Source organism: Nocardia sp. XZ_19_385 (assembly GCF_015355755.1).
Classification (GTDB): Bacteria; Actinomycetota; Actinomycetes; order Mycobacteriales; family Mycobacteriaceae; genus Nocardia.
The window spans coordinates 1195510-1310852 of the sequence record NZ_JACVEE010000002.1 but is presented as its reverse complement, the minus strand read 5'-3'; the positions used below and the strand labels follow the sequence as shown (position 1 = coordinate 1310852).

The 115343-nt window shown below is 66.5% G+C and carries 102 protein-coding genes and 4 tRNA genes (2 of these 106 only partly in view); 49 read left to right on the top strand and 57 right to left on the bottom strand.

What is annotated here, in order from left to right; translation table 11 throughout:
- Positions 1-656: the 3' portion of an ROK family protein gene (locus IBX22_RS18760; RefSeq protein ID WP_194816830.1), read on the top strand. 616 nt of this gene lie to the left of the window's left edge; 656 of the gene's 1272 nt are visible here — the last part of the coding sequence; its start codon lies off the left edge, out of view; the stop codon is at positions 654-656.
- A 94-nt stretch (positions 657-750) separates the two neighbouring features.
- Here IBX22_RS18760 and IBX22_RS18755 read toward each other — a convergent pair whose 3' ends face one another.
- Complete coding sequence (locus tag IBX22_RS18755; protein ID WP_194816829.1) at positions 751-2157, bottom strand: wax ester/triacylglycerol synthase domain-containing protein; 1407 nt, start codon at positions 2155-2157, stop codon at positions 751-753.
- Between the two features lie 198 nt (positions 2158-2355).
- Between IBX22_RS18755 and IBX22_RS18750 the strand changes: the two genes are divergently transcribed.
- The gene (locus IBX22_RS18750; protein ID WP_194816828.1) at positions 2356-3990 is read left to right on the top strand and encodes a cytochrome bc complex cytochrome b subunit; all 1635 of its coding nucleotides are present in this window, start codon (positions 2356-2358) and stop codon (positions 3988-3990) included.
- 70 nt (positions 3991-4060) lie between these two features.
- Here IBX22_RS18750 and IBX22_RS18745 read toward each other — a convergent pair whose 3' ends face one another.
- Complete coding sequence (locus IBX22_RS18745; RefSeq protein ID WP_194816827.1) at positions 4061-4270, bottom strand: DUF397 domain-containing protein; 210 nt, start codon at positions 4268-4270, stop codon at positions 4061-4063.
- A 417-nt stretch (positions 4271-4687) separates the two neighbouring features.
- On the opposite strand from IBX22_RS18745, the gene IBX22_RS18740 reads away from it, so the two are divergent.
- The 3 genes from IBX22_RS18740 to IBX22_RS18730 are packed head-to-tail and all read left to right on the top strand — an operon-like array spanning position 4688 to position 6959.
- Positions 4688-5236: a DUF309 domain-containing protein gene (locus tag IBX22_RS18740; RefSeq protein WP_194816826.1), complete on the top strand. Its 549-nt coding sequence runs from the start codon at positions 4688-4690 to the stop codon at positions 5234-5236.
- Positions 5233-6180 (top strand): tRNA glutamyl-Q(34) synthetase GluQRS, encoded by a 948-nt coding sequence (gene gluQRS, locus IBX22_RS18735; RefSeq protein ID WP_194816825.1) that lies wholly within the window; start codon positions 5233-5235, stop codon positions 6178-6180. Before IBX22_RS18740 ends, gluQRS begins: the two co-directional genes overlap by 4 nt.
- Before the next feature lie 53 nt (positions 6181-6233).
- A complete protein-coding gene (locus tag IBX22_RS18730; protein ID WP_194816824.1) occupies positions 6234-6959 on the top strand; it encodes an RDD family protein in 726 nt (241 codons plus the stop codon).
- Between the two features lie 4 nt (positions 6960-6963).
- Here the strand turns inward: IBX22_RS18730 and IBX22_RS18725 are convergent, their stop codons facing one another.
- Positions 6964-7449 carry a DUF4190 domain-containing protein gene (locus tag IBX22_RS18725; RefSeq protein ID WP_194816823.1) on the bottom strand — a complete coding sequence of 162 codons (486 nt, stop codon included), beginning with the start codon at positions 7447-7449 and terminating at the stop codon, positions 6964-6966.
- Here IBX22_RS18725 and IBX22_RS18720 point away from each other — a divergent pair.
- Positions 7448-8260 (top strand): queuosine precursor transporter, encoded by an 813-nt coding sequence (locus IBX22_RS18720; RefSeq protein ID WP_194816822.1) that lies wholly within the window; start codon positions 7448-7450, stop codon positions 8258-8260. The genes IBX22_RS18725 and IBX22_RS18720 overlap by 2 nt on opposite strands.
- Before the next feature lie 69 nt (positions 8261-8329).
- The gene (locus IBX22_RS18715; RefSeq protein WP_194816821.1) at positions 8330-8623 is read left to right on the top strand and encodes a chorismate mutase; all 294 of its coding nucleotides are present in this window, start codon (positions 8330-8332) and stop codon (positions 8621-8623) included.
- Between the two features lies 1 nt (position 8624).
- On the opposite strand, the gene tgt is transcribed toward IBX22_RS18715, so the two are convergent.
- From tgt to IBX22_RS18690, 5 genes are all read right to left on the bottom strand, one after another.
- Positions 8625-9875, bottom strand: coding sequence for a tRNA guanosine(34) transglycosylase Tgt (gene tgt, locus IBX22_RS18710; RefSeq protein WP_375540253.1), 1251 nt, complete (start codon positions 9873-9875; stop codon positions 8625-8627).
- A gap of 37 nt (positions 9876-9912) precedes the next feature.
- Positions 9913-11874 (bottom strand): ABC transporter ATP-binding protein, encoded by a 1962-nt coding sequence (locus tag IBX22_RS18705; protein WP_194816819.1) that lies wholly within the window; start codon positions 11872-11874, stop codon positions 9913-9915.
- A complete protein-coding gene (locus IBX22_RS18700) occupies positions 11871-13604 on the bottom strand; it encodes an ABC transporter ATP-binding protein (RefSeq protein WP_194816818.1) in 1734 nt (577 codons plus the stop codon). The genes IBX22_RS18705 and IBX22_RS18700 overlap by 4 nt, the downstream gene beginning before the upstream one ends.
- 72 nt (positions 13605-13676) lie before the next feature.
- The gene (locus tag IBX22_RS18695; RefSeq protein ID WP_194816817.1) at positions 13677-14156 is read right to left on the bottom strand and encodes an Rrf2 family transcriptional regulator; all 480 of its coding nucleotides are present in this window, start codon (positions 14154-14156) and stop codon (positions 13677-13679) included.
- 49 nt (positions 14157-14205) lie between these two features.
- Positions 14206-14799: a TetR/AcrR family transcriptional regulator gene (locus IBX22_RS18690; RefSeq protein WP_194816816.1), complete on the bottom strand. Its 594-nt coding sequence runs from the start codon at positions 14797-14799 to the stop codon at positions 14206-14208.
- A gap of 208 nt (positions 14800-15007) precedes the next feature.
- Between IBX22_RS18690 and IBX22_RS18685 the strand changes: the two genes are divergently transcribed.
- A complete protein-coding gene (locus IBX22_RS18685) occupies positions 15008-17347 on the top strand; it encodes an MMPL family transporter (RefSeq protein ID WP_194816815.1) in 2340 nt (779 codons plus the stop codon).
- A 210-nt stretch (positions 17348-17557) separates the two neighbouring features.
- Positions 17558-19849 carry an MMPL family transporter gene (locus tag IBX22_RS18680; RefSeq protein ID WP_194816814.1) on the top strand — a complete coding sequence of 764 codons (2292 nt, stop codon included), beginning with the start codon at positions 17558-17560 and terminating at the stop codon, positions 19847-19849.
- 87 nt (positions 19850-19936) lie between these two features.
- Here IBX22_RS18680 and IBX22_RS18675 read toward each other — a convergent pair whose 3' ends face one another.
- From IBX22_RS18675 to IBX22_RS18640, 8 genes are all read right to left on the bottom strand, one after another.
- Positions 19937-20188 carry a hypothetical protein gene (locus IBX22_RS18675; RefSeq protein WP_194817886.1) on the bottom strand — a complete coding sequence of 84 codons (252 nt, stop codon included), beginning with the start codon at positions 20186-20188 and terminating at the stop codon, positions 19937-19939.
- 121 nt (positions 20189-20309) lie between these two features.
- Entirely contained in the window at positions 20310-20510 is a 201-nt protein-coding gene (locus IBX22_RS18670) for a hypothetical protein (protein ID WP_194816813.1), read from the bottom strand.
- Positions 20511-20611: 101 nt separating this feature from the next.
- Positions 20612-21208 (bottom strand): TetR/AcrR family transcriptional regulator, encoded by a 597-nt coding sequence (locus IBX22_RS18665; RefSeq protein WP_194816812.1) that lies wholly within the window; start codon positions 21206-21208, stop codon positions 20612-20614.
- Between the two features lie 10 nt (positions 21209-21218).
- Positions 21219-22352 (bottom strand): hypothetical protein, encoded by a 1134-nt coding sequence (locus tag IBX22_RS18660; protein ID WP_194816811.1) that lies wholly within the window; start codon positions 22350-22352, stop codon positions 21219-21221.
- Positions 22349-23845: an NAD(P)/FAD-dependent oxidoreductase gene (locus tag IBX22_RS18655; protein ID WP_194816810.1), complete on the bottom strand. Its 1497-nt coding sequence runs from the start codon at positions 23843-23845 to the stop codon at positions 22349-22351. Before IBX22_RS18655 ends, IBX22_RS18660 begins: the two co-directional genes overlap by 4 nt.
- Positions 23846-24456: 611 nt before the next feature.
- Complete coding sequence (locus IBX22_RS18650) at positions 24457-25299, bottom strand: helix-turn-helix transcriptional regulator (RefSeq protein ID WP_309234669.1); 843 nt, start codon at positions 25297-25299, stop codon at positions 24457-24459.
- Positions 25296-25826: a DUF6879 family protein gene (locus tag IBX22_RS18645; protein ID WP_194816809.1), complete on the bottom strand. Its 531-nt coding sequence runs from the start codon at positions 25824-25826 to the stop codon at positions 25296-25298. Before IBX22_RS18645 ends, IBX22_RS18650 begins: the two co-directional genes overlap by 4 nt.
- Positions 25807-26166 carry a hypothetical protein gene (locus IBX22_RS18640; protein WP_228538865.1) on the bottom strand — a complete coding sequence of 120 codons (360 nt, stop codon included), beginning with the start codon at positions 26164-26166 and terminating at the stop codon, positions 25807-25809. The genes IBX22_RS18645 and IBX22_RS18640 overlap by 20 nt, the downstream gene beginning before the upstream one ends.
- 487 nt (positions 26167-26653) lie before the next feature.
- On the opposite strand from IBX22_RS18640, the gene IBX22_RS18635 reads away from it, so the two are divergent.
- On the top strand, positions 26654-26989 hold the full coding sequence (locus IBX22_RS18635) for a hypothetical protein (RefSeq protein ID WP_194816808.1): 336 nt from the start codon (positions 26654-26656) through the stop codon (positions 26987-26989).
- A gap of 440 nt (positions 26990-27429) precedes the next feature.
- Here the strand turns inward: IBX22_RS18635 and IBX22_RS18630 are convergent, their stop codons facing one another.
- Genes IBX22_RS18630 through IBX22_RS18620 form a run of 3 tightly spaced genes read right to left on the bottom strand, consistent with a single transcriptional unit; the run spans position 27430 to position 29716 of the window.
- Positions 27430-28701 (bottom strand): hypothetical protein, encoded by a 1272-nt coding sequence (locus IBX22_RS18630; protein WP_194816807.1) that lies wholly within the window; start codon positions 28699-28701, stop codon positions 27430-27432.
- Entirely contained in the window at positions 28701-29546 is an 846-nt protein-coding gene (locus IBX22_RS18625) for a bifunctional DNA primase/polymerase (protein ID WP_194816806.1), read from the bottom strand. The genes IBX22_RS18630 and IBX22_RS18625 overlap by 1 nt, the downstream gene beginning before the upstream one ends.
- Positions 29543-29716: a helix-turn-helix domain-containing protein gene (locus tag IBX22_RS18620; RefSeq protein ID WP_194816805.1), complete on the bottom strand. Its 174-nt coding sequence runs from the start codon at positions 29714-29716 to the stop codon at positions 29543-29545. The genes IBX22_RS18625 and IBX22_RS18620 overlap by 4 nt, the downstream gene beginning before the upstream one ends.
- Before the next feature lie 176 nt (positions 29717-29892).
- On the opposite strand from IBX22_RS18620, the gene IBX22_RS18615 reads away from it, so the two are divergent.
- Together IBX22_RS18615 and IBX22_RS18610 are read left to right on the top strand one after the other, a co-directional pair.
- Entirely contained in the window at positions 29893-30369 is a 477-nt protein-coding gene (locus IBX22_RS18615) for a hypothetical protein (RefSeq protein WP_194816804.1), read from the top strand.
- Positions 30370-31599 (top strand): site-specific integrase, encoded by a 1230-nt coding sequence (locus IBX22_RS18610; protein WP_309234668.1) that lies wholly within the window; start codon positions 30370-30372, stop codon positions 31597-31599.
- Between the two features lie 43 nt (positions 31600-31642).
- Here the strand turns inward: IBX22_RS18610 and IBX22_RS18605 are convergent.
- The 3 genes from IBX22_RS18605 to IBX22_RS18595 form a co-directional block, all read right to left on the bottom strand.
- Positions 31643-31733 (bottom strand) — tRNA-Ser (locus IBX22_RS18605).
- A gap of 49 nt (positions 31734-31782) precedes the next feature.
- Positions 31783-32217: a nucleoside deaminase gene (locus IBX22_RS18600; protein ID WP_228539147.1), complete on the bottom strand. Its 435-nt coding sequence runs from the start codon at positions 32215-32217 to the stop codon at positions 31783-31785.
- 14 nt (positions 32218-32231) lie between these two features.
- Positions 32232-32771 (bottom strand): tRNA adenosine deaminase-associated protein, encoded by a 540-nt coding sequence (locus IBX22_RS18595; RefSeq protein ID WP_194816802.1) that lies wholly within the window; start codon positions 32769-32771, stop codon positions 32232-32234.
- Between the two features lie 58 nt (positions 32772-32829).
- Between IBX22_RS18595 and IBX22_RS18590 the strand changes: the two genes are divergently transcribed.
- Complete coding sequence (locus tag IBX22_RS18590; protein WP_194816801.1) at positions 32830-33780, top strand: prephenate dehydrogenase; 951 nt, start codon at positions 32830-32832, stop codon at positions 33778-33780.
- A gap of 12 nt (positions 33781-33792) precedes the next feature.
- On the opposite strand, the gene IBX22_RS18585 is transcribed toward IBX22_RS18590, so the two are convergent.
- The 3 genes from IBX22_RS18585 to IBX22_RS18575 form a co-directional block, all read right to left on the bottom strand.
- Positions 33793-34341, bottom strand: a complete 549-nt coding sequence (locus tag IBX22_RS18585) for a putative glycolipid-binding domain-containing protein (protein WP_194817787.1) — start codon at positions 34339-34341, stop codon at positions 33793-33795.
- Positions 34342-34525: 184 nt separating this feature from the next.
- Positions 34526-36466: an ABC transporter ATP-binding protein gene (locus IBX22_RS18580; protein WP_194816800.1), complete on the bottom strand. Its 1941-nt coding sequence runs from the start codon at positions 36464-36466 to the stop codon at positions 34526-34528.
- Positions 36466-38157 carry an ABC transporter ATP-binding protein gene (locus IBX22_RS18575; protein WP_228539146.1) on the bottom strand — a complete coding sequence of 564 codons (1692 nt, stop codon included), beginning with the start codon at positions 38155-38157 and terminating at the stop codon, positions 36466-36468. The genes IBX22_RS18580 and IBX22_RS18575 overlap by 1 nt, the downstream gene beginning before the upstream one ends.
- A 398-nt stretch (positions 38158-38555) precedes the next feature.
- Between IBX22_RS18575 and IBX22_RS18570 the strand changes: the two genes are divergently transcribed.
- Complete coding sequence (locus tag IBX22_RS18570; protein ID WP_194816798.1) at positions 38556-38978, top strand: hypothetical protein; 423 nt, start codon at positions 38556-38558, stop codon at positions 38976-38978.
- Here the strand turns inward: IBX22_RS18570 and fadD32 (IBX22_RS18565) are convergent.
- Positions 38975-40897 (bottom strand): long-chain-fatty-acid--AMP ligase FadD32, encoded by a 1923-nt coding sequence (gene fadD32 / locus IBX22_RS18565; RefSeq protein ID WP_194816797.1) that lies wholly within the window; start codon positions 40895-40897, stop codon positions 38975-38977. The genes IBX22_RS18570 and fadD32 (IBX22_RS18565) overlap by 4 nt on opposite strands.
- Before the next feature lie 132 nt (positions 40898-41029).
- Entirely contained in the window at positions 41030-42295 is a 1266-nt protein-coding gene (locus tag IBX22_RS18560) for a KasA/KasB family beta-ketoacyl-ACP synthase (RefSeq protein ID WP_194816796.1), read from the bottom strand.
- A 273-nt stretch (positions 42296-42568) separates the two neighbouring features.
- Between IBX22_RS18560 and IBX22_RS18555 the strand changes: the two genes are divergently transcribed.
- The 4 genes from IBX22_RS18555 (at position 42569) to IBX22_RS18540 (ending at position 45456) form a co-directional block, all read left to right on the top strand.
- Complete coding sequence (locus tag IBX22_RS18555) at positions 42569-43696, top strand: DNA cytosine methyltransferase (RefSeq protein ID WP_194817786.1); 1128 nt, start codon at positions 42569-42571, stop codon at positions 43694-43696.
- 15 nt (positions 43697-43711) lie between these two features.
- Positions 43712-44125, top strand: a complete 414-nt coding sequence (locus IBX22_RS18550; protein WP_194816795.1) for a very short patch repair endonuclease — start codon at positions 43712-43714, stop codon at positions 44123-44125.
- Positions 44126-44413: 288 nt separating this feature from the next.
- Positions 44414-45067, top strand: coding sequence for a DUF998 domain-containing protein (locus tag IBX22_RS18545; RefSeq protein ID WP_228538864.1), 654 nt, complete (start codon positions 44414-44416; stop codon positions 45065-45067).
- On the top strand, positions 45064-45456 hold the full coding sequence (locus IBX22_RS18540; protein WP_194816793.1) for a RidA family protein: 393 nt from the start codon (positions 45064-45066) through the stop codon (positions 45454-45456). Before IBX22_RS18545 ends, IBX22_RS18540 begins: the two co-directional genes overlap by 4 nt.
- 49 nt (positions 45457-45505) lie before the next feature.
- Here IBX22_RS18540 and IBX22_RS18535 read toward each other — a convergent pair whose 3' ends face one another.
- Positions 45506-46324 carry a maleylpyruvate isomerase family mycothiol-dependent enzyme gene (locus IBX22_RS18535; RefSeq protein ID WP_194816792.1) on the bottom strand — a complete coding sequence of 273 codons (819 nt, stop codon included), beginning with the start codon at positions 46322-46324 and terminating at the stop codon, positions 45506-45508.
- Between the two features lie 10 nt (positions 46325-46334).
- Here IBX22_RS18535 and IBX22_RS18530 point away from each other — a divergent pair, with 10 nt between their 5' ends.
- Together IBX22_RS18530 and IBX22_RS18525 are read left to right on the top strand one after the other, a co-directional pair.
- On the top strand, positions 46335-47129 hold the full coding sequence (locus IBX22_RS18530) for a hypothetical protein (protein ID WP_194816791.1): 795 nt from the start codon (positions 46335-46337) through the stop codon (positions 47127-47129).
- Between the two features lie 162 nt (positions 47130-47291).
- Positions 47292-47636 (top strand): hypothetical protein, encoded by a 345-nt coding sequence (locus IBX22_RS18525; protein ID WP_194816790.1) that lies wholly within the window; start codon positions 47292-47294, stop codon positions 47634-47636.
- Between the two features lie 192 nt (positions 47637-47828).
- Here the strand turns inward: IBX22_RS18525 and IBX22_RS18520 are convergent.
- From IBX22_RS18520 to IBX22_RS18510, 3 genes are all read right to left on the bottom strand, one after another.
- Positions 47829-47901 (bottom strand) — tRNA-Arg (locus tag IBX22_RS18520).
- 37 nt (positions 47902-47938) lie between these two features.
- Positions 47939-48028 (bottom strand) — tRNA-Ser (locus IBX22_RS18515).
- Positions 48029-48120: 92 nt separating this feature from the next.
- Positions 48121-48834, bottom strand: a complete 714-nt coding sequence (locus tag IBX22_RS18510; RefSeq protein WP_194816789.1) for a dienelactone hydrolase family protein — start codon at positions 48832-48834, stop codon at positions 48121-48123.
- Between the two features lie 110 nt (positions 48835-48944).
- Between IBX22_RS18510 and hisC the strand changes: the two genes are divergently transcribed.
- Positions 48945-50024: a histidinol-phosphate transaminase gene (hisC, locus tag IBX22_RS18505; protein WP_194816788.1), complete on the top strand. Its 1080-nt coding sequence runs from the start codon at positions 48945-48947 to the stop codon at positions 50022-50024.
- On the opposite strand, the gene IBX22_RS18500 is transcribed toward hisC, so the two are convergent.
- Both IBX22_RS18500 and IBX22_RS18495 read right to left on the bottom strand, forming a co-directional pair.
- The gene (locus IBX22_RS18500) at positions 50017-51111 is read right to left on the bottom strand and encodes an alpha/beta hydrolase family protein (protein WP_194816787.1); all 1095 of its coding nucleotides are present in this window, start codon (positions 51109-51111) and stop codon (positions 50017-50019) included. The genes hisC and IBX22_RS18500 overlap by 8 nt on opposite strands.
- A 59-nt stretch (positions 51112-51170) precedes the next feature.
- The gene (locus IBX22_RS18495) at positions 51171-52205 is read right to left on the bottom strand and encodes a HoxN/HupN/NixA family nickel/cobalt transporter (protein WP_194817785.1); all 1035 of its coding nucleotides are present in this window, start codon (positions 52203-52205) and stop codon (positions 51171-51173) included.
- Positions 52206-52647: 442 nt separating this feature from the next.
- On the opposite strand from IBX22_RS18495, the gene IBX22_RS18490 reads away from it, so the two are divergent.
- A complete protein-coding gene (locus tag IBX22_RS18490) occupies positions 52648-53769 on the top strand; it encodes a nitric oxide synthase oxygenase (protein WP_194816786.1) in 1122 nt (373 codons plus the stop codon).
- A gap of 4 nt (positions 53770-53773) precedes the next feature.
- Here the strand turns inward: IBX22_RS18490 and IBX22_RS18485 are convergent.
- Together IBX22_RS18485 and IBX22_RS18480 are read right to left on the bottom strand one after the other, a co-directional pair.
- Positions 53774-53858, bottom strand: a tRNA-Ser gene (locus IBX22_RS18485).
- A 106-nt stretch (positions 53859-53964) separates the two neighbouring features.
- Complete coding sequence (locus IBX22_RS18480; RefSeq protein ID WP_194816785.1) at positions 53965-55140, bottom strand: lactate 2-monooxygenase; 1176 nt, start codon at positions 55138-55140, stop codon at positions 53965-53967.
- Positions 55141-55223: 83 nt separating this feature from the next.
- Between IBX22_RS18480 and IBX22_RS18475 the strand changes: the two genes are divergently transcribed.
- Entirely contained in the window at positions 55224-56225 is a 1002-nt protein-coding gene (locus tag IBX22_RS18475) for an NAD(P)H-quinone oxidoreductase (protein ID WP_194816784.1), read from the top strand.
- A 111-nt stretch (positions 56226-56336) separates the two neighbouring features.
- Here IBX22_RS18475 and IBX22_RS18470 read toward each other — a convergent pair whose 3' ends face one another.
- Positions 56337-57539 (bottom strand): cysteine desulfurase-like protein, encoded by a 1203-nt coding sequence (locus tag IBX22_RS18470; protein ID WP_194816783.1) that lies wholly within the window; start codon positions 57537-57539, stop codon positions 56337-56339.
- A gap of 205 nt (positions 57540-57744) precedes the next feature.
- On the opposite strand from IBX22_RS18470, the gene IBX22_RS18465 reads away from it, so the two are divergent.
- The 7 genes from IBX22_RS18465 (at position 57745) to IBX22_RS18435 (ending at position 64260) form a co-directional block, all read left to right on the top strand.
- Positions 57745-58341 (top strand): bacterial proteasome activator family protein, encoded by a 597-nt coding sequence (locus IBX22_RS18465; RefSeq protein ID WP_194816782.1) that lies wholly within the window; start codon positions 57745-57747, stop codon positions 58339-58341.
- A 137-nt stretch (positions 58342-58478) separates the two neighbouring features.
- Positions 58479-59354, top strand: coding sequence for an ABC transporter permease (locus tag IBX22_RS18460; protein ID WP_375540252.1), 876 nt, complete (start codon positions 58479-58481; stop codon positions 59352-59354).
- 10 nt (positions 59355-59364) lie between these two features.
- Entirely contained in the window at positions 59365-60210 is an 846-nt protein-coding gene (locus IBX22_RS18455) for an ABC transporter ATP-binding protein (RefSeq protein WP_194816781.1), read from the top strand.
- Positions 60207-61169 carry a glycosyltransferase gene (locus tag IBX22_RS18450; RefSeq protein WP_228538862.1) on the top strand — a complete coding sequence of 321 codons (963 nt, stop codon included), beginning with the start codon at positions 60207-60209 and terminating at the stop codon, positions 61167-61169. The genes IBX22_RS18455 and IBX22_RS18450 overlap by 4 nt, the downstream gene beginning before the upstream one ends.
- Positions 61170-61353: 184 nt before the next feature.
- Entirely contained in the window at positions 61354-62406 is a 1053-nt protein-coding gene (rsgA, locus tag IBX22_RS18445; RefSeq protein WP_194816780.1) for a ribosome small subunit-dependent GTPase A, read from the top strand.
- A 124-nt stretch (positions 62407-62530) separates the two neighbouring features.
- Positions 62531-63250 carry a hypothetical protein gene (locus IBX22_RS38155; protein ID WP_305082260.1) on the top strand — a complete coding sequence of 240 codons (720 nt, stop codon included), beginning with the start codon at positions 62531-62533 and terminating at the stop codon, positions 63248-63250.
- Positions 63251-63411: 161 nt separating this feature from the next.
- Positions 63412-64260 (top strand): NAD(P)-dependent oxidoreductase, encoded by an 849-nt coding sequence (locus tag IBX22_RS18435; RefSeq protein ID WP_194816779.1) that lies wholly within the window; start codon positions 63412-63414, stop codon positions 64258-64260.
- A gap of 25 nt (positions 64261-64285) precedes the next feature.
- Here the strand turns inward: IBX22_RS18435 and IBX22_RS18430 are convergent, their stop codons facing one another.
- Positions 64286-65791, bottom strand: coding sequence for a DUF2142 domain-containing protein (locus tag IBX22_RS18430; RefSeq protein ID WP_194817781.1), 1506 nt, complete (start codon positions 65789-65791; stop codon positions 64286-64288).
- 107 nt (positions 65792-65898) lie between these two features.
- A complete protein-coding gene (locus tag IBX22_RS18425; protein WP_194816778.1) occupies positions 65899-66882 on the bottom strand; it encodes a glycosyltransferase in 984 nt (327 codons plus the stop codon).
- 96 nt (positions 66883-66978) lie between these two features.
- Between IBX22_RS18425 and IBX22_RS18420 the strand changes: the two genes are divergently transcribed.
- Positions 66979-67512, top strand: coding sequence for a GtrA family protein (locus IBX22_RS18420; protein ID WP_309234667.1), 534 nt, complete (start codon positions 66979-66981; stop codon positions 67510-67512).
- 83 nt (positions 67513-67595) lie between these two features.
- Positions 67596-69497, top strand: coding sequence for a glycosyltransferase (locus IBX22_RS18415; protein ID WP_194816776.1), 1902 nt, complete (start codon positions 67596-67598; stop codon positions 69495-69497).
- A 48-nt stretch (positions 69498-69545) separates the two neighbouring features.
- On the opposite strand, the gene rfbB is transcribed toward IBX22_RS18415, so the two are convergent.
- Complete coding sequence (gene rfbB, locus IBX22_RS18410; protein ID WP_194816775.1) at positions 69546-70562, bottom strand: dTDP-glucose 4,6-dehydratase; 1017 nt, start codon at positions 70560-70562, stop codon at positions 69546-69548.
- Positions 70563-70846: 284 nt separating this feature from the next.
- On the opposite strand from rfbB, the gene IBX22_RS18405 reads away from it, so the two are divergent.
- Together IBX22_RS18405 and IBX22_RS18400 are read left to right on the top strand one after the other, a co-directional pair.
- Positions 70847-71557: a hypothetical protein gene (locus IBX22_RS18405; protein WP_194816774.1), complete on the top strand. Its 711-nt coding sequence runs from the start codon at positions 70847-70849 to the stop codon at positions 71555-71557.
- A gap of 182 nt (positions 71558-71739) precedes the next feature.
- Positions 71740-72450 carry a hypothetical protein gene (locus tag IBX22_RS18400; RefSeq protein WP_194816773.1) on the top strand — a complete coding sequence of 237 codons (711 nt, stop codon included), beginning with the start codon at positions 71740-71742 and terminating at the stop codon, positions 72448-72450.
- A gap of 282 nt (positions 72451-72732) precedes the next feature.
- Here the strand turns inward: IBX22_RS18400 and IBX22_RS18395 are convergent, their stop codons facing one another.
- Positions 72733-73716, bottom strand: coding sequence for an alpha/beta hydrolase (locus IBX22_RS18395; RefSeq protein WP_194816772.1), 984 nt, complete (start codon positions 73714-73716; stop codon positions 72733-72735).
- Positions 73717-73981: 265 nt separating this feature from the next.
- Here IBX22_RS18395 and rfbA point away from each other — a divergent pair, with 265 nt between their 5' ends.
- On the top strand, positions 73982-74902 hold the full coding sequence (gene rfbA / locus IBX22_RS18390; protein ID WP_194816771.1) for a glucose-1-phosphate thymidylyltransferase RfbA: 921 nt from the start codon (positions 73982-73984) through the stop codon (positions 74900-74902).
- A 2-nt stretch (positions 74903-74904) separates the two neighbouring features.
- On the top strand, positions 74905-75453 hold the full coding sequence (locus tag IBX22_RS18385) for a dTDP-4-dehydrorhamnose 3,5-epimerase family protein (RefSeq protein ID WP_194817780.1): 549 nt from the start codon (positions 74905-74907) through the stop codon (positions 75451-75453).
- A gap of 56 nt (positions 75454-75509) precedes the next feature.
- Here the strand turns inward: IBX22_RS18385 and IBX22_RS18380 are convergent, their stop codons facing one another.
- Positions 75510-76994 (bottom strand): MFS transporter, encoded by a 1485-nt coding sequence (locus IBX22_RS18380; protein ID WP_194816770.1) that lies wholly within the window; start codon positions 76992-76994, stop codon positions 75510-75512.
- Between the two features lie 86 nt (positions 76995-77080).
- Here IBX22_RS18380 and IBX22_RS18375 point away from each other — a divergent pair, with 86 nt between their 5' ends.
- Positions 77081-77506 (top strand): MarR family winged helix-turn-helix transcriptional regulator, encoded by a 426-nt coding sequence (locus tag IBX22_RS18375; RefSeq protein WP_194816769.1) that lies wholly within the window; start codon positions 77081-77083, stop codon positions 77504-77506.
- A gap of 3 nt (positions 77507-77509) precedes the next feature.
- On the opposite strand, the gene IBX22_RS18370 is transcribed toward IBX22_RS18375, so the two are convergent.
- Both IBX22_RS18370 and IBX22_RS18365 read right to left on the bottom strand, forming a co-directional pair.
- The gene (locus IBX22_RS18370) at positions 77510-78412 is read right to left on the bottom strand and encodes a helix-turn-helix transcriptional regulator (RefSeq protein WP_228538861.1); all 903 of its coding nucleotides are present in this window, start codon (positions 78410-78412) and stop codon (positions 77510-77512) included.
- 236 nt (positions 78413-78648) lie between these two features.
- Entirely contained in the window at positions 78649-79197 is a 549-nt protein-coding gene (locus IBX22_RS18365; protein WP_194816768.1) for a DUF4282 domain-containing protein, read from the bottom strand.
- Positions 79198-79383: 186 nt separating this feature from the next.
- Between IBX22_RS18365 and IBX22_RS18360 the strand changes: the two genes are divergently transcribed.
- Together IBX22_RS18360 and IBX22_RS18355 are read left to right on the top strand one after the other, a co-directional pair.
- Positions 79384-79875 carry a hypothetical protein gene (locus IBX22_RS18360; RefSeq protein ID WP_194816767.1) on the top strand — a complete coding sequence of 164 codons (492 nt, stop codon included), beginning with the start codon at positions 79384-79386 and terminating at the stop codon, positions 79873-79875.
- 154 nt (positions 79876-80029) lie between these two features.
- Positions 80030-82210, top strand: a complete 2181-nt coding sequence (locus IBX22_RS18355; protein WP_375540251.1) for a molybdopterin-dependent oxidoreductase — start codon at positions 80030-80032, stop codon at positions 82208-82210.
- Here IBX22_RS18355 and IBX22_RS18350 read toward each other — a convergent pair.
- Positions 82207-82839: an NAD(P)H-dependent oxidoreductase gene (locus IBX22_RS18350; RefSeq protein WP_194816765.1), complete on the bottom strand. Its 633-nt coding sequence runs from the start codon at positions 82837-82839 to the stop codon at positions 82207-82209. The genes IBX22_RS18355 and IBX22_RS18350 overlap by 4 nt on opposite strands.
- A 50-nt stretch (positions 82840-82889) precedes the next feature.
- Here IBX22_RS18350 and IBX22_RS18345 point away from each other — a divergent pair, with 50 nt between their 5' ends.
- Together IBX22_RS18345 and IBX22_RS18340 are read left to right on the top strand one after the other, a co-directional pair.
- The gene (locus IBX22_RS18345; protein ID WP_194816764.1) at positions 82890-83249 is read left to right on the top strand and encodes a MerR family transcriptional regulator; all 360 of its coding nucleotides are present in this window, start codon (positions 82890-82892) and stop codon (positions 83247-83249) included.
- Between the two features lie 190 nt (positions 83250-83439).
- A complete protein-coding gene (locus IBX22_RS18340; protein ID WP_194816763.1) occupies positions 83440-84072 on the top strand; it encodes a pyridoxamine 5'-phosphate oxidase family protein in 633 nt (210 codons plus the stop codon).
- Here the strand turns inward: IBX22_RS18340 and IBX22_RS18335 are convergent.
- The gene (locus tag IBX22_RS18335) at positions 84069-84524 is read right to left on the bottom strand and encodes a GtrA family protein (RefSeq protein WP_309234665.1); all 456 of its coding nucleotides are present in this window, start codon (positions 84522-84524) and stop codon (positions 84069-84071) included. The two genes, IBX22_RS18340 and IBX22_RS18335, sit on opposite strands and share 4 nt — an antisense overlap.
- A gap of 35 nt (positions 84525-84559) precedes the next feature.
- On the opposite strand from IBX22_RS18335, the gene IBX22_RS18330 reads away from it, so the two are divergent.
- Both IBX22_RS18330 and IBX22_RS18325 read left to right on the top strand, forming a co-directional pair.
- Positions 84560-86044, top strand: coding sequence for an FAD-binding oxidoreductase (locus IBX22_RS18330; protein ID WP_194816762.1), 1485 nt, complete (start codon positions 84560-84562; stop codon positions 86042-86044).
- Positions 86041-86820 (top strand): decaprenylphospho-beta-D-erythro-pentofuranosid-2-ulose 2-reductase, encoded by a 780-nt coding sequence (locus IBX22_RS18325; RefSeq protein ID WP_194816761.1) that lies wholly within the window; start codon positions 86041-86043, stop codon positions 86818-86820. The genes IBX22_RS18330 and IBX22_RS18325 overlap by 4 nt, the downstream gene beginning before the upstream one ends.
- 64 nt (positions 86821-86884) lie before the next feature.
- Here IBX22_RS18325 and IBX22_RS18320 read toward each other — a convergent pair whose 3' ends face one another.
- The 3 genes from IBX22_RS18320 to IBX22_RS18310 form a co-directional block, all read right to left on the bottom strand.
- Positions 86885-87427 carry a hypothetical protein gene (locus IBX22_RS18320; RefSeq protein WP_194816760.1) on the bottom strand — a complete coding sequence of 181 codons (543 nt, stop codon included), beginning with the start codon at positions 87425-87427 and terminating at the stop codon, positions 86885-86887.
- The gene (locus IBX22_RS18315) at positions 87424-87693 is read right to left on the bottom strand and encodes a helix-turn-helix transcriptional regulator (RefSeq protein WP_194816759.1); all 270 of its coding nucleotides are present in this window, start codon (positions 87691-87693) and stop codon (positions 87424-87426) included. Before IBX22_RS18315 ends, IBX22_RS18320 begins: the two co-directional genes overlap by 4 nt.
- A gap of 73 nt (positions 87694-87766) precedes the next feature.
- Complete coding sequence (locus tag IBX22_RS18310) at positions 87767-88477, bottom strand: helix-turn-helix domain-containing protein (RefSeq protein WP_194816758.1); 711 nt, start codon at positions 88475-88477, stop codon at positions 87767-87769.
- A gap of 282 nt (positions 88478-88759) precedes the next feature.
- On the opposite strand from IBX22_RS18310, the gene IBX22_RS18305 reads away from it, so the two are divergent.
- The 5 genes from IBX22_RS18305 (at position 88760) to IBX22_RS18285 (ending at position 96315) form a co-directional block, all read left to right on the top strand.
- A complete protein-coding gene (locus IBX22_RS18305; RefSeq protein WP_228538859.1) occupies positions 88760-89572 on the top strand; it encodes an alpha/beta fold hydrolase in 813 nt (270 codons plus the stop codon).
- Positions 89559-90053 (top strand): hypothetical protein, encoded by a 495-nt coding sequence (locus IBX22_RS18300; protein ID WP_228538858.1) that lies wholly within the window; start codon positions 89559-89561, stop codon positions 90051-90053. Before IBX22_RS18305 ends, IBX22_RS18300 begins: the two co-directional genes overlap by 14 nt.
- Before the next feature lie 381 nt (positions 90054-90434).
- The gene (locus IBX22_RS18295; protein WP_194816757.1) at positions 90435-92435 is read left to right on the top strand and encodes a galactan 5-O-arabinofuranosyltransferase; all 2001 of its coding nucleotides are present in this window, start codon (positions 90435-90437) and stop codon (positions 92433-92435) included.
- A 44-nt stretch (positions 92436-92479) separates the two neighbouring features.
- Positions 92480-95872, top strand: a complete 3393-nt coding sequence (locus IBX22_RS18290) for an arabinosyltransferase domain-containing protein (protein ID WP_194816756.1) — start codon at positions 92480-92482, stop codon at positions 95870-95872.
- Between the two features lie 281 nt (positions 95873-96153).
- Positions 96154-96315 (top strand): hypothetical protein, encoded by a 162-nt coding sequence (locus IBX22_RS18285; RefSeq protein WP_194816755.1) that lies wholly within the window; start codon positions 96154-96156, stop codon positions 96313-96315.
- A 68-nt stretch (positions 96316-96383) separates the two neighbouring features.
- Here IBX22_RS18285 and IBX22_RS18280 read toward each other — a convergent pair whose 3' ends face one another.
- Positions 96384-99746, bottom strand: coding sequence for an arabinosyltransferase domain-containing protein (locus IBX22_RS18280; RefSeq protein WP_375540250.1), 3363 nt, complete (start codon positions 99744-99746; stop codon positions 96384-96386).
- A gap of 104 nt (positions 99747-99850) precedes the next feature.
- On the opposite strand from IBX22_RS18280, the gene IBX22_RS18275 reads away from it, so the two are divergent.
- Positions 99851-100348, top strand: a complete 498-nt coding sequence (locus IBX22_RS18275) for a peptidylprolyl isomerase (RefSeq protein ID WP_194816753.1) — start codon at positions 99851-99853, stop codon at positions 100346-100348.
- A 61-nt stretch (positions 100349-100409) separates the two neighbouring features.
- Here the strand turns inward: IBX22_RS18275 and IBX22_RS18270 are convergent, their stop codons facing one another.
- From IBX22_RS18270 to IBX22_RS18235, 8 genes are all read right to left on the bottom strand, one after another.
- Complete coding sequence (locus IBX22_RS18270; RefSeq protein ID WP_194816752.1) at positions 100410-101954, bottom strand: acyl-CoA carboxylase subunit beta; 1545 nt, start codon at positions 101952-101954, stop codon at positions 100410-100412.
- Complete coding sequence (pks13, locus tag IBX22_RS18265) at positions 101951-107257, bottom strand: polyketide synthase Pks13 (RefSeq protein WP_194816751.1); 5307 nt, start codon at positions 107255-107257, stop codon at positions 101951-101953. The genes IBX22_RS18270 and pks13 overlap by 4 nt, the downstream gene beginning before the upstream one ends.
- Before the next feature lie 234 nt (positions 107258-107491).
- Complete coding sequence (gene fadD32 / locus IBX22_RS18260) at positions 107492-109408, bottom strand: long-chain-fatty-acid--AMP ligase FadD32 (RefSeq protein WP_194816750.1); 1917 nt, start codon at positions 109406-109408, stop codon at positions 107492-107494.
- Between the two features lie 192 nt (positions 109409-109600).
- Positions 109601-110620 (bottom strand): LLM class F420-dependent oxidoreductase, encoded by a 1020-nt coding sequence (locus IBX22_RS18255; protein WP_194816749.1) that lies wholly within the window; start codon positions 110618-110620, stop codon positions 109601-109603.
- Positions 110621-110766: 146 nt separating this feature from the next.
- Complete coding sequence (locus IBX22_RS18250) at positions 110767-111747, bottom strand: cutinase family protein (RefSeq protein WP_194816748.1); 981 nt, start codon at positions 111745-111747, stop codon at positions 110767-110769.
- Complete coding sequence (locus IBX22_RS18245; RefSeq protein WP_194816747.1) at positions 111744-112262, bottom strand: DUF732 domain-containing protein; 519 nt, start codon at positions 112260-112262, stop codon at positions 111744-111746. The genes IBX22_RS18250 and IBX22_RS18245 overlap by 4 nt, the downstream gene beginning before the upstream one ends.
- Positions 112263-112338: 76 nt before the next feature.
- Complete coding sequence (locus IBX22_RS18240) at positions 112339-114168, bottom strand: alpha/beta hydrolase-fold protein (protein WP_228539134.1); 1830 nt, start codon at positions 114166-114168, stop codon at positions 112339-112341.
- Positions 114169-114795: 627 nt separating this feature from the next.
- A protein-coding gene (locus IBX22_RS18235) for an alpha/beta hydrolase family protein (protein WP_194816745.1) crosses the window boundary here: on the bottom strand, positions 114796-115343 show its 3' portion. It continues 487 nt past the right edge of the window; only the last 548 of its 1035 coding nucleotides appear in the window; its start codon lies beyond the right edge, outside the window; it ends in the stop codon at positions 114796-114798.

Below are 115343 nucleotides of genomic sequence, written 5' to 3'. Positions count from 1 at the left end.
CGGTGGCCCCGCACGTCGAGGCCATGGCCGCCGCCGAATTGCTGCTGCCCACACCGGAACCCCGCACCGGTCAGGAACACGGCAGCAGCCTCTACTTCTATGTCCGCGAAATGGCCGGAATCGCAGTCACTCTGGACGGCCGCGTGCACACCCCCAGCAGCGGCCCGGGCTCCATCGCGCACCTGCCCACCGGCTCCCAGGTGCAGTGCACCTGCGGCCGGCGCGGCTGCTTGGAAGTGACCGTCGGCGACCGCGCGCTGCACGCGCGGGCCGTCGGACTCGGGATCATCCCGGCGCACAACGGAACCGCGGGCACCACCATCGCCGACCTGTACCGGGCGGCGGAGGCGGGCTCGGCACCGGCGCGGGAACTGCTGCGGGAACGTGCCACCCTCCTCGGCGAAGCCGTCGCCCTGGTCCGCGACATGTTCAACCCCGACCGGGTCATCCTGGGCGGCCAGGCCTTCACCGGCTACCGACCCGGCGTCGCGCACGTCGCCAATTCGTTCCGCCAGAGCACGACCCTGCCCCCCACCGACATCCGGATCAGCGGTTTCGGCGGGAAGGTCCAGGAATTCGCCGCCGTCGCAACGTCTTTGAGCGCCATTTACGCCGATCCGCTCGCCGCGGCCCGGCGCATCGGCCTCACCGACTGAGAACCGTATTCACCCGGCCAGGGCGACGGTGGCAATCCCGCCGAGGATGATGCAGGCGCACGCACCGCGGCCACCACGCTCAGCTGTGCCGGCGTCACCCAGGGGTCGGCGGCACCGCATGCGCGGCGACTACCTGCTGCACAGCACTGCGGAGCAGCTCGGCATAGGCGTCGATATCGGTGATCGTCGCGGCGTCGGCGTGCACGGAAATGGTGACGGTGTCGCCGAGGCCGTGGACGCCGTGGGTGAGGTGCATCACCGAGCCGATGGCGGGGAAGCCCGCGGTGAAACGGACTGGGCCGCCGAAGGATAGGTCGGCGGAACCACGGTGGACGCTGGAGACGACGGTGTGGCCGGAGATGGCGTCGGGCACCGTGTCGAGGGGGTAGCGGTCGAGGTCGCGGCGCAGGACGGCGGCTGGGGTGACGGAGGTGACGCGGTCTTGGGCTGACAGCAACGGGTGTTCGGCGCGGGTGCGGCGGTCGGACAGGGCCGCGGCGATCCGGTCGGCGCGGCGGCGGAGATCGGGTTCGTCGATGTGCAGGTCCACGCCGAGACTGCAGTAGTTGTTGCGGGGCAGGGCCTTTCCGGGCAGAGCCATCGGGACCTGGGCGCCGGATCTATCCACAGGCTTCCCCAGCGTTGTGAGGTAGTTGGGGAGTGCAAGGGAGACGGCGGTCAGTGCGACCACAGTCATTGTCCGGCCGGGGATCCGCAGTTCGCCGGCGTCCCACACCAGCATTCGAGCCTGCTGCGCGGTATTCGCTTCGGCGACGGCCTGATTCACCGCACTGGGAGTGAAACTCGGTCCGGGGCCGGGCAGTCGGCCGGACTCGGTCAGCTCGACCAGAGTCCGCTGTGCGCGATAAGCCTGGTAGCCGCGCGCCATCGTTTGCGCGACCTGAATCGGGACTCGAAGCGTCCCCACTGTCATCCTGAGCGCAGCGAAGAATCTCCCGTGCAGCCGAGATCCGCGCTCAGGATGACAAGGACTGGGCGGACGACCGAGCGGGTCATCCTTGCCGAATAGTGAGCGCGCGACCGCCGCGGCCCGCTTGCCGTCCGCCAGCGCGTGCGACATCTGGAGCACCACCACGGTGGCGAGTTCGGCGGCGTCGGACCGCATGGGTGCGCCCGCGACGCCGCGGAACACATGGAGCCGCCACGGTCGGTCCGCCGCATCCACTCCGGTGCCGAGCAGCTCCCCCAACGCCGCCTGCACATGCGACCAATCCGCCTGGGGCAGATCGTGTTCGACGAATTGATCGGCCGAGAACTCGCAGCGCACCCAGGACGGGTAGTCGAGATCGCGGGGCACCTCGCGCAGCCGAACCCGCAGGTCCGGGATGTGCGCGCTGCGCCGCTCGATATGCGCGCGCAATTCGGCAGTCTGCACCCCCGCATCGGCGAAGCTGTACAGCAGGAACTGGTCGTTGGGGGTGCGCTTGGACAGCCAGTACATGGTGGCGTCCTGCGGAGCCATGCGACGCCGGTCGGTCATGCGCTGCACTCCTCTACGGCCGGAAACACTGTGCAAACGACCATATCGGCACCCGTTCTCGCAGTTCACACCCCCGCGGGTCAACTGTGAACGATCTTGATGGACAGAAGATTTCGCAAACCCATCGATTCCCGCCCGGCCCGCTGCTACCGTCTGTAGTAGAACCCATTCCACTCACCCAGGGGCGGGGTGCAGGCCATGACCATTCCGGTAGCTCGCAAAGCAAGTGCGCAGGCAGACGAGGCGGACCAGCGATATCAAGCGGCCGCGTTCCTGAAACGGTCGATCAACAAGGTGTTTCCGACGCACTGGTCGTTCCTGCTCGGTGAGATCGCGCTCTACACCTTCATCATCCTGCTCCTGTCCGGGGTGTATCTGACCCTGTATTTCGACCCGTCGATGAGCGAGGTCGTCTACGACGGCGCCTACCAGCCGCTGCGCGGCGTCACCATGTCCCGCGCCTACGAGACCTCGCTGAACCTCTCCTTCGAGGTGCGCGGCGGCCTGTTCGTGCGGCAGGTACACCATTGGGCCGCCTTGCTTTTCGCGGCCTCGATCATCGTGCACCTGTTCCGCGTCTTCTTCACCGGCGCGTTCCGCAAACCGCGCGAAGCAAACTGGGTGATCGGCTCGATCCTGCTCATCCTGGCCATGTTCGAGGGCTACTTCGGCTACTCCCTGCCCGACGATCTGCTCTCGGGCACCGGCCTGCGGGCGGCGTTCTCCTCGATCACGCTGGGCGTGCCGGTGGTCGGCACCTGGCTGCACTGGCTGATGTTCGGCGGCGACTATCCGGGCACCATCATCATTCCGCGCCTGTTCATCGCGCACGTGCTGCTCATCCCGGGCATCATGCTGGCGCTGATCGCGGCGCACATCGCGCTGGTCTGGTATCAGAAGCACACCCAGTACCCGGGCCCGGGCCGGTCGGAGAAGAACGTGATCGGCGCGCGGATCGTGCCGGTGTTCTCGCTGGATCAGGGCGCGTTCTTCGCCTTCACGCTGGGCATCGTCGCGATCATGGGCGGCCTGCTGCAGATCAATCCGGTCTGGAACATGGGTCCGTACAACCCGTCGATGATCTCGGCGGGCACCGCGCCCGACTTCTACATGATGTGGACCGACGGCATGATGCGGCTCATCCCACCGTGGGAGCTGTACATCTTCGGGCACACCGTGCCCGGGTCGTTCTGGGGCGCGATCATGATGGGCTTGGTCTTCACGCTGCTGATCGCCTATCCATGGATCGAGAAGCGGCTCACGAAAGACCTCGCACCACACAACCTTCTGCAGCGTCCGCGCGATGTGCCAGTGCGCACCGCGATCGGCGCCATGGTGATCACCTTCTACGTGGTGCTGACGCTGACGTGTGTGAACGACGTCATCGCCTTCAAGTTCGACATCTCACTGAACGCGACGACCTGGGCCGGCCGCATCGGCGTGCTGCTGCTCCCGCCGCTGGCCTACTTCCTCGCCTACCGGATCTGTCTCGGCCTGCAGCGCAGTGACCGAGCGGTACTCGAACACGGTATCGAGACCGGCGTGATCCGGCGGCTGGCGCACGGCGAGTACATCGAACTGCATCAGCCACTGGGTCCGGTCGACGAGCACGGGCACCCGGTCCCGCTGGAGTACCAGGGCGCGCCGGTGCCGAAGAAGATGAATCAACTGGGCGCTGCGGGGAAGCCGGGCACCGGCAGCTTCTTCCGGGCCGATCCTTGGCAAGAATCCGAACGCAACCTGGCGTCCGACCATGAAGAGGAGCGCAAGCAGCTCGCGGTGCTACGCCGGGTCCAGGACCAGGATTCGGCGGGCAACGGCCACCCGAAGTGAAAAACACCAAGGCCCCGAGCCTGTGCTGCTCGGGGCCCCGTGCTGACTACTTCGGGGAATCGCCTGTGTTTCAGGCTTGTCCGAATTCCCCAGCGGATACGCCGCTGAGGAACGCATCCCATTCGCCCGGGGTGAACGCCAACACCGGGCCACATCCGTCATCTTTGGTGTCCCGAACTGCGACGTTGCCGCCGCTCACCATCGCGACTTCCACGCAGTTCCCATCAGGACCGCTGTATGTGCTCTTATGCCACACGGCACCCGTCAAATCGAGCTCCACGGCACTAGCTCCTTTGCTATTTCGAAACGAGGGAATTCTTCTGACCGTTTCCAACTAGCACCGGAACCCGGCGAGACCGCCGAATCCCCGTGCGCGCCTGTTAGCAGCGCGCAACATTCACGGTGCGTCGTTTTCGCACTGTAGTTCGAGGTGAATTACACCCCCGGGGTTGTCCCCGCGCTTGAAACAGTAGCAGGTATCCACATAATTTGCCGATGTCTTGCTCGGTCAAACATCAATTCTGCCAACGTTGCGAAGATGGGATGTTGCTATATCTTTGCCAGCTCTCCACATTCTTTCCACAGGGCCTTCCCCCGCAAACTTTTGGTCGTCGTGATTACCTCGTGATACGTCACTGATCGCTTTTCTAGATCAAACCGGGTACCGCGCGAGCGATGCATCGTGGATGATGGTTTCATGGTCGAACGCCCCCGCGACGAGGCAGGTCGCGCCCGCAACCCCCGTCCCCGTGACCGATTCGGTCGCCCGCTGCCGCTCGGCAGCGCCGGCGTTCCGCGAATTCCGGATGATCTAGATCTCCCACCCCAGCAAACTCTAATCCTGGCGCAGCAACTGCTGGATGACGGCTTGGCATTCAACGCGCACGAGGTATTAGAGGCCGCGTGGAAGAACGGACCGTTCGCCGAGAGGATGCTGTGGCAGGCTCTGGCGCAATACGCGGTCGGAATCACGCACATCCAGCGGGAAAATCCCAAGGGTGCGCGCACCCTACTGGAGCGCGCGGTGACGCGCCTGCTCAGCTACGCGCCAGTAGATAGCGGAGAATCGAACATTGGTCCGAATAATGACAATTGCGAAGACAATCAAGGCGACTACCAGAATGCGAAAGCGCCGTACGGTATCGACCGCGAGGGACTCATCGTGCACGCCCGTACGCTGCTGGCTGCACTGGACGCCGGGACCCCGATCGGCCCGGAGGATCTGAAGCCGCGCCTGGCAAAATGATCTTCGTGCCCACCGACCCCGCCCTTCACCCCACCGCGGGCGCGGGCCGGTACGCACCGAGCCCCTCGGGCGATCTGCACCTGGGCAATCTCCGTACCGCGCTGCTGGCCTGGCTGTTCGCCCGCAGCACCGGCCGCCGATTCCTGATGCGCGTCGAAGACCTGGACCGCGTACGCCCCGGCGCCGCCGAACGTCAGCTCGCCGACCTGGCGGCGATCGGCCTGGACTGGGACGGTCCGGTGGTCCGGCAGTCCGAGCGCCTGCCGCGCTACACCGCGGCCATCGAACAGCTCACCGCCGCCGGCCGCACCTACGAATGCTTCTGCACCCGAAGGGAAATCCAGCAGGCCGCGACCGCGCCGCACGGACCGATGGGCGCTTACCCAGGCACCTGCCGCACGCTCACCGCCGCGGCCCGCGCCCGGCATCTCGCCGACGGACGCCCCGCGGCACTGCGCCTGCGGGCCGATGTCACCGACTTCGAGATCGTGGACGAACTGCACGGTCCCTACCGCGGCGCGGTCGACGACCTGGTGCTGCGCCGCGGCGACGGCATGCCCGCCTACAACCTGGCCGTCGTGGTCGACGACGCCGCCCAGGGCATCGATCAAGTGGTGCGCGGCGACGACCTGCTGTCCTCCACCCCGCGCCAGGCCTACCTTGCCACTTTGCTCGGGCTCCCGGTCCCCCGCTACGCGCACGTCCCGCTGGCGCTGAACACCGCCGGGCAGCGGCTGGCCAAACGCGACGGCGCCGTCACCCTCGCCGATCGCGTCGCCCTCGGCAACACGCCCGAGCAAGTGTTCGGCCTGCTGGCCGGTTCGCTCGGATATATTGCGAGCTCACCTGCCCAGCTCCTGTGCAGGTTCGACCCCGCGCGGCTGCCGCGCGAGCCGTGGATCGTGAACGAGAACGGGTTGTTGCAACCCGAGGCAGGTCCGTAACGTACGCAGGCGACCGAAGTTGGCTGATCGACCGATCACGACGAGGACAACCTATGACTAGCGGTGGGTACGACCCGAATAAGAATCCGCAGGGCGAGCCGTATGGCCAGCAGCCTTACCCCCAAGGCGGGCAACCGAATCCGCAAGGTGATCCCTACGGCCAGCCACCGCAGGACGCACCGCCGCAATACGGGCAGCCGCAGTATCAGCAGCCGCAGTATGGCCAGGATCCGTACGGCCAGCCCCAGTACAGCCAAGATCCCTACGCGCAGCCGCAATACGGGCAGGATCCGTACGCGCAGCAGCAGGGTTACGGTCAGCCGTACGGGCAGGGCTACACCTACTCCGGCTTCGGCACCCCGGCCGATCTCGGCGTCCGCGTCGGCGCCCGCGTGATCGATACGTTGATCGTCCTCGTTCCGGTGAACGTCATCATGTCGTTGATCTACGGCAGCGGCACCGGCTTCTTCGTCGGCGTGAGCGTGGTCGGGGCCATCGCCCTGACCCTGTACTTCGTCCTGATGGAGACCCAGCAGGGCACCACCCTCGGCAAGAAGCTGCTGGGCCTGCGCGTGCTCGGACCCAACGGCGCACCCAAGGTCACCGCGGAGCAGTCGCTCAAGCGCAACCTGTACACGCTGGTCTACGTGTTTCCGTGCATCGGCCAGATCGCCTCGCTCGCGCTGATCATCTACATGATGATCACTACGTCGCAGGACCCGAACAAACAGGGCTGGCACGACAAGTTCGCGGGCGGCACCCAGGTCGTCAAGGCCTGACCGGTCAGTTCTCGCTGAAGATGACCAGGGTCCAGTAAAGAATGGTGACCACGATGCCGGCGACACCGACCCAGATGCTGGACTGGGCCATGCCGCGACCGTCCTGGTACGGGTTCTCCTTCAGCTGATTCAGCGCCATCACGCCGAGCACGATGCCGACCAGCGAACCGATGCCGCAGCTGCAGAAACCGACGAGCGAGGAGACCAGCGCACCGATCGCCAAGCCGTTGGTCTGGCTGGGCGCCGGCGCGTAACCGTAAGGCTGATATCCGGGCGGACTCGGATACGCCGGGCCCGGGGCCTGCGGAAACTGTTGCGGCGCGGATTGATACGGCTGCGCCGGGGGCTGTTGGTACTGCGGAGCCGACGGATACCCGGACGGCTCGGAAGTCGGGTACTGCGGAGTCGAAGGCTGCGCACCGGAGTCAGCGGACACGCCTTCACCGCCGTACTGCTTCCACCATTCGTCGGAATCGCCGGGCTTCGTCATGGATACAGGGTATGTGAGACCTGGTTGGATAAACCTTGTGAGTGACTTACAGACAAACCCAGCACCCGACCGGTCTGGACACCCCGCGCCGACCCATGCGGCATTCGCCCAGGTTGCGCGGGGGTACTACACACCCATCGTGGCGCTGTTCACGGCAACACTGATCATTTCCAATGTCTGCGCCAGCAAGGGCGTGGAGTTCTTCGGCGGCGAATCGCTGTCGGTCGGCCCGTTCCAGATCCTGCCCATCGGCACCGACGGCGCCTTCTTCCTCTTCCCGCTGGCCTACGTGCTGGGCGACGTGCTCAGCGAGGTGTACGGCTTCCGTGCCACCCGCCGCGCCATCTACTACGGCTTCGGCGCACTGGTGCTGATGGTGGCCTGCTTCACCATCGCGGTCCAGCTGCCGGCCGCGGGCTTCTACGAACATCAGGAAGCCTTCCGGACCGTGCTCGGCACCAGCTGGCGCCTCGTGCTCGCGGGACTGCTCGGCTACTTCGTGGGTCAGCTGCTGAATTCCGCGACGCTGGTGCTGATCAAGGAACGGACCAAGGAAAAACACCTGTGGGCCCGGCTGATCGGCTCCACCGTGGTCGGTGAATTCGCCGACACCCTGATCTTCTGCTCGATCGCGGCCGGCGTCATCGGCATCGAGACCTGGCAGCAGTTCCTCAACTACCTGATCGTCGGCTTCCTCTGGAAGACCCTCGTCGAACTGCTCGTCATGCCGATCACCTACCAGGTCATCGGATACTTGAAGAAGCACGAACCTACTTACGCGCCAAAGGAATCCGACCCGCTGCACGTCTGATGTGCACCATGTCGCACGCGCCCCCGCCGATCGGCGGGGGCGCGTCACTTTCGGCTAGGGTCGGCGACCGTGTCAGCTCCACAGTCTCTCGACGAAGTCCGCGCCCGAATCGACGCCCTCGACGCCCAGTTGATTCGACTGCTTGCCGAGCGGCAGGGGCTGGTCCGCACCGCCGCCACCTTCAAGACCGACGAGCAGGCGGTGCGCGCGCCCGATCGGGTGGCGCGCGTGGTGACGCTGGCCCGGGAGCGCGCGGCCGCGGCCGGGCTGGCTCCCGAGGTGGCCGAAGCGGTGTGGCGGGCCATGATCGGGGCGTTCATCGATCTCGAACTGAGCGAGCACGCCGAACTGACCCGCGAATGAGCTAGGACGGGGTCTGGATCCGGCCCTTCCAGATGCCGAGGGTTTCGGCCTTGAACTCGTCGAAGTAGCCGCCCAGGATTGACTCCCGGATGCGATCCACCAGGCGCACCGTGTAGCGCTCGTTGTGGATGGTGCACAGCGTCGCGGCCAGCATCTCCTTCGCCTTGAACAGGTGATGGATGTAGGCGCGGCTGTAGTTGGCGCAGGTGTAGCAGTCGCAGGTGTCGTCGATCGGGGTGAAATCGCGGCGGAATCGGGCGGTGTTGATATTGAACCGGCCCTCGGCCACATAGATCGCGGCGTTGCGGGCGACCCTGGACGGGTTCACGCAGTCGAAGGTGTCGGCGCCGTTCTCGACCGCGGTGAAGATGTCCTCCGGCTCGCTGATGCCGAGCATGTGGCGCGGCTTGGCCTCGGGCAGTTCGTCGCAGCACCAGCCGACAATGGTGCCCAGGTTGTGCTTCTCCAGCGCGCCGCCGATGCCGTAACCGTCGAAACCGCTGCCGCCGCTGCCGCGCAGCTCCTCCAGACCGCGGCAGGCCGAGCGGCGCAGGTCCTCGTACTGCGCGCCCTGGATCACGCCGAACAACGCCTGGTAGGGGCGGTGCGCCCGGTCGGCGGTCAGCTTCTCGTGCTCGTCCAGGCAGCGCTTGGCCCACAGGCGCGTGCGCTCCAGCGACCGCTCCTGGTAGCCACGGGTATTCAGCAGCGTGGTGAGCTCGTCGAAGGCGAACATGATGTCGGCGCCCAGCTGATGCTGAATGCCCATGGACACCTCGGGCGTGAAACGGTGCTTCGAACCGTCGAGGTGCGAACGGAACGTGACGCCGTCGTCGTCGACGGTGGCCAGGCGCTCCTTGCCTTTGGCGATCACGTCATCGTTCTGCACGCCGACGGCCTCCATGGCCAGCACCTTCTTGAACCCGACGCCCAGCGACATCACCTGGAAGCCGCCGCTGTCGGTGAAGGTCGGTCCGTCCCAGTTCATGAACTTCCCGAGCCCGCCCGCCTCGTCCACGATGTCCGAGCCGGGCTGCAAGTACAGGTGGTAGGCGTTGGCGAGCAGCGCCTGCGACCCGAGCTCCTTCATGGTCTCCGGCAGCACCGCCTTCACCGTCGCCTTGGTGCCCACCGGAATGAACGCCGGCGTCGCAACCTCGCCGTGCGGTGTGCTGATCACCCCCGCACGGCCGTGCCGCCCGCCGTCCAGCCGGGCATCGATGCGGAAGGAGAACTGTTCGGGGTCAGACACGAGATACATCTTCCCAGGTGGAAATCCCGCGCTGCGCTCAGCTCTTGCCGAGGGTGACCGCGTCCGGTTCGGGATCTTCGAGGGTGCCCGCGCCGTCGGTGAGAGCGGCGGCGAACTGGGCGTTGTAGAGGCGGTAGTAGGCGCCGCGTTCCTGGAGCAGGCGTTCGTGGTTGCCGTGTTCGACGATGCGGCCCGCCTCCATGACGACGATCAGGTCGGCGTCGCGGATGGTGGAGAGGCGGTGGGCGATCACGAAGCTGGTGCGGTCGCGGCGCAGGGCCGCGGTCGCGTGCTGCACCAGGAGTTCGGTGCGGGTGTCGACCGAGCTGGTCGCCTCGTCCAGGATCAGGATGGACGGCTTGGCCAGGAACGCGCGGGCGATGGTGATGAGCTGCTTCTCACCGGCGCTGACGCCGGAGCCCTCTTCGTCGATGACGGTGTCGTAGCCGTCGGGCAGCGCGTGCACGAACCGGTCGACGTAGGCGGCACGGGCGGCCTCGAGGATTTCCAGTTCGCTGGCATTCGGGTTGCCGTAGGCGATGTTCTCCCGGATGGTGCCCTTGAACAGCCAGGTGTCCTGCAACACCATGCCGATGCGGGAGCGCAGGTTGTCGCGCGTCATCTCGGTGATGTCGACGCCGTCGATGGTGATGGTGCCCGCGTCGAGTTCGTAGAACCGCATGAGCAGATTCACCAGTGTCGTCTTGCCCGCACCGGTCGGGCCGACGATGGCGACCACATGACCCGGCTCGGCGATCAGCGAAAGCCGTTCGATGACCGGCTTTTCCGGGTCGTACCGGAAGGAGATGCCCTCGAACTCGACGCGTCCGCGATCCAGCGGGCGGATGCTGTCCATGACCGGGTCCGCGGACTGCTCCTCGGCGTCGAGGATCTCGAAGATTCGTTCCGCCGAGGCCACACCGGACTGCAGCAGGTTGGCCATCGCGCCGATCTGGGTCAGCGGCTGACTGAACTGCCGGGAGTACTGGATGAACGCCTGCACCTCGCCGAGGGAGAGGTTGCCCGTCGCCACCCGCAGGCCACCGACCAGCGCGACCAGCACGAAGTTCACGTTCCCGAGGAACATGATGGACGGCATGATCAGGCCGGAGATGAACTGCGCCTTGAAGCTCGACTCGTAGAGCTCCTGGTTCCGCTTGTCGAATTCCTCGCCGACCTCGCGGTTGCGGCCGAACGCGGTGACCACCTCGTGCCCGGTGTAGGCCTCTTCGACCTGGGCGTTGACCAGACCGGTGTACTTCCACTGGTTCACGAAGTGCGGCTTGGACCGCTTCGCGATCTGCGCGGTGATGATGATCGCGGCGGGCACGGTGAGCAGCGCGATCACCGCCAGCAGCGGCGAAATCCAGAACATCATGATCAGGATGCCGATCACCGTGAACAGCGAGGTGAGCAGCTGGCTCATGGTCTGCTGCAGGCTGGTCGAGACATTGTCGACATCGTTGGTGACCCGGCTAAGCAGGTCACCGCGCGGCGCGGTGTCGAAGTAGCGCAACGGCAGCCGGTGGATCTTCTCCTCGATATCGCTGCGCAGGCGCTTCACCGTGCGGTTGATGACGATATTGAGCAGGAACGCCTGCAACCAGCCGAACACCGAGGCGCCGATGTAGAGCGCCAGCACCAGCATCAGCACCCGGCCGACAGCCCCGAAGTCGACGCCGACCCCGGGGGTGACGTCCATCGCGCCGAGCATGTCGGCGAAAGTGTTGTCGCCCTTGGACCGAAGCTCTTCGATCACCTGGTCCTTGGTGGCGCCCGCGGGCAGCTGCTTGCCGACCGCGCCGTCGAACACCAGGTTCGTCGCCTTGCCGAGCAGGTACGGGCCGAGGGTGTTGAGCACCACCGAGATGACGACGAGCGCGATGATCAGCCCGACATAGAACCGTTCCGGCGTGAGCCGGCGCATCAGCCGCTTCAGCGACGGGCCGAAGGACTTCGGCTTCGCGTCCGGCGCACCGGGATTGACTCCGGGCCTCATCGCACCTCCTCCGCGGACAGCTGGGACTCGACGATTTCCTGGTACTCCGGACAGTCACGCAGCAATTGCTCGTGGGTCCCGATCCCCGCCATCGCCCCGTCCTCCAGCACCACGATCTGGTCCGCGTCGCGGATGGTGGAAATCCGTTGCGCGACAATGATTACCGAAGCGTCCCTGGTCACCGGCCGCAAGGCGTCGCGCAGTCGCGCGTCGGTGGCCACGTCGAGCGCGGAGAACGAATCGTCGAACAGGTAGATCCGGGGTTGGCGCACCAGCGCCCGGGCGATCGCCAAGCGCTGCCGCTGACCACCGGAAACGGTGGTGCCGCCCTGGGCGACCGGCGTGTCCAGGCCCTGCGGCATGTCCCGCACGAAATCATCGGCCTGCGCGATTTCCAGTGCGCGCCAAAGTTCTTCGTCGGTGGCGTCGGGTTTGCCGTAGCGCAGGTTGCTCGCGACGGTTCCGGAGAACAGGTACGCCTTCTGCGGCACCAAACCGATGTGTTCGCGCAGCAGCTCCAGATCGAGGTGGCGCACATCCGTGCCGCCGACATACAGCGCGCCGTCGGTGACGTCGATGAGCCGCGGAATCAGGTTGAGCAGCGTGGTCTTACCCGCGCCGGTGGATCCGACGATCGCGGTCGTCGTCCCCGGCTTCACCTCGAACTTGATCGCCTTCAAGACCGGCTTCTCCGCGCCCGGATAGGCGAATTCGGCGTAGGACACGTCCACCGAGGCCGGGTCGGCGGCGAACGGCTGCGGGAACTTGGGCGGCACCACCGAGGTCTCGGTGTCCAGCACCGCGCCGATCCGATCAGCCGAGACCGCGGCGCGCGGCGCCATCATGGCCAGGAACGAGGCCATCATGACGGCCATCAGGATCTGCATGATGTAGGACAGCATCGCCGTCAGCGAGCCGATCTGCATCGTCCCGTCTTCGACGAGGTGCCCGCCGAACCAGATCACCGCGACCGCGGTGACGTTCGAGATCAGCATGACCACCGGTAACATCAGCGCCATCAAACGCCCGACGCGCAGCGAGGTATCGGTGAGCTCCGAGTTCGCCAGCCCGAAACGCCAGGTCTCCTGCCGTTCCCGGACGAAAGCGCGCACCACGCGGATACCGGTGATCTGCTCGCGCAGCACCCGGTTCACCTCGTCGATCCGGTGCTGCATATCCCGGAAGCCGGGCACCATGCGGGCCACGATCAAGCCCATCGCGACAGCGAGTGCGGGCACCGCGATCAGCAACAGCCAGGACAGCCCGAGGTCTTCGCGCAACGCCATGAAGATGCCGCCGAAACACATGATCGGCGCCATCACCAGGATGGTCGCCGACATCACGATGAGCAGCTGCACCTGCTGAATGTCATTGGTATTGCGGGTGATCAGCGACGGCGCACCGAACTGGCCGACCTCGCGCGCGGAGAAGGTGCCGACCCGATGCAGCAGCGCCCCGCGCATATCCCGGCCCGCCGCCATCGCGGCCTGCGCCCCCAGATATACCGAGCAGGCGGACGCGACGATCTGCACACCGGTCACCGCGAGCATCCACAAACCGGTGTTCCAGATATATCCGATATCGCCCTTGGTGACGCCGTTGTCGATCAGATCGGCGTTCAAGCTGGGCAGATACAACATCGCGATAACCGAGATCAGCTGTAGCACAACGACCCCGGCCAGTTGGGCACGGTAGGGGGCGAGGGAGGTGCGGAGCAGTCGGATCAACATGATGTTAGGCAGGCTACCGGCTGGTGGTGACGCCCGTCGCGAGGTTTAGCGGCGGGCATGAAACCGGTGCGCTCAGCTGGGTTGCACGTGCGGCTCCCGGCGCGCCCAGGCGCCGGGGTCGGCGATCAGCGCTCCGACGAATTCCGGCAGCTGATCGTCGGCGATGTCGCCGATCGACACGTTCTCCAGCACGGCACGCAGATTCACCCGCACCGCGATCCAGACCTGCTGCAACGGCTCGGCCACGCCTTCGTATTTCACGTCCTCGGGCCGCTCGCCGCGCACCGAGGCCAGCGGGCCCTCGACCGCGCGGATCACGTCGGCGATGGAGATGTCCAGGGCGGGCCGGGCCAGCCAGTACCCGCCGTCGGGTCCGCGCCGGCTGATCACCAGCTCGGCCCGGCGCAGTTCGCCGAGCACGGTCTCGAGCACCTTCGGCGGGATCTGCTGCGCGGTCGCGATGGCGTCGGCTTTGAGCGCGGCGGACCCACCCCCCTTGGCGATTTCGAGCAGGGTTCGCACCGCGTAGTCGACCTTCGCGGTGATATGCACTGCTGCTCCCTGCTCGGTTCCCGGTTGTTCCGCTATGAAATCTACTGCGCTAGTTCGTGCCGCAGGCGGTCAGTACACAGGTGGCCGCATCCAGCAGCGTGGTCTCGATGAGCGCCTCGTCCGCCTCCGGCGCGACTTCGCCGGAGAACAACGCCACCTCGAGCACCTGCAGCGCGGCGCTGGCCCGCAGTTTCTGCTCCGGGCTCGGGTCCGGGCCGGCCAGCCAATCCCCCAGTTGCCGGCCGAATTCGAACATGTCCGGGTAGCGACCGGCCATCGCGTTGAGGATCGCGACGGTGTCGCGCACGCACAGTGCGCCCGCGTCACGGTTGCGCAGCATGCCCCGGATGTAGGTCTGCAGCACGGTCCGCACGCCCTCGGCGCTGAAGGGGACGGTCTTGATGTCCTCGGCCACCGCGCGCATGTGCTCGACGATCGGATTCACGATCGCGACAAGCAGATCCAGCTTCGAGGGGTAGTGATAGTAGAGCGAGGCCTTTGTGATTCCTACCGCATCGGCGACCTCGCGGAGGCTCGTCTGCTCGAATCCTTTGCTGCCGAACAGCTCCACCGCGGCGTCCCGAATTGCCGTTTTAGTCCCGCTACCTGCGGGAACGGAGTGGGTCGTCGCTGAGGTGTCCATCGATGTCCTGTCCTACTTAGTGAGCCGCGCTAACCGTGCCACTGAAAATAGAGGTTGTACCTCCACTTAGTCGCTCGGTAGTCTACCTACCGCACGGTAGGCAGAAAGCGTCAATGGAGGCGAGGGCCATGCAGGGGCCCCGCGAGTGCTGTCTACGCGCCCCGGAACTCAGCACGTCCCACTGTCTTTCGCTTAGGAGTATCCCCCCGTGTCCGTATTTCTCTATAGATGGGGAAAGTTCGCTTTCCGCCGGAAATGGATCGTGCTTCCCGTCTGGCTGGTCCTACTGATCGTGGTGGGCGGCGTCGCAGGCGTCATCAGCAAGCCGATGAACGACGACTTCTCCATGCCGAACCTGCCGTCCGAGCGGGCCACCGACATCCTGGACCAGCACTTTCCCGGCATGTCGGCACAATTCAGCATGGACGCCGTCCTCGGCACCTATGTGATCAAGGCGCCGGAGGGCCAGAAGCTCACCGATCCGGCCAACAAGACCGCCGTCGACGACCTGATCGCCAAGCTGCGCGAACTGCCGATCGTCGACAGCGGCAATGAGAACAAGCCGCTGGTCAACCCGATCACGATGGCCGAAAGCATGCCGATCGGCCCGGAGAAGACGATCGACTGCGTGGCTGTCGACCGCGCCAGCGCCGATGCCAAGTCCTACTGCGCCGGTGCGCCGTTGAACGTGCTGGGCGCCCAGCCCGACACGGTCGCGGTGCTCGAAGTCCCGTTCAAGATGGCGACCATTGCCGACGTCACCCCCGAGGACCGGAAGCTGGCCTACAACGTCGCCGACGCCGCCCGCAACGCCGGACTCACCGTCGAGATGAGTGGCTCCCTGCCGCTCGAGCAGGAGCAGCCCAGCGCCTCGTCGGAGGCGATCGGCTTCGGCGTCGCCTTCCTCGTCATGATCATCGCCTTCGGTGCGCTGATCGCCGCGTTCGTGCCGCTGATCACCGCGATCGTCGGCCTCGGCCTGGCGACCTCGACCATCCTGCTCGGCACCTCGTTCCTGACGATCCCGACCTTCACGCCGATTCTGGCGACCATGATCGGCATCGCGCTGTCCATCGACTACGCGCTGTTCATCGTCTCCCGGTACAAACACGAACTGGTCGTGCAGGATTCGCCCGAGGAAGCCGCGGGCATCGCCCTGGGCACCGCAGGCTCGGCGGTGGTGTTCGCCGGACTGACCGTCATCATCGCGCTGCTCGGACTGAGCATCGTCGGCGTGCAGTTCCTGACGTTCATGGGCCTCGGCGGCGCTATCGCCGCCGCGTTCGCGGTGCTCACCGCGATCACCTTCCTGCCGGCGCTGATGGGCGCCTTCGGACGGTTCCTGTTCAAACCGAAGGTGCCCTTCGTCGCCAAGCACGACCCGGAAGACGACAGCTCGGTCACCAACGGCACCCGGTTCGCCCGCGTCATCGGCAAGATGCCGCTGCTGACCTTCATCCTGAGCGTCGTCGTGCTCGGCGCGCTGGCCGCCCCCGCGGCCGGGATGAACCTCGGCCTGCCGGGCGAGGGCAGCATGTCCAAGGACACCACCGTCCGCAAGGCTTACGACATCCGCACCGAGGGCTTCGGCGAAGGCAGCAACGGCCTGCTGATGATCGCGGTCGACCTCAGCGATGTCCCGGCCGCGCAACGGGAACCGGCGCTCACCGCGCTGCGCGAGAAGATCGCGTCCTACCCGGACATGGATTACCTGACCGCGACCATGTCCAGCGCCGACGGCGCGGGCGCGATGTTCAACGGTGTGCCGAAGACGGGTCCGAACGAGCAGGTCACCAAGGACCTGGTCAAGCATGCTCGGGACGCCGAAGGTGCGTTCCAGTCCGAATACGGCATGGAGTACGGCGTCACCGGTGTCACCGCGATCTACGCCGACGTCGACAACGTGCTGCTCGGCAAGATCGTGCCGTACCTGGCCATCGTGGCCGGCGCCGCGTTCTTGCTGCTGATCCTGGTGTTCCGCTCGATCCTGGTACCGCTCACCGCGGCGCTCGGGTTCCTGCTGTCCATGGCGGCGACGTTCGGTGCGACGGTCCTCATCTTCCAGGAGGGCGCGTTCGGATTGATCGCGGATCCGCAGCCGATCATCAGCTTCCTGCCGATCATGCTGATCGGTTTGGTGTTCGGCCTGGCCATGGATTACCAGGTGTTCCTGGTGACCCGTATGCGCGAGGAATTCGTGCACGGCAAGTCCGCCAAGGAGGCGATGATCAGCGGGTACCACCACGGCGCCCGCGTGGTCACGGCCGCTGCGGTGATCATGGTTTCGGTGTTCGGCGGCTTCATGCTGATGCCGGACGCGACGGCGAAGTCCATGGGCTTCGCGCTGGCAGCGGGCGTGCTGTTCGACGCGTTCATCGTCCGCATGGTGCTGATCCCGTCGCTGCTGGTGCTCATGGGTAAGTGGTCCTGGTGGATCCCGAAGTGGCTCGACCGGATCCTGCCCGACATCGATGTGGAAGGCGCCAAGCTGCAGGGCCTGCAGCAGAAGACAGTGCAATTGCAGAAGGAGCCGGTCGGCGTGAGCTGACCTCTCCCCCGCGACGCTCGGCCCCGCACCTGCCTCAGGTGCGGGGCCGAGTGCGTTTCCCCTTCATAACAGCTGCCGTCGGTTCTTGATCTTGTGCGCGGACCACAGCAGACTCGGAACAAGTTCCGCTCTTCAGCTCGGTTATCCACCGGCGCTCTGACCGGTGTGGCGTGTCTATCAGGCTCGATCCGATCACCGCGAGGAGAACCCGTGTCTGTATGGCTATATCGGTGGGGGAAGTTCGCCTTCCGCCGCAAATGGATTGTGCTGCCCGTGTGGTTGCTGCTGTTCGTGGTTCTCGGCGCGCTCGGCAACGGGCTGAAGAAGCCGATGACCGACGACTTCAGCATGCCCAACCTGCCCTCGGAACGGGCGACCAACATCCTCGACAAGCACTTCCCCGGCATGTCCGAGGGCTTCAAGTTCGACGCCGTCACCGGCACCTATGTGATCGGCGCGCCCGCCGGGCAGAAGCTCACCGACCCGCCCAACCAGGCCGCGATCAAAGAGCTGATCGGCAAGGTCGAGGCGCTGGGCATCGTCGACCACGCCAAGCCGCTCGCCGACCCGATCGCGGCGACCGAGAAGATGGGCTGCCTGGTTCCCGACGCCGACCCTGCCAAGTGCAGTGGCGCGCCTTTGAACGTGCTGAACAAGACCGCCCCCGATACAGTCGCCTACTTCAGCGTCCCGTTCACCATCACCGACTTCTCCAAGGTCACCGCCGAGGACCGCGAGGCCGCCTACGCGGCGGGTGACGCGGCGCGGGCCGCCGGGCTGACGGTCGAGATGAGCGGCAGCATCGCCATGGAGCAGGAGATGCCGAGCGGCAAATCCGAGATGATCGGTATGGGCGTCGCGTTCCTGGTCATGATCATCGCGTTCGGCGCGATCGTGGCCGCGTTCGTCCCGATCATCACCGCCATCATCGGCCTCGGTGCGGCTACCTCGCTGATCTTCCTCGGCACCTCGGTGCTGTCGGTGCCCAGCTTCACCACGTTCCTGGCCTCGATGATCGGCATCGCGCTGTCCATCGACTACGCGCTGTTCATCGTCTCGCGCTACAAACACGAACTGGCAGTTCAGGATTCACCGGAGGAGGCGGCGGGTATCGCGCTCGGCACCGCCGGTTCGGCGGTCGTGTTCGCCGGTCTGACCGTCATCATCGCGCTGGTCGGACTCAGCATCGTCGGGGTCCGGTTCCTGACCTTCATGGGTCTGGGCGGCGCGGTCGCGGCCGCGTTCGCGGTGCTCACCGCCATCACGCTGATGCCCGCGCTGCTCGGCGCCTTCGGGCGGTTCCTGTTCAAGCCGAAGCTGCCCTACATCGCCAAGGATGACCCCGAAGACGACAGCGTCGTCAGCGTCGGCACCCGCGTCGCCCGCCTGATCGCCCGCGCGCCCTGGGTGACGCTCGGGCTCAGCGTGCTGATCCTGGGTCTGCTCGCCGCGCCCGCCGCCGGCCTGAATCTCGGGCTACCCGGCGAGGACAGCATGCCCAAGACCTCCACCGTCCGGAAGGCCTACGACCTGCGCACCGAAGGCTTCGGGCCGGGCAGCAACGGCATCCTGCAGGTGGCGGTCGACCTGAGCAATGTGCCCGCCGAGCGCCGCGAGGCCGCGCTGAGCTCGTTGCACGACAAGCTCGCGTCCTACCCGGGCATGGATTACGTGACCGAGCCGATGCTGAGTGAGGACGGCGGCGGCGCGCTGATCGAGGGTGTGCCGAACGACGGACCGAATGCCAAGGCCACCAAGGACCTGGTGTCGGAGGCCCGCGACGCCGAGGCGCAGCTGAAATCCGAGTACGGGATGGAATACGGCATCACCGGCACCACCGCGATCTACGCCGATATCGACCACGTGCTGCTCAGCAAGATCGTGCCCTACCTGGCGATCGTGGCCGGTGCGGCGTTCCTCCTGCTGATCGCGGTGTTCCGCTCGGTGCTGGTGCCGTTGACCGCGGCGCTCGGCTTCCTGCTGTCCATGGCGGCCACCTTCGGCGCGACCGTGCTGATCTTCCAGGACGGCAAGTTCGGCCTGATCAAGGATCCGCACGCGATCGTCAGCTTCCTGCCGATCATGTTGATCGGCTTGGTATTCGGTCTCGCCATGGACTATCAGGTGTTCCTGATGACGCGCATGCGCGAGGAATACGTGCACGGCAAGTCGCCGAAGGAAGCGGTGATCAACGGCTACCACCACGGCGCGCGCGTGGTCACCGCGGCCGCGATCATCATGATCTCGGTGTTCGGCTCGTTCCTGCTGGAGACCGACGCCACGGCCAAGTCGATGGGCTTCGCGCTGGCGGTCGGCGTGCTGCTGGACGCGTTCCTGGTGCGCATGGTGCTGATTCCGTCGCTGCTGGTGCTGCTGGGCAAGTGGGCCTGGTGGATGCCGAGGTGGCTGGATCGGATCGTGCTGGACATCGATATCGAGGGCACCAAACTGCGTGAGCTGCAAGGGCATTCGGCGGAGTACGCCGAGCCGCGCACCAGCTGAGGCAGGCGTCGAACCGAGCCCCCCATGCCACGGCATGGGGGGCTCGTTGTTTGCTGGATCGTGGGTTGAGGGGACGTGCAGCCGGTGTCACTCACTCGGCTGCGGCAAGGTGCACTGACCGACCTTCGGGTTGACTCCCGTGTAGTTGAGCGGGCCGGACACCGCCGTGAGGGCGATGGTGCCGAACCCGGAACAGGTGATCGGGCCGTTCGTGAAATAGCCGCGCTGAACTGCGGCGAACAGCCCGATGGCCAACCAGACCATGAGCAGGACGCTCGCTATCCGTGAGGGGAGACCGTGCTCGCGCTCCGGTCGCCCATAAGCAGCTCGCTCGCGCATAAATATCGCTTCCCTTCCCCCTCGACGGTACGCGGGCAACAGTGACTGGCCGGTGCTTGTCGGCAAATAGCAAACGCCCGGCTACCGAGTCGGTAGCCGGGCGTTGGTCCGTATGGCGTGCTTACGGACTGGGTTGCGGCACATCGCAATCGTCGACCTTGGGGTTGACGCCCATGTAGTTGAGCGGACCCGAGATCACGGTCACGACGATCGTGCCGAACCCGGCGCAGTTGACCGGCCCACTGTCGAAATAATCTCGCTGAAATGCAGCGACCACACCGATCAGCAGCCAGATCAGAACTATGACACTTCCGATTCTCATGTAACTCTCGCGCATTCTCTCTAGCGGACAGTCGGCGACGCATCTGCGCGGCGCTCTTTCCCGCTCCTGTTCGGTGGGCGTTATACCCACCGGGACACGCTTTATCCGCGCAATGCGGGGCCGAGCCAGCGGCGGATCAGAGTGCGCAGCTCATCGTCGGAATGCGGCGGGTCGGCCGGGTACTGGAGGAAGGAGAAGGTGAGTCGCATGATGATTTCGGCGAGGTCGGGCAGCTCGTCGTCGCGGATGCCGAAGGCGGGCCAGTCGACGGGCATACGGGCCAGCATCTGCGCGCCGTAGGAGGTGGCGCGGGCGGAGGTGGCGCCGCGACTGAACGCCACGTTCTCCCCGGTCTGCAGCAGCAGCCCGAGGTAGGGCTCGCTGCGAATCGTGCTCAGGGTGAACACGATCGACTCGGTGGCGGCCTCCACCGGCGTGCTGATGTGGGCGACGAAGGCCTGCATCCGATCGAGAAACTGCTCCGCTCCGGCTTCGGCGACGGCCAGCAGCAGTTCGGGCAGGCTGGGGAAATAGCGGTACACCGTTTGACGGGTGATGCCCAGCTCGGCGGCGACCGCCGCGATGTTGACTTTGGTCGGGCCGAGCTGGTCGACACAGCGGGTGGCGGCGGCGACGATCCGGCCCCGGGCCTCGGTTTCGTCTCGGGGTAGATCACCATCCCAGCCGCGGGTTCTCACCGCAGGATTATCACACGGTGGTTCCGGCCGGACCTTTCTCCGGCCGCTCAGCGGACTCGCGACGGAAGTACACCGCGGCGAGACAGACGAGGGCAACCACGAAGCAGGCCGCCGTGTAGGGGGCGTTGCCGATATAGGTGCCGCCTTCGGTGACTCCGTCGCGGGCATCGAAGAATTCGGGCAGCGCGGCAGCCCACAACACCGCGAACACCGCCAGATAGACGACCGGATAGATGCGAACGTAGGGCGTGAGCGCTTCGGAGCTGCCCCGTCGCCACGCCTGGAACAGCAGGATCGCGCCGACGATCCAGAGGGCGGCGATCTCGATGGCCAGCACAATGCCCTGCGCGGTCCGGTTGGGGGAATCGCCGCCGAAGATCGAAGCCGGAATACCCGCGACCGACATGCTGATCGGCACCAGCGCGCCCGCCACCAGCACCCGCCAGAGCAGCGATCCGGCCCCGAGCTTGCGGCCACGCCAGCTCGGCTGCCCGACCAGCTTCACGATCAGATAGGTCAGGGTGCCGAAGGACACCGACGCGAACAACATGACGCTGTTCAGCGGCACCGACGCCAGCAACGGCTGGTTCAGATCGTTGTCCAGATTCCAGGCCCACCATTTCAGTTGCGGCCCGAGCTGATCGAAGATCTCGTAGAACACCTGGCAGACGAAAGCCACACAGACCGCGCCGATCAGGGCCCCGCGCTTGCGCTGGAAGACCCCGAGGCTGCGGACCAGCTCGTAGGCCAGCTGGCTCAGGGCCGGGTAGATGGCGATGATGTACAGCGGTAGCCGGTCGTACATGAACTGCACCGTGAACACGTTGTGCGCGAAGAAGAATCCGACTTCTTCTTGCAGGCCGAACCATTCCGGGAAGTACAGCGGCGGTTCGATGACGAACAGGTAGACCAGCGAGGCGAACCACAGCGCGAGATTGGCCGGGTCGCCGTCCCGGCGCAGCCGGCGCACCGCGTGCACGAGCGCGAAGATCGCGCCGGCGATGATCAAGAGTTCCAGGACCGGCAGGGTCCAGTTCGCCAAGTCCGCCGGGTTGCGCAGGGTGACAATCGGATTCACGTCATGGCAGGAGAAGCCGAGATCCTTGGTAATGCGTTCGGCGACCGGATCGCAAGTCGCACTCATGCCGCGACTCCGGACTCGCTGGCGGCCACCGGCTGGTCCTCGGTGTAGTCGGTGCCCGGCGGGTCCTGCGCGATATCGAAAGCACGCGGCAGTTTGGCGAGGCCCAGCATCATCTTGATCTTGTGCCGGAGCAGGCCGGCGAGGAAGCGCGGGCTCCGGAGCATCTCCGACATCGACTCGTCGAGATTGAACACGCGGGCGAAGTGATCTTCGACGACCGGGTCTTCCCGGCCTGCGGTGGAGATCAGATTGAACACCGGCCACACCGACGCCGCCGAGATCCGGCGCCGCCAGGGTGCGACGACCTCGGTGCCGGTCGCATGCTCATAACCCTGATCCCGGGCCATCGCCAGCATCCACGGCACACTCAGCGATTTACGCTGCGCCGTAAGGAATTCGGTGAGGAAGCGGCGATCGAGGGTGTTGTTACCCCTGATCTTTTCGGCCAGCAGGAGTGCGGAGCGGGCCGCCGAACTTATCCCCTGCGCGTAGAACGGATTGAAGGCGCAGATCGAATCGCCGATGACGAACAGGCCCAGCGGCGGATTTTTCATCAAATCGAAACGGCGCCACTTGTTTCCGGTCGAACGCGTGTGATGGACCTCCGAGATCTCCTCGCACAGATCCATCGCGGCGGCGAACGCGGGCGTCCGGATCTTTCGGGCCGCGGCCACGAAATCGTCGGTGTCCTTGGGCAATTCCAGGCCCCAGGCGCCCATGCACGCGATCGCGCGATCGCCTTCGATCGGGAAGAAGTTGACCAGGAAGTCGTGCTCGGGCGGGTGCGCGCCCTTGTCCTGGCTGGGCATGATCGCCATGTGTTCCCACCACCAGGTTTCGGGGCGTTGCTTCGGGAGTTGCAGCCACATCGAGGTGTAGCCGACCTTGGCGTCGAGCGAACGCACCGGTGGCTCCTCCCAGCCCGCTGCGGCGAGCCAGCTGGTCACCGCCGATCCCCGCCCCATCGCATCGATCACCAGATCGGCTTCGATCAGTTCCTCGGTGCGACTCGTGCCCTGCACCCGCACGCCGGTGACCCGCCCGTCCGGGGTACCGCCGTCCACGGTCTGAATCCCCCGGATCCCCACCTGCTCCCGCACAGTCACGTTGCTGACCTGGGCGACCTTGTCGCGCAGCACCCGCTCGATCATGATCCGCGAACCGTAGATCATCGTCATCGACCCGCGTTTGCGCGGCGCCCATCCCTCGGCCTCGCAATACGCGGTGTTCAGCGAGGCGTTGAGCAGTTGTCCACCCGCCTCGAGCAAGGCCTGTTCGAAGCCGGGAAACAACGCCTCGATCGACCGCCGCCCCGAGTTCAACAGGAAGTGCGGGTGCTTGCTCTGCGGCACGCCCCGCCGATGATCCGCCCCGGCCGGCAGCGAATCCCGTTCCAGCACAAGCACTTCATCGAAGAACGGCGCCACCGCCCCGGCCGCACACAACCCCGCGACACTGCCACCGAGAACAACGGCTCGCCTACCAACCACCACGATCAACCACCTTTGGTCATACAGATGTGCCGAGAGTGTATGACCGAGATGTGCTGGTCTGTCAATAGCGGAACGGAAGCGAGCAGCAAAAAGCCCCTCACCTGATGAACAGGTGAGGGGCTTCATGGCGGTGGCGGAGGGATTTGAACTCTCCTTCACCCCGCTACCATAACCAGGGCCGATATCGCAAATTCCTTGGTGGAGTGAGGTATTCATTCACCCGGGTACACCTTCAAGAACACTCTTCGACCGGGGTTCTTTGTCAAAATCTTGTCAGCTAAAGCCCCTCCTTCCTACTGATTCCCGATGAATCTCCGGGCGTTCCTAGCCTTGCCTCGCCCAGGGCGCAGCTCTCCTACCTGGGGCCACCACCCCCCCGCCGCCCTCACGGCTCACACCGCACCACTCCGTTGTTCACCGGCCATACGCATTCCAAGGGTCTTTGTTATCCGGCCGTGACCCGGATACCCGTACTGCGGCTCGACTGCTATACGTAACGCATCGAGCCGGAACGGGGCAAGGGGTGTCCCCCAGGGCCTGTGAGCTCAAGGACCGGGGCCTGGTTTCGTTTCTAAGCCACCAAAGTTGATCCACTCATATTCGGGTATAGGTCAGGACGTTCCTGTCCGTGCGTCGAGAGCTTTGCGGATCAGCCCCCGCGCCGACTTGCCGGTCGCCGACTGGCTAACCATCGCTCGAAACGCCTTCTCGTACAGCGCAATCTCGCGGGGTTGCGTTATCGACAGCTCGGCTGTCACAGCTTCCACTTGGACTAAGCGTTGGTCGTAGATGACGAAATTCGTTTGTGGCACAACATAGTTCGACGCAAGCGGGACGATGTTCAGTTCGACCCGGGGGAGTGCTATCGCAATCAGCAGTCGATCGAGCTGTCCCAGCATCACATCGTCGTCGCCAACGGTGGTGTAGAGCGCTTGCTCGCCAATGAGGTAGTGAACCCGGTGATCGCCTCGGTAGAGGTACCGCTGTTGGCGTTCCATGCGGACCGCTACCGCCGTTTCGACATCGTTGGGGGTGCGGTAGAAGTCCGCCACCTGGCGCAGGATCGCTCCGGCGTACTCAGGGGTGTGCAGCAGGCCCGGGACAAGCCCCGGGTCGTAGCCACGAATGAGTTTGGTCTCCGCTTCGAGCGAAACCGATTGCTGTTGTCTACGACGTGTCCCGGTCGCGCAGATGCGCCGCCACTCGATGTACGCGGCGTCCAGATGGCGCAGCGTTGCAATCAGGTCTGCGACGTGATGCGGACTTCTGGTGTGGTTACACCACGCACGTACGTCGTCTTCGGTTGGAGTCTGTTTTCCGTGCTCGATCTTCGAGATTTTGGCCGGGTGCCAGCCCGCTGACGTTGCGAGCTGGCGGCCCGTGAGACCGGCGTCTTTACGGAGGTCTCTCAGCTGTTGTCCGAGCGCTTCGCGCGCTTCATGGACATCGGTCACGATCCGACGGTAGTCCGAACGTATTGGTCGTGTGGAGTCGCCCGGGACCACACAGCTTCTGCTACGTCGATGCTGCGTTGAACTATGGCTGAATCCGTGGTCACAGCCGCGCCGGCCGCCGCACCGTCCTGGGTGAACAGCGTGAAAGCAACGGCTTCGTCATCGAATAGCCAGTAATCATCAATGGGCAACTCGTCGGAAGCGGTGAGGTGACGGGGCAAGTACCTGATGTCCTCCCCTGCCTCGATGTTGAGCCGGGAAACGGCAAGGGTCCAGCGCTGGTAGTCGACCAGCGGTTCCGTGACGACGCGAACGCGCTGGAAGGTCACCCCCCGCTTCGCGGTGTCGCTAACAAGATCTGTCCATCCCTGCATCCAGGCGTAGTCGTCGGGCTGGCCTGCTAAGAACAGGTTGAACGGCTCGGCTTCCTCCGGCGTGGTGTAGGTGTCCTGTAGCTCGAGGTGAAATGCGGACCGCTGACAGTGCCGGAACAGATCGGTGAAATCGTCACCGAGCATGAAGAACATCCCGCCGAACCTCCTTTCCGGCTGGAACCTCTACGCAGGCTTCGTGGCTAGGTATATCCATCTGCCGCAACGCTTCCGGGTTGGTGATCGGCCCTCCAGTCAGTGTGAATGTGCCGTGCCCCGTGTCGGTTAGCAAGGTTCCCAGGCAGGTTCCCGGCTCCAGGAAGGCCAGGAGCGGGTGGCTGATCTCGATGAGCTCTGGATGCTCGGGCACGCGCCAGCCTTGAACTATGTAGGTGCCGCGCGCAGTGCGGTACAGGGTTGGGGAATGGCCGCCGTTGGTGTTCTTTCCGAGGAACGTCAGAGGCAGTATCTCGTCAAGGTGCTCCGTATTGCTCATCTTCCAATCATGGTCCATAACTGCCGATTTGGTGTCTCAAAGAAGGGCAACATCAACATTATTTGAAGCAATCTCAAGCAACTTCATGGCCTGCGGCACGGCTCGGTTCGTAGCGTCTAGATCAGCGCTCGGGGCCGGAGCCCAACAGCCCGGCTCCGAGTGCAAGCCAACGAACGAAGGGGCTGGCCGTGGCACTGACAGGTTCACAAGCGTCGGTGCTGCGGGCACTGGCACAGGCACCGGTCGATTCCCTGACGGTTAAAGAGATTCGGGACGCTTCCGGGTTCTGTGACACCTCGGTCCGTAAGGCGCTGGAGGTGCTTGTCGGCAACCGGTTCGTCTGTCACGGCGGCAACTCGCACTTGTGGCAGATCACCCGTATCGGTCTTGCGTTGATCGGGGCGTGGCCTCGAGTCCAAGTGCTTCGTTCGACCAGCGGCGGTATCTGTGTCCGCCAACGCCGGTACCAGGCCGGAGGGGTGGACCGATGAGGGAACGGCCTACCGCGATCGGATACCTACGCCGGGACGTCTCCGGTGTTTCCCAAGCCTGGGATGAAATCCAAATACGAAGTCGGGCAGCAAGGCTCGGCTATGACCTGGCCAAGACCATCGTGTTCGACCGCTACACCGACAACCGGCTGATGCGTCTGCTCCAGGCGGTGGAACGAGACGATGCCGAAGCCGTATTCGTGCCCTCGGCTTCGCATTTCAGCGCTGGGATTCCGCCTGAGCTGGTCGAGTACAGCGACGTGGTCACGGTGAACCCGGAGTTCACCTACTCCCGGACGATCTCGCTACCGATCTTCGCCGATGACCCCTAAGACCCCTGATGGCAACGACGCTCGAAGGAGGTGATCAACAAATGATGGTTGAGATTGAGGGACCTGGGCCTGACGGCCAGGCTCACGACAACTGGAACGAAGCCGAGAACCACGACGACAACGGTAGCGACGTGATCAACGCCTACGGGCGGTAAGAACCACGGCCACCCTCGGCACCCTCAAAGTGCCGGGGGTGTCGGTCGCATTGCGCGCTCACGTCGCTGTTCGACAACTCCAGCCGAACACCCGCCTCGACGCCAGCAAGCACCGTCGAGCGTGTCGACCGCAGTTACCGGAGTGCAGAAAGCCCCGCCCCTCACTTGGAGGTGTCGGGGCTGTGCGCTGTGCCGGACAGGTACACCCCGTACGCCCGGTACACCCCGTGTATGTGCTGGTAGCGCACAGTTTTCAGGGGTGTACGCCCGGTACGGGGTGTACCGCTAGCAGGGTTCGGTCAGCTTGTACCGCGTCCCGCCGGGGACCTCGATGCCGACAATTGCGCCGGAGTCGGTCAGGTCCTCGAAGGCGTCCTCGAGGAAGTTGCGGTGCATCATGTTCACCTTCCTGCGGATCTCCGATGCGGAAAGTTCCGGACCGTGCTTGCCTCGCAGCAGTTTCGACACAGCCTCGCGAGCCTTGCCCCGCCGGGTCTCACCCTCCGCTTCGTCTCGCGCCACCACGGCAATCCCACGTGCCCGGTGTGCCTGGGTGATTCGTTCGTTCAGCGCCTGCTGGGTGGCAGTACGGGTCTGGTTGGAGAACACCATTACTTCCCCGGCAAGCGCCCAGTCCTGCTCGTTGACCACACTGCGCCCTTCCAGGATCATCAGCGCGGCAGCGACCTTGAGCCTGCACAGCAGCGCGTGACCGTTGAGCGGATCGACGTCTTCGCCTCGAAGCTGGGCGATACGGTTGCGCCGGATCGTGTGGCGTGCCACCTCCGGAATCTCGAGTGCGCAGGGTTTCCACGCGGGTGCACGCACCTCGAGGGGTGCAGGAGCGGCAGGGGTGATGTCGGGGGCGTCCGGGTCACGGACGTCGAGCCAGACGAACCGCTGGGTTGTGCCACCATCGGCACCGGCGAACAGCGCTTCGGCACGCAAGGGTTGAACTCCGACCGTCAGCGCTGCCCGATAGGAATGAGCGGGCACAACCGAACGGGTGGCCTTCTGCGCATTGGTGAACCCCAGTGCTTCCCCGCTGTAGAGCTTGCGGAGTTCACCCTCCAGCGTCGATCCCTGCCGCCCCAAAAGCGATGACAGAGTGTCGATCTCCGGGACCGAGAACAGCGCGCGGTCGATGTGGTTGCCCGCGTCATCGGCAGTACCCGCCGGACGGAAGGTCCGAGAGATTCCCTCGCCCGAGCCCAGAGGCAGAACCGGGACCTCGATAGGGCGGCCGAGATAGTCCACGAATTCCACCGCGTCGCACGCTGCGGATTCACTTGCCCCTTTGCCTGCACCGGAAGGCCCGACCAGGGCGAAGAAGAGGTTGAGCGACATGGGACCGCCGACAGTGGCAGGAAGCCTGACATCGGGCGGTACCGATGCGACTGCCCGTGCCAGCACCACACCCAGTGTCGACCACGGGCCGCACATCCGAGCACGCGCGAAGTCCCGCACATGGCCGAGCACCGGCCGTTTGTCCCAGAACTCTTCCTCCGTCTCCCCGTTCCGCTCGAGGGCTGCGTTCGTGTAGTCCACCAGCATCATCAGGCAGCACCCCGTTGGGCCGACCGGATCGTGCGTTCGATCTCGGTACGAGACAGCCCGCAGCCTTCTGCGGCGTCCGAGATTGCCCGCAATGCAGCCGGGTTGCCGCCTTCGTTGCATACACGGGAGGCAGCCCAGAACAGGACCTGATTACGCTGCCCCTCTGCCGCCTTCTGCACGGCATTGACCAGTCCCGCCACCGAACCCCGGTGACGGCTGAACGGCGCGGCAGGAAACGGCAGCACCGCAGGAACACGGACCCGGGTGTCGAGGTGTGACGGCAGAGCAGCGATCGGGGCGCGATTGGTCCACTCGTAGCCAGTGCCGGTGGGGTGAACGCTCGGCGGTGCGACGAGGTACCCGGTGTGAGTTTTGATGTCCACGCCGGGGGTTCCGTCGAGCTTGCCGCGCACTTTGCCACCGCAGCGGAACCACAAGTGCCAGCCACCGCCGCCGGTCGCAGCGGTCCATGTCTCGGGAATCTGCCCCAGCGCATCGAGACTGCCGCCGGAGCGCGGGTCGACATCGAGCACCACGACACCGGTGTACGGGCGAATCCCGATATTGCAGTGTGAATTACGCAGCCACCAGGCCCGAATCTGCGCGGGGTCGGTAGTTGCGTCGTCTTTGCCGTGCGCCGATGCCGGAGCCTTCCCCTGCGGTGTCAGGGGAAGCACTGCCAGCCCCACACGGGCATACGCCAGCGCATGGTCCAGCAGTGCGGCACCCGGCACCGAACCGCTTGCCGTAGAATTGGACATGATTCTTGGAACATCCTTCTGGTAGGGGTGCCACTCACGCCCGGTCTGTGTTGCAGCACAGACCGGGCGCTTTGCTGTGCTCATTCGCCCTTGATCCATCGCGAGAGGTCTTCGGGGAAGATCCGCCACCGCCCCTTCGGTGCAGTCCGCTGGTAGCCCCTCAGCTCCCCTGCCAGGAGTGCGGCGTAGATCGAGTTCTGGTGACATCCGGCCATTCGCGCCGCCTGTGCGGGGCTCATCGGAGTGGTGATCATGAAGCTCCTTTTCCTTCACCATCTCGTGGGGTGCAAAACTATCGACTCTCTTGCACCCTCATTCAGGGACTATAGCGCTAGTTGGCGACAGATTCGCGGTCGAGGCACCTCTGGGGTGCAACTCTGCTACAGTAATTGCACTTGCAGGGGGCGAGAATGGAAAGAGGTGAACCGCAGTGAACGACGAGAGTGACGACGATCACGACGAGGTTTTCTACGCCGCCGCTGACGCTGAGTACGAAGAGGATGTGCGCTGGCTGCTGCATCAAGCGCGGCGCGGGAATCGGTTGGACAAGGCTGACCGAATGGCCCTAACCGGGCTAGTCATGCGAGATCGCAAGGCGTTCAACGTGACTCAGCTTCGACTTAGCGAGTTGTCCGGGGTTCCGCTACGCACTATCAAGCACATGGAGGCTGGCGGAGTGCCGCAGACTTCCACACTGATGGCGCTCGTGGACGGCATCGCGACGGCGCGGAAGGAGTTGCAGCCGAGGCTCGCCCAGACCCGCGATCCTGGCGACCCGATGCAGATGTTCATGGAGACGGTTGGCCCGATGTACCAGGAGCTCTCGCCGCAGGCGCAGGGCCAAGCGCTACGCCAGTTCATCCTGTGGATGAACGACGAGATATTGAAGGAAAAGGGTGGGGAGTAAGTGGCTTCCGTTCACGAGTATCAGGTAAAGCCAGACCCGAAAATCAAGGGCGACAAGGGGATTCGCTATCGAGTTGCCTACAACAAGCCGGACGGAAAGCCCACCGGTAAGCGCGGATTCCTCCGGAAGGCCGAAGCCAACGCCTTTGCCAACAAGGTGGAGGTTAAGAAGATGGACGGGGAGTATGTCGCTCCGTCTCTGGGCCGCGTCACAGTGTCCGAGTTGGCCCCGGCATGGCTGAAAGGAAAGAAGGCGAGCACCGCGCCGTCGAACTACCGCACTCTTGACGCAGCTTGGCGCACTCACGTCGAGCCGCGTTGGGGCAGCGTTCGTATCGCGGATATCAATCTCGATTCCGTCGAGGAGTGGGTTACCGACATGCGCCTTGCCGCGATGGCGAAGGCCGAAGCTCAGAAGGCAAAGGGCGGCAAGGTTTCTGACGGTGCGACCACGATCATCCGGGCACACGGCGTGCTGGCTGGGATTCTCGATGCAGCGGTGAAGGCGAAGCGCCTACCGAAGAACCTGGCGCGGGGCGTCGAGAACCTGCCGGACAAGAAGAAGAAGCGCCATGTTTACCTCACCTCGGCGGACTTGGACCGCTTGGCGAAGCAAGCCGGGAAGAACGACCTCCTGGTGCTCATGCTCGGGTACTGCGGCCCGCGCTGGGGCGAGCTGATCGCACTCCGGGTTCGCGATATCGACTTTCGCCGTGCACGGATCACGGTTGCCGACAACGCTGTTCAGTTGGGTGTCGACCATGCGGAGGGCGAAACGAAGGGCAAGGAAATCCGCACGGTGCCCGTGCCCAAGTTCATCCTCGATCAGCTGCAAGAGCACGTGAAGGGCAGGGACCGGAACGCGCTCGTGTTTCCCCACCCGGGCGACGCGGAGAAGTATCTTCCACGTCCGAAGTCGGCGGACGGCTGGTTCGCTGGCGCGGTGAAGCGGTCGAAGGTGCAGCCGATCACGCCGCACGACCTTCGGCACACGTGTGCGTCGCTGGCTGTGTCGGCAGGCGCGAACGTCCTGGCGCTGGCGCGACTGCTCGGCCACAAGGACGCGAAGGAAACGCTCAACACCTACGCGGACCTGTTCGATGACGACTTGGACCGCGTAGCCTTGGCAATGAACGAGAAGTATTCCGGCGGCAAAGGGTCCGCTGAGACAAGCGCTGGTAGCTGTTCTTGTCAAATTCTTGTCACAGAGCGCAATCAGCCCGCTGCATAGTCAAAGAAATAGCCCCTCACCTGGATGAACAGGTGAGGGGCTTTGGCGGTGGCGGAGGGATTTGAACCCTCGGACGGGGGTTACCCGTCACACGCTTTCGAGGCGTGCTCCTTAGGCCGCTCGGACACGCCACCGCCGACAACCATACCGGAGCGGGGGCGGATCACTAAATCGCCTGGATGGTCATCGTTGGCGGGTGAAGAAGGAGGCCAGGAGGGCGGCGCATTCGGGTTCGAGGATGCCGCCGCGGACCTGGGGGCGGTGGTTGAGGCGGCGGTCGCGGACTACGTCCCAGAGGGAGCCGACGGCGCCGGTTTTGGGTTCCCAGGCGCCGAAGAGGACGCGGTCGACGCGGGCCAGGACGAGGGCGCCGGCGCACATCGTGCAGGGTTCCAAGGTGACGGCGAGGGTGCAGCCCTCGAGGCGCCAGCCGTCGCCGTGGACGGTGGCGGCTTGGCGTAGGGCGAGGACTTCGGCGTGGGCGGTCGGGTCGCCGAGGGCTTCGCGAGCGTTGGCGGCGCGGGACAGTTCGCGGCCGGACGCGTCGAAGACGACAGCGCCGACCGGGACGTCACGGGGATCGGCGGTGGCGGCCGCGGCGAGCGCGGCGCGCAGCATCTCCGCGTCCGATATCACCGTGGCAGTTTGTCCAGGACCGCCGATAGTTCGTCGGCGAAACCGAGGCGCTGGGCGATCATGCCGAGCTGTTCGTCCGGGTACAGGTCGGTGTCGGCGAGGATGACGCTCAGCACCGGCTCCGGCAGGCCCAGATCGGCGAGCACGCCCAGATCGCCCTCTTCCCAGGGCTCGACATCGTCGAGTTCGTCCGGATCGATATCGGGAATCTCGACGTTCAGCGCCTCGAGCACATCGGCGGCGATGTCGTAGTCGATCGCGGCCGTCGCGTCCGAGACCAGCATCCGGGTGCCGCTCGGCGCGGGCCGCAGCACGATGAAGAATTCATCGTCCACGTCCAAGAGCCCGAAGACCGCGCCCGAGCTGCGCAAAGCCTTCAATTCGGTCTCGGCTGTGGACAAATTTGTGAGTGCGTCCTGGCTCAACGGACTGCACCGCCACTTGCCTTCTTCACGGACCACCGCCACGGCGAACCCCTCCACGGCGTCATAGTCTTCCGACGCCGCACTGTTCGTGCCCGAGCGCTGTGCTGCCATGGTCGCAACGGTAGTCTGCCTGACCCGAAATGTTGAACTCGTATGCCAATCTGTTCCGATGACGCGTGACCCGAAGGCCCCGATATGCGTGCTGGGAACCGGTTTGATCGGTGGCTCCCTGCTGCGTGCCGCCACCGGCGCGGGCTACCGGGCTTGGGGTTACAACCGTTCCGAGGACGGGGCGCAGGCCGCGCGGGCCGATGGATTCGACGTGACGTCCGATCTGGTGGGCGCCCTGAGCCGGGCGGCCGAGTCCGAGGCGCTGGTCGTCGTGGCGGTGCCGATGCCCGCGGTCGATCACATGCTGAGTGCGATATCCACTTATGCGCCGGGGTGCCCGCTGACCGATGTGGTGAGCGTGAAGGGGCCGGTGCTTGCGGCGGTGCACAAGCACGGGCTCGCGGCGCGGTACGTCGGCGGGCATCCGATGGCGGGAACTTCGGAATCCGGCTGGGCAGCAACCTTTCCCGAACTGTTCCGGGACGCGGTGTGGGCGGTGGGCGTCGACGAGGGCACCCATACGGAGCCATGGACCCGGGTGGTCCGGCTGGCGCTTGACTGCGGATCGGTAGTCGTCCCGGTGGTCGCGGCGGACCACGATCGCGCGGTTGCTCGCATATCGCATCTGCCGCACGTGCTGGCCGAAGCGCTGGCCGTCAGCGGTGCGAGCGGCGGACCGCTGGCGCTGGGACTCGCGGCGGGCTCCTTCCGCGACGGCACCCGAGTCGCCGGCACCTCACCTGACCTGGTGCGCGCCATCTGTGAACCGAACGCCACGGCACTGCTCGAAGTCCTGGACGACACCCTCGCCGTGCTGAACGCCGCCCGAGACAGCCTGCGCGACAACGGTTCTCTCGCTGAACTCGTCGAAGCCGGGCACGACGGCCGCCGTGACTACGAAACCGCGGACCGCTGGGAAGTCACCAATATCCGCCCCGGCGACCACAATTGGCTCGAGTCCTTGCGCGACGCCGGCCAGCGCGGCGGAGTCATCACCGCCCTCCCCTGACCGTTCGCGGATTCAGATGCGTTCGGCGAGACCGGGATAGTCGAGGACGAAACCGTCGGCGTCGACCGTGACGGTGGCGCTGGAGACCGGGGACAGCACGTTGATGCCGTTGGGCCCGCTGCTGTAGGTGAGGCTGGCTTCCTGGACCAAGAGATCCGGCAATCGCACATAGACGACCGGGACCTGCACGTCCTGCACGGCGTTCTGCAAACCGAAGCGGCGGATCGGCAGCGTGTTGAAGAACGGGCTCAGCACCACGTCGACGTCCAGCGCACCGGCGAAGGTGGAGCGCACATGGCTGCCGCCCGCGTCGACCAGCCAGTAGTTCTCCTCGTCGCGAGCGAGCGAGGCGTGCCGTTCACCGGCCGGGGTGGTGGTGCGCAGCGAGAGCCGCTTGGTGACGCCGCTCTCGTCGGTGACCAGGTCATAGGAGGCGCTGAACGCGGGATGCTCGTCGCACGCGCCGCCGATCATGCGCCCGGCGGCCCGGATGCGGTTGCCGTTGAGGGTCACGCGCACCGACTCCATCCGCGTCGCGTTGTGCGCGCGCCACGTGAGCATCGCCGGCCAGCGGGAGGCGGTGCCGGAGCCAGGGGCTGGGTTGGTCACCTACCTACCGTAAGCGACAAACCTGGGGAGCCTGCATCACACCAGCGACTCCACGCCCACCCCCGGCGGTCACGGACCATGTGCGTCGCGCCCGGCCAACCCCGCAGCCGATCGCGACGCACATGGACCGCCCCTTTCACACCAGCGATTCGCGCCAGGCCGCGTGCAGGCCCGCGAACCGGCCGCTGCCGGTGATCAGTTCCGCGGGAGCTCCGTCCTCGACGATGCGCCCGTGTTCGAGCACCAGCACACGGTCCGCGATCGCGACCGTCGACAGCCGGTGCGCGATGATCACCGCGGTCCGGCTGTGCAGCACGGTTTCCAGGGCCCGCTGGACCAGGCGCTCGCTCGGGATGTCCAGGCTGGAGGTGGCCTCGTCCAGCACGATCACCGCCGGATCGGCCAGGAACACCCGGGCGAACGCCACCAACTGCCGTTGCCCCGCCGACAACCGGCCACCGCGTTTCTTCACATCTGTGTCGAAACCCTGTGGAAGCTTGTGGACGAAGTCGGACAGCCCGACCGCGCGAGCCGCCGCGTGCACCTCGGCGACGGTCGCGTCCGGCCTGCCGAGCCGGATGTTGTCGGCCACCGAACCGGAGAACAGGTACGCCTCCTGGGTCACCATGACGACGTTGCGTCGCAGGTCGGCATCCGCCACCTCCCGCAGATCGCGACCGTCGAGGGTGATGGTGCCGCCGGACGGGTCATAGAACCGGGTCAGCAGTTTCGCCAGCGTCGACTTGCCCGCACCCGTCGCACCGACCAGCGCAACAACCTGTCCGGCCGGAATCTCCAGGCTGAACTCGGGCAGCACCGGTTTCGCCGCACCATCGGAGGGCCGCTTGACCAGATCGACCTCGAGACCCTCGGGCAGTTCCGCCGGTTTCGATCCGGCGGCATAGCCGAACCACACCTGGTCCATCCGCACCGCACCGGTCGCTTTCCCCAGCTGCACAGGCGTTTTCGGCTCCGCCACCGACGGCTCCTCTTCGAGCACGCCGGAGATCTTCTCCAGCGCCGCGGCCGCCGACTGGTACGCGTTGAAGACCTGCGCGAGTTCGTCGAGCGGACCGTAGAACTCGGTGAGGTACAGCAGGTATGCCGCCAGCACGCCGACCGCGAGGTTGCCCTCGATGACCATCCAGGCGCCGACCACGATGATGATCACCGTGGTCAGGTTGCCGAGCAGCCGGGTCAGGCCCGCGTAGTCACCCATGCCGCGCATCGCGGAGACGGTGGCGCGGCGGTATTCGGCATCTTCGGCAGCCAGCACCGATTCGTTGCGCTGTTCGCGGCGGAAAGCCTGGACCGCACGCATGCCGCCCATCGATTCCACGAACTGCACAACGACTTTCGCGATGGCGCCGCGGGTTTTGCGGTAACCGGCGCGCTGCCGGCGTTGCGCCCAGCGGGTGACCAGCAGCAGCGGGACGAACCCGGCGAGCACGATCGCGGCGAGCGTGAGATCCAGGTAGACCAGGATGACCGCGATGGTCACCACCGACAGGATCGCGCCGAGTGCCTGGTTGAGCGCGCTCTCCAGCAGCTCCTGCAAGGTTTCGATGTCACCGGTGAGCCGGGCCACCACCTTGCCGGAGGTGTACTTCTCGTGGAACGCCACGCTGAGCCGCTGCGTATGCGCGAACGAGCGCACCCGCAGATCGAAAAGCACGCTCTGACTGAGCTTTCCGGAGACCCGCAAGAACACGAAGGTGGTGACCATGCTGAGCGCGACCGTGCCGAGATAACCCGCCACGGTCCAGGTCAGCGGCAGCCAGTTGCCCTTGCCGCCCTGCGCGATCGCGGTGTCCAGGCCGTAGGCGATGAACAGCGGGCCCGCCACCTTCGCCGCGTTGTCCACCACAATGAGGACCAGGGCGAGGATCGCCTGCTTGCGATACGGCCGGATCAGTTCGAGCAACAGCCGCCGGGAACGCTCGGCCAGCACCAGGTTTCCGGTCGCGGTGACCTCTTTGTCCTCGCTGGCGATGCCACGCCAATCCGCGACCTCATCGCGTCGTCGCGATTCCTCCTGCGCCGCCGTATCTTTCGACTCGATCGTCTCGGTGCTCATTACTCACCTCCCATCAGTTCTCGGTAGACCGTGCTGCTGCGCAGCAGTTGGTCGTGGGTGCCCTCGGCGACGATGCGGCCGTCGGCGAGCACCGCGACCCGGTCGGCCAGTGCCGCCGTCGAAGGCCGGTGTGCGACAAGCAGAGTCGTCGCGCCGGCGAGCACGGTGCGCAACTTTTCCTGCACCCGCTCCTCGGTCTCCACGTCGAGCGCCGAGAGCGGATCGTCGAGCACCATGACCCGGCCGCCCTTGCCGGTGCCGGTCAGCACGGCCCGCGCCAGTGCGAGCCGCTGCCGCTGTCCGCCGGACAGGCTCATGCCCTGCTCGCCGATCCGGGTGTCCAGACCCCAGGGCAGGTTGTCCACGAACTCGGTGGCCTGCGCGACGTCGAGAGCGCGCCGCACATCGTCATCCGAGGCCTGGGGGTCGCCGAGCGCCACGTTCTCCCGGACGCTCGCCGAGAACAGCACCGGCTCCTCGAACGCCACCGACACCAGCGAGCGCAGATCCGACACCCGCATCGAGGCGATATCGATACCGTCGATGCTGATCACGCCGCCGGTGACGTCGTAGAGCCGCGGAATCAGGTTGAGCAGCGCGGTCTTTCCGCTACCTGTCGCGCCGACCAGCGCCACCGTCTCGCCGGGGCGCACCGTGAGCGAAATGTCTTCGAGCACATCGCTACCGGCCTCCGACTCGCGCGGGAAGCCGAATCGAACACCGTCCAAACGCAATTCGCCGCGGACCTGCGCGGGCACCCGCACCGGATCGGCCGGATCGGTGATGTCGATCGGGGTATCGATGATCTCCCAGTACCGGTCGGCCGCCGTGCGCGCGTCGTTCCACTCGGCCAGCAGGAACCCGGTCCAGATGATGGGCCACTGCAGGAAGTTGGCCAGCGTAATGCATGCGACCAAGGTGCCCAGTGTCATCGAACCGTTCGCCACCGCGAACGCGCCGTAACCGAGCGCGAAGGCGATGGCCAGCTGCGGTACCGCCACCATCGCCGACCACAGGTTCGCGTCCAGGCGCACCTTCAGTAGCTCGGTCTTTTGCAGCTCACGGGACTGCGCGGTCCATCGGGTACCGAAGAACGCGCCGCGGCCGAAGGCCTTGAGCACCCGCACGCCCTGGGCTGATTCCTCGGCGGTGGTGGCCAGGTCACCCGATTGATCCTGGGAGCGCCGCGAGGCCACCGCGTATTTGCGTTCGAAGCGAACGCCGACCCAGGTCAGCGGGATCGCGATGACCGCGAACAGCAGCCCGATCTGCCAGCTCAACACGATTAGCACCACGATGCCGACCGGAATCAGCACCATGTGGATCAGCAGGAACGGCCCGATGAACGCGATGAACTTGCGCAGTGTCGCCATGTCGTCGACCGCGCGGGACAGCAGCTGCCCCGACTCCCAGGCGTCGTGCCGCCCGATCGCCAGCGCCTGCAATTTGCGAAAGATTTTGGCGCGCATGGTGATTTCCACCTGCGTCGCCGGTTTCGAGACCAGCCACCGCCGACCCCAGACACCGAGCGCCTCCAGCAGCCCGAGCGCCAGCACCAGCGCCACCGGCCAGAGCACCCCGGCGAAATCCCGCTGCGCGAGCGGTCCGTCGATGATCCGGGCGATCACCACCGGAATCACCACGGCGGTCAACGCACTCAGCAGCGCCAGCCCGGTGGCCGCGAGCAGCATGTTCCGGTGTGGCCGCACGTACGGCCCGAATCTACGTAGCGAAAACAGGCGGCCCGGCGGTGTGGCCGCCGCAGGCCGCGGAAGTCTGTCGCCTTCGGATTCGGCGGCAGGTATCTCCAGTGCAACTGACAAAGCTCCCCCTCGGGTTGGTGGTTTGCGGTGTCAAGAACGCGACGCCCGTGATGTTCCCACTGGGGTCCGACATCTCAGGGTGTCAAAGCGACGCGCTCCTGGCCACCGAATTTCCGGCCACCCGGCCCGCGTCACGTTCATGACCCCAGCCAACAATCTGAAGTAATGTTGAAGTCAAGGGAGCCGACGCGGAATAGACTTCGCGCCATGCTGATCGTCGCCGACGTCCGAGGGTTCACCTGCGACAACGAAACTCACGTGTCGCGATGAAGCTGCCGTTCGAACTGTGCTCGATCACCATCTCGGCCGGCACCTTGCGCATGCAGCAGATCGAGATGAGTCTGACCTACGACGGACTCATCGAGGGTGGGCCCGGCGAGCGGGTGAACGACATGCTGGTGGATTTCCTGACCCGGCCACAACCCGGGCGGGGCGGCAACGTCTACGAGGTGCCGCCCGCCCGGACGGTCGAAGGCGAGACCGAACTGCTTCCGCCCGTCCGGTGCATCGGCTTCTTCCGCGGGCCATGCACAACCGCACACAACCCCGACTGGTTGTACACCCACCTGACTATCGGCTGGTTTCAACAGCCTTACTCCACAGGCTTGATCCATCCGGACGCGGTCGAGCAGATGCGCGACCTGCCGTGGCGCGATGTCGCGACCGATGTCACCTGGCAGGAGCTCTAGGCGACCCCGGCGCCTTCCGGTTCGCGGTCGACCGAGTCCGGGAACGCCTCCTGCTGGTAGCCGCCGCGCAGGGTGCCTTCGAGGTAGGCGGTGCGGCAGGCGCGGCGGGCGATCTTGCCGCTGGAGGTGCGGGGGATCGAGCCGGCGGGGACCAGCAGGACGTCGCGGACGGTGACGCCGTGGCGTTGGGAGATCGCCGCGCGGACGGTGTCGGCCACCGGTTGCGGGTCGAGTTTGGCTGCGCCGCTGCCGCGTTCGGCGACGATGACGAGTTGCTCGGAGGTGTCGTCGGCGTCGAATTTCAGGCCGGAGTGGCTGCCCTTCTCGAAGACGAGGGCGGGCAGCTGGTTGGCGGGGACGGAGAAAGCGGCGATGAAGCCGGGGCGCAGGGCTGAACTCGATTCTTGCGCCGAGTATTCGAGGTCCTGCGGATAGTGGTTGCGGCCGTCGACGATCACCAGGTCCTTGACCCGGCCGGTGATGTAGAGCTCGCCGTCGACGTAGGCGCCGAAGTCGCCGGTGCGCATCCAATTCGCCTCGGGGTCGGTGCCTTTGGCGTGGCTTTCGGGCTGGCGTATCTCGAGCATGTTGCGGAAGGTGGCTTCGCTCTCCTCCGGGCGGCCCCAGTAGCCGATGCCCATGTTCTCGCCGTGCAGCCAGATTTCGCCGACTTCGCCCTCGGGGCGTTCGGCGCCGGTTTCGGGGTCGACGATGACGGCCCACTGCGAGAGCGCGACATAACCGCAGGAGACCTGGGCAATCGCGTTGTCGGCGTCGGGATCTGTCTCGACCATGCGGCCGGCGTTGAGCTCGCCGCGGTCGACGTAGACGACCTTGGCCTCGTCCTCGGCCTTGGTGGCGGAGACGAACAGCGTCGCCTCGGCCATGCCGTAGCAGGGCTTGATCGCGGTCTTCGGCAGCCCGTAGGGCATGAACGCCTCGTTGAACTTCTTCATCGAGGACACCGACACCGGCTCGCTGCCGTTGATCAAGCCGATGACATTCGAAAGATCGAGTTCCTCGCCCGCCTTCGGGCGGCCCCGCGCGGCAGCATGCTCGTACGCGAAATTCGGTGCGGCGGCGAAGGTTCCGGCGCCGTCGGAGACCGCGGCCAGCTCCTTGATCCAGCGATACGGGCGGCGCACGAAGGCACTCGGCGACATGATGGTGATGAATCCGCCGCCGATGGTCGGCAGGATGACGCACAGCAGTCCCATGTCGTGGAACAGCGGCAGCCAGGTGACGCCGCGCGAGTTCTCTTTCACGCCAATGGCATCGATCATCTGCAGCAGGTTGGTGCCGACGGCGCGGTGGGTGATCTCCACGCCGGCGGGCGTCCGGGTGGACCCGGAGGTGTACTGCAGGTAGGCGACATTGTCGATGTCGATGTCCGGGCGCACCCAGGTCTCGCCGACACTGTCCGGGATCGCGTCGACCGCGATGATGCGCGGACGTTGCGCGGCGGGCAAGTGCCGGAAGAAGTTCCGCACGCCGGCCGCCGAGGTGGAGACCGTCAGGATCGCGGCCGGGGTGCAGTCGCCGAGCACGGCGTGCAGCCGGTCGGTGTGGCCCTGTTCTTCCGGATCGAACAGCGGCACAGCGATATTGCCCGCGTAGACGGCGGCGAAAATCGACACCACGTAGTCCAGGCCCTGCGGTGCGAGCACCGCGACCCGGTCGCCCGGCTGCGTAACCTGTTGCAGCCGTGCGGCTACCGCACGCAACCGGACACCGAACTCGCGCCAGGTGAGGTCCTGGTACTCGCCGTCACGCTCGCGCGAGTAATCGATGTAGCGGTAGGCGAGGGCGTCGCCGTTCTCCGCGCTGTGCTTATCGACGAAGTCGATCAGGGTTTTGTCCCCGAGGATCTTGATATTGCCCTGTTCGTCCAAGTAGTCGTCAAAGGTCTCGCCGATCATCGCTTTTATCCTTCATCCAACGCACGCACCGGGAGTGCCGTGACACCGAACACAGATCGACCATGGAGCGCCGGGAAGGTTAGCAGGTTATGCGCTCATAGTCATTCCGCCTGGATATAACTGAGCTTCTCCCTAGTACCGCCCGAAGGTGATGGCCACGTTGTGACCGCCGAACCCGAAGGAGTTGTTCACCGCGTAGTCGATGCGCCCGGGGCGGGCCTGCCCCTTGACGATGTCGAGATCCACGTCGGGGTCCTGGTTCTCGAGATTCAGCGTGGGCGGGACGACGCTGTCGCGGACGCTGAGCACGGTCAGCACCGACTCCAAAGCGCCGACCGCGCCGATGGAATGGCCGAGCGCCGACTTGGGCGCATAGACCGAAGCGCCGTTGCCCACGGCTTTGCTGATCGCGTTCGCCTCCGCGGTGTCACCGATCGGGGTGGCGGTGGCGTGGGCGTTGATGTGATTCACATCGTGCTTGCTGATCCCCGCGGTCTGCAGCGCGCGGGTGATCGCGCGGGCCGCGCCCGAACCTGTGGGATCCGGTGCGACCAAATGGAATCCGTCGGAGGTGACGCCCGCGCCGAGCAGGCGGGCGTGGATCGTCGCGCCGCGCGCCTTGGCGTGCGCTTCGGTCTCGATGACCATCATGGCGCCGGCCTCACCGAAAACGAACCCGTCCCGGCCCATGTCGAAGGGCCGCGAGGCCGCCTTGGGATCGTCGTTGCGGGTGCTCATGGCGCGCATCATGGTGAACGCCGCGATCGGCACCGCCTGGATGGAGCCCTCCACACCGCCGGTGACCACCATGTCGGCGTCGCCCATCACGATCATCTTCCAGGCGTTGGCGATCGCCTCCGAGCCGGACGAGCACGCCGACACCGGTGTGCACGCACCGGCACCGGCCCCCAGCTCCAGGCTCACGCAGGAGGCCGGGCCGTTGGGCATGATCCACTGCACGGTCAGCGGTGAGACCTTGCGGTAGCCGCCGTTCTGCATTTTGTCGCGCTGATCGATGAGCGCCTCGGCGCCGCCCAGGCCGGTGCCGATCGAGACGCCGAGCCGGTTCCGGTCCACTTCGGGGCTGCCCGCGTTGCGCCACACCTCACGGCCGAGCACCGTTGCCATCTGCTCGCAGTAGGCCAGTCGCCGGGCCTCGCCCGGGGTGAGGCCGACCGACGGCGCCACCTTCAGGTGCCCGCCGATCCGCACCGGCAGCCCGAACTGCTCGATGAAGGAGTCTTCCAGCACGTCGATCCCGCTCTCACCGTTGAGCAGGCCCTTCCAGGTCGAATCGACATCGCCGGCAATGGAGGTGGTCGCGGCCAGGCTGGTCACGACGACATCGGGAAAGTTGCCACCGCTTTTGAATGGGCGCTGCGTGGACGGAATCTGCATGGGGCTCGCTCTCCTGGCATCACGGGTTGAACCGGGGAACTGCGCGGGAAGATCAGCAAAGCGCCGCAAGCCTAGAACGGCTCGGGCCGAATCGAATTATCGGGGAGGTCGAGCTAATCCGCAGCAAGACACGCAATCTGGTACCGCTGTACCAGCTGGGTTGCCCTGGCGCACACTGCCGCGCGATGCTGTGACCCCTCGAGTAACGTGCACTGCGCGCACGGGCGGTAACAAAAGCTTGCAGCTGAAAGGTGGACAGTGACGGGCGGGCGGATGGTCGGGCTGTTCGCCGGGATCGGTGGACTGGAGCTCGGGCTCGCCAAACACGGTTGGCACAGCGAGCTGCTGTGCGAAATCGATCGAGGCGCCCAGGGCGTGCTCGCCGCGCACTTTCCCGAGGTCGAACTGCACGCGGACGTCACCCGGCTGCGGGCGATTCCGGCGGGCACCGATCTGGTGGCGGCGGGTTTCCCGTGCCAGGACCTGTCCCAGGCCGGGCGCACCGCGGGCATCACCGGCTCGCGCTCCGGCCTCGTCGACGAGGTGTTCCGGCTGGTACGCCGCAAACGGGGCCCGCGCTGGCTGCTCATCGAAAACGTCCCGTTCATGCTGCAGTTGGGCCGCGGGGCGGCAATGCGGCACATCACCACCGTGCTGGAGGAGCTCGGCTACACCTGGGCTTACCGGGTGGTCGACGCGCGCGCATTCGGACTGCCGCAGCGCCGCCAGCGCGTGCTGATGCTGGCCTCGCGCACCGAGGATCCGCGTCCGGTGCTTTTCGGCGACGACGACGGGCCGATGGAAGTCGGTGATCCGCAACGGGATCCGTGCGGTTTCTACTGGACCGAGGGCGTCCGCGGGCTGGGCTGGGCGGTGAACGCGGTACCGACGCTGAAAGGCGGTTCGGCGCTGGGCATCGCGAGTCCGCCTGCGGTGCGGTTGCCGTCCGGGGAGCTCGTCACGCCGGGGATCATCGATGCGGAACGCCTGCAGGGCTTCGATTCCGAGTGGACGATGCCCGCGACCGAGGTGCCGGGTGTGCGGGCCGGGCATCGCTGGAAGCTGGTCGGCAATGCGGTGAGTGTGCGGATGGCGGAATGGATCGGGTCGCGTCTGGCGGCGCCGGTCGGTGACTTTCCGGAGGGCCTGCCGCTGGGCGAGGGCGAGGCGTGGCCGACGGCCGCGTGGGGCCGCGCCGGGGAGGTTGCTCAACGTATGCCGGTGTCCACCTGGCCGGTTCAGGAACCGTATGAGGATCTGAAGAATTTCCTCACCGATTCCCGCTTACTGTCGGCCCGTGCCACCGCGGGATTCCTGCGCCGCACCACCATGGGCAATCTGCGATTCCCGCCCGGCTTCCTCGATGACGTGCACAGCCATTTGGCACGCATGCAGGCTTGAGTAGCTTGGTATCCGATGACCAGTGCCAGGCCCCGGACCGACGCGGCGACCAGTGCCCGCATGTCGCGGCAACGGCGCAGCGGCACGAAACCGGAGCTGGCATTACGTAAGGAACTACACCGGCGCGGGCTGCGCTATTTCGTCGATCGCGCGCCCGTATCCGGCCAGCGCCGACGCGCCGACGTCGTATTTCCGCGGCTGCGAGTCGCGGTCTACGTCGATGGCTGCTTCTGGCATCGGTGCCCGCAGCATGCGACAGATCCGAAGAACAATGCCGAATGGTGGGCCACCAAGCTGGCCGGGAATGTGACGCGTGACCGGGCGACCGACGCCGCGTTGATCGCGGCAGGCTGGCAGGTGATTCGGATTTGGGAGCACGAGGACCCGGCGACGGCGGCGGACCGGGTGCAGGCCGCGCTACAGCGGTGAATTATCGGTGGCGGCGCTGCACGATGCCGGTCGGGGCGTGGGACGCCAGATATCCGGAAACCAGCATGGCCGCCATGACCGCGAGCCCGGCGAAAGCTGTCATCAGACCGTTCATTGCAACACTCCTCGTCGTACCGCGTGATCAATTCCAGAGTCCGCCGTGAACCTGGCAGGACTCTGAGGTAGTGATGGCAATGACGTGCGAATGCGGCCGGATAGCAGAGAATGGAGCTCGTGACCGATAGCCGAGAGATTGCTCACCGGCGTCAAAGAGTCGTGGCGTGGTGCATGGCAGTGGCCCTGGCCCTCGCCGGGCTCTGCTATTCGTCCTGGGTGCTCGAGTTCGTACTGCCCGTCGACGCCGACCCGGTCAACACCTTCCTGAGCGAACTGGACGCCGAAGGCAAGCCCTACCGCTGGGTCTTCGCCACCGGCGACAAGGTCACCGCGGCTCTGCTCATCCCCACCGCCCTGGCCGGCCTGTGGATCTTTCCCAGGCGCCGCCTCACCACCCTCGGCTGGGTCGCCCTGCTCTGCTTCAGCGCCGCCACCATCGCCGACGTCCTGCTCCCCCTCCCCGACTGCGACTCCGCGAACGCACCCTCCTGCGGCGGCGACCACAGCGCCCTGTTCCCCCAGCTCCACCAACCCCACGCCCTGACCAGCACCCTCGCCGTCACCTCGATCGCGGTCGCCGTCTTCGCGTTCAGCCTCGCCGCCTTCCGCTACCGCCCGCGTTGGCGGATCCTGCGCGAACTCGGTCTCGCCTTCCTCGTTATCGGCGCGCTCGCCACCATCTGGATGCTGGTCGCCGACAACCTCTCCGGCGACTACGCCCTCGGCATCGCCCAGCGCATCCAGGTCGGCGCCATGTCCCTGTGGCTGGCCACCCTCGGAATTGCCGTGCTCCGCGAAGCCCGCGATGCCATGCTGACCCCGTGAACGCTCGTGTGAACATTTCCTCGGAATCGGAATTCGAAGACGTCGTCGGCTACTCCCGCGCCGTCCGCATCGGCAACCACATCGCGGTCAGCGGCAGCACGGCCGCCGCTCCGGGCGGCACCGCGGTCGGCGGTGACGACATGGCCGAACAAGCCCGAGAAGCCTTGCGCCGCATCGCCATCGCTCTCGACAAGGCCGGGGCGAGCTTGTCCGATGTCATCCGCACCCGCATCTTCGTCACCGACATCGCGCGCTGGCCCGAGGTCGCCGAAGCCCACCGTGAGTTCTTCGGCGAGATCCGCCCCGCCGCGTCGATGTACGAGATCCAGGCCCTGATCAGCCCCGCGCTACTGGTGGAGATCGAGGCCGACGCCATCATCAGCGACTAGCGGATCAGCCGAATCCCAGCTCGGCACAACCGAACCCGGATACCCGCTGTCACTTCCAAGCAGGCAGGACAGGCAGCGGCCCGGCAAGGTCGGCCCCGTCGGAGCGACCGAGAAGCCAAGCAAGCAAGGCACTCGCGTGCCCCGAGACCGTGTGATCCGGTTCGCCGGCACCGATAGTCGCAGTGAATCCGGTATCGACGGCATTGACCGCGAATGCCGTTGTGGGAGCCTCGGATTTGGCCGCGACCTTCGTGAGATCGATCGCCGCTTCCGGCAGCAGCCGGGCGACAAACGACTCGGGCCAATCCGCGGGCTGGTAACCGAGACCGAGATCCACATGATGAATCTCCACCTCCCGCAACCGCATCCACGGAATGAACGAGCCGGGCATCTCCCCACCCTGCCGATTACGCACAGTGGCGGTCCAGGCCGCCTCAGGAGCCGTACGCGCCAGCTCGAGCCAATGCGCCGCCGTGGCCTCGACATCGGCGAGCTGCTCAGCCAACGGCCGTGGCGCCCCGTCCTCGATGTCCTGATCCCGAACGGAAACACTTACATACTGCGGAGTTACAACCCCGGTCCGCGCCCACGTCAGCAAATTCACCAAACTGTCCGCATTCCGAGCCATATGCGCCAGCACATGTCCCCGCGTCCACCCAGGCAACAACGAAGGCTCCCCCACCTCCGTCTCACTCATCCCCTTGACACTCTCGAGCAGCCGAGCGGTCCCCTCAGCCACTTGATCGATCACATCAACAGGAGCGGCGGAATCAGCACTGGTCACCCCCCGAACCCTAATCCGCCCAACCGAACCCAGTCCACAAAACGAGCCCGCTTGGATGCGTCGTGCCGGAAGAATCGGTTGCATGACTGGTCTCGTGCTGACCGCGGAACGGCGAACCGAGCTGGCGGCGCTGCTGGATGACGAGCAGCGGCTTCGGACCCAGTATCCGAAGGTCGCGGAGTACTTGGATACGGCGCCGAGGTTGCCCGGGACCGATGATCCGGCCGCTGACGCGGCGTTCGACCTACGGGTCCTGCATTACGCAACCGGCGGTGAATCACCAACAGGCAACCCGTACTGGGACATTGTCGCGCCCTCGCTGAGCACCGTGGGTGGTCGACGGGTGGTTAACGGCGGCCGTTCGAAGGGCAGCCCGCGCCTCGCGTATGCCGAGACGATCTTGCAGGATCTCTTCGCTTACGCGGTGCCCTCACCCGAGACCATCACGTGGATCCGGCAGTTCGCCCAAGGACGCAAGGTGCTGGAGCTGGGCGCCGGCCGCGGTTATTGGAGCGGCCAGCTGGCTACGGCCGGCGTCGATATTGCGGCGTTCGACTCCAACCCACCCGGGACCGGGAACGCTTCATTCTCTGCAGCGCCTGGGCAGCGTGATGGGTGGTTCCCCGTCGGAGACCTGGCCCAGTTCGAGGACGAGCCCAAAGATGGCTCCGTCCTGTTCCTGTGCTGGCCTCCGGGGTGGGGCGATCCGATGGCGTCGAATGCACTGCGAGCCTTCGAGGAAGCAGGCGGAGAACACCTCGTCTACACCGGAGAACCCAAGGGCGGAAAGACCGGTAACCACCGCCCGCCCAGCGGCATTGCAGGGCATACAGCACGGCAGCATCTGACTCTCACCAGGGCATCTGGCATGCGACAGTCGCTGCCGTGAACCCGCGCTACGCCATGGCAGGCTCGGGACACCCGCCAATTCCCCGCCGTGACAGTGGAGGTGTCCAACGTCTCTGGAGGGTTGTTCGATTCGACCAACGCACGACCCTGGCCCTAGACGTCCAGGGTCTGCCGAACGAAGGGAGCAACAGAGTTGAAAAAGATGGCAGCGGTACTGATAGCGGCTGGCGCGGCAGCACTGATGGTGGCGGGCATCCCGAACGCCTCCGCCAAACCGCACACTGGGACGTATTCCGGCTGCGTCGCCGAACCCCAGGACGTCGAAAACCAGGACGACGCGGGCGACAGGTTTTCCATCACAGCGAAAAAGTGCAAACCCAGCCGCCTTGCGCCGCGGAGCGGCACAGCTCAAGATGTCAAGCTCGCTGTCACGACAACGAACGGCACGTTCCATATCTTCTGCACGAAGGCGACAGTCCGCAAAAAGGGCACCGAGGTCAGCGGCGAGGATTGCATATCCGATGCCCACCTCATCCCTTCCGGCTAGACCGGGATTGCCTCTGCAAGAACGCGGCGGAACAAGCGCGGTTCTGAGGTGACTGAATGGCGCACCCAGGAAGGGGGTCCGGGGGGCGAAGCCCCGCCGGGTGGGGTGTGGGGGCTTCGCCCCCACAAAGGCACTGAACGAAATTCGCCCCGGCTCGCGCTCTTCGCGAGCACAAAACCGGAGCGAATGAAGTGCGCCCGAAGGGATTCGAACCCCTAACCTCTTGATCCGTAGTCAAGTGCTCTATCCGTTGAGCTACGGGCGCATAGTTATTCAGTTGTTCTTGCCCGGCGAACCGGGCTTGGCGGAGGCGAGAGGATTTGAACCTCCGGTCCCCGTGAAGGGACAACTCATTAGCAGTGAGTCCCATTCGGCCGCTCTGGCACGCCTCCTGGAGCCTTCTCTTCGAGGGCACCGGTCCTTTCGAACCGCCGAGCATGAAGATTACAGCAGGCACTGCGCAGAGTACAAAACGCCTGGTTAGCTACCGTAAGTTGCTGTCGAACCAGTCGAAGATGCGGGTTTGGGCGGCGATGAAATCGGCGTCGTCCTCGTCGTCGGGGCCGGGGTGGTCGGCGCGGTGGTGCAGGCCGGGGTAGCTGACGACGAGGGAGGCGACGGAGGCGCGGCCGGTGGCGTCGCGGAGTTGGTCGATGTGCGCGGGCGGGGTGTGCGGGTCGTCGGCGCCGTAGAGCCCGAGCCAGGGTGCTTGCAGGCCGGGGGCGGCTTGGACCAGGGCGTCGCAGTCGTCGGTGAGGGGTTCGATGATGCCGGGGGCGGCGACGCTGACGGCGGCGCCGACCGGGCGGTTGGTGGCGACGAGGAAGGCGGCGGTGCCGGCGTGGTCGAAGCCGAGGACGCCGATGCAGTCGGGGAAGACGCCGTGCGCGGTGAGCCAGTCGTGGCAGGCGTCGAAGTCGTCGAAGAGTTCGTCGCCGAAGACTTCGTGAGAAGGATCACCGTTGGCGCGGTGGAAGAGGTTGGGCGCGACGACGGTCCAGCCGTCGAGCGAGAGCGACTGCATGAGGTCCAGCAACGGTGCGGTGAACTCGCGGGACTCGTGCAGGACGACGATGGCGCCGCGGGCATGCCCCTCCGGCTCTATCACCATGATCGGCACTTGCTTGTCGGCGTCAGGACGCTCCGCCAGTGCAGTGGCTCGGCGTAGGGGGGCAATATCGTCATAGGTGCCCGACATGGAATCCAGAGTAGGGCGAGAGCCTGATCTTGGCGAGAAGTTGCACGTGAGCGCGTTCTAACCGCAATTTTTCCGGTACGGACGACCCTGTCCCCGTTTAGGGTGAGGGGGTGAGCGCGCAGATCCGGCCGGACCTTTCCTCTATTCCGGCATACACCCCAGGCCGCAGCTATCCCGGCGCCGTCAAGCTCGCCAGCAACGAGACCACGCTGCCGCCGTTGCCGGCGGCGGCGAAGGCGATCGGCGAGGCCGCCGAGCTGGCGCACCGTTATCCCGACAATCAGGCCACCGAACTGCGCGCGGCGCTCGCGGATTTCCTGGGTGTCACGGTGGAGCAGGTGGCCGTCGGCTGCGGCAGCGTCGCGCTGTTGCAGGAGCTGGTGCAGATCACCTGCAGCTCGCCGCAGGACGAGGTGGTGTTCGCGTGGCGCTCGTTCGAGGCGTATCCGATCGTTACGCAGGTCGGTCACGCGACGGCCGTGCAGGTGCCGCTGACCTCGGATCATGTGCACGATCTGGACGCGCTGGCGGCGGCGGTGACGCCGCGGACGAAGCTGGTGTTCGTCTGTAACCCGAACAACCCGACCGGGACCGCGGTGGGCCGGGACGCGCTGGTGCGCTTCCTGGATGCCGTGCCGTCGGATGTGCTGATCGTGCTCGACGAGGCGTACTTCGAATACCTGCGGATGGCCGAGTCCGGCCAGTGCCCGAATGGTGTCGAACTCGGCCGTGGTCGCCCGAATGTCATTGTGCTGCGCACGTTTTCCAAGGCGTATGGCTTGGCGGGTCTGCGGGTCGGTTACGCGGTCGGTGATCCGGAGGTCATCACCGCGCTGATGAAGGTGCATATTCCGTTCAGCGTGAACCGGGTGGCGCAGGCGGCGGCGATCGCGTCGCTGGAGTCGCGCGGGGAGCTGCTCGACCGCACCGACGCCCTGATCGTGGAGCGGGAGCGGGTCCGGGAAGCGATGCTCGCGGCCGGGTACGACGTGCCGCCGAGCGAAACGAACTTCGTCTGGCTGCCCCTGGGCGGGCGCAGCGGCGCCTTCGCGGAGGCGAGTGCGGACGCGGGAGTTCTGGTGCGGCCCTACGCTTCCGACGGCGTGCGCGTCACCATCGGTGACTCGCACGAGAACGATCTGTTCCTGCAGTTCGCGACCGATCCGGAAGTCGCCGGACGCTTCAGCTGAGACCGGCCGAAACAGCCGGCCAGGAGGCGGCCAGCTCGTCGACCCAGTACGGCCAGGAGTGGGTGCCGGTGGAGCGCAGGTTCACCGTGGCCGGGATGCGCAGTGCGGCAAGGCGTTCGGCGAGGGAACGGGTGCAGGTGAAGGCGCCGGCCTCCAATGGACCGCCGAAGCCGATGGCGCTGATCACCTCCGGATTGCCCGGCACGTCGTACTTGCCGGGCATGCCGCTGCCCGCGGACAGATAGATCGCTTTGCCGCGCAACGCTTCCGCCTGCGAGAGTACATCGTGGGCGCGCCACTGCGGGTCGTCCTCGGTGCCGAACATGTTGTCCGCCTTGCCGTTATAGGTGGCGACCACGGCGCGGGCCTGAGCCTGGCCGGTGTCGCTGCCCATTTCGTAGCAGCCGCTGTGCCCGGCCACCGCGGCGTACAGCTCCGGCTGCCGGACCGCCAGCATCAGCGCGCCTTCGGCGCCCATCGAGACGCCCATGACGGCGTTGCGGCCGTTGCCGTCGAACCGGGCGTTGATCAGCGGGGGCAGTTCGTCGGTCAGGAAGGTTTCCCACCTGTTCAGACCCAACACTGGGTCCTCGCGGTACCAGTCGGTGTAATAGCTGGCCGGGCCGCCGACAGTGAGCACGACGGTGACGTCTTTGTCTTCGAAGAATTCCGCGGCGCCGCCGAGGACGGTCCAGTTGTTGCTCTCGGACTTCGCGCTGCGGCCGTCCAGCATGTAGACGACGGGGCGGGGCTGAGAAGTGTTGCGCGGCAGCAGAACCTGCACCTCGACGGTGCGGTGCATGGCGGGCGAGGAGACGAACACTCGGAGCTTACGATCGCTGACCTGGGTGATGCTTTCGATGAAGGGTCTGTCGGGCGTCGGGCTGGTGGGCTCGGCCGGGTCCGGCTTGTCCGACGAGCCGCTGTTCGGCTTGGCCGGGGCGTCGGCGAGGGAAAAGGGCGTCCCGACTGCCGCCGCACCCGCTAGCAGGGCGGCGGTGACGAGCACGCCGGATAATCGACGTAAAGCCAGGGCCGACGACTTTGTCCGGATGTGCTCGGAAAAGGTTCTGCGCCGAGACCGCATAGCGCCATACTGCCAGAAATGTACGGTTTCTCCCGCGCGCCAGCGGTTCTCGCGGCGAGTTATGCGGGTGCGTCGAGGTTTTCCTGCCACCGGCGTTCGACTCCGAACAGGCGCCAGACGGCGACCGCCACCGCCCAGGTGAGCACGAACAGGCCGACGATGATGTAGCCGAGGGCGCCGAGATCCAGGTTGCCGATCCAGGCGACGGGCCCGCCTTCGATGCCGAGTTTCTCCACGAAGATCGAGATGATCTCCTGGCCGCCGATGAGCAGCGCTACCGCGACCGAGAGGCCGGTGATCACCAGGTTGTAGTAGATCTTGCGGACCGGCTTGGCGAAAGCCCAGTCGTAAGCGTAGCTCATGAAGGAGCCGTCGAGCGAGTCGAACAGGGTCATACCGGCCGAGAACAGCACGGGCAGAACGAGAATCGAGTACCACGGCAGACCGGTCGCGGCCGCGCCGCCGGCGATGACCAGCAGGCCCACCTCGGTCACGGTGTCGAAGCCGAGGCCGAAGAGCAGGCCGACGGGGTACATGTGCCGGGGCTTGCGGACCAGGCGGACCACCGGGTTCAGGACGCGGTTGAGCAGCCCACGGTTGTCGAGTTCGCGTTCCAGGGCGGCTTCGTCGAATTCGCCGCGGCGCATGCCGCGGAACACGCGCCAGATGCCCAGCAGGGAGGCCAGGTTCAGCAGGCCGATCGCGATCAGGAAGGTGCCGGAGACGCTGGTGCCCCACAGGCCGGTCCAGCGCTGCAGGGACGAATCCTCGTCCTCGAGGTTGGCGGCGAGGGCGCGGACGCCGAAGGCCAGCAGCGCGACCAGGATGAACACCACGCTGGAGTGACCCAGGGCGAACCAGAACCCGACGGTCTGGACCTTCTGCTTGCCGTTCTCCGCGACCAGTTTCCGGGTGGTGTTGTCGATGGCGGCGATGTGGTCGGCGTCGAAGGCGTGCCGCATGCCGAGGGTGTAGGCGGTGACGCCGAGACCGACGCCGAATACCGCGCCGCCGACCATGTGGTTGCCCGGCACCACGAACAGGAGCAGGGTGCCCCAGCCGAGAATATGGAGTGCGATGACGGCCGCCGCCATCCCGATCACGCTGCGCACAAGACCTCGCTACCTCGATGAACCGATCGTTAAACGGTACGACAGGCGTGTGACAGCGATGTTGCCCAGAAGCCCCTGGCAAACCTCGATTCGGTCGCTTGACTGACAGCGCACGCCAATCCAGCTGGGATTACGCCGAATTCGGGCACACAGTCAGCACACTGGTCGTACGCTTTTCTACGGGCCTTCGTCCCCCTTTCCGGGGCGTTGGCTACCTCACGGCATCGCCGGAACACGGTCCGGCCGCGCTCCCCCGATGCCGTCCGGTGTCCGCTGCGCATACCTCGCGCGAACTCTCGCGAGGCCTTGGCCGCACGGCGCCACCCCTGCCGGCGCGCGCCGGTGATCGATCCACGCTCCACGTTCGATGTCTTGTCTGTTTCTCGCAGTACCTGATGCCCGACCGGAGAAAATCGTGAACCAAATGTTGCCCGTTCGCCAGTTCCACCATCTCACCGACGCAGGCGCTTTCGGCCCGGAGCAAGTACGGCGGCTGCGCGAGTGCGACGAATTCTTCCGACAACCCGAACTGGCGCACCTGCCGAGCCATCGCCGCCGCGTCGCATTGCGCGAACTCGAACACGAAGCCGTCTACGAGCAGACCGCCGAGGAAATCCTGATCGGAGCCAAACTCGCCTGGCGCAACCATGCCCGCTGCGTCGGCCGGAAGCATTGGCGCACACTGAAATTGATTGATGCGCGGCACGTGCGCACCGCCCAGGACCTGGCAGAGGCCTGCTGGGAGCATTTACGCCTGGCGACCAATGGCGGCGCCGTTCAATCCATGATCACGGTCGGCCCGCCGCGCCGGCCCGACGGCCGCGAATTCCGCATCGTCTCACCACAACTCATTCGCTACGCCGGGTATCGCAACGGCGACGGCACCGTCACCGGTGACGCCGCCCACATCGCGATCACCGAATTCGCGCACAAGCTCGGCTGGCGCGGTGCGGGCACCCCGTTCGACATCCTGCCGGTGCTGATCAGCACTCCGGACGAGCCGATCCGCTGGTTCGACGTGCCCCAGGAGCTCGCGCGCGAAGTCGATCTGGAACACCCCGACTTCGACTGGTTCGCCGGACTCGGCCTGAAATGGCATGCGCTACCGGTGGTTTCGAACATGGACCTGGAGATCGGCGGCGTCACCTACCCGTGCGCGCCGTTCAACGGCTGGTACGTCGGCACCGAGATCGGCGCCCGCAACCTCTCCGACGCCAACCGCTACAACATGCTCCCGCTGATCGCCGAGATGATGGGCCTGGACACTTCCGCCGCCCGCACCCTCTGGCGGGACCAGGCCCTGATCGAACTCAACCGCGCGGTGCTCTACAGCTACCGCAAGTCCGGGGTCTACGTGGTCGACCATCACACCGTCGCCAAACAGTTCTGCGACCACGTCGCCCGCGAACAAGCCGCGGGCCGCACCTGCCCCACCGACTGGTCCTGGGTCAACCCGCCGATCTCCTCGGGCCTGACGCCGACCTTCCACCGCTACTTCGATCCGCCGGACGACTCGATCCGGCCGAACTTCGTACGCAGAGGATAGAAAGCGGAGACGGAGGGATTTGAACCCCCGGTCGATCTCTCGACGCTCGCTTTCAAGGCGAGTGCATTCGGCCGCTCTGCCACGTCTCCAGGGCCCCGATGCTATCGCACCCGTCGGACCGCACGCGCGCCGATTACCTGGTCGACGCGGGCGCAGACCTCGGGGATGACGGCGAGCTGGTCGGGGCCCTGACTTTCAGCGAGTGCTGGCGATCAGCGAACGGTCCAGTTCGGCGGGTGACGCACAGCCGGCCAGGCCGAGTGCGGAGTCGAAATCGGCGAGAAGGAGGCGAAGGGCGTGCCGGGCGCCCGCGCGACCGCCGATGCCGAGACCGTAGGCCCAGGGGCGGCCGTAGAGGACTGCCTTCGCGCCGAGCGCCAAGGCGACCAGCACGTCGGAGCCGGTGCGGATGCCGGAGTCGAAGAGGACGTCGGCGCGGTCGCCGATGGTGGCGACCACCGCGGGCAGCGCGTCCAGGGAACCGATCGCTCCGTCTACTTGGCGGCCGCCGTGGTTGCTGACGATCACCGCGTCGGCGCCCGCGTCCACGACCTGGCGGGCGTCGTCGGGGTGCTGGATGCCCTTCACCGCGATCGGCAGATCGGTCCATTCGCGCAGGTGCGCGAGATCGGCGGGTCGCAGGGTGTGGTTGCCGAACAGCCCGACCCAGGTGAGGACCGCGATCTGCATCGCCTCCGGGCTCTCCTCCGGCGGATTCGGCAGTTTGGCGCGAAACACCGGATCGGACAGGTAGTTCGCGATGCCCTTGCCGTGCAGGAACGGCAGGTGCGCCAGTTCGAGATCGCGCGGCCGCCAGCCCAGGCTCGGGGTATCGACGGTGACCACAATGGCTTTCGCGCCCGCGCGCTCGGCACGTTCGACGAAGGAGCGGGCCAGCTCGTCGTCGTTGGGCCAGTACAGCTGGTACCACCAGTCGCCCGCGGCCGCGCCGACCTCCTCGATGGTGGAGGACGCCGCGGTGGACAGCACCGTGCCGATGCCGAGCTCCTTGGTGACGTCGGCGACGATCACCTCGCCTTTGTCGTGCATCAACTCCAGCACGCCGATCGGGGCGGTCAGTACCGGCGCGGCCAGCTTGGTCCCGAGCACTTCCACCGACAGATCGCGCGCGCCGGGCCCGGTGGTGCCACGCAGCATGCGCGGCACGATCCGGTGCCGGTCGAACGCGGACCGGTTCGCCGCGGCGGTCCGCTCCGACGACGCGCTGCCCGCGACATAGGCGAACTCGGCCGCGCCCAGCACCTCGCGGGCGCGCTGCTCCAATCCCGCTGCCGTCATCGGCAATTCGGGCACCGCGCCACCCAGTCCGGCCAGGTAGATCTCGTTCTGGAAGTCGATAAAGCTGCTCACGGCGGGAACGCTAGTCCCTCCCCCGGACTCGTGCGGGGGAATCTCCCGAGCCTCAGCTATCCGGGCTGGGGCAGGATGGGGGTATGCGCGGAATCAGGCTGAACGGGTTCGGTGGGCCGGAGGTCATGGAGTGGGCCGAGGTGCCCGATCCGGTCCTCGGGCCTGGCGAGGTGCTGATCGACGTGGCCGCGGCCGGGGTGAACCGCGCGGATCTGTTGCAGCGGCAGGGGTTCTACGCGCCGCCGCCGGGCGCCAGCGAGATCATAGGGCTGGAGGTGTCCGGGGTGGTCGCCGAAGTCGGTGCGGGCGTGCGGGATTGGGAAACCGGCGATCGGGTATGCGCGCTGCTGTCCGGGGGCGGGTATGCCGAGCGCGTCGTGGCGCCGGCCGGGCAACTGTTGCCGGTGCCCGAGGGGATGGATCTCGCTGCGGCGGCCGGGCTTCCGGAGGTCGCGGCCACGGTGTGGTCGAACCTGGTGCTGACCGCCGGGTTGCACGCCGGGCAGCTGGTGCTGATCCACGGCGGCGGCAGCGGGATCGGCACGCACGCCATCCAGATCGCGGTGCAACGCGGCGCCCGGGTCGCGGTGACGGCAGGGTCGGACGAGAAGTTGAAGCAGTGCGCGGAGCTCGGTGCGAGCGTGCTGATCAACTATCGGGAGCAGGATTTCGTGGAGGTCATCCGCGGCCAGCAGTCCGGCGCGGGCGGGCCGGGCGCGGACATCATTCTCGACAACATGGGCGCGGCCTACCTGGCGCGCAATGTGGAGGCACTGGCCGATCACGGTCACCTGGTGGTGATCGGCATGCAGGGCGGTGCCAAAGCGGAGCTGAATCTCGCTGCACTGCTTGGCAAATGGGGCACCATCCACGCCACCAACCTGCGTAAACGACCCACCACCGGCACGCACAGCAAGGCCGAGGTCATCGCCGACGTCACCCGCCACGTGTGGCCGCTGCTCGCCGACGGCCGGATCGCCCCTGTGATCCACGCCGAACTACCGATCACCGAAGTAGCCCAGGCTCACCAGATGCTCGACGACTCAGGCACCTTCGGAAAGGTCACCCTCCGAGTCACGCACTGACGGCATCCCGGATGTATGCAAATCGTGCACTTCGGCCGAGAAACTGGTCGTAATCGCCCGATTGGGCGGAAAACTGCACGATTCGCATACTGTGCTCGCGGAGACGGGGGATCAGTCGAGGGCGGTGAGGGCGCGGCCCAGCTGGTCGATTTCGAATTTGGTTGTGTACGGGGCCAATCCGATGGTGACGGCGCCGCCTTCGTCGTTGACGCCCAGCGCGTCGAGCAACCGGCTACCGCCGTGCACACCGCTCAGCGTGCCGATGCGGGCGTCCGCGAGCTTCGCCGCGACCTTCTCCGCTTGCATTCCCGCGAGCGTGAACGACACCGTCGGGATGCGGGTCGAGGCCCGGCCGATGACAGTGAGGTTGGGGACCTTGTCGAGCACGTCCATCAGGTGCTCGAACAGCTGATCGTGATAGTCCTGCAGCGAAGTGATCGACATTTCCAGGCGCTCGCGCCGCGTGCCGGAGGCCCGTTCGTCCAGGCCGGCGAGGAAATCGATGGAGGTGGTGAGACCGGCCAGCAGCGCGTACTGATGGCCGCCGACCTCGAGGCGTTCGGCGCCTTTGGCGTACGGATTCAACGACATCGACGGAATCCGGTCGAGGAACGCCGGGTCGCGGAAGACCAGCGCGCCGATCTGCGGGCCACCCCACGCGGGCGCGCTGAGCGCGATCACGTCGGCGTTGAGTTCGTCGATATCGATGAGCGCGTACGGGGCCGCGCCGACCGCGTCGGCAACCAGCAGGCCACCTACTTCGTGCACCCGGTCCGCCGCGACCCGCACCGCGGGCGCGGAACCCACGATCGGGGACGCGGCCGTCAACGCCACCAGCCGGGCGGTGGGCCCGATCAATTCCTCGAACTGCCAGGACGGCATCTCGCAGGTCTCGATCTCCACCTCGGCCCAGCGCACGTGCGCGCCATATCGATTCGCGATGCGCAGCCACGGCGCGACATTGGCTTCATCGTCCAGCCGGGACAGCACGATGCCGGTGCCGAGCCCGAGCCGGGAGCTGAGCGACTCCGCCAGCCAGGCCAGCAGCACCGCGCGATCAGGCCCGAGGACCACGCCCGCCGGGTCGCCGCCGACGAGATCGGCGACCGCCTCGCGCGCCGAGTCCAGGATGGCGGCGCTGCGCACGGCGGCGCCGTTACGACCGATGTGCGAGAAGGCGGACGTGCGGAAACCCGTTGACACGGCACGCGATACCGAATCCGGAACCAGCATGCCCGCCTGCGGGTCGAAGTGGATCCAGCCGTCGCCCAGGGACGGTATCAGGCCCCGAACCCTCGCGACGTCGTAAGTCATGCTGGCCACTCTAAGGGCAGCGGGCGAGGCTGCGTAACCGTGTTCCACCTGACTGGCAGATGGCACCGCAGCGACCGGGGTGAATGCATGGCAACCGACTTTCAGCAAAATCCGAACCACACGACGACCCGAACAGTTTAGGCCGCCCGGCCCTTACATAAACACGGACCGGCAAGCCTCGAGAACGGATGACATGATGGGGGTCATGACGCATTCGGATGACGCACCCGATTCCATCGTTGTGGTCGGACCCGACGGGCGGCACCTGGTCATCCCGGCCGATGCCGGTACTCCGCTGAACGCCCAGGTGGTTTCCGACGACGAGCCCGGCGCCGCGGATGACGGCGCGGAGGCCGCCGAATCGCTGGCCGACATGGTCGAGCAGCCCGCCAAGGTGATGCGCATCGGCACCATGATCAAGCAGCTGCTCGAAGAGGTGCGCGCGGCACCGCTGGACGACGCCAGCCGCACCCGGCTGCGCGAGATCCACCGGTCCTCGGTGCGCGAACTGGAGCAGGGCCTGGCGCCGGAACTCCGCGACGAACTGGAACGCCTGACCCTTCCCTTCACCGATGACGCCGTGCCCACCGACGCCGAACTCCGCATCGCGCAGGCGCAGCTGGTCGGCTGGCTCGAAGGCCTGTTCCACGGAATCCAGACCGCGCTGTTCGCCCAGCAGATGGCCGCCCGCGCCCAGCTGGAGCAGATGCGTCAAGGTGCGCTGCCGCCCGGCAGTCACGCGAGCGAATCCCGTACCGGCAGGCCGGACCACGTGACGGGTGGTTCCGGGCAGTACCTGTAGGCCCGTTCCGGACGATCCGGTCACCGTGGTTCCGGCCGTTCTCGGTCAAATTCGCAAGGGTAGTGTCGAGCACCGTGTCCGCCGCTGCCGCTCGCCCCGACTCCGACGTGAGTGCGGTGCGTCCTGAAGAAAGCACAGTGCCTGTGACCACCGACGAACCCCTCGCCGCGGAAGCCGTTCCGGCGGAGCCGATCGTGTCGGATTCGCAGACCTTCCAACGGGCGTTCAAAGATTTCCGCGACGGTTTCAACCAGCGTGAACTGTGGTTGTCGCTGGGCTGGCAGGACATCAAGCAGCGCTACCGCCGCTCGGTGCTCGGCCCGTTCTGGATCACCATCGCCACCGGCCTGCAGGCCGCGGCGATGGGCATTCTCTATGCGACGCTGCTGAATCAGCCGCTGACCGAATACCTGCCGTATGTGACGGTCGGCCTGATCGTCTGGAATGTGATCCAGGCCAGCCTGATCGAGGGCTCGGAGGTGTTCATCGCCAACGAGGGCCTGATCAAACAGCTGCCGTCGGCGTTGAGCGTGCACGTCTATCGCCTGGTGTGGCGGCAATTCCTCTTCTTTGCGCACAACATGGCCATTTATGCCGTGCTGCTGGTCGCGTTCAGCGTTTGGAAGAATCTCGATTGGTCCGTGCTGCTGGCGGTTCCGGCGATCCTGCTGCTGTTCCTGAATGCGGCGTGGGTGTCGATCGTGTTCGGCATCTTCAGCACCCGCTACCGCGATATCGCGCCCATTCTGTCCAGCACCACGCTGATGCTGTTCGTGCTGACGCCGGTGATGTGGACGACCAAGACCCTGCAGTCGGTGGGCGGCGGCGACCGGGCCAAGATCGTCGAGCTCGTGCCCACTTTCCACTACCTCGAAATCGTGCGAGCCCCCCTGCTCGGCGAGCCGTCGGGCTGGGACCACTGGGCGATCGTGGGGACGATCACCCTGATCGGCTGGATCGTCGCGATCTTCGCCATGAAGCGGTACCGTTCGCGCGTGCCCTACTGGGTATAAGGAGCCTCCGGTGACTTCGAATGTGAGCATCGAAACCCACCAGGCGTGGGTGGAATTCCCGATCTTCGACGCCAAATCGCGGTCGTTGAAGAAGGCGTTCCTCGGCAAGGCGGGCGGGGCCATCGGACGCAATCAGTCCGACGTGGTGGTCGTCGAGGCCCTGCGGGATATCAATCTGTCGCTGAAGGAAGGCGACAAGGTCGGCCTGGTCGGGCACAACGGCGCGGGCAAATCGACGCTGCTGCGGCTGCTTTCGGGTATCTACGAACCCTCCCGGGGCAGTGCGCGCATCCGCGGCCGGGTGGCGCCGGTGTTCGACCTCGGCGTCGGTATGGACCCGGAGATCTCCGGCTACGAGAACATCATCATCCGCGGGCTTTTCCTCGGGCAGACCCGCAAGCAGATGCTGTCGAAGATCGATGAGATCGCCGATTTCACCGAGCTCGGCGAGTATTTGTCGATGCCGCTGCGCACCTACTCGACCGGTATGCGGGTGCGCCTGGCGATGGGCGTGGTGACCTCCATCGATCCCGAAATCCTGCTGCTGGACGAGGGTATCGGCGCGGTCGACGCCGAATTCATGAAGAAAGCGCGGCTGCGGCTGCAGGAACTCGTCGCCCGGTCTGGCATCCTGGTGTTCGCCAGCCATTCCAACGAATTCCTCGCCCAGCTCTGCGATTCCGCGCTGTGGATCGATCACGGGCAGATTCGCCAACGCGGCGGTATCGAAGATGTAGTGCGCGCGTACGAGGGCCCCGATGCGGGAAATCACGTGGCAACGGTGCTGCGGGAAATGGAAGCCGAACGCGCGGCGGGCGTGCGAGCAGAGCGAGAACTGGAGCGTAATCAGGCATGAGTGAGCCGAGCGGGCCGAATGACCCGACCAGGCCGGACGCGCCGTTCGAGCAGCCCTCGACCGGCGCCGAGGCCCGGATCGTGGCGGTGGTGGTCACGCACAAGCGCCGCGAACTGCTCACCGAATCGCTGAAAGTCCTTACCGCGCAGTCGCGTCCGGTGGACCACCTGATCGTGGTGGACAACGCGAACGAGCCCGAGGTCGCGGAGCTGGTGGCGGAGCAGCCGATCGAAGCGACGTACCTGGGTTCGGCGCACAACCTCGGTGGCGCGGGCGGTTTCGCGCTCGGCATCCTGCACGCGCTGACCCTCGGCGCGGACTGGGTCTGGCTGGCCGACGACGACGGGCGGCCCGAAGGCCCGGAAGTGCTTGCGGTGCTGCTGGATTGCGCGCGCCGGCACGGGCTGGCCGAGGTCTCGCCGGTGGTCTGCGATATCGACGAACCGGATCGACTGGCGTTCCCGCTGCGCCGCGGCGTGGTGTGGCGGCGGTTGCGGTCCGAGCTCGGCGACGAGGATTTCCTGCCCGGCATCGCTTCGCTGTTCAACGGTGCGCTGATCGCGGCGAAGGCGGTCGATCAGATCGGTGTGCCGGATCTGCGGCTGTTCGTGCGCGGCGACGAGGTCGAGGTGCATCGCCGGCTGGTGCGCTCCGGGCTGCCGTTCGGCACCTGCCTGCAGACGGCGTACCTGCATCCCAACGGCGCGGCCGAGTTCAAGCCGATTCTGGGTGGACGGATGCACACGCAGTACCCGGACGATCCGGTGAAGCGGTACTTCACCTACCGCAATCGCGGGTATCTGATGTCGCAGCCCGGTATGCGCAAGCTGCTGCCGCAGGAGTGGGTGCGGTTCTCCTGGTTCTTCCTGGTCACCCGCCGGGATCCGGCCGGTCTCAAGGAGTGGTTCCACCTGCGCAGCCTCGGCCGGCACGAGCAGTTCGGGAAGCCGGATAAATAGGTTGCACGCCCTTCCGGGGCTGTGTCACAGTGGTCGGAACGTCGAGAGAGTTGAGGAGGTGGAGATCGTGGTTACAACCGTGCGGATTGTCGTGCCTGCGCTGCCCGCAGCGCCGATCTCCCCCTCCACCTCATTTCACTGAACCCCGAGTCGGGGTTCAGCCCGACGAAGGATTCCTTCCATCATGGTCGAGAACGACCCTAACTTTCACGTCCCTTTCGGCTGGACCGAAGCCGTAGCCGACGAATACACCCCACTCATCGAAACCGGCCGGGTTCCTGCGCGCGTCATCCGTATGGATCGCAGCGAATGCGACGTGGCGACACCGACCGGGCTCGCCCGCGCTCGCTGCCCGCGCTCGGATTCCGAGATCAGTGGTTTGTGCACAGGCGACTGGGTGACTGTCGATGCCGATCTGAATGTGCGGCAGTTGCTGCCGCGCCGCTCGGCGATCATGCGGTCCTCGGTCTCCGGGCGATCCGAAGGCCAGGTGCTGGCCGCGAATGTCGACACGGTGCTGATCTGCTCGGCTGCCGACGGCGATGTCGACCTGAACCGTATCGAACGGATGCTCACGCTGGCCTGGGAAAGCAATGCCCAGCCCATCGTGCTGCTCACCAAAGCCGATGCGGCAGAGGATATTCCGATCGACGAGGTACAGGCCGCAGCGCCCGGCGCGGTCGTTCTCGCCGTCTCCGCCGACACCGGCGCGGGCCTGGACGTCCTCTCCGCCATGCTCGACGGCACCGTCGCCCTGATCGGTCCCTCCGGCGCCGGTAAATCCACCCTGGCCAACGCCCTCCTCGGCGCGGAAGTGTTCGCCACCAACGATGTTCGCGCCGTGGACAAGAAAGGCAGGCACACCACCGTCCACCGCGAGCTCCGCCCCCTCCCGGGCGGCGGCACCCTGATCGACACGCCGGGCTTGCGCGGGATCGGGCTCTACGACGCCGCCGAAGGTATCGAGAAGACCTTCAGTGACATCGAATCCTTTGCCGCGAGTTGCCGTTTCCTGGACTGCTCGCACCAAGCCGAACCCGGTTGCGCCGTCCAGGAAGCCATCGAAACCGGTGCGCTGACGCAGCGCCGCTTCGACAGCTACCGCAAACTCGTCCGCGAGAACGCTTGGATGGAATCCCGTACCGACAAACGCCTGCAAGCCGAACGCGCTCGGGAGTGGAAGTCGGTCATGAAGCAACAGCGGCGCATGTACCGCGAACGCGGCTCGCGCCGCTGACCCACCCGAATCCCGGTACCCCGCAGCCATTTTGCTGCGGGGTACCGCGGGTTTATCCACAGCCGTTCACAACCACATGGGCTGTACGGCCGGAAACGATGATCCACGGTAGGGTTCGGCGCGAATGACCGTGCTTTCGGGAGGGTTTTGGATGAGTTACCCCGGCGGAATCCCGCCTCAGGATCAGGCGCAAGGTGGGCAATGGCCCGGGCAGCAGCAGCCTGCGTTTGGTCAGCAACCGGTGCCTGCGGGAAATCCGTACGGTGCACCGCAACCTTATGGGCAGCCCGCCGCTGGGCAGCCTTATGGCGCACAGCCTTACGGGCAACCGGCGCAGCAGGGGTATGGCCAACCGGCGCAGCAGCCGTATGGCCAGCCCGATCCGTATGGGCAGCCGCAGTACGGGCAGGCCGCGCCGCAGTATGGGCAGCAGGCACCGTACGGCGCGCCGATGGCCGCCCCGGCCCCGCCCGGGATCACCGTGCAGGCGGAGTACGAGTGGCCGCTGTTCCTGCTCGCGATCACCAAGCCGAAGATCGAGATCAACGGCCAGCGGGTACCGAATACGAAGTGGGGCGAGAACCATATTCCGGTGGGGCCGGGGCAGTATCACCTGAAGGTGTGCACGCCGTGGCTGTTCGATATGGGCCCGGCGCAGGATCAGGTGATGATCAACGAAGGTCAGGGTGTGCGGTACTACTACCGGCCGCCCGCCATCATCTTCCTCGACGGCGCGATGGGGCAGGTGCCGCAGAAGACGCCGGCGCTGATCTTCATCTACATCTCTTGGGGGCTCGCGGGGTTGATCTTCCTGCTGAACTTCCTGACACTGCTGGCGCTCTAGCCGAACTGCTGACGGGGCATCGGACCATAGGTCCGGTGCCCCTTTTGCTGCCCGAACGCCATATGCAACTGGTTGCATAGCGGGCGGGTTTACGCTTAGTGTGCGAAGTGCGGATGGCCGCGGGCGCCTCAATTCCTGCGGCATACAGACAGGAGCAGGTCATGGCGGAATCGGGCAAGCCGTTGGCGGGCAAGACGATGATCATGTCGGGCGGGAGCCGGGGCATCGGGCTGGAGATCGCCAAGAAGGCGGCGGCCGACGGTGCGAATGTCACGTTGATCGCGAAGACGGACCAGCCGCATCCGAAGCTGCCGGGGACCATCCACACCGCGGCCGCGGAGATCGAGGCGGCCGGCGGGCAGGTGCTGCCGTTCGTCGGCGATGTGCGGCTCGAGGAATCGGTGGCCGAGGCGGTACGGCAGACCGTGGAGCGGTTCGGCGGGATCGATCTGGTGGTGAACAACGCGTCGGCGATCGACCTGTCCCCCACCGAAGTGCTGCCGATGAAGAAGTACGACCTGATGCAGGACATCAACTGCCGCGGCAGTTTCCTGCTGTCGAAGCTGAGCATTCCGCACCTCCGGGCGTCCGCGCAGGCGGGCCGGAACCCGCACATCCTGACGCTGTCGCCGCCGCTGAATCTGGATCCGAAGTGGGCCGGGATGGCGCTGGGCTACACCATCGCCAAGTACGGAATGTCGCTGACGACACTGGGTTTGGCGGAGGAGCTGAAGGGCGACGGGATCGGCGTGAACTCGCTGTGGCCGCGCACCACCATCGCCACCGCCGCCGTGCGGAACCTGCTCGGCGGGGACGAGATGATGTCCACTTCGCGCACGCCCGCGATCTACGCCGACGCGGCGTACCTGGTGCTCACCTCACCGGCGGAGAAGACCAGCGGAAACTTCTTCATCGATGACGATGTGCTTGCGGCGCACGGGATCACGGATCTGGACCAGTACCGGGTCACCCCGGGCGACGGCGAGCTGACCACCGACCTGTTCCTCTGACGCACCGCGGTCGCCTGGGGCTGCCCTAGCCCCAGACGATGGCGTGATACTTCGCCAGCGCCGCGATCAGGCCGATCGAGCTGGCGGCGGCGATGGTAATGGCCGGGCCGAACGTGGGCGTCTTGCCCTCGGTGTCGGTGAGCCGCAACGGCATCCAGCGCAGCAGCACCCCGAGGGCGATGATGGCCAGCGGCACGAAGTACCGCCCCTGCACGCCATCGATGATGTAGTAGCCGACCGGGGTGAACGACATGTACAGCGTCACGTAGATCATCGCGACGCTCGCGGCCACCGTCAGCGCGACCACCCAGGTGCGCCAGCGGGTCGAGGCGGTCATCCGGTCGGCGATGCCGATCGCGACCGCGAGCGCGAGCAGGCAGGCGACGATGGAGAGCGCGGGCACGTCGATGTAGGCGAAGCCGAGTTCACCGAAGAATTGGGTGAACCAGCGCTGGTCGCGGTAGACGATGCTGTCGCCGAACACGTCCACGAAAGCCAGTGGGTCGCCCAGGATTCCGGAGACCTGGTCGGCCGGGCGCACCGAATTCCACTGGTGCTCCGGGCGCATCAGGCCCATGCCCTTGGTGGTCGGTCCGGCGATCTTGGTCCAGAGGGCGAAACAGATAGCGCCCACGCCCGCGAGTACCCAGGGCACGAATCGCTGCCAGCGGCGCGGCTCGGCGGAGCCGAACGCGAATCGCTCCACAGGTATCAACACCAGCAGCATGGCCAGCAGAACGTAGGTCGGCTTGCTCAGCGGCAGCAGGATGGCGGCGGCCAGGATGGCGGCGGTTTCGGTGCGGCCCAGCCGATCTCCGAGGAACAGCGCCTTGACCAGCAGCGCCGACACCATGATGGCGAGCGCGTTGGTCATGGTGTCGGCCGTGACGGTGCCCGCTTGGAAGACGGCGATCGGCAGCAGCGCGACCGCGAACACCAGCCACTGCACCCGGTGGCGGCGCAGCGCCCACAGCCCGAACCCGACGAGCGCCAGATACACGGCCAGGCCGGCGAGCCGGGTCGCCATGATCATGCCGCCGACATTCAGGTCGAGCGCTTCGGCGATCCGAATGCCAACGGTGGCAGGGATATACGGAACCGGGGAGTATGCGGCGGTGTTGGTGAACCACACCGGCTCCTCGGCCGTGGAGATCTCGGCGCGCTTGAACCGGTCGTAGTCGGCGGGGTCGTACACCATCGGATCCGGCTCTTGCGGATTGGTGGTGTAGTCCTTCAGCGCGTAGCCCATCAGCTCGGTGATGCTTTCCGGCACCTCACCGCCATAGGAGACACCGCGGGTATCCGCAATCTCTTCCGGCAGGAAACCGCCGTGCGCGACCTGATAGGCCCGCCCGAACTGGGTGATCTCGTCATGGCCCCAGAACGGCGGCGTGCTCACGGCGAACGCGGCACCGAAAATCGTCACGAGCACCGCGAAAGCGACTGTCGCAGCGCCGAACCGGTGCACGACCGACGCCGCCACCCGGCGCACGGGCCCCGGCTCGTCGGCGCTGACCATGGTGCCTACCATCGTCCGCACGCGCTCTTCATCGCCCGAATTCGTTTCCGGCGCAGCCCCGTTCGCGCTCGACTCGGTTACACCTGCCGCGTTCGGGTCGGTGCGATCGGCGGAGGTGGTCACCGCCGAGGCTCCGCGTCACCGCCGAGGTCGGCCACGCCCGGCGCGGAATGCAGCAGGTAGATCAAACGTGAAGCCTCGTGCCGGGAACGGCGGATGCCATCGAGCACCAGGCCCGCGGTCCAGGCCAGGCTGCCGAGCAGCAGCAAGGTGAAAGCGAGGAACAGCGTCGGGAAACGCGGCACCTCATGGGTCGCGTAGAACTCGATGACGATCGGGATGGCCAAGGCGATCGAGACCAGCCAGCTCAACGTGCCGAACAGGCCGTAGAACGCGACCGGACGCTCGTGCCGGGCCAGCCCGAGGATCAACCCGAGGATCTTGAATCCGTCGTGGTACGTGCGAAGTTTGGATTCGCTGCCCGCAGGCCGGTCGCGGAACCCGACCGGCACCGCGGTCTTCGGCACGCGCAGGTGCAGCGAATGCACCGTCAGCTCGGTCTCGATCTCGAATTCGCGCGAGACCGCGGGGAAGCTCTTCACGAAGCGACGGGAGAACACCCGGAACCCGCTGAGCATGTCTTCGACGTTCTCGCCGAACACCTTTCCGACCACACCGTTGAGGACCTTGTTGCCCATCTCGTGGCCGGCGCGGTAGGCCGAGGCGCCGGCGCTCTTCAGTGACTCAGCTTCGCGGCGCACACCGAGCACATGGTCGTAGGGGCCGTCGAGCAGCGTCTTGATCATCAACGGCGCGGCCGACGCCTCGTAGGTGTCGTCACCGTCGATCATCAGATAAATGTCGGCGTCGATATCGGCGAAGGCGCGGCGCACCACATTGCCTTTGCCCTTGGTGTTTTCGAACCGCACGATCGCACCGGCTGCACGGGCCCGTTCGGCCGTCTTGTCGGTGCTGAGATTGTCGTAGACGTAGACGACGATTCCCGGCACGGCGGCCTGTAGATCGGCGACGACCTTGGCGACCGATGCCTCTTCGTTGTGGCAGGGGACGACTGCGGCGATACGAAGCTCGGTGGAATCCACCCGGGTAAATCCTCGATGTCGGCGGTGAAAGGGAACACCGGGAGGGTACAGGGCCGTTGGGTCTGGTGCGCACTCGCGTTCAGGTACCGTCACTCAGTGTCTTACCCCGAGCAGCCCGTGTCAGTCCCGGATCCGCCGCCGGTCTCCGCTGTCGAGGCCGTGACCGCTGCCGAACCGGGCCCGAACCTGGCCGCCAAGCTGATTTCCGCGCTCCGCAAGGGCAGTGCCTTCCTGGTCGTCGGCGGTATCGGTTTCCTGGTCGACGCGGGCACCTACAACCTGCTGGTGTTCTGGGGTGGCGAGGGTGTGCTCTATAACCAGCCGCTGGCCGCGAAGATCATCGCGATCCTGGTGGCCACGGTCGTCACCTATTTCGGCAACAAATGGTGGACCTTCGCCGATCAGCAGACCGACAACCCGGGTCGCGAATATCTGCTGTACGCGCTGTTCAACGTGATCGCGATCGCGCTGCAGCTGGGCTGCCTCGGATTCTCCCGTTACGTACTGGACCTGTCGACGCCGCTGTCGGACAACATCTCCGGCACGTTCATCGGCCAGGCGGTGGCGGTCGGTTTCCGCTACTGGGCCTATAACAAATTCGTGTTCACCGGATCCAAACCGCAAGCCTGACGGGCGCTAGAGGGTCCGGATTGATATCCTCACCCCCGCCGCGAACGGCATCCCGTCGGCACAATAAAGATTTCGAGGACTTCATGGAGCAGTCGGCTACCGAGGCCGTTACCGAAACGAACGAGCAGCGGTCGGCGGAGGCTGCACCCGCCGCCTTGCAGGTCGACCATCGGGCGCCCGATCGGCTCGTGCTGCAGCGCGGCATCTTCACCGGGCCGTCGGCGAAGATCAGCGACGAGCTGTACGCCGTGGTGAAGGGCCGCTCGCATCGGGAACGCCTGGAACTGCGCCTGGAAAAGGGCGCGACCGCGCACACCAACACCTACTTCGGCCGGTTCGCCGCCGCCTACTGGCAGCGCTGGACCGTGGTCACCGAGGTGCGGGCGACCATGGTGCTCGAGGTGACCGGCAAGGCGCTGGTGCGGATCGTGGCCTCCGATATCGCCGGGCACCGGCGCATCATCGGATCCGCCGATGTCACCGCGAGTGGAGCGCTCACGCTGAACGCCACGGTGGATCAGTTCGTCGACGGTGGCGCGCTGTGGCTCGAATTCGATGCCGTCGGCGGGCCGCTCGGCATCTCCGAACTCACCTGGACCGCGGACGCACCGGAGCGCATCCGCCCGGTCGCCATCGCGATCTGCACCTTCAACCGCGCCGCCGACTGCGCGGAAACCGTTGCGGCGCTGGCCTCGGACGCGCCCGTGCTCGACGCGATCGACGCGGTGTACGTGGTCGACCAGGGCACCGATCTGGTGCAGGACCGGCCGCGCTTCCAGGAGACGCTGCCCATCTTCGGCGACAAGCTGCGCTACATCCGGCAGCCGAATCTCGGTGGCGCGGGCGGCTTCACCCGCGGCCTCTACGAGGTGTCCGCGGTGAACGAGCACGCCGACGTCATCCTGATGGACGACGACATCCTGTGCGAACCCGAAACGGTGTTGCGGCTCAACGCCTTCGCCAATATGACGGTGGAACCGACGCTGGTCGGCGCGCAGATGCTGTTCCTGCTCAACCCCGACTACCTCAACGTCGGCGCCGAAGAGGTGCACCTGCACGAGCTCAAGCACGGGCAGAAGGTGCCCAAGGCGCTACGCAACACCTCCATGCTGAAGAAGAACCAGGAGCGCCGCGTCGACGCCGGCTACAACGCCTGGTGGACCTGCCTGATCCCGGCCGAGGTAGTCGCCAAGATCGGGCTGCCGGTGCCGATCTTCTTCCAGTGGGACGACGTCGAATACGGCGTGCGCGCGCGGGAGAACGGCTTCGTCACCGTCACCCTGCCGAATGCCGCGGTGTGGCACGCCGACTTCTACTGGAAGGACTTCGACGACTGGGCGCGCTACTTCAGCACGCGCAACTCGCTGATCGTCGGCGCGATGCACGCCCAACTCGACGGCAAGAAGATCAGCCGCCAGTTCTTCCGCAACATCGCCGAATACCTGGTCGCGATGCAGTACGGCCTCGCGCACACCACCCTGCAGGGCATCGAGGACTTCCTGCAGGGCCCGAAGGTGTTGCGCGACGGCGGAATCGACGCGCTGGCCCAGGCCCGCAAGAGCCGCGGCGACTACCCCGAGACCGCCAAGCACGCCGCCGCGACCCCGCCGGTGCGGGCCGCCGACGTCCAACTGCGCAGGGCCGGCGGCGAACCCAGCCGTGTCCTGCTGGTGCTGATCAAGCGCGCCATCAACCAGTGGACCGGCCGCACCCAGCACGGCCTGATCGGCGTCACCCGCGAGGACGCGCACTGGTGGCACGTCTCGCTGTTCGACCACGTGGTGGTCACCGACGCCTCCCAGTCCGGCGTGCGAATCCGGCAGCGGGACAAGGCACGTGCGCGTCAGCTACTCAAGCGCACCATCCGCGTCCTACGCCGGCTCCGCAAGGAACTCCCCCGCCTCACCGAGGAATACCGCGCCGCCATGCCGGAACTCACCAGCCGCGAGAACTGGGCCCGCCTCTACGGCATCGCCCCCGACTGATAACCCGTCGCCACCGCCGGTGAGCGCTCGAAACCTCTGGGGTGGGCGTTACTCGGCGGTGGCGTCGAGGGTGCGTTCGCCTGCGGCGGCGTAGGCGCTTTCGGTGGCGGCCTTTTCGGGGCGCCACCAGTCCTCGTTGTCGCGGTACCACTGCACTGTGGCCTTGATGCCCGCGCGGAAGTCGGCGTAGCGCGGGGACCAGCCGAGTTCGTCGCGCAGCAGGGAGGCGTCGATGGCGTAGCGCTGGTCGTGGCCCGGGCGGTCGGTGACGTGGTCGAAATCGTCGGGGGCGCGGCCGAATTCCTCGAGGATCAGCTGGACAACGGTTTTGTTGTCGAGTTCGCCGTTGGCGCCGATGAGGTAGGTCTGGCCGAGGCGGCCGCGGTCGAGGATGTCCCAGACCGCGCGGTTGTGGTCCTCGACGTGGATCCAGTCGCGGATCTGATGCCCGGCGCCGTAGAGGCGCGGGCGGACGCCGTCGATGAGATTGGTGATCTGGCGCGGGATGAACTTCTCCACGTGCTGGTACGGCCCGTAGTTGTTGGAGCAGTTGGACAGCGTGGCGCGCACGCCGAAGGACCGGGTCCAGGCGCGCACCAGCAGGTCGCTCGAGGCCTTGGACGCGGAGTACGGGCTGGACGGGTTATACGGAGTGCTCTCGGTGAAGCGCGGTTCGTCCGGCGTGAGATCGCCGTAGACCTCGTCGGTGGAGACATGGTGGTAGCGCACGTCGTAGCGGCGCACGGCCTGCAGCAGTGCGTAGGTGCCGACGATATTGGTCTGGATGAACGGCCACGGCTCGGTGAGCGAGTTGTCGTTGTGCGATTCGGCGGCGAAGTGCACCACCGTGTCGACGCCGCTGACGAGTTCATCGACCAGATCCAGGTCGGCGATGTCGCCGTGCACGAAGTCGATTCGGTCCGCGACCGGGTCGAGCGAGGCCTTGTTTCCGGCGTAGGTGAGCGCGTCCAGCACCGTCACCGTGGTGCCGGGGCGCTGGGCCACGGTCTGCTGGACGAAATTCGCACCGATGAATCCGGCTCCGCCGGTTACGAGCAATCGCACGTCATGAACCTTACGTCGGTGGCACTGTCTGGGTTGCCGGAGGCACCTGAGAGCAACCTGAGTGGCGTTCGTCACATCAGGACCAGGTTAATGCCGATCGGAATCATTGCCGGAATTTGAAAAGCGTGCTGAGAGTGCGTATTTCCAAAAACCCCCCATCGCGCGAGTCCGGCTGGTGAACAAAATTTGAATTAAAGGTCACAAACGGTTCACCACCCGTTAGCTGGTCTAGATTTCGATCAGTTAGTCCCCTCCGAACGCTCTACATCGAGGTTCAAAACCAAATGCTGATGAGGAAATTCGCCGCAACGTCGGCGCTGCTGATCGCCGCCATGGGCGTCACCGCAGGCACCGTCAACGCGGCTCCGGCCGAGGCTTCCCCCGAGGCCATCAACTTCACCGCCCAGTCCACCGACACCCAGTCCATCATCTCCATCGACTCCGGCGCGCTGGTGATCGAGGACGATGCCCTCAAGATCAAGGCGGCCGACGGCACCACCGTCGCGGGCACCCCGCTGAAGTTCAAGGTCGACGAGTTCGAATTCCCCATCGCCGCAGAGATCTCGGATCGCAAGGCGACCCTGACCCCGCAGCTGTCCCTGGAGAAGGCCGTCTACAAGCCGGTCGCCCTGCCTTTCGAGGACAAGGCTCCCTGGAAGAACGAGTACGACCGTGAGCTGGCCGCGTTCAACCGCCTGAAGGACACCATCAGCATGGGCGCCACCATCGCCACGCTGGTCGGTGGCCTCGGCGGCGCGGCTGTCGGCTGCGTCCTGGGCGGTGTCCTGGGTGGCGCGGTTGTCGGCGGCACCATCGTCGGCCTGTTCGGCCCGTTCATCCCGGCCGCCCTCGCGGGCTGCCTGGCCGGTGCGGCCGCCATGGGCGCGCTCGGCACCATCGCGGGCCAGATCTTCATCACGGCTCCGGTCGCCATCGGCGCCGCGATCCAGTACTTCGCCACCATCAACGCACCTTTCGTGCCCCCGGCGAAGTAATTTCCCGAGCTCACAACTGAATTCGCACAACTGAATCAACAACCGAACATCGAGCCAGGAGCCCCGCCCGGCGTGCTTTCCGCGCGGGGCTCCCTTCGGCCCGACCGGGTTACTGGAAGTTTGCGAACTCAGTCACCGGTCACCACCAACCGCTGAATGCACCTGATGAGGACCAAAACACCATGCGTTTCAAGAAGTTTGCCACCAGCTCTGCCCTGCTGATCGCCGCCCTCGGCGTCACCGCGGGCACCGTTAACGCGGCCCCCGCCGCCCCGGCCGCCGCGCCGATCAACTTCACCGCCGACTCCACCGACACCCAGTCGATCATCTCCATCGACTCCGGCTCGCTGGTGATCGAAGACGATGCCCTCAAGATCAAGGCGGCCGACGGCACCACCGTCGCGGGCACCCCGCTCAAGTTCAAGATCGACGAGTTCGAATTCCCCATCGCCGCAGAGGTTTCCCAGCACAAGGCGACCCTGACCCCGCAGCTCGACATGAGCAAGGCGGTCTACAAGCCGGTCGCCCTGCCGTTCGAGGACAAGGCGCCGTGGAAGACCGAGTACGAGCGTGAGCAGGCTGCCTGGAGCCGCATGACCTCCACCATCTCCATGGGCGCCACCATCGGCACCCTGGTCGGCGGCCTCGGCGGCGCGGCTGTCGGCTGCGTCCTGGGCGGTGTCCTGGGCGGCGTCATCGTCGGCGGCACCATCGTCGGCCTGTTCGGACCGTTCATCCCGGCCGCCCTCGCGGGCTGCCTCGGCGGCGCGGCCGCCATGGGCGCCCTGGGCGCCGTCGCGGGTCAGATCTTCGTGACCGCTCCGGTCGCGATCGGTGCGGTGGTCCAGTACTTCGCCACCATCAACGCCCCGTTCACCCCGCCGGCCAAGTAATTCCGGTTCAGTCTCAGACAACCCCGTCCGGAAATTCCGGGCGGGGTTGTGCTGCTGCGCACGGGCATTCGATCATGGTGAACGAGTGATTAACTCACGCCATCTATTTGATGACAATTTGCTTTCCGCAACATGGCGGACAATTTCTTAACATGCCGCTAACGCGGCCAGAAAACTATTGCCCGAAAGAATTCCGGCGACACAAGTGAACCCCCGCCCCATACCTGGGAGCGGGGGTTCATGCTCGTCCGGCCGACCGTGGTCAAGGCCGTCCGAGCCCAATCAGGCGGTGCGCGCTGTCTCGGCTTCCTCGGTGCAGGCGCGAACGAAGCGGGCGACGCGACCGAGCGCCTTGCGGCCCTCGGGCAATCCCGGCGCGATGCTCATGAAGGCATGCACCTGGCCGCGCCACAGTTCGACGGAGTTCGGTACGCCCGCGGCGGTGAGCCGCTGGGCCATGAGCTCGCAGTCGTAGCGCAGGACTTCGTCCTCGGCGGCGACCAGCAGGACCGGCGGCAGGCTGGCGAGCGCGCCGTTCACCGGGGACAGCATCGGATCCAGCCGGCCGTCGATCTCGGCGCCGATGCGGACCACCGCCGCCAGCGCGGACAGCGGAAGATAAGGATCGCGGGCGACATTCATGTACTCGCGCTTGGCCGCGTAGTCCAGGTCGAGCAGCGGGCTCAGGCCGATCAGCCCGGCGGGGGCGGGCAGGCCGGTTTCGATCGCCGCGAGGGCGGTGGCGAAGGTGAGGTAGCCGCCCGCGGAGTCACCGGCAAAGGTGATGCGGGACGGGTCCGCGCCCTTACGCAGCAGCCAGCGGTAGGCGGTGAGGCAATCCTGCACCGACTGGGCGATGCTGCGGCCGGGCAGCTGCCGGTATTCCACATTGACCACGGGGAGGCCGGTGCGGCGGGCCAAGCTGGCGGCGACGGGACGGTGGGTGCTCAAGCCGCAGACCGCGAAGCCGCCTCCGTGCATGTAGAGCATGGCCCCGTTGCGTAGCGACTTGGAGCCGCCGGCCGGGCGCAGGATCTCCATCCGGAAACCCTTCAGTGTCACCTCTTCCCGGTCGACGCCGCGCGGGCCGGGCCGCAGCTTGGCGAGGTTGTCGATGGCGAACGCGCCGATCGGAATGGTGGCCCGGGTGATCGGAGCCAGCCGGAGCGCTGGACGCACCACCGAGGTGCAGGTCGCCAGGAGCAGGCGGGCCGCCGGGCTGGGTCCATCCGGATTCATTACTTCGCCGACACCGATCGCGGTCATCGCGCACCTGCTTCCCACTGGCGCGCCGTGCCCGACCGGACGGCGGGGATCACCCACCGGGGAACAGGCGAGACATCGGCGCTGACATCTCACACGGCGTTGTTTCACAACGCTCGAACTCAGGAGACCACGTGAATGTGATCTACACAACAAGATTCGCCCGAATCGCCGAGAAGCTAAACCTCCGTGATGATTTCGTAGGCGTGTCGGTACCTGGCCGACGTCGAGTGCGACGACCCGTAGCGAAACTGGCAGACTCCTGGGCATGCGCGGAATCATCTTGGCGGGCGGCACCGGCTCCCGGTTGCACCCGATCACGCGCGGGGTGAGCAAGCAGCTGGTCCCGGTCTACGACAAACCGATGATCTACTACCCGCTGTCCACGTTGATGCTCGCGGGCATCCGGGACGTGCTGGTGATCACCACACCGGAGGACGCCGAAGCCTTCCGCCGCCTGCTCGGCGACGGCTCGCAGTTCGGCATCTCCCTCGACTACGTGGTGCAGCCGGAACCGGACGGCCTGGCGCGGGCGTTCGTGCTCGGCGCCGACCACATCGGCACCGACAGCGCCGCGCTCGTGCTCGGCGACAACATCTTCCACGGCCCCGGCCTGGGCACCAGCCTGAACCGCTTCGCCGGCCTCGACGGCGGCGCGGTCTTCGCCTACTGGGTCTCCGATCCCACCGCCTACGGCGTCATCGAATTCGACGAGGGCCGGGCGGTATCGATCGAGGAGAAGCCGAAGAAGCCGCGCTCCAACTACGCGATCCCGGGGCTGTATTTCTATGACAACGATGTCGTGGAGATCGCCAAGACGCTGCGGCCCTCCGCGCGCGGCGAATACGAGATCACCGACATCAACCGCGCCTACCTGGAAGCCGGACGCCTGCGGGTGGACGTGCTGGCCCGCGGCACCGCCTGGCTGGACACCGGCACCTTCGACTCGCTGCTGGACGCCGCCAACTACGTGCGCACCATCGAGGAACGCCAAGGCCTGAAAATCGGCGTGCCGGAGGAGGTCGCCTGGCGGATGGGGTATATCGACGACGACCAGCTGTGCGCGCAGGCCGAACCGCTGGTTCGCTCGGGCTACGGCTCCTATCTGCTCGATCTGCTCGCGCAGGGGCCGGACCACGGCGGCATGATGCACGGCCCGGACGGGCGTGGGCCCAGGTGGGATTGGTGACCATGGAGTTTCGGGAACTCACGGTCCCCGGCGCGTGGGTGATGACCCCGCGCCTGCTCGGCGACGAGCGCGGCGCCTTCGCCGAGACGTTCAAGGCCTCGGAGTTCGAGAAGGCGACCGGGCGGACCTTCGACCTGTGCCAGGTGAACACCTCGGTGTCGGCGGCCGGCGTGCTGCGCGGCATCCACTACACCGAGGACCCGCCGGGCCAGGCCAAATATGTGACCTGCGTGCGCGGCGCCTTCTTCGACGTGGTCGTCGACCTGCGCCCCGGCTCCCCCACCTACGGCCGCTGGGACAGCGTGCTGCTCGACGACGTGCACCGCCGCTCGGTGTTTCTCTCCGAAGGCCTGGGGCACGCGATCCTGTCGCTGGAAGACCACTCCACGGTCACCTACCTGTGCTCGCTGGAGTACACCCCCGAATTCGACCGGGACATAGACGCTTTCGATCCCCAGCTGGGCATCGAGTGGCCCGAGCTCGGCCGCGACGGACAGCGGTTGTCCTACGTCCGCTCCGCCAAAGACACTGTCGCCCCGCCTTTTTCCTGACCTGGACAGACCGAAGGCCCCGCGCTGCATACGCGGGGCCTTCGGTCTGACCGGCCTCAGCCGACGGGCTCCAGGGCGGGCTTCAACTCGGCCGCGGCCGAATCCTGTTGCGCCACAGGCTTGCGCCGCTTGGGCAGGTACACCGTGAGCGCCACGAGAGCTCCGACGATCGCCACACCGGCGGCGAACTGCAGGCCCGGACGGTAGGTGTCCAGCATGGCCTCCGGACTCCGGTCGGTGTGCACACCGCTGGTGATGATCGCGGTGGTCACGGCCAGGATGATGGCCGCGCCGACCTGCATGGCGGTCTGCAGCACGCCGGCCGCCAGGCCCTGCTCATCATCCTCGATACCGCTGGTGGCCTGGATGTTGATGGCCGGGAAGCCGACCCAGCCGATGCCGATCAGCAGCAGCGCGGGTAGCAGCACGGTCAGGTAGTTCGGCGCGACGTCCAGGCGCAGATAGGCCAGGTAGCCCAGCGCCATGATCACCATGGTGACCGCGATGATCGGGCCGGTGCCGAAGCGGTCGACCAGCTTGTCGGAAACGAACGCCGAGGCGACCACGAGCAGACCCACCGGAAGCAGTGCCAGCGACAGCTTCAGCGGCGACCAGCCGAGGGTTTCCTGCAGGTACATCGTGGTGATGAACTGCCAGCTGAAGTAGGAGCCGGCGACCGCGATGATGGCGAGGCTGGCGCGCACCAGGCTGGCCTTCTTCAAGATGCCGAGCCGGATGAGCGGGTACTTCACGCGCTTCTCCACCGCGATGAATCCGGTGAACAGCGCGACAGTGATCACGAACGAGCCGAGGGTGCGCACCGAGGTCCAGCCCACCTCGGGGGCGGTGACGACGGTGTAGACCAGCAGCAGCATTGCCGCAGTGGACAGCACCGCACCCAGGATGTCGTGTCCGCCTTCTTCGGCGGGCTTGTCCTTGGGCACCAGGTACCAGGCGGCGACCAGGGCGGCGATGGCGACCGGGACCGGGAGCAGGAAGGTCCAGCGCCAGCCGAGACCGGTCATCAGACCACCGAACAGCAGACCCATGGAGTAGCCGCCCGCACCGAACACGGTGTAGATGGACAACGCCTTGTTGCGGGCCGGGCCCTCACGGAAGTTCGTGGTGATGATCGACAGACCGGTCGGCGCGGTGAACGCGGCGGCCAGGCCCTTGATGAAGCGGGTGATGATCAGCAGCGTGCCGTCGCTGACGAAGGCGCCGGCCAGCGAGGCGATCGCGAAGACCGCCAGGGCGATCAGGAAGACGCTGCGGCGTCCGAGCAGGTCGGCGGTGCGCCCGCCGAGCAGCAGCAGGCCGCCGTAGCCGAGCACGTAGCCGGAGACCAGCCACTGCAGGGTCGAGGTGGACAGATCGAGTTCGGCGCCGATCGAGGGCAGCGCGACACCGATCATCGAAACGTCGAGGCCGTCGAGGAAGAGCACGATGCAGAGGGTGATCAGCATGCCCCAGAGCCGGGCGGACCATTTGGTCGGGTCGGTCGCCTCCACGGCGGCCGAGAGCGTTGCTGGTGAAGTCATGATCAGTACGATTGCATGCACGCGCATTTATTGTCAACACATCTAATGCGGTTGCATAGATCTCCCGGCGACACTAAGATGTGGTCATGTCGAAGCCGTCTCTTACTGAGACAGCCCGGGGCAACGCCGCCTCCGGGCTGGTAGGCGAGTGGCGTGAGCTGCTCGATCGTCACGCGGCGGTGAGCTGTGCCCTCGAAAAAGCGCTGCAGGGCGAGCATCAGATCGGGGTCAGCGAGTTCGAGACGCTGGACCGCCTGATCGACGCGAACAGCGGCGACTACCGGATGAGCGATCTCGCCGAGGACATCTATCTGAGCCAGAGCGCACTGTCACGGACGGTGGCGCGCCTGGAACGCGACGGACTGGTGTCGCGCCGGATGTGCGTCGACGACCGGCGTGCCATCTTCGTCTGCCTCACCGAGAAGGGCCGCGAGGTCTACCAGCAGGCGCTGCCCACCCATCGCGAAGTCCTCGCGAACACGTGGGAAGCGCGCAAGAAGTGCGACAGCTGAGCGCTACACCAGACTGGCGCGAGCGTCCTCGATGATCGCGCGCGCGTCCACCGACGCCGCCTTGATGTTCGCGAAAGCCGCACGGTAGCGGTCGATTTCGGGCGTCTTGTCCAAATACACCGGGCCGGTGAAGGCTTCGATGTAGACCACCGGCGGTTCCGGCTGCTCCCCCATCGCACCCTCGGGGAATTCCAGCATGACGAAACGGCCGGTCTCCATGCCGTCGTGGTACTCCGACTCCGACTGCACCACCTGCACCCGGACATTCGGGAGGTCGCACACCTGCCGCAGGTGGTCGAGCTGGGCCGCGGTCGCGTCCGGGCCGCCGATGCGGCGCCACAGCACGGCCTCGCTGATCACCACATCCAGCTGCACCGGCGATTCGCTGCGCAGGATCAGCTGCTGGCGGGCCAGGCGGAGCTGCACGCGTCGTTCGATTTCCGCCGCGGGCATGCCCGGGCGCGCGGCGGCGACCAGCGCGCGGGCGTAGTCCTCGGTCTGGAGCAGTCCGGGGACCAGTTCGTTCTCGTAGGAGGTCAGCACCCGGGCCGCTTCCTCGAGTCCGATGTAGACATCGAAGCCCTCGGGGATGACGTCGCTGTAGCTGGTCCACCAGCCGCGCGCCTTGGTTTCCCGGGCCAGCGCGGCCAGCGGAGCGACGAGGTCTTCCGGTGCGCCGTAGATCTTGCACATGGCCTCTACATCGAGGCTGCGCAACGAGGTCTGTCCCGTTTCGATGCGCCAGATCTTGGCCTCGGACCACTCCAATTGCTGGGCGGCCGTGCGGGTGGTCATCCGGGCCCGGGTTCGTAACTCACGCAGCTGGCGGCCGAGTTGGCGCCGCGGCATGGTCGATCCGGTGGTGCCCGCCGGTGTGGAGCTGGTGGTTCTAGGTGGTACAGCCATGATTCCCCCTCGTACTGATGCGGCTCGTGGCCGCGCGTCGACTACCCGGCGGCACCTCCACTGCCACCGGTACGACGCTTCCCTACCGGTATCCGTCGTCGTGACCCGGACACCCGAACAGCATTGTTTCACAGCAAATCTGACATAGCGTACGACGTACAGCTCAGATACGCCACTGTCACATTGACGTCAAAGCGGTTCAGGGTAGGGTTGATTGGGGAATTTAGCCTGGTTGGCTACTTCTTGGGACCTTTTCTCCGAAACCGCCAGAACTGCACCGCCCGCACGTCCTCGGACAGCTGATTCACCGGTTCGGCCACATCGGAGAGCGCTTGGAACAGATCGTCGGCCAGTTCGCTGATGTGCTCCACGCGGGTCGCCAGCCGGGAAGCGTTGACCAGAAATTCCAGCAGCAGTCGCACGACTGCCGCGATGGTGAGTCCCAGCGGGATGCCGATCAGCACGGTCAGCGCCCCCAGCACCGCGGAGACCTGCCACATCAGCACGATCAGCACGACCGGGACGGCCACCGCGCCGGCCAGGCCCAACATGTAAGCCAGTGGAAGGAGGGTGCGGGTAGCGGGGCGGTGGAACTGCACGTCGAGCAGCCCGCGCGCCGCTTCGATGCTCCACTCCCGGAACGCCCGCGGACTTTCGAACGGTTCGGCCGCCGGTTCTTCCGCGACCTCACGCGGCTTGGCGAAGCGGTCTTTCCAAGTGATCCAACGGGATTCGGTCTCGTACTCCGCGGGGTCCACAGGGACTTCCTCGGTGTCATCGGTCATGGCGTGATCCTGCACGTGAACCCCGATACCGGCCAACCGGAAATTGATAGCAAACCTGCACCGGTGAGACGAATCCAACACTCCCAAAGAAGTTTCCGATCAATCCGTAACGCTGGAGCTACCTGGCGTCGATACGACCCATGAACGCAGCAGGACCCAGATCTAATCGGGGAATGGAGAAAGACAGTGCGCACCACGTTTCCGACTTCCGTCTCGGCGGCCGACATGACTGCCGCAGCGCAGGACTACAGCCAGCGCGGGTGGACGGTTGCCGAAACGGCCAACGGGATCTGCCTGATCACCGATGCCGACGTTTCCGGCATCGAGGTGAACGGCGAGCTCGCAGGCGAGGTCCGCCGCTTCCTGCGCGCCAACAACCTCTCCGGCCCCGTGATCGAGATCCCGGGCAGCGAGCGTCGCGAGATCCACCTGGTCACCGGTGTCCGCAAGGCCGCGATGGCGCTCGAGGCGCTGCGCGAGGCCGGCGCGGTCATCTACTCCGACGGCGCGGGCATCCCGCTGCCGCCGACTCAGCTCTCCGCCGGCTCGGCCTGCTGGGGCGTCGCCCCGAACGAGGCCCGCTGGCTGCCGCCGGTCGTCGCGATCGGCGCGGCGGTGCGCTCGGTGCTGGCTCGGCGCCGGTCCGGCGTCACCAGTGTCACCAGCGTTGCCTGCTGACACTCGCTCGACCTGATACTGCGTTCCACCACGATTCCCCCCTGCAGGGGCGGCCGGTCCTTGGAAACCGGACGCGGAACGACCGGTAGCCGCCACGCGCGGATACCGGTCGTTGTGGTTTCCGGGGTGTTGTCGGCGGCCTCGGCAGGCCAAGATGGTTTGTATGAGCGAGATCACGTCCAGGAACCTGCTGCGAACCTGTCCGCTGTGTGAGGCGGTGTGCGGGCTGGAGTTGCAGCTCGACGCCGACGACCACGTGACCTCGGTGCGCGGGGACAAGCTGGATCCGTTCAGCCAGGGTTTCATCTGTCCCAAGGGCGCCAGCTTCGGCGCGCTGGACGAGGACCCGGATCGGGTGACCGAGCCGTTGATCCGGGACCGGGCCACCGACACCTGGCGCACGGCCACCTGGGACGAGGCCTTCGACTACATCGCCGAGCGCTTTCCCCCGGTCGTGGCCGAGCACGGAAACCAATCGGCGGCACTGTATCTGGGCAACCCGAACGCGCATACCGTCGCGGGAGCGCTGTACGTGCCGGTGCTGATCCGGGCGCTCGGCACCAAGAACCTGTTTTCTGCGAGCACCGCGGATCAGATGCCGAAACAGGTGGCCAGCGGGCTGATGTTCGGCGACCCGCTGCGCATCCCGGTGCCGGATCTGGACCGCACCGATTACCTGCTGATGTTAGGCGCGAATCCGCTCGAATCGAACGGATCCCTGTGCACGGCACCGGATTTCCCGGGCCGGTTGAAAGCGCTGCGGCGGCGTGGCGGGAAGTTCGTGGTGGTGGATCCGCGGGCCACCCGGACCGCGAAGCTGGCCGACGAGCACCTGTTCGTCCGGCCCGGCAGTGACGCGTATCTGCTGTTCGGAATTGTGCACACCCTGTTCGCCGAGGAGTTGACCTCGGTGACGGTCGAGGTCAACGGCCTGGACGAATTGCGCACGGCCGCCCTGAAATTCACCCCGGAAGCGGTGGCCGCCCGCACCGGCGTGCCCGCCGAGACCATCGTGCGGCTGGCCCGCGAACTCGCGGCAGCACCCACCGCCGCCGTCTACGCGCGCATCGGCACCTGCACCGCCGAATTCGGCACTGTCACACAGTGGCTGGTGGATGCGATCAATGTGCTCACCGGCAATCTGGACGCTCCCGGCGGAGCGATGTTCCCCGAGGCCGCGGCGGGCGGGATCACCCGCACGAAACCGTTCCGGATCGGACGCTGGGCCAGCCGGGTGCGCGGGCTGCCGGAGGCGATGGGCGAAATGCCCGTCGCCACCCTCGCCGACGAAATCCTCACGCCCGGAACAGGTCAGGTGCGTGCGGTGGTCACCGTCGCGGGCAACCCGGTGCTGTCCGCCCCGAGCGGCGCGCGGCTCGACGCCGCCTTCGCGCAACTGGACTTCATGGTGAGCGTGGACCGGTACGTCAACGAGACCACGCGGCACGCCGATGTCATCCTGCCGCCGTCGCGCCCGGTGCAGTCACCGCACTACGACTTCGCATTGCTGCAGTTCGCGGTGCGTAACTACGCCCGATACTCGCCGCCGCTGGTACCGCTGGGCGACCGGCCGTCGGAGGCCGCGGTACTCGCACGCCTTGGAGCGGCGCTGACCGGACAGCCGCACACCGGCGATATCCTCGCCATGGTCGACGAGCTGATCATTTCGGGCACGCTGCAGAAGGCCGGGCTCTCGGACCGGCGCCCGGAATTGCAGGGCGCCACCAGTACCGAGCAGCGCCTCGACCTCATGCTGCGGGTCGGGCCGTACGGCGAATGGAACGGCGGGACGCTGAATCTGCAAGCCCTACTGGACAATCCGCACGGCATCGACCTCGGTCCGCTGCGGCCGCGACTGCCCGGCGTGCTGATCACCGCGTCCAAGCGGGTCGAGCTGGCGCCGCAGCCGCTGCTCGACGAGGTGGCGCGGATGCGGGACCGGATCGGTGAACCCGCACCGGATTTCGTGCTGATCGGGCGACGGCAGCTGCGGTCCAACAACAGCTGGATGCACAATGTCGCACCCCTGGTGAGCGGCTCCAACAAGTGCACCTTGCACATTCATCCCCAGGATGTGGAAAAGCTCGGACTGGGCGATCACGCGGTGGTGAAGTCGGCGGCGGGCACCTTGACGGTGCCGCTGGAGCCGACCGAGGCGATCATGCCCGGCGTGGTGAGCCTGCCGCACGGCTGGGGACACGCGGACAGCGCGCAGACCGTCGCGCGGGCGCACGCCGGCGTGAACGCCAATGTGCTGACCGATGATTCGATCGTGGACGTGCCCTCGGGGAACGCGGTCTTCAACGGTGTTCCGGTGACCTTGATCGCCACCTAAACGCCGTCGAAGGCCGCCTGCGCACGCTGCGCCAGGTCGGCGCCGAGCTTGAAGGCCTGGGCGGCCAGATCCTGATGGACTGCCGGGTCGGTGGTTTCGGTGCCGTAGAGCAGCGACAAAGAGGAGTTCGGGATCGCCGAGTAGCCGGCGATGCCGTGCTGCAGCTGTACGGTCATCGCTTCCTTGTATCCACGGCGGTCGTAGGGCCCCTCGGTCACACCGGCCAACCCGACGAAGTGCAATTCATCGATGGCGCTTCCGGTTTCGGTCGCGCTGTTCTCGTAGGCCCAGCCGCGGCTGAAGACCCGGTCGATCCAGCCCTTGGCGAGCGCGGGCAGCGACCACCAGTAGACCGGGAACAGGACGACGACGACATCGGCCGACTCGACCAGCCGGTGCTCGGCCGCGACGTCCGCGGGCACCTCGCCGCGCAGCCGGTGCACGGCGAGGTCGGCGGCGGTGAAGACCGGGTCGAAGCCGGTCGCCGTCAGGTCGTGCACGGTGACCGCCGTGCTGCCATCGGACCGGATGCCCTCTTCGATGGCGCGGGTGAGAGCCCAGGAGGCGGAATCGTGGTCCGGGTGGGAGACAACGAGCAGGACGTTGGGGCGGTGCAGGTCGTTCGTCATGCCGCCACGCTAAAGTATGACATTAACGTCAATGTCAAGGAGCGAGCCGAATGCGGATCAGCGACCTCAGCGCGGCCACCGGCGCGACCCCGCGGATGCTGCGGCACTACGAGAACGCGGGTGTGCTGACGCCGCAACGCCATCCGAACGGCTACCGCTCCTACAGTCCCGAGGACGTCAAGACGGTGCACGACATCAGGTGCCTGCTCAGTTCCGGCCTCACCCTCACCGAGGCCGCCGAGCTGATCCACATCGCCTGCACCGCACCGCAGCACGCCACCGCCGACGACCGCGACGCCGTGCTGGCTCAGCTCGACGAGCGCACCCGCCGACTGGACGCCGGCATCGAGCGGCTGCTCTCCGAAAAGGCGAGCCTGGCGAAATTGCGCGCGGACATCGCAAACAGCTGACAAAACGTCCGGTCGGAATGTAGCTAATCCACGGAAACACTTGCGCTAACTAAGCATTCGGTGCTTTTGCAATGTTGATTTCGTAGATTAGCCCGTACGGTTTCCATTAGACTGGACCAGATTTGGTGTGCCTGCGCGCTCATCGGGGAGCCGCGGGGCACGCGGATTCCGGCAACCCTAGGGGGCACCCATGCCCGAAACACGTTGCGGCAGTGACGGCGAGCACGAACTGCAGGACAGGTACGGTACGCAGGACAGAGCCGAGCGCTTCTACGCCGACCAGGTCCTGGACCGGCTCAACCCGGTAATGATCGAATTCGTCGCGCGGATGGATATGGCGTTCCTCGCCACCGCCGACAAACACGGCGAATGCGACACCAGTTTCCGGGCCGGCCCACCCGGATTCCTGCACGTCATCGATGAACGCACGATTGCCTATCCGGAATATCGGGGAAACGGCGTAATGGCCAGCCTCGGCAACATCCTGGAGAATCCCCACGTAGGCATCCTGCTAATCGATTTCGTCCGCGACCTCATCGGATTGCACATCAACGGTTCGGCCCGCATCGTCGAGGACGTCGCGCTGCGCCGCTGTGTCGCGGACCTGCCACCGAACCTCAAGGGGCGCGTCGCCGAACACTGGGTGGTGGTCGATGTCGAAGAGGCATACATCCACTGCCGCAAGCACATTCCGCACCTGGCGCCCGCGCCGCGGGAACAGCGCGACTGGGGCACCGACAACGTGCGCGCCAAGGGCGGCGACTACTTCGGGGCGAAATCGGGCGCGGCGCAACGCGATCTCGCCGGCGCGCGTATCTCCTAGTGGATCTTGAAGATCACCAGGCGCTGCACCACGAAGTTGATGACGGTGGCGGTGCCCTGCGCGACGAGGAAGGCCAGCGGCAGCCGCCACCACTCATCCGGCAGCGTGGAGTACATCACGCCGTTGAGGCCGACCTGCACGGCGAAGGTGCACGCGTAGAGCGCGATCACCGCGAGGAAACGGACCCGGCTCGGCTCGGCCTTGAAGGTCCAGCGGCGGTTGATCAGGTACGCCGTTGTCGTACCCGCGACGAAGCTGGCCGACTTCGCGAGTTCGCGTGGCAGGCCGACCACCGTGAACAGCAGTGCGTACAGCCCGAAGTCCACGATCGCCGACAGCCCGCCGGTGACGGTGAACCGGATGATCTGAGTCTTCAGGTCGACATCGGTCCCGCCCGGCTCGTCTACCAGCGGCAGCTCGGCAGGCAGCGGAAGGTGTGGTTCGGCTTGCACTCGCTGAGCCTAACGGTGCCGAACCTGTAGCCTCTATGCCGATGTCCACGAAAGCTCCGACCCCCGCACCGACCACCGACAGCGGTCCCGTCGCCAGTGAGAACGACAGCGTTTCCGCTGCCGCGACCTTCACGTTGCCGACGCGGACCCGGTCGCTGACCGGTTGGGGTCGCACCGCACCGACCTCGTCCGAAGTGCTCACCACCAGCGATCCGGAAGTGATCGCCAGGGCTGTTGCCATGGTGGCGGAGGACAACGACAGCAAGCCCGCACATCTGCGGCGCGGTGTCATCGCGCGCGGCCTCGGCCGCTCCTACGGTGACCACGCCCAGAACGCGGGCGGCCTCGTCGTCGATATGACCGCGCTGAACAACATCCACCGCATCGACCGCGATACCCGCATCGTCGATGTGGACGGTGGCGTCAGCCTGGACCAGCTCATGAAGGCGGCCTTGCCGTTCGGGCTGTGGGTCCCGGTCCTGCCCGGCACCCGCCAGGTGACGATCGGCGGCGCCATCGCCTCCGATATCCACGGCAAGAACCACCACAGCGAGGGCAGCTTCGGCAACCATGTGCGCTCGATCGATCTGCTCACCGCGGATGGATCTGTGCACCACATCACGCCCAAGCGCAACGCCAAGCTGTTCTGGGCGACCGTCGGCGGCAACGGGCTCACCGGCATCATCCTGCGGGCCACCATCGAGATGGCGCCGACGGAGACCGCGTACTTCCTCAACGATGGTGTGAAGACCGCCACCCTCGACGAGACCATCGCGGCGCACAGCGACGGCAGCGAAGCGAACTACACCTACTCCAGCGCGTGGTTCGACGTGATCAGCCCGCTGCCGAAGCTGGGTCGCGCCACGATCACCCGGGGCCGCCTCGCCAAGCTCGACGAGCTGCCCAAGCGGCTGCAGAAGAAGCCGCTGAAGTTCGATGCGCCGCACCTGATGACGGTGCCGGACATCTTCCCGAACTTCACCATGAACAAGCTGACGCTGTCGGCCATCGGTGAGGCGTACTACGCCATGGGCGGGAACTACACCGGCAAGGTGCAGAATCTGACGCAGTTCTACCACCCGCTCGACATGATCTCGGAGTGGAACCGCGGCTACGGCTCGAACGGCTTCCTGCAGTACCAGTTCGTGGTGCCGACCGAGGCGATCGAAGAGTTCAAGCGGATCATCATCGACATCCAGGCATCCGGGCACTACTCGGCGCTGAATGTGTTCAAGCTGTTCGGCCCGGGTAACCAGGCGCCGTTGAGCTTCCCGATGCCGGGCTGGAACATCTGCGTGGACTTCCCGATCAAGCCGGGCCTGAACGAGCTGGTCACCGAACTCGACCGCCGCGTCATGGAATTCGGCGGACGGCTCTACACCGCGAAGGACTCGCGCACCACCGCCGAGACCTTCTACAAGATGTACCCGCGGATCGACGAGTGGATCAAGGTCCGCCGAACCGTCGACCCCACAGGCGTTTTCATGTCCGATATGGCGAGAAGGCTGGAGCTGCAGTGATCAATGCCGTTGGTAACCCGCAGACGATTCTGCTGCTCGGCGGGTCCTCCGAGATCGGCCTGGCGATCTGCGCGGAATACCTGAAGAAGGGTCCCGCCCACATCATCCTGGGCATGCTGCCCAATGATCCACTGCGCGAAAAGGCTTCGGAGCAGCTGTACGCGGCCGGCGCCAGCAAGGTCGGCATCATCGACTTCGACGCGCTCGACACCGACAGCCACCCCAAGGTCATCGACGCGGCCTGGGACAGCGGTGACGTCGACGTCGCCATCGTCGCCTTCGGCCTGCTCGGCGACGCCGAGGAACTCTGGCAGAACCAGCGCAAGGCCGTGCAGATCGCCGGAATCAACTACACCGCGGCGGTTTCCGTCGGCGTGCTGATCGGCGAGAAGATGAAGACACAGGGCTACGGCCGCATCATCGCCATGTCCTCGGTGGCGGGCGAGCGGGTGCGCCGCTCCAACTTCGTCTACGGCTCCACCAAGGCCGGTCTGGACGGTTTCTACCTGGGTCTCGGCGAGGCGTTGCGTCCGCATGGGCCGCGCGTGCTGGTCATCCGGCCCGGCCAGGTGCGCACCACCACCACGCTGGAGCACTGGAAGGCCACCGGCGCCAAAGAGGCCCCGTTCACGGTGGACAAGGAAGAGGTTGCCGCGCTGGCGGTTTCGGCTTCCGAGAAGGGCAAGGAGCTGATCTGGGCGCCCGGCCCGGTGCGCTACCTGATGTCGGTCATCCGGCACATCCCGCGTCCGGTCTTCCGCAAGCTGCCGCTCTGACGTAGAACGCCGAACAGCCCGCGCACCTGAATGGTGTGCGGGCTGTTTCGTTTTCAGCGGTAGCTCAGGCCTCGGGTTCCGGATCGAGCCGGTTCCAAGCCAGGATCAGGCCCGGCGTGCAGCCGCCGGTGAGCAGCGTCGCGAGGACCATGACACCGCCCGCGTAGGCGGACTGAAAGGTGCTGATGTCGGGGAACACCGCCGACACGAAGATCAGGTAGAACACCGGTGGCAGCACCAGGCTCTGGGTGACCGTCAAGCCGATGGAACGGGCTGTATTGCGTTGCGCGACCTCGAATTCGTCGAGTGCCGCCGCCGGCGCGGTGTCGTGCACGTGCGAGACGATCCGCAGCATGCCCCACACCGGAACGAAGATCAGGGCCGCCGGAAGCAGGGCCAGGGCCGCCCAGCGCACATCGAAGGCGCACAGCAGGCCGGCGACGAACATGACGGCGAGCGCGAGCACCACCGTGATCGCCAGCACGCGGCGGCGGCGCCGGGTGCGCCAGCCGGGCAGCATGCCGGACAGGCGCTGCTCCTGAATCTGCCAGCGGCGGACGCGGTAGTCCTGGTAGCGGTCGAGCAGGCCGTGGGTCGTGGTTGTCATGGCCGTCCTTTCGTGTAGATCTCGGCCGACAGCGGGGTGAACTCGGCCCGGGCGAATACGGCCTCGATCGGCAGGCCGAAGACATCGCAGATCCGCATGGCGAGATCGAGGCTCGGATAGTGATCGCCCCGCTCCAGCGCGCCGATGGTCTGCACGTTCACGTTCACTGCCTCGGCCAGGGTCGCGCGGCTCATCCGATGTTCGGCCCGCAGCACCGCGATTCGGTTGTAGATCGGGAGGGTTTCTCCCCGTCTGACTGGGCTCACACAACATAGTGTTGTGAAAACCCAACAACATGTCAAGTAGTTACCACAAACCACAGGTCGTACGTGGTCGTTATTACCGCTCGGCGAGGCGCTGCCGCCACTCCTCCGTGGCCCGCCGCAGCGCCTCGTTCACGTGGATAAGCAGTGCGGCGGAGTCTTCGAAGCGGGTGCCCGCGGGAGTGTCCGGCCCGAGAATCTCGGCCGCACGCCGCGATTCGGCAGCGAGGGCTTGCTGCATCTCCACGGAGGCGAGCAGGTTCCGGAGCCAGATCTCGTCGTCGAGCACATAGCGTTCGCGGCGGCCGCCGGGCACACGTTCCCGCTTGAGCATGCCCTGCTGTTCGAGCCACGCGACGGCGTGCGAGATCGACGCCGGGCTGACCCGCAGCCGCTGCACGAGTTCGCCCGCGGTGAGTGCGCCGGAGTCGGTGATGTGCAGACAGGCCAGCACCCTGGCCTCCATCCGAGGCAGACCCTGCCCGACGAGCTGAGCGGTCCACGCGTCGGCGATTTCCTGCACCGCCCGGGGGTCACGCCCGTAGCCGGGATCGGGGAGTTCCGGCTCCGGCGGCTGCGCCCGCTTCTGGCGGCGGGCGCGCTCGCCGGTGTCCTTCTGCGCCCGGTCGGCCCGGTAATCACCGGGTCCGCCGTTGCGGGTGACCTCTCGCATGACGGTCGAGGCCGGCCGATCCAGCCGCCGGCCGATTTCGGCGTATCCGAGCCCCTCGGCCAGCCCCGCGGCGATCTGCCGACGGTCCTCGTTGGTGAGCCTGCCTCCGGGCATCGGTACCGATCCTTCGCTGTCGACATACGCGGAGCTCAGCGGCCCGCTTCCGCGGTCAGTATGCAGCAAAACGCATCTCATTGCAAAGGACTGGAGGTGTCGCGGCATTGCGTTTATCAACATTGCCATTGCAAATGCTCGAACAATGTGGCGTGGAGCTGGATAAATACTTCTTCATTGCGTATTGACAGTTCTATGAACGCAACGTACTGTTCTCCTTGTTCAGAGATTCCCGAACAGCCGGGAACTCGGAGATCGAAACCCTGATGCAAGGAGATTGAAATGACCACCACGACTGCGAACCCCACCGCTTCGACCGCTACCGCTTGGTCCGGGATGGTCGCGGTGGAGGACACCGCGCTGTCGGTGACCGACACGGGCGGCGCGGGCGTGCCGGTGATCTACATGAACGGCGCCTACGCCAACACCAAGCCGTGGAAGAAGCTGCTCGCCGAACTCGGTGACGGCTACCGCCACATCACCTACGACAAGCGGGCCCGCGGCAAGTCCCAGACCTCGGCCGACTACTCCTTCGAAGCGTGCCTGCGCGATGTCGACGCGGTCCTGGCCGCCGCCGGTGTGCAGCGGGCGATCCTGGTGGGCTGGTCCTACGGCGCGACCCTGGCCGCGCACTGGGCCGAGGCCAACCCCGACCGCACCATCGGTGTGGTGGCCGTGGACGGCGCCATGCCCTACGGGCTCACCGGCGAGGAAGGCCGCGAACACATCCGCAAGCTGTTCCACAAGATGCGGTTCCTGTTCCCGATCTGCCGCCCCCTCGGGTTGGCCGCGAAGATGAACGTCACCGAGCACACCGACGTCGCCATCGAGATCAACCAGATCTGCGCCGACATGGCACCGACCCTGAACCAGATCAGCCGCCCGCTGCGGTATGTCCTGGCCTCGGGTTCCAACCTCGGTGGCAGCGAAGAAGAAATGGCCGCCGCCCGCGCCTCACTCGACCCCGTCTTGGCCGCCAACCCGAACCTGACCATCCACGCCCAGGTTCCGAGCAACCACTCCCACATCCTGCGCAAGGACTTCAAAGCCGTCGCCGCAGCCGTCCGCGACACCGCCGCCGATGACCAGAACTAACCGGCCCCGCTACCGCACAGCCCTGACCCTGACCGCCTTCCGGACCCATCGAACCCCCTCCACCCCAACCAATTTCAAGGAGAACACCATGTCCATCACCCTCACCGACCAGAACAAGACCACCCTGCGCACCGCCGCCTACGGCGCGATCTCGTTGCTCGCCGCCGCGAGTGCTTCCCCGCACAAGGCCGCGACCGCGGGCACCACCGCCCTGTATTCGGCGACCGGAACGGTCGGTCACGTCCTCGCCGCCAAGTCGAAGGACATCCAGCTCGACGGCAAAACCGTCGCCGAACTCGCCGACCAGGTATTGCCGGCCCTGACCGAATCCGTGCACCTGCTCGGCGAACTGGATCCGGCCGAGGCCGAAAATTTCCGCAGCATCATCGCCACCGCAATCGACGCAGCCACCGCCAAGGCCGAACCCAGCCCGGTCACCACCCAAATCACCGGCAAGATCACCGCGGCGCTCAACGCTTGATGGGATCCCGCCCCGGACAGCCGCCATTTGTCAGGGGGTCCACTCCGGACCCCCTGCCACGGCCGCCCAGCGCGCCTGCGGACGGAACATGAAGGCCCCGAACGGAACATCGTTCGGGGCCTTCGTGCTGCTTGCCCCGATCAGGTGAGACCACAACGCACGCGGTGTGAGGCGATTCCACCTCCCCAGTACGCGACCACTCTCAGTGCCGAACTACGCAGGGCGCGCGGCCGCACGGTCGGCCCGCAGCGGTACAGCCGACGCGCACGCAGGAGTGACGGCCGGGGGTTGTGGCGGACTGCGGGTGGTGATCATGGGGCACTAGGCTGACGCGACGGCTTTTCGGTCTAGCAAGACGACAGAGGGAAACCCGGAGGGGCTATGAGCAGCACCGTTACCGAGACTGGCACGGCGGCGACACCTGGGCGGGTGGGGTCGGCGGTTCGGCAGGTCGGGGCGGGGCTGGGGGAAGCGGTGCTGGCGGCGGTTGTCGCTGTGGTGGTCGCGGGGGTGGGGCTTTTCGCGTTTTCGCTGGTGCAGTGGCCGGCGTTCAACTCCTCCAATGTGACTCGGGCGTTGACCACGGTGGGGCAGGTCGGGGCGGCGGTGCTGCTGATCGCGGCGATCTGGCTGTTGCGGGCGCGGAAGTGGCCGTGGGTGGCGAAAGTGCTGTCGTGGGCTGGGATTTCGACGTTCGTGACGGTGACGCTGGGGATGCCGCTGGCGGCTACGAAGCTGTACCTGTTCGGGGTTTCGGTTGATCAGGAGTTCCGCACCGAGTATTTGACGCGGCTGACCGACAGTGCGGCGCTGCGGGATATGACCTATGTCGATCTGCCGCCGTTCTATCCGGCCGGGTGGTTCTGGGCCGGTGGGCGGGTCGCGAACGTGCTCGGCATGGACGGGTGGGAAGCCTTCAAGCCGTATGCGATCGGGTCACTGGCGGTGGCGGCGGTGTTGTCGCTTGTGTTGTGGTCCAGGCTGATTCGGTCCGATTGGGCGGTCGCGGTGACCGCGGCGACCACCGCGGTGGCGATCACTTGGGCGGCGCCGGAGGCTTACAGCGCGGTGATCGTGATGCTGCTGGCGCCCGCGCTGGTGCTGGCGTGGGGCGCGCTGCATCGCCCGGAGGCGGCGGGTGCGGAGCGGACGGCCGGGGGCTGGGGTGCCGTGGTCGGCACAGGCCTGTTCCTGGGGATGGCGGCCACTTTTTACACACTGCACTTCCTGGTCGCGGCGTTCGCGGTCGCGCTGATGGGTTTGCTCGCCGCCTGGCAGGCGATTCGCGCGCAGCGGGCTGTCAACAATCCGCGGGGTGCGAATACCGTTGCCGGGGCGGATCGTCCGGCCTGGAAGGCGGCGGTGCCGCCGTTGCTGCGGCTTGTCGCGATCGCGGTGATCGCCGGGGTGATCGCGGCGATCGTGTGGCTGCCGTATCTGCTGGAGACGCTCACCACGAAGTTGCCGGGTTCCGGGACGGCGCTGCATTACCTGCCGGAAGCCGGGGCCGAACTGCCGTTGCCGATGGTGGAGTTCACGCTGCAGGGCGGACTGTGCCTGATCGGCACGATCTGGCTGGTGCTGCGGGCCGGGTCGTCGCGGCGGGCGCAGGCGCTGGGGATCGGCGTGCTGGCGATCTATCTGTGGACGCTGCTGTCCATGGTGGCGACCGCGGCGGGGACCACGCTGCTGTCGTTCCGGTTGGACGCACCGCTGAAGGTGCTGCTGGCCGCGGCGGGCGCATTCGGGTTCGTGGAGGGTGCGCGGGCGCTGTACCAGGCGGTCAACGAGCCAGCGGTGTTGAAGCCGGTCGCTGCGACGCTCGCGGTGCTGGGCGCGCTGGCCTTCGCACAGGACATTCCGCATGTGCTGACGCCCGAAATCATTACTGCCTACACCGATACCGATGGCGACGGAGTGCGCGCGGACAAGCGCCCGCCCTCGGCGGTGGCGCACTATCGCGAAGTGGACGCGGCGCTGCTGGCGCAGACCGGGCGGCCGCGTGATCAGTCGGTGGTGCTGACCGCCGACACCAGCTTCCTGGCCTTCTACCCCTACTTCGGATTCCAAGCCCTGACCTCGCACTACGCGAATCCGTTGGCGGACTTCCCAGCTCGCGCCGCGCTGATCAAGGACTGGAGCCGGCTGGAGTCCTCCGACGAGCTGCTCAGCGCGCTGGCGAAGAGCCCGTGGCGGGCGCCCGACGCGTTCCTGTTCCGCCGCAGCGGCGACAACTACACCTTGCGCCTGGCCCGCGACGTCTACCCGAACGACCCGAACGTCGAGCGCTACCAGGTCGCCTTCCCGAAGACCCTCTTCGCAGACCCGGCCTTCACCACCACCGACATCGGCCCCTTCACCTTGGTCACCGTGCGGACCTAGCGGCGACGGCGGCCCGGCCGAGTGGGTCGTTAGAGTGAACGATCGTGCGAGCGGACCGATCGACTTCAGCGTTCAACCGTTACCGCCTGATCGCCCTCGTCTCCGGGCTACTCGGATTCGTGCTGGCGCTACTGACGCCGGTCTTACCGGTCGAGCAGGACAAGGCGACTCTGGACTGGCCGCAGGCGGGCAACAGCACCAGCGTGGAAGCGCCGCTGGTGTCTTATGTGCCGCTGCGGTTGCAGGCCGAGTTGCCGTGTTCAGTGCTGCAGAGTCCCGCAACTGCTGAGGGCGCGACGCGGACGTTGTTGTCGACGATTCCGGTCGGCTCCGGAAAGGCCACCTCCAAAGGCCTGGTGGTCTCGATAACCGACGGCAACCTGTCGGTGCTGCAACGCGATGTGCCGCTGCTGTCCGCGCCGGTCGCGGAGATCGCGGGCTGCGGTTCGATCAACATCGATGCGACGTACACCCGGACCGCCGTCGAATTCCTCGGCGCGAAACGGGAAGACGGCACCCCGTTCCAGAACACGGTCACCCGTGACATCCGCCCGCAGGTGGTCGGGGTGTTCACCGAGCTCGACCAGTCCCAGCTGACCGGTGCGCATCTGCACGCCGACATCGACTCGCGTTTCACCTCCACACCCAGCCCTTTGAAGCTGGCCGCCATGATCGCGGCGGCGATCTTCACGGTGATCGCGCTGATCGCGCTGCATCTGCTCGACAATTCCGACGGCCGCCGCGCGCGCCGGTTCCTGCCCGCGCACTGGTGGCGGGTCACCCCCGCCGACGGGGTAGTGCTCGGCACGCTGCTGCTCTGGCACTTCATCGGCGCGAACACCTCCGACGACGGCTACATCCTGAACATGGCCCGCGCCTCCGAGCACTCGGGCTATATGGCCAACTACTACCGCTGGCTCGGCGTCCCCGAGGCGCCGTTCGGCTGGTCTTACGAAGTGCTGTCCTGGATGACGAAGGTCTCCGCCGCCAGCCCGTGGATCCGCCTGCCCACGTTGCTCGCCGGAATCTTGTGCTGGCTGGTGATCTCGCGTGAGGTGCTCCCCCGCCTCGGCGCGCGGGTGCGGCGGCACAAGATCGCGCTGTGGACCGCCGGTCTGGTGTTTCTCGCCTTCTGGCTCCCCTACGACAACGGCCTGCGCCCCGAACCGCTGATCGCCGCCGGCGCACTGCTCACCTGGTGCTCCATCGAAAGGGCCACCGCCACCGGCCGACTGCTGCCCGCGGCGATCGGCGTGCTGATCGCCGCGTTCTCGCTGGCAGCCGGTCCGACCGGCCTGATCTGTGTGGCCGCGTTGATCGCCGGTTCCCGCCCGGTCCTGGAGATCATCGTCAAGCGCGCCCACGGCAAGCGCCCGCAGCAGATCGCCGCCGATGCCTACGAATCCGAAAGTGCTGCACCGGCTTCGGAAATCGCCGATACGGCCGAGGTTTCGGGGATGCCCCAGGTGTACGCCGCGGACTCGGCCGACCCGGCGAGCAGCTCCCGGCTCACCACCTTCTTCCGATACGCCGCCCTGATCGCACCCGGCCTCGCCGCCGGAAGCCTGGTCCTGGCAGTGGTTTTCGCCGATCAGACCCTCGCCACCGTGATGGAGGCGACCCGCGTCCGCACCATCATCGGCCCGAACGTCGCCTGGTTCGACGAGCGCACCCGCTGGGATTCGCTGCTGATGCTGTCCCCCGACGGCTCGCTGGCCCGCCGGTTCGGCGTGCTGATCATGCTGCTGGCACTGCTGGTCTGCGTGCTGCAGGTACTTCGCAAGGGCCGAATCCCGGGGACCGCGCGCGGCCCGTCGGTACGGATCCTCGGGATCGTGTTCGCCTCGCTGCTGCTGATGATGTTCACGCCGACCAAGTGGACGCACCATTTCGGTGTGTACGCCGGCCTGGCCGGTTCGCTGGCCGCGCTGGCCGCGGTCGCGGTGGGCAGCGAGGGTATTCGGTTCCGGCGCAACCGGGCGCTGTTCGCGGCGGCCGTGCTGTTCCTGCTGGCGATCACCTTCACCGGCTCCAACGGCTGGTGGTACGTCTCCAGTTACGGCGTGCCGTGGTGGGACAAGGCGCCGCTGGTGGCGGGCAAGGGCATCTCCACGTTGTTCCTGGGCCTCGCGGTGCTGGCGCTGCTGTGGGCGATCTGGGAGCACTATCGTGCGCCTTACCAGACGGCCGTCCACACCAGGCGTTTCGATCGATTCGCGTCCGCGCCGCTGACCATCGCGGCGGCGCTGCTGGTGCTGTTCGAGGTGGCCTCGCTGGCCAAGGCGGCAGTCACCCAGTACCCCGCGTACTCCATCGGCAAGTCCAATATCGAGACGCTGCAAGGTGATCCGTGCGCCCTGGCGAACTCGGTGCTGGTCGAAACCAATACACCGGACTCGCTGCTGCAGCCCTACGACGGCTCCCCCGCCGACGGATTGTCCGCGGAAGCAAAGGGATTCACCCCGAACGGAGTCGCGTCCGACCTGACCGCCGATCAGGAGGAGACCGTCTCCGGCGGCGCCAACTCGATCAGCAAGGACGAGAACAAGACCAGCAACACCACCGGCGCGGGCACCGGCGGCGGCACCACCGAGCAGACCGGAATCAACGGCAGCACAGTCGCTTTGCCGTTCGGGCTGGATCCGGCGCGCACGCCGATCATGGGTAGTTACAGCAGCGGCGCGCAGGAGCAGGCCAAGCTGACCTCGCAGTGGTACCGCCTGGATCTCACCGACAGCATGCGCGACGACCCCGCCTACCAGGTGCTCACCATCACCGTGGCGGGCCGCATCCGGTCGGTGGACGCCGACGGCGTGGTCACCTACGGCCAGGAACTGCGCCTGGAGTACGGAACCCGCGACGCCGACGGCCAATTCAAGACGCCGCCCGGTTCCCTCGACCCGATCGATGTCGGTCCGAACCCGTCCTGGCGGAACCTGCGCGTCCCGCTGGACCGCCTGCCCGCGGGCGTGAACGCGGTGCGCCTGGTCGCCGTCGACAACGACATCACCCCGAAGCAATGGCTGGCCGTCACCCCGCCGCGGCTGCCCCGCCTGGCCACCCTGAATTCCGTGGTGGGATCCGCGGACCCGGTGCTGCTGGACTGGCACGTCGGCCTGGCCTTCCCCTGCCAGCAGCCCTTCGATCACCACGACGGCGTCGCCGAGGTGCCGAAGTGGCGCATCCTGCCCGACCGGGTCGGCTCGGACGCCTCCAACGCGTGGCAGGACGACATCGGCGGCGGACCGCTCGGCTGGACCAGCCTGCTGCTGCAGGCCGAAACCATCCCCACCTATCTGGACCAGGATTGGGGCCGGGACTGGGGCGCACTGGAACAGTTCACGCCCTACGACCCGGCAGCCGACCCGGCGACCATCGGCGCCACCGTCGTGAACCGCTGGGGTATTTCCAAGGACACCCCCATCCGGATCCCCTGATCCGGACCCGTCGCCCCGGCTCCGATCGAGCCGGGGCGGCGAAATGGCTACCGGCACGCTACCGACCGTGCTATCACTTTCTGGACATATCTGACAGTTGCCGCCCGCCCCACCCGGGGCGGCGTTTACTTTTTGTCAATATTCCGGCCGGGTTACGCCGGGGGGCCGATTCCAAGATCATGAAAGCGGTTGGGGCACTGCCCGTTTCGTACCGATGACACCTTCGTAACCGATGATTCGAAATAGAGACGAAGGCGCGTCCGGGACGTAATGTGTGCAGTATGACAGCGGCGTTCGATGACATGGGTCTGCGCGATCTGGTCGATCTGCTCACCGACGAGGAGCAATCGGAATTGCGTCCGGAAGTACTGCGGGTTCTCGGGCGCTTGCCCTCGCAAGAGGTGCTGCGGCGAGAGCTCGGCCGGCGCATGTTGAAGGTATAAATCACCACTCACAGAAGTAGGCCCGCTGAGAGTTGCTCAGCGGGCCTACTTCTCGTGCTACGGGCGGGCTAGAAGACCCGCATCAGCCCGGGCGACCAGAAACCCCAGCGGGTTTCGGTGCCGGTTTCCAGCTGCGCCGCGGTGGCGGGCAGGTACTGGTCGTAACGTTCCAGCGAACCCCAGTCCCGGGCCCAGTCTTCCTTCAGATAGGTCGGCAGGGTCGTCGACTTGGCCAGCATCTGACTGAAGCCGAGCGGCCCGCCGAACTCCTCGGCCTGCCAGGTGTTGGTGGAGCTGATGGCCAGCGGCCGGTCCGGCAGGATGCGGTACTTCGGCACCTGGGCCACGCCGTTCTTGTGCAGGAACGGCTGCTGGCACGGGAACTGCAGGCCGACCGCCCAGTCCTCGAGGATCGGCTGCTCGGAACCCAGGAAGTTGTTGAGCGACTCCAGCTTCGGCATGCGCGGCGGCGTGAACGCCAGCCACTGGTCGCCGATCAGGATCGGATCGTTGGCGACGATGCGCACCGAGTCCGCCTCACCCGGGATCTCCGACAACGGCACCCGCAGGTTGCGCCAGGACGGGAACGGGCCGATATCGCGCGGCAGGTAGTCGCCGAGCTTGCCCACCGAACCGTCGGGCAGGCGCTTGCCGTACTCGACGATCAAGGTCTGGCCGTAGTTCATGTCACCGGTGTCGTCGAAGGACATGATGCGGCCCGCGGCGGAGATCACCACGAGCGGCTTGTCCGCCGACCGCTGCCCGAGCTCGTACCAGCTGGAGGTCAGCTTCGCGGGCTGCTGCACTCCGGGCTGGTAGCTACCCATGATGGGGGTGGTCGCCGGATTCAGGCCGAACGGCAGCGCGACATTGGAACCGTTCACACCGACCGCGCCCTTACCGCCGCCGGTGCCCGCGCTCTCACCCTCGGCGAAGGCGGCGCCGACGGACTGGGTGGAGGTGTTGCCGGTGCCCGGCTTCACCTCGACGCTGTCGGCGGACAGGTCATCCGGCACGCCGTTGGGATCGAAGCCGACCGGCGCCACACCGGCCAGCGGATCGTCGCCCTTCGGCGGGTTCGCCGGATCGATGATCGGCTGCAACCGGCCCGCGTTCGGATCAGCTTCCACCAGCACGTCATTGGCCAGGCCACACGAATTACCGCTGATCGCATCGATGTTCGAACGCGCCAGCGAATACGCGGGGTACTGCGCGTAAGCGCCCTTGACCAGCGAGAGCACCTCCAGCGCCACCATTGCGGCGGCGACAATGGTCAGCGGAATCGCAGCGAACTTCCGGATCCTGCGACCGCGCTCGGACTTCGGTGAACTCTCCGGTTTGGCGTAGCCCTCACGCAGCGCGTGCCAGGCGACCAGTGCCAGCGCAAGACCGAACAGCAGCAGCATCAGAGTGTTGCCCTGATAGCCCTGCAGCGAGATCCGCTTGTCGAACCACGGCACCCCGAAGCTGGACACGTACCAGTAGCCGTTGATGCCGGAGAACGACACCGCGAGCACGAACAGCAGCCCGGCCAGGAAGATGGCCCGGTTCTTGCGATGCCGCAGCGCGGTGGCCGACACCGCGACCGCGGTCACCGCGGCCAGGGATCCGGCGATGCCCGCGTACGCGCCGAAGTGGTGCGTCCACTTCGTCGGGTTGAACATCATGAAGAAGATGGTGCCGAAGACGATGCCCATCAACCGCCAGGTCGGGCCGCTCGCGATGCCCGCCACCTGACGGCGGCGCAACAGCACCAGCATGGTGGTGAACAGGCACAGCAGCATCGTCAGGAACGCGAACCGGCGCGGCAGCGAACCGTCCACCGTTTCCACGAACAGGTAGTAGTAGCGCAGGTAGTCCTCGTACCAGGCCAGGTTCGGGCCGGTCGCCTGCCGCACCCGGTTGGCTTCCTGGATGGCCGAGAAGGTCTGGTCGCTGTAGACCACGGTCAGCACGAGCACGCCCGCCGCCGCGATCGGCGCGAGTAAGGGCAGGGTCGAACCCCACCAGGGCGAGGCGCCGAGCTTCATGAAGTCGCGCCGCCTGCGCACCACGATCCGGATCAGCGGGCGGATACCGGCGAGCAGCGCCGCCACACACATCAGACCCGTCGGCGCGGCCGCCAAGGTGAACGCGGCGATGAGCACCGCGGCCGCCGCGGGCAGCAGCCGCCCGGTGGCGATGGCGCGTTCGATCGAGACCCAGGTCAGCAGCGCGCCCAGCGCGACGATCGGCTCCGAGCGCAGGCCGTTGTCATAGGGCAGCCAGAACGCGAGGAACACCAGGCCGCCGGTCCACAGCGCCACCTTGCTGTTGCGCACACCGCGGCCGAGGCGGGGCACGACCTCGCGGCTGATCACCATCCAGCAGAGGATCGCGCAGATCAGCGCGGGCACCCGGACCCACGGGCTGGCGGTGGAGATCTCCGCGAACGCCTGAATCACGTAGTAGTACCAGCCGAACGGCGCCTCCGGGACGCCGTACCAGCGGAAGTAGTTGGCCATATATCCGGCGTGCGGTGCGACCCGCACCATGCTCAGGATGTAGCCGTCGTCAGAGGTGTTGGCGCCGATGAAATGCCACACCAGCAGCGTGCCGATCACCGCGCCGTCGGCCCAGGTCGGCTTCAGCCACCGCGCCGGGAAGAAACGCCGATGCCCGCGGCCGTCGCTGGTGTCCAGCTTGGCCAGCGCGCCCAGCGCGATCAGCGTCAGCAGGACCGCCGCGATCATCGCGACCAGCTTGATCACGCCGGGGCTCGTGCTGAAGCGGGTATCGATGGTCGTTTCGAAGGACAGACCGGCGGGCGCCGCGCCACGCAGATCCGAGAACACACCGACGATCTGCGGCCGATGATCGCCGTGCAGGTCACCGACCAGCGGCTCCTTCACGATGACGGAATCCGCGCCCTCGACCTGCTTCTCCACATCGCGGGTGAGGCCGGCGAACTCGGCGCGGGTCTTCTCGCTGTTCGAGGTGATCAGGATCGAGGAGCATTGCCCCATCTCCGACCGCGGAGCGGACGCCACCACCGCATTGCGGTCCACCACATCGACGGTGTCGGTAGACACGCGCACGAACATCGCTTCCAGCGCCGCCTGATCGCCCTGCGGCGGCGCGGTCGCCAGCAGCATGCCGCCCTGCTCCGGCAACGACTCCACCGCCGAACACGGAATCGCGGCCGTCAACTCCATCGGCACCTGCGACATCAGCGGCGCGGTGACATTGCCGAGCTGTCCGCTCTGCGGCCAGGTCAGCGTCGCCGTGGTTTGCGTGACCGGAAGAAACGGTGTGGCCAGCGCCAGCAACGCCCCTATCAGGCCCGTGATCAGCGCGATCGCGCGCGCGGTCCGGAAATCGCTAGCGGCGACCGCCGGAGCGGGGGCCGGGCGTTCGAGTACAGCTGTGGCGGCGTCTGACACGGTTGGCAATGCTAGCTGGAGTGGTGCTCGAAAGCCCCCTCGACCGATAGCTGAAACCCCGAAAAAGGACCCGAGTGGCTGACCACGGACCGGGTATTTGGCAGGGTGGGGGTATGACCAAGGTGAATCTCGTGACGAATTACGGCCCGATCGTGCTGGAACTCGACGATGCCCAGGCACCCGGCACCGTGCAGAACTTCGTGAGCTACGTGAATTCCGGCCACTACAACAACACCATCTTCCACCGCGTCATCCCGAACTTCATGATCCAGGGTGGCGGCTTCGAACCGGGCATGAAGCAGAAGGGCACCCAGGCGCCCATCCAGAACGAAGCCAACAACGGGCTGAAGAACAACAAGTACACCGTCGCGATGGCCCGCACCAACGACCCGCACTCGGCCACCGCGCAGTTCTTCATCAACACCTCCGACAACGACTTCCTGAACCACTCGGCGCCGACCCCGTCGGGCTGGGGCTACACCGTCTTCGGCAAGGTCGCCGAGGGCACCGAGGTCGTCGACAAGATCGCCGCCGTCTCCACCGGCTCCGCGGGCATGCACCAGGATGTCCCCGCCGACGACGTCGTCATCGAATCCGCCAGCATCGCCTGATCTTTCGCAGGCAAAACGCGAATCGGGCCGTCTCCCTTGGGAGTACGGCCCGATCTCGGGGCTACATCGGGATCAAGTGGTGTTTGCGTGGGTAGCTCACGACCTTTTTGCCCTGCAACATCTTCAGGGCCTTGCGCAGTTCCAGGCGGGTCGCCGACGGCTCGATGACCGCGTCGAGGTAACCGCGTTCGGCCGCCAGCCAGGGGGTGGCCACGGTGGCGTTGTAGAAGTCGATCATCTGCTGACGCATACCCGCGCGCTGATCTTCCGGCATCGCCTCGATCTGTTTGCCGCCCATCAGGCTGACCGCGCTCTCGGCGCCCATCACCGCGATCCGTGCTGTCGGCCAGGCCAGATACACATCCGAACCCAATGCCTTGGAACCCATTACGGCCCAGCCGCCGCCGTAGGCCTTGCGGACCACCACCGTCACCTTCGGCACCGTGGCCGCCCGGTAGGCGAACAAGAACCGGCCGCCGCGTTTGATGACGCCGATCTTCTCCTGCTCCACGCCCGGCATGAAGCCAGGGGTGTCGACAACCAGCACCAGCGGAATCTCGAACGCGTCGCACATCCGGATGAAATGCGCCGCCTTGTCCGACGCGGCCGCGTCCAGTGCACCCGCGTAATGCATGGGCTGGTTGGCGACCACGCCGACCGGACGGCCGTCCACCCGCGAGAAACCGGTGATGATGTTCTGCGCGACCTGCCCGCCGACTTCGTGGAAGGCGCCGTCGTCGAAGATCCGCAGCAGCACCTCGTGCATGTCGTAGCCGGCGTTGTCGGAGTCCGGGACCAGCGTGTTCAGCGAAAGATCGGTGTCGGTGATCTCCGGTTCCAGACCGGGATTCACGATCGGGGGCAGCTCCACGCAGCTCGACGGCAGATAGCTCAGGTAGTCCCGCACCCATTCGAACGCGGCCTTCTCATCGACGGCCACGTGATGGATATTGCCGTAACTGGCCTGGCTGCGTGCGCCGCCGAGTTCTTCGATGCTCACGTCCTCGCCCGTGACCTCGCGAATCACCTTCGGGCCGGTCACGAACATGTGGGCGTCCTCGGTGGCGACCACGACATCGGTGCAGATCGGCTGGTACACCGCGCCACCGGCGCAGTTGCCCAGGATCAGCGAGACCATCGGGATGTACCCGGACAGCGGCTCCATCGCGTTGGCCAATTGGCCGTACCAGTGCAAAGAGGTGACAGCCTCCTGCACGCGGGCGCCGCCGGAGTCGTTGATGCCCACCAGCGGGCAACCGATCTTGGCCGCGAACTCCATGGTGGCGACGATCTTGCGGCCGAACATCTCGCCGACCGAACCGCCGTACACGGTCTGATCGTGCGAGAAGACAGCGACCGGACGCCCGTCCACCAGGCCGTGGCCGGTGACCACGCCGTCGGAGTAGAGGGCGTTCTTGTCGTTCGGATTGCGCACGAGCGCACCGATTTCCACGAAGGAGCCCGGATCCAACAGCATGTTGATCCGATCGCGGGCGCTGGGGATACCCTTCTTCGCCCGCTTCGCCACCCCCGCTTCACCCGTCGGCTCCTGCGCCAGCTCTAAACGCTGACGCAGGTCGGCGAGCTTCTCGGCAGTCGTGCTCACTTGGCTCCCTTCGCCTCGATCTCCGCGAGTTTCGCGGCGAGGTCGGTACCGATCTTGCCAATGCGCGGTTCGTCGACGATCTGCAGGTGGTCGCCGGGGATGTGCACGACCTCGAGGTTCGGGATGAACTCCTCCCAGCCGCCGTTCGGGAGACGATCGGCGAAGCGGGGCTCCAACTCGATCGCGCCGTCGTGGTAGCGGTCGGCCAGGTAGAGCACCACGTCGCCGTCGTAGTTGCGCGGCTGAACCTTCTGCAGCTCACGGTTTTCCAGCCACGAGGTGCGCTGGTGTTCGAGCACGCCGCCGGGGATCTTCGCGCCGCTCAGCTTGACCAGGTCACCGATCATCTTGAACTGATCTTCGTCGCTGGCCGCGGCCAATTCCTCCAGCTGGTCACGATCCAGTTCGTGCGGCACGTTGTAGGTCTTCTTGGCGAAGGCCTGGTAGCGCTCGATGCGGCGCACCCGCTCCTCCGGACTGTTGTCCTCGGGCTTCACCGTGCGGGCGAGGTCGATGAGGCCGATGGTGCGTACGTCGGCACCCTCTTCCCGCAGCAACTGCCCGACCTGCAGGGCGAGCACCGCGCCCAACGACCAGCCGTACAGCACGTACGGACCGTCGCCCTGGATCTTGCGCAGTTCCGGCAGGTACTCACGGGCCCGCTCCTCGATGGAGCCGTCCACGCGCTCGAAGCCATACATGGGGGTGTCGGCGGGGAGCTTCTTCAACAGCGGTTCGTAAACCAGCGTGTTGCCACCGGCCGGGTGGAACACGAAGACCGGCACCGCGTTCGAGCCCTCGGTCCGAGCGCGCAGCGGGCGCACGAAACCATCCACATCCACACCGCTGTCCTGCAGGTTGCGCACGATTTCGGCGAGCGCCTCGATGGTCTCGCAATCGAGCACGTCGTCGACAGTGATTTCCGCACCCACCCGCTCAGTGAGGCGCGCCGCCATCTTCTCGGCGACCTCCTCTTCCAGGATCGGCAGGGTGTTGAAGATGCCGCCCGCGGACTTGCCGGTCACCAGCGCCCAGGTTCCGTAGGCCAGGCGCTCGGCGGCGTCGCGTGGCGGGACGTCGTCCTCGTCGGCCTCGTAGGCCACGCCGCCGAGGACAGCGTCCCCGGCCACCGGAGCCGATTCGGTCGTCACGGCGGCGTCCGCGACCAGTGCACCCGCCGCGGACTCGATCGCTTCCTTCTTCGCCGCAGCAGCGGACTCGACCGCGTCCCTCTTCGCCGCAGCAGCGGACTCGACCGCGTCCCTCTTCGCCGCAGCAGCGGACTCGACCGCTTCCTTCTTCACCGCAGCCGCGGACTCGACCGCATCTTGCTTCGCTTCTACCGCAGCGGCTTTCGCGATGGCCGCCGGATCCTCGCCCGCCTCCATCGCAGCACGCGCCTGATTCACGAAGTCCGCGTCGATGGTCACCTCTTCGCCCGCGGCCTGCCGCTCGGCGATCGCGGCCACTTCGTCGCGGTGCTCGATCGCATAGCGCAGCACCTTGCCGACCTCGGTCAGGTTGGCGTCACGCACGGCCTGGATCTGCAGCTGCGGGATATCGAATTCGTACTCGACGCGGTTCTTGATGCGCATCGCCATCAGCGAGTCCAGCCCGAGCTCCATCAGCGGGATCTCCATCGGGAGGTCCTCCACCGCGTAACCCATGGACTCGGCGACGATCAGCGCGAGCCGGTCTTCGAGCTTCTGGCTGCCGTTCGGATCCCAGCGGTCACCGAAGCTCTCGACGACCGCGACCTCGGTGGTCGGCGTCGCCGTCTGAACCGGCTGCACCGCAACGGGTTCCGGCAGCGGAGCGCCCGAGGTGACGACACCGTCGAACAGCAGCTTGAAGGAGTTGCCCTCCTTGGCGTGCACCTGCGCCGCCGCACCACCGGGGTACGGAGTCAGCGTCGTGGTCAGCGTGCCGGTCACCGGAACGGGCGCGTAAGCGTAGGACGCCCCCGCCTGCACATCCGAAAGCACCTGCGCGGCAGCCGCGTTCACCAGTGCGCCGAGATCGGTGACGGCCGCGGCCTGCACCTCCCACACGTGCCGGCCGTCGGGCAGCGACACGTGCGCCCCCGGCACCTTGGCGTTGCCGGAACCGGTGCTGAGCGCCTTGCCCTTGGGCCAGAATTCCTTGCGCACGAACGTGGTTCGCGGAATATCGGCGTAGGGACCGGCGGGCAGCAGCGACGACAGGTCGACGCGGTGGCCGTTGACGTAGAGCTGCGCCAGCGCCGAGATCACGGCAGCCGACTCGTCTTCCTTGCGCTTCAGGGTCGGAATCAGCGCGGCGTTGGGCACACCCGCCGCGAACGTCGTGCCCATAACCTGCATGAGCGCAACGGAATTCGGAGCGAGCTCGAGGAATGTGGTGATGCCGGAGTCCACCGCGGCGCGGATCGCGTTGGTGAAGTACACCGAGCCACGCATATTGGTGACCCAGTAGTCCTCGTTGTGCACCGGCTCGTGGCCGGCCTTGTAGACGGCGCTCTTGTGCGCGGTCGAGTACAGGTCGACCTGCAGTGCGGTGGGCTCGATACCGGCCAGTTCGGCGGCTAGTTCGCCGAGCAGCACATCCATCTGCGAGGTGTGGCCGGCGCCGCGGGTCTGCAGGACGCGCGCGAACTTGCCCTGCTCCTCGACCTTCGCGACGATCGCGTGCACCTGATCCGGCGGTCCGCCGATCACGGTGTTGGTGGGCGCGGCGAACACCGCGAGCTCGATCTCCGGGAAGTCCGGCAGCATCGCCTCGACGTCTTCGGCGCTCAGCTCGACCAGCGCCATGTTGCGCACCTGGTCGTCGGTGATCATCTGCTCGCCCTCGGCCATCAACCGGCCGCGCGAAACGATCACGCGCACAGCGTCTTCCAGCGGCAGGCCACCGGAAATGTAGGCGCCCGCGACCTCACCCTGGGAGTGACCGACTACGCCGTCCGGCTCCGCGCCGTGCGCGCGCAGGATGGCCGCCAAGCCCGCCTGGATGGTGAAGGTGCCGACCTGGCCGGTGCCGATATCCCAATCCTGGGCATCGTCGAGGATCATCTCGCGCACCGAATACCCGGCCTCGTCGACGACGAGTTCGTCGATCTTGTCGACGGTCGCGCGGAAGATCCGGTTCTCGGTGTAGAGCTGCTTGCCCATCTTGCGGTGCTGGGCACCGAAACCGGCCATCACCCACAGCGGACCCCGTGCGGCCGGAGCGTCGACGGTGAAGACCCCGTTGCCCGGCTTGCCCGCGGCGATCGCACGCAAACCGGCGACCGCTTCCTCATTGTCCTTGGCGATCACCACGCCGCGCGACCGCCAGTGGCTGCGCTTGGCGAGGGACCGAGCCACGTCTTCCAGCGGCACATCCTTGCCATCGGCTTCGAGCCAGTCGGCCAGTTCCTGTGCGGCCCGGCGGCGGCGCGAGGGCAGATAGCCCGATACCGCGAGGATGACCGGCAGCGGCTCCTCCCGATCGGTCCATTCCGGCTCCGGCACGGCGTCGGCGGCGATCGCGGTGGCCTCGGCCACCACATCGGTGCTCGAGACTTCGGCGTCGATGTCCTCGTCGCGTTCGGCGGCGGGCACGACCGGCGTCGGCTTGTATTCCTGCAGCACGACGTGCGCGTTGGTGCCGCCGAAGCCGAAACCGGAGATACCGACGGTGGCGGTGCCGCTGTAGCGCGGGTACTCGGTCGGCTGGTCGACAACCTTCAGGTGCGCCTGCTCGAACGGGATGAACGGGCTCGGGCCCGCGTAGCCGAGGTTCGGCGGAATGACGTTGTGCTGGAACGACATCACGACCTTGGCCAGGCTGGCCGCGCCGGCACCGGACTCCAGGTGACCGAAGTTGGTCTTCGCCGAACCCAGCAGCGCGGGCTTGTCGGCATCGCGGCCGCGGCCGATCACCCGGCCGAGCGCCTCGGCCTCGATCGGGTCGCCGATCGGGGTGCCGGTGCCGTGCGCCTCGATGTAGTCGACGGTGGACGGCTTGATGCCCGCGTCACGGTAGGCGCGGCGCAGCACATCGGCCTGCGCCTCCGGGTTCGGCGCGAACAGGCCGTTGGAGCGGCCGTCGCTGTTGACCGCGGAGCCCTTGATCACGGCGAGGATATTGTCGCCGTCGCGCTCGGCGTCGGCCAGGCGCTTGAGCACCACCAGGCCCGCGCCCTCGGAGCGCACCATGCCGTCGGCGTCGGACGAGAAGGCCTTGATATGACCGTCTTTCGCGACCGCGCCGTTCTTCTCGAATCCGAGGGTCGCGACCGGCGCCAGAATCATGTTCACGCCACCGGCCAGCGCCAGGTCGGCGTCGCCGTCGCGCAGCGCGCGCACGGCCTGGTGCACCGCGACGATGGTCGAGGAGCAGGCGGTGTCGATGGTGATCGACGGGCCGCGGAAGTCGAAGAAGTAGGAGACGCGGTTGGCGATGATGCCGGTGGACGCGCCCAGCAGGGCGTAGGCCTCCGCCGAGATCGGCACGTTCGGGTCGATGTCACCGAGGCCGAGCGCGGCGATCAGCTGGAAGTCACTGGTGGACGAGCCGACGAACATGCCGACGGCTTCGCCCCGGAGGTCGCTCGCCGGAATCCGGGCGTGCTCCAAGGCTTCCCAGGTCAGCTCCATCATCAGGCGCTGCTGCGGGTCGACCCGCTCGACCTCGACCGGCGACATCGCGAAGAACTCCGCGTCGAAGCCCTTGATCACGTCCTGATCGAGGTAGCCGCCGAGGGTGTTGGACTCCTCGACGATCTGCTTGACGCCCGGGTCCGCGGTGAACTCTTCCCAGCGGCCTTCCGGCAGCTCCCTGATGCCGTCGCCACGGCCGATCAGGAAATCCCAGGTCGATTCGGGAGTATTGCCTGCGCCGGGCAGACGCGTGGACAGACCGACGATGGCGATGTCATGCGCTTCGCCCGGGGTGTAGCCCGCGTAGAACGCGTCGTCGGCGACTGAGTCCTCTGGCAACTCCGGCACACCGTTGACGACAACCTCGGCCAGCGAGCCGATGGTCGGATGCTGATAGACGACGGTGGCGTTGAGCACCACACCGGTGAGCTCTTCGATGTCACCACCGAGCGCGAGCGCGTCCCGCGAGGCCAGCCCGAATTCCTCCATCGGCCGATCCACCGTGATGTTCTCCAGCGGTTGACCGGTCGCCTCGGATACCCAGCGCCGCAACCACTCTCGCAGTTCCGCCACCGAGATATCCGGGTTCACCGCATCCTTGGCAGGTGCGGCGGTCTCCGGGACCGCCGGGATTTCGGCGGCGTCGGTCGTCTGGGTGGGTGTGCCCTCGTTGTCAGCCATCAATTCCTCAAGCTACCTGTCTGCGTACCGGGCGCGCCGCGAATTGACGCCCGGCTGTTACCCCGCGCGCAGTCGCCCGGGCGTGGATTACGAGCGACTTGCCAAGCACATTACTTACCCGCCCCGCCGGAGTCGCCGACTGCCAACCCCCAAAGCGCCCGCGGGGTGAAGCCGGTGCCGAGCGTCGTCGATCGGCGGCCGGGCTCATCCTCTTCGGGCAAGTGGTCCGGCGATCTACTCGGCATCCGGTGCGTCGGGGAACGCCTGCTGGGTGTAACCGCCCCGCAGCGTGCCCTCCAGATATGCGGCCTTGCAGGCGCGCCGGGCGATCTTGCCGCTGGAGGTACGCGGGATGGAACCCGCGGGCACCAGCAGCACGTCGCGCACGGTGACACCGTGGCGCTGCGACACCGCCGCGCGGACCGCGTCGGCGATCGGCAGCGGGTCGGCCTTGCCGGCGCCGGGGCCACGCTCGGCCACGATCACCAGTTGCTCGGAGGCGTCGTCGGCGTCGAACTTCAGGCCCGAGTGGCTGCCCTGCGCGAAGACCTCGGCGGGCAGCTGGTTGGCGGGCACCGAGAACGAGGCCACGAAACCCGGGCGCAGCGCGGTGGAGGCTTCCTGCGCCGAGAACTCGAGGTCCTGCGGGTAGTGGTTGCGTCCGTCGACGATCACCAGGTCCTTGACGCGGCCGGTGATATATAGCTCGCCTTCGAAGTACACGCCGTAGTCGCCGGTGCGCATCCAGTTGGCGTCTTCCGGGGTGCCCTCGGCGTGGCTGTCCTCGGGGTTCCGCTTGCTGATCTTGTTCTCGAAGGTCGCGGCGGTCTCGTCCGGGCGAGCCCAGTAACCGATGCCCATGTTGTTGCCGTGCAGCCAGATCTCGCCGACCTGACCGTCGGGCTGCTCGTGGCCGCCGTCGCCGTCCACCGTGGCCGGATCGACGATCGCGGCCCACTGGGATAGCGCCACATAGCCACAACTGACCTGGGCGATCGAGTTCTCGGTGCCCTGCTCGACCTTCACCATGCGGCCGGCGTTTAGCTCGTTGCGGTCGACGTAGACGACCTTGGCCTCGTCCTCGGCCTTGGTCGCGGAGACGAACAGCGTCGCCTCGGCCATGCCGTAACAGGGCTTGATGGCGGTCTTGGGTAGGCCGTAGGGGGCGAACGCCTCGTTGAACTTCTTCATCGAGGAGACCGTCACCGGCTCGGAACCGTTGATCAGACCCAGCACGTTCGATAGGTCCAGCGACTCACCCGGCTTCGGCAGACCACGCGCGGCGGCGTGCTCGAACGCGAAATTCGGTGCGGCGGCGAAGGTTCCGGCGCCGTCGGAGACCGCCGCCAGTTCCTTGATCCAGCGGTACGGGCGGCGCACGAACGCGCTCGGCGACATGATGGTGATGTACTTGCCGCCCACCGCGGGCAGGATCACCGTCAGCAGGCCCATGTCGTGGAACAGCGGCAGCCAGGTGACGCCGCGCGAGCTCCAGTCCAGGTTCAGCGCCTTGACCATCTGCAGCAGGTTGGTGCCGACCGCGCGGTGCGTGATCTCCACACCGGCCGGGACCCGGGTGGAACCCGAGGTGTACTGCAGGTAGGCGATGTCGTCGACCTTGCTGTCCGGGCGCACCCAGCTCTCGCCGACGCTGTCCGGAATCGCGTCCACCGCGATGATGCGCGGGCGCTGCGCGGCGGGCAGGGCGCGGAAGAACTGACGCACCCCGGCCGCGGAGGAGCTGGCGGTCAGGATGGCCGACGGGGTGCAGTCACCGAGGACGGCGTGCAGGCGGTCGGTGTGACCCGGCTCGTCCGGATCGAACAGCGGCACCGAGATGCAGCCCGCGTAGATCGCGGCGAAGAAGGAGATCACATAGTCCAAGCCCTGCGGCGCCAGAATGGCGACCCGGTCACCGGGCTTGGTGACCTGCTGCAGTCGAGCGGCCACCGCGCGCAGCCGAACACCGAACTCCTGCCACGTCAGCTCATGCACTTCACCGTCGCGTTCCCGCGAGTAATCGATGTAGCGGTACGCGAGCGTATTCGCGTCATTGCGGGTGTGCTTCTCGACGTGTTCGACCAGGGTGCGACCCTCGGGAATATGAATCTGCCCGGTTTCGTCCAGGTAGTCGTCGAAAGTCTCTTCCATTCCTTCTTCTCCTCCGAGGCACACGCAGCAAGACGGCCTTCGCCGCTGTTTACCTGTGAGGCCCCGACTCGCTATCGCCCGCGGGTCGCTCTACATGCATGAGCCAGCCTGCAAGATCTTGGTGTGGTCTGCGCGGTGACCACATACGGCTAGATGTACTCAAACCAGGGTTATGTTACAGAGGAGAGCCGCTCACTCGTCCCTCAGCAGGGGGATAACGCCAGCGAACGCGTCCATCTGGGTGGGGAAGACCCCGACGTACGACATCGACGTGAGTTGCCGCACACGCTTGATCTGCTCGGCGATTTCCTCGAACGATCCGATCGCCACATAGGGCGAGTTCAGGATCTCCTCGACAGACAGTTTGACGTCCACCTCCAGATCCGGATGCAGACCCCGTTCGATGGCGGTCAGCGCCATCTCCGCGGTCTTCTCCCGATCGTCGGTGATGACGATGGCCGTGATGGCCCAGTTCAATTCGATCTCGTTGAACCGATCTCCGGCGGCCTCCTTGATCAGCTGGACCTTCTCGATGGTCTTCTCCATCGTGATGCCCGAGAGCAGGCCCTTGCCCTGCTTGGTGGTGACCGGCACGACCGAAACGATGTCGGCGTGCTTGGCGGCCAGGCGCAACATCTTCGGTCCGCCGCCGCCGGTGCAGATCGGCGGGCGCGGGCCCTGCCGCGGACGCGGCGTGCCCTTGATGCCGTTGACCTGGTAGTACTTGCCTTCGAAGGTGCACTCCTGGCCGCGCAGCAGCACGTCCAGAATGGTCAGTGCCTCATCGAGTTTGGCCAAGCGGACGCCGGGGCTGTCGTAGACCAGGCCGGCGGCGAGGTACTCGTCCTGCTTCCAGCCCGCGCCCAGGCCCACCTCGAGGCGGCCCTTGGACAGCACGTCGATGGTGGCGAGGTCCTTGGCGAGCACCACGGGATGGCGGAAACCGTTGGCCAGCACCGAAGTTCCGAGGCGGATCTTCTCGGTGGCCTGGCTGAGCGCGCCCAGCGCGGCGATCGGGCCGATCTGATCACCCAGGTGGTCCGGGACGACGAAGGTGTCGTATCCGTACTCTTCGGCCTGCTGTGCCGTCTGAATGAACTTGCGGGCCCCACCTTCCTGCTTGTTCCCCTCGCCCGCCGCCGCGAAGCGGAACGGACGCAGCGGCGTACCGAGCGCGGTCAACTCACCGGCTGGTGCGGCAGCTTGTGTCATGAACTCTGGCTCCTGGCAGTTAGACGGCGTCTACGAACTTCAGCGCACTTTACAACGTGCTGACGGATCGCATTGCGAATGTCACAGCCGCACAGAGCGGGACACCACTATCGACCGCTCTGGACTGTGCATATTCACGATTGCCCTCACGAATGTGGCGGGTGCGGAGCGTTGTTCACCAACCCGGTAGCCCAGTTGACAGTCCACTGGGTCGCGGACGCCCCGGTGGCCGGATCGACGACGTAGCCGTTGTACAGACTGTGGATCGGATTGCCCGCGGCCCGCACCAGTGTCAGCACGCTCGGAATGAAGTTCGCCGGGTTCAGCGCCTGCTTGGGCGAATCGCAGATCATGTCGCCGGGCGCGCAGATGGTGAAGGTGCGCTCGGCGAGCTTGCCGAAGCCGGGCCGGGCGCCGGTCATCGTGATGCCCGGAACCTTGAGGCCCTTCAGCGCGACCTCCGCGCCGATGCCGGGCGGATCGGTACCGATCAAGGTCGCTTGACCCGGGCCGGGTTCGCGGCGGCCGTCGGCGATCAGCATGACGCCGAGCACGCGGTCGGCCGCGACCGGGCCCTTGCCCTCGCCGATCCGTGCCGCGACATCACCGGCGATCACCGCGCCCTGCGAGAACCCGGCGAGGACGTAGCTGGTCAGCGGGCATTCCTTCTGCCGCTGCACCATGAAATCGAGCGTGCGCTGCTCACCCTCGGCGCGGCTGAGGTTGTAGGAGCTCTGGCCGTCCGGCGGGAACGCCACGGGATTGGAGAACTGCGCGACGTAAGGGACGGTGTAGACGTCGAGTCGACTGCTCGGGAACTGCTCCTGCATCGGCTTGGAGATGTTGAGCATCAACGAGATCGGATTCGCCGTCGGGTTGTACGGGTCGTCGTTGCTGTTGGATTCCCAGGTGCCCGGAATCGAAATGAACTGCACGTCCGGGCAGCTCTCCGGTTGCGACGTCGGCGGTTCCTCCGGGCCCGGGGTAGGGCCCGGCGGCTTCCACCAGCCGGCGGCGATCGACCAGATCAGCAGGACGATCGCCACCAGCAGGGCGACGACCGCGAGGAAGATCAGGCACCCCGCCGGTCGGGACCGGCGGGTGCTGGAACCGCGGCGCGCGTTCACTGGCAGTACGTCGACTTAGCCGTGTTGATGTACTTCTTGCCCGCGTCCTCGACCGACATCTTGTTCGAATCGAAGGACGGATCGGACCCGGCCATCGCGTTCACGAAGGTGGTCATGTCGGCCTCGGTCGCACCGGCGGCGACGCCCTGGCAGACGTAGCTGCCGATGCTCAGCGCGATGTCCGGGCTGGACGGCACGATGCCCTCCGCCTTGAGCCCGTCCAGGTACTTCTTGTCCTTGTCGGACAGCTTCGAGGTGTCGGCCGGGGCGGCGGACTCGGTGGGCACCGGCTGCGGGCGCTCCAGCTCGGTGCTCGGGGCCGGCGCCGCGCTGCTGGTCTCGGTGCTCGACGGGGCTTCCGACGGCGCGGCCGAGGACGGCGCGGCGGCGGCCGACGTGGTGGTCAGTGTCGGCGTGCTCGACGCGGTCGAGTCGTTGCCGCCGCAGGCGGCGAGCAGGCCGGAGGCGGCGATGGCCACGGCGACGCCGATAACCTTTCCACGGGTCCGATGCATGAATTCGTATCCTCGATCTGTTCGCTTACGGGCTGGGTCGCCAACCAGGCTAGCGGGCGGCGCAAGCGGCCGCCCTTCACAGACCTTGAATTTCGGCCTTCCCGTTCTTGACGACAATGCGCCCGAGCTGGAAGTTCTGCTGCACACCGCCCGGAATCTCGACCTCGTCACCGGTCGGGAAGCCCAGCCGCCCGTTCTCGAAGCCGGCCGAGCGCCAGGCCTCGAACACCGGACCGGTGCGCACCGCCCACGCGCCCGAGAGCGGGCTCCAATAGATATAGCCACCCTCGAACCGGCTGTAGCGGCCGAAATCCTTGATCGGCTGCTCCTCGCTCGCCGGGAAACCCAGCCAGCCGTTCTCGTAACCCATCAGCTTGTACTTGTCGAGGATCTGACCCTGCACCCGGAACACCCCGGTCTTCGGGCTGTAGTAGATCGGGCCGCCCTCGAAGGCCTGCACCGCGCCGTCGCGACTCGGCGTCTTCTCTTCCGGCGCAAGGGGATACCCGGCCGGGCCGCGTTCGTAGCCCTGCTTGGCCCACTCGCTCAGGATCGCGCCGCGCACCATCTGCGCGCCGGTCTGCGGGGTCCAGTACAGCGAGCCGTGCTCGAAATCCTGAACCCGGCCGCGGCCGTCGGGCAGGCCCCGTTCCCCGCCGATGGGCAGGCCGAGCGGGCCCGTGGGACCGTTCGCCGCCTGGTAGCCGCCGCCGATCATGCCGCCCACCGCATGCGTGCCCGCGGCCGAGTTGAACACCCGTCCGCCCTGGAAGTCCTGGGCGGTACCACCGGGCACCTGGTACTCGGCGGTGCTGCAGTTGCCGAGCCAGGGTGCGGCCTGGATCATGTGCGCCATCGCGCCGGCGGGCTTGCAGTCGATCGTGCCCGCGTCCACCCCGAGCGCGGCGGCGGCCTGCTGCCAGGACTGCCGCAACTCGAAATCCCAGTACGCCCACGAATGTGTGCCGGAGGGACGGTAATTCACCTGCGCCGGGATCTGCAGCTTGCCCAGTTTGGTGACGAAGTTCTGCGAGGTGAGCCGAGACAGGATCTCCAGGCCCATGCCCGAGTAGTTCGTGCTCACGCCCGGGATGCCGCCGGGCTGGTCGAACGGGCCGGCGCTGCCCGAGCCACTGGAGATGTAGAGACTGGTGCCCTTCAGCTTGTCCGCCAGGGCGTACGGGTCGTGGTTCTCCCACTCGTCACTGGTCGGCGGGCCCCACATGGCGTTGGCGTCGAATCCGCCCGCGTCGCGCAGCGCGTACATGATCGCCTGCGGCATACCGAGCGTCGTCGTGGTCAGGAAGCCCGAATAGGACGCCGCGTATTTCGCGAAACCGGGATTGCGGCCGGACAGGAACATCGCGGCGGTGCCGCCCATGGACAGGCCCGCCAGACCGCGCACATCCGTCGCGCGCCACTCCTGCTCCAGCAGCGGCGGCAGCTCCTTGGTCAGGAAGGTCTCCCACTTGTAGTTCTTGCCGTTGTTCGGGGCCACCCAGTCCGAGTAGAAGCTGGACTGGCCGCCGATCGGCAACACCACGGTGACGTTCTTGTCGGCGAAGAACTCCTCCGCGTTCGCGTCCTTGGTCCAGCCGCTCTCGTCGTCGGTGGCGCGCAAGCCGTCGAGCAGGTAGAGCGTCGGGAACTTGGCGCCCGGCTTGGTGTTCCAATCGCGGGGCAACAGGAGTTGCACCTGGATCGGGGTGGCCATGGCTGCGGATTCGACCCACACCGCGACGCGGCGGTCGCCGAGCCAGACCGTTTTCTGGACGCGGGGGTTGCCGGGGTGCGGTGCGGCGGCAGGCACGGGGGCCGGAGCGGGCGCGGGGGCGGGCGCGAGGGCCGGAGCCGCGGGGGCTGGGGCGGGAGCAGCGGGGGCTGGGGCGGGAGCAGCAGGTTCCAGCGGGAGTCCGGCCGCGGGATTGGGCTCGGCCGCGGCGGGAGCGGGGGCCGGAGCGGGGGCCGGGGCCGCGGGCACAACGGGCCCGTAAACCGGAGCCTGTGCGGGAGTGGGTGCGAGTTCCGGCGCCGGAGCGGCAGCTTCGGACGGCGGGGGAACTGGTTGCGGCGCGGGAGCGGCTTCGGGGGCCGCGGCGGCTTCCGGGGCGGGCGCCGCGGCTGGAGCGGGCGCGGGGGCCGGTTCCGGATTCGGTGGCGGCGCGGGCTGAGCATCGGGCGCGAGCGGCGGCGGCGGTATCGGCGCCGGCTCGAAGACAACGGGATCAGCTCCCGCGGGCGCCGCGGCTGGTGCGATGCCGGCTGCCAGCGGTATGACCAGCGCCGTCGCGATCAGCGCCAGACGACCGCGTCCCGCACGACCATCACGTCGACCGATTCGCCTCCATCTGCTACCGCTCTCAGCCCCTGTCATAGGTGTTTTGTACCCCGGACCAGATCGAGAACCGGGGAGGACGCGCTGATAGCGAGCCCCTATATCCAGATGTGTCCTGCCCCAAACAAACGACGCCGCCGCTTCTTTACGAAGCGGCGGCGTCGTCGGTTCAGGTGCGGTTAGCCCGTCACCCCGGGATCACCAGGCGCCGGTGGCGTCCAGAATTCCCTTGCGGGAGTTGAAGAGCTGGCCTTCCCAGTACTTCCAGGAGTGCGTGCCACTGGCCGGGAAGTCGAAGAACGCCGGGATGTTCAGCGTCTTCAGACGGGCCTGGAACGCGCGGGTGTTCACCAGCGAGAGAGCTTCCAGCGCCATCGCGTTGCCGGTGTTGTAGAGACCGACCGCGCCGGCCGGCTTGTCGAACTGGCCGGGCAGACCGCTCGCCGCCGAGATGTACATCGGCAGACCCTTCAGCTGCGGGGCGAACACGAACGGGTCCATCCGCAGCCAGGCCGGGCTCCACGGAGCGGCCATCGAGTCGACGTTGTAGCGGCCCGCGTCGAGCATCGCGATGCGGATCGCCTCACGCATACCCGGCGCGGAGATGTTCAGGTAGCCGGAGTAGGAGGCGGCGTACTTGAACTGATCGCGGTGGTAGGCGGCCAGGGCCAGGGCGGCGGAGCCACCCATGGACAGACCGGCGACCGCGTTGTTGGTCTTGGAAACGCCGTAGTTGGCCAGGAAGT

Excerpts from the sequence above, each read along its gene's own strand:
- IBX22_RS18755 (WP_194816829.1), bottom strand. The coding sequence starts at position 2,157 with ATGACCGACCGGCGTCGCATGGCTCCGCAGGACGCCACCATGTACTGG.
- IBX22_RS18750 (WP_194816828.1), top strand. The coding sequence starts at position 2,356 with ATGACCATTCCGGTAGCTCGCAAAGCAAGTGCGCAGGCAGACGAGGCG.
- IBX22_RS18740 (WP_194816826.1), top strand. The coding sequence starts at position 4,688 with ATGGTCGAACGCCCCCGCGACGAGGCAGGTCGCGCCCGCAACCCCCGT.
- gluQRS (WP_194816825.1), top strand. The coding sequence starts at position 5,233 with ATGATCTTCGTGCCCACCGACCCCGCCCTTCACCCCACCGCGGGCGCG.
- IBX22_RS18730 (WP_194816824.1), top strand. The coding sequence starts at position 6,234 with ATGACTAGCGGTGGGTACGACCCGAATAAGAATCCGCAGGGCGAGCCG.
- IBX22_RS18720 (WP_194816822.1), top strand. The coding sequence starts at position 7,448 with ATGGATACAGGGTATGTGAGACCTGGTTGGATAAACCTTGTGAGTGAC.
- IBX22_RS18725 (WP_194816823.1), bottom strand. The coding sequence starts at position 7,449 with ATGACGAAGCCCGGCGATTCCGACGAATGGTGGAAGCAGTACGGCGGT.
- IBX22_RS18705 (WP_194816819.1), bottom strand. The coding sequence starts at position 11,874 with ATGAGGCCCGGAGTCAATCCCGGTGCGCCGGACGCGAAGCCGAAGTCC.
- IBX22_RS18700 (WP_194816818.1), bottom strand. The coding sequence starts at position 13,604 with ATGTTGATCCGACTGCTCCGCACCTCCCTCGCCCCCTACCGTGCCCAA.
- IBX22_RS18690 (WP_194816816.1), bottom strand. The coding sequence starts at position 14,799 with ATGGACACCTCAGCGACGACCCACTCCGTTCCCGCAGGTAGCGGGACT.
- IBX22_RS18675 (WP_194817886.1), bottom strand. The coding sequence starts at position 20,188 with ATGCGCGAGCGAGCTGCTTATGGGCGACCGGAGCGCGAGCACGGTCTC.
- IBX22_RS18670 (WP_194816813.1), bottom strand. The coding sequence starts at position 20,510 with ATGAGAATCGGAAGTGTCATAGTTCTGATCTGGCTGCTGATCGGTGTG.
- IBX22_RS18660 (WP_194816811.1), bottom strand. The coding sequence starts at position 22,352 with ATGAGTGCGACTTGCGATCCGGTCGCCGAACGCATTACCAAGGATCTC.
- IBX22_RS18645 (WP_194816809.1), bottom strand. The coding sequence starts at position 25,826 with ATGTTCTTCATGCTCGGTGACGATTTCACCGATCTGTTCCGGCACTGT.
- IBX22_RS18640 (WP_228538865.1), bottom strand. The coding sequence starts at position 26,166 with ATGAGCAATACGGAGCACCTTGACGAGATACTGCCTCTGACGTTCCTC.
- IBX22_RS18635 (WP_194816808.1), top strand. The coding sequence starts at position 26,654 with ATGAGGGAACGGCCTACCGCGATCGGATACCTACGCCGGGACGTCTCC.
- IBX22_RS18630 (WP_194816807.1), bottom strand. The coding sequence starts at position 28,701 with ATGATGCTGGTGGACTACACGAACGCAGCCCTCGAGCGGAACGGGGAG.
- IBX22_RS18625 (WP_194816806.1), bottom strand. The coding sequence starts at position 29,546 with ATGAGCACAGCAAAGCGCCCGGTCTGTGCTGCAACACAGACCGGGCGT.
- IBX22_RS18620 (WP_194816805.1), bottom strand. The coding sequence starts at position 29,716 with ATGATCACCACTCCGATGAGCCCCGCACAGGCGGCGCGAATGGCCGGA.
- IBX22_RS18600 (WP_228539147.1), bottom strand. The coding sequence starts at position 32,217 with ATGCTGCGCGCCGCGCTCGCCGCGGCCGCCACCGCCGATCCCCGTGAC.
- IBX22_RS18595 (WP_194816802.1), bottom strand. The coding sequence starts at position 32,771 with ATGGCAGCACAGCGCTCGGGCACGAACAGTGCGGCGTCGGAAGACTAT.
- IBX22_RS18590 (WP_194816801.1), top strand. The coding sequence starts at position 32,830 with ATGACGCGTGACCCGAAGGCCCCGATATGCGTGCTGGGAACCGGTTTG.
- IBX22_RS18585 (WP_194817787.1), bottom strand. The coding sequence starts at position 34,341 with ATGCTCACGTGGCGCGCGCACAACGCGACGCGGATGGAGTCGGTGCGC.
- IBX22_RS18580 (WP_194816800.1), bottom strand. The coding sequence starts at position 36,466 with ATGAGCACCGAGACGATCGAGTCGAAAGATACGGCGGCGCAGGAGGAA.
- IBX22_RS18575 (WP_228539146.1), bottom strand. The coding sequence starts at position 38,157 with ATGCTGCTCGCGGCCACCGGGCTGGCGCTGCTGAGTGCGTTGACCGCC.
- IBX22_RS18570 (WP_194816798.1), top strand. The coding sequence starts at position 38,556 with ATGAAGCTGCCGTTCGAACTGTGCTCGATCACCATCTCGGCCGGCACC.
- fadD32 (WP_194816797.1), bottom strand. The coding sequence starts at position 40,897 with ATGATCGGCGAGACCTTTGACGACTACTTGGACGAACAGGGCAATATC.
- IBX22_RS18560 (WP_194816796.1), bottom strand. The coding sequence starts at position 42,295 with ATGCAGATTCCGTCCACGCAGCGCCCATTCAAAAGCGGTGGCAACTTT.
- IBX22_RS18555 (WP_194817786.1), top strand. The coding sequence starts at position 42,569 with ATGGTCGGGCTGTTCGCCGGGATCGGTGGACTGGAGCTCGGGCTCGCC.
- IBX22_RS18550 (WP_194816795.1), top strand. The coding sequence starts at position 43,712 with ATGACCAGTGCCAGGCCCCGGACCGACGCGGCGACCAGTGCCCGCATG.
- IBX22_RS18545 (WP_228538864.1), top strand. The coding sequence starts at position 44,414 with ATGGCAGTGGCCCTGGCCCTCGCCGGGCTCTGCTATTCGTCCTGGGTG.
- IBX22_RS18535 (WP_194816792.1), bottom strand. The coding sequence starts at position 46,324 with ATGCAACCGATTCTTCCGGCACGACGCATCCAAGCGGGCTCGTTTTGT.
- IBX22_RS18525 (WP_194816790.1), top strand. The coding sequence starts at position 47,292 with ATGGCAGCGGTACTGATAGCGGCTGGCGCGGCAGCACTGATGGTGGCG.
- IBX22_RS18510 (WP_194816789.1), bottom strand. The coding sequence starts at position 48,834 with ATGTCGGGCACCTATGACGATATTGCCCCCCTACGCCGAGCCACTGCA.
- IBX22_RS18500 (WP_194816787.1), bottom strand. The coding sequence starts at position 51,111 with ATGCGGTCTCGGCGCAGAACCTTTTCCGAGCACATCCGGACAAAGTCG.
- IBX22_RS18495 (WP_194817785.1), bottom strand. The coding sequence starts at position 52,205 with ATGGCGGCGGCCGTCATCGCACTCCATATTCTCGGCTGGGGCACCCTG.
- IBX22_RS18490 (WP_194816786.1), top strand. The coding sequence starts at position 52,648 with ATGTTGCCCGTTCGCCAGTTCCACCATCTCACCGACGCAGGCGCTTTC.
- IBX22_RS18475 (WP_194816784.1), top strand. The coding sequence starts at position 55,224 with ATGCGCGGAATCAGGCTGAACGGGTTCGGTGGGCCGGAGGTCATGGAG.
- IBX22_RS18470 (WP_194816783.1), bottom strand. The coding sequence starts at position 57,539 with ATGACTTACGACGTCGCGAGGGTTCGGGGCCTGATACCGTCCCTGGGC.
- IBX22_RS18465 (WP_194816782.1), top strand. The coding sequence starts at position 57,745 with ATGACGCATTCGGATGACGCACCCGATTCCATCGTTGTGGTCGGACCC.
- IBX22_RS18450 (WP_228538862.1), top strand. The coding sequence starts at position 60,207 with ATGAGTGAGCCGAGCGGGCCGAATGACCCGACCAGGCCGGACGCGCCG.
- rsgA (WP_194816780.1), top strand. The coding sequence starts at position 61,354 with ATGGTCGAGAACGACCCTAACTTTCACGTCCCTTTCGGCTGGACCGAA.
- IBX22_RS38155 (WP_305082260.1), top strand. The coding sequence starts at position 62,531 with ATGACCGTGCTTTCGGGAGGGTTTTGGATGAGTTACCCCGGCGGAATC.
- IBX22_RS18435 (WP_194816779.1), top strand. The coding sequence starts at position 63,412 with ATGGCGGAATCGGGCAAGCCGTTGGCGGGCAAGACGATGATCATGTCG.
- IBX22_RS18430 (WP_194817781.1), bottom strand. The coding sequence starts at position 65,791 with ATGGTAGGCACCATGGTCAGCGCCGACGAGCCGGGGCCCGTGCGCCGG.
- IBX22_RS18415 (WP_194816776.1), top strand. The coding sequence starts at position 67,596 with ATGGAGCAGTCGGCTACCGAGGCCGTTACCGAAACGAACGAGCAGCGG.
- IBX22_RS18405 (WP_194816774.1), top strand. The coding sequence starts at position 70,847 with ATGCTGATGAGGAAATTCGCCGCAACGTCGGCGCTGCTGATCGCCGCC.
- IBX22_RS18400 (WP_194816773.1), top strand. The coding sequence starts at position 71,740 with ATGCGTTTCAAGAAGTTTGCCACCAGCTCTGCCCTGCTGATCGCCGCC.
- IBX22_RS18395 (WP_194816772.1), bottom strand. The coding sequence starts at position 73,716 with ATGACCGCGATCGGTGTCGGCGAAGTAATGAATCCGGATGGACCCAGC.
- rfbA (WP_194816771.1), top strand. The coding sequence starts at position 73,982 with ATGCGCGGAATCATCTTGGCGGGCGGCACCGGCTCCCGGTTGCACCCG.
- IBX22_RS18385 (WP_194817780.1), top strand. The coding sequence starts at position 74,905 with ATGGAGTTTCGGGAACTCACGGTCCCCGGCGCGTGGGTGATGACCCCG.
- IBX22_RS18380 (WP_194816770.1), bottom strand. The coding sequence starts at position 76,994 with ATGACTTCACCAGCAACGCTCTCGGCCGCCGTGGAGGCGACCGACCCG.
- IBX22_RS18375 (WP_194816769.1), top strand. The coding sequence starts at position 77,081 with ATGTCGAAGCCGTCTCTTACTGAGACAGCCCGGGGCAACGCCGCCTCC.
- IBX22_RS18370 (WP_228538861.1), bottom strand. The coding sequence starts at position 78,412 with ATGGCTGTACCACCTAGAACCACCAGCTCCACACCGGCGGGCACCACC.
- IBX22_RS18365 (WP_194816768.1), bottom strand. The coding sequence starts at position 79,197 with ATGACCGATGACACCGAGGAAGTCCCTGTGGACCCCGCGGAGTACGAG.
- IBX22_RS18355 (WP_375540251.1), top strand. The coding sequence starts at position 80,030 with ATGGTTTGTATGAGCGAGATCACGTCCAGGAACCTGCTGCGAACCTGT.
- IBX22_RS18350 (WP_194816765.1), bottom strand. The coding sequence starts at position 82,839 with ATGACGAACGACCTGCACCGCCCCAACGTCCTGCTCGTTGTCTCCCAC.
- IBX22_RS18345 (WP_194816764.1), top strand. The coding sequence starts at position 82,890 with ATGCGGATCAGCGACCTCAGCGCGGCCACCGGCGCGACCCCGCGGATG.
- IBX22_RS18340 (WP_194816763.1), top strand. The coding sequence starts at position 83,440 with ATGCCCGAAACACGTTGCGGCAGTGACGGCGAGCACGAACTGCAGGAC.
- IBX22_RS18330 (WP_194816762.1), top strand. The coding sequence starts at position 84,560 with ATGCCGATGTCCACGAAAGCTCCGACCCCCGCACCGACCACCGACAGC.
- IBX22_RS18320 (WP_194816760.1), bottom strand. The coding sequence starts at position 87,427 with ATGACAACCACGACCCACGGCCTGCTCGACCGCTACCAGGACTACCGC.
- IBX22_RS18310 (WP_194816758.1), bottom strand. The coding sequence starts at position 88,477 with ATGCCCGGAGGCAGGCTCACCAACGAGGACCGTCGGCAGATCGCCGCG.
- IBX22_RS18305 (WP_228538859.1), top strand. The coding sequence starts at position 88,760 with ATGACCACCACGACTGCGAACCCCACCGCTTCGACCGCTACCGCTTGG.
- IBX22_RS18300 (WP_228538858.1), top strand. The coding sequence starts at position 89,559 with ATGACCAGAACTAACCGGCCCCGCTACCGCACAGCCCTGACCCTGACC.
- IBX22_RS18295 (WP_194816757.1), top strand. The coding sequence starts at position 90,435 with ATGAGCAGCACCGTTACCGAGACTGGCACGGCGGCGACACCTGGGCGG.
- IBX22_RS18285 (WP_194816755.1), top strand. The coding sequence starts at position 96,154 with ATGACAGCGGCGTTCGATGACATGGGTCTGCGCGATCTGGTCGATCTG.
- IBX22_RS18275 (WP_194816753.1), top strand. The coding sequence starts at position 99,851 with ATGACCAAGGTGAATCTCGTGACGAATTACGGCCCGATCGTGCTGGAA.
- pks13 (WP_194816751.1), bottom strand. The coding sequence starts at position 107,257 with ATGGCTGACAACGAGGGCACACCCACCCAGACGACCGACGCCGCCGAA.
- fadD32 (WP_194816750.1), bottom strand. The coding sequence starts at position 109,408 with ATGGAAGAGACTTTCGACGACTACCTGGACGAAACCGGGCAGATTCAT.
- IBX22_RS18255 (WP_194816749.1), bottom strand. The coding sequence starts at position 110,620 with ATGACACAAGCTGCCGCACCAGCCGGTGAGTTGACCGCGCTCGGTACG.
- IBX22_RS18245 (WP_194816747.1), bottom strand. The coding sequence starts at position 112,262 with ATGCATCGGACCCGTGGAAAGGTTATCGGCGTCGCCGTGGCCATCGCC.